Source organism: Spirosoma sp. 48-14, from assembly GCF_001898575.1.
GTDB lineage: Bacteria > Bacteroidota > Bacteroidia > Cytophagales > Spirosomataceae > Spirosoma.
Genome location: NZ_MKUD01000001.1, coordinates 366,448 through 481,790 on the forward strand (window position 1 = coordinate 366,448; position 115,343 = coordinate 481,790).

Consider the following 115,343-nt stretch of genomic DNA (forward strand, 5'->3'; position numbering starts at 1 on the left):
ACCGCTCATCCGGGAGAATCGGTTATTGATCAGCACCCCTTCTTCATCGCGATAGTTACCGCTCAGATAAAAGCGGGTGCGTTCGTTACCGCCCTGCGCCGACACCTGGTATTGCTGATAGATCCCTTTCCGCAACACCATATCCAGCCAGTTGGTATTGATCCCGTCCGTCACCCCTTTAATCAAACCCAACTTGTCGGGGTCCTGCCCCGCATTGATCACGGCTTCTCGTTGTAAATCCAGCAACTGGGATGAATTCAGCAGATTAGGCCGCTTGATGATTTCGGTAAAGCCCCGCTGCGCATCCGCTGTAATCGTTGTTTTCTGATTCGCCTTTCCCCGTTTTGTCGTGATCAGCACAACACCATTGGCTGCTCGGGAACCATAAATAGCTTTAGCCGAAGCATCTTTCAGAATCTGAAAGGATTCAATGTCATTCGGGTTAAGCAGCGCCAGGGCATTGTCGTTCTGGCCACCATAGCCCGTTGTTAAAGCCCCTGCCTGAATCTGTACACCATCGACAATATATAGGGGACGGTTAGAGGCTGAGATGGAGGTGTTGCCCCGAACCCGAACCGAAAGTCCGCCACCCGGTGTGCCGGACGACTGCGTAACCAGCACCCCGGCTGCCTGGCCCTGTAATGCCTGGTCAAGGCTATTGATCGGAATATCTTTAAACTTATCGGATGTGATCGATGCAATGGAGCCTGTAATGTCCTTACGCTGCGTGGTATTATAGCCGGTTACAACGACCTGAGTAAGCTCGTTGATGGACTCCTGCATGACAATGTTGACAACCGTTCGGTTATTTACCGGGACTTCCTGTGAGTTTAAACCAATGGACGTCAGCACCAGAACCGCATTAGGGCCGGGAATCGTAAGGCTATAATTCCCGTTGGCATCGGTTGTAGTCCCCGTGGTGGTTCCCTTGACCACCACATTCACACCGGGCAACGTTTGACCATCCTGTGCTGAAGTTACTCTCCCTGTTATACGCTGAGCCTGGGCCAGCAGATAGCCCGGCAGCATGATCAGCAAAGCTGACCAGCTAATAACACGATAAAAATTTCTCATGTATAGGTTATACCAAGTAAATGCTTTTGGGGGTTTACACGCTAAATCTGAAAAACGATTTACTAATGAGCGCTTCAAGCTACAATTTTTTAAACGAAAAAATTATCGGCATCGTATAAATCTACTGACAGCGTAGCCTACAGCCTTGTTTTCGTTTTTAATTCATTGCTTATACTTCTTTTTTCATAGGCTCATTTCCTATACGTCAATATACAGCCATCCGATGCAATTTCATAGAAGTTTAATCAGATACTCGAACGGCGGAAAGAAATAAGGCTCTACATCAACGACGTAGAGCCTTACAAAGTATGGCAACTGACCTAATTTACTTTTTGGGGTTCGAGGTAGGCGCACTACCCGATGCGGCCGGATTGTACTTCAACTCATTATCGGGCACATCCCAATAGTCCAGGAAGTTGTAGTTGATCGTGGCGTTGGTACTTACCTTCCCGGCTTTATCCACAACAACGGCTCCTTTTCGACCACCGCCCTGTGCTACATCGTCGATAACGCCCCACCGACGGGCATCGTAGAAAGACAGGTTCCGGAACGCCAACCCCACCCGACGCTCACGGCGAAGTTCTTCTTTTGCCTGATCGAGTGTGAGTCCTGTACCCGCTACAGCCGCCAATCCAGCGCCCTGATACTTCCGAACGGCGTCGATTGATTTTAAGCCGTCTTCGATTTTGCTGGTATTGATCAGGGCTTCAGCTTTCATCAGTTCGTTTTCTTCGTAACTGCCTGCCAGATATAGTTCCGTAGCGCCCGGTGTACGATCACTTAACGTTGATACACCCGCCAGTTTTTTACCTCCATCCAGCAGTGCCCAACGTGTATTGAAGGCATTTCCCCGGCTGCTTTCGCCAATCCAGGGGGTAGCGCGTTGGGTAAAGTTGTTTACCAATCGCTGGTCGCCCGTTTTGAAATCCTGAATCAGTCGTTCCGAAATCTTATACGTAGCTCCCCCCGACGGATCGCCCGTTGCTTTAGCGGCAACAGTCCCGGCTGTTGGCGACAGGAAATCCCCATTCTGGTTCGAACGGCCTGTGAATACATTATCCGTAGCGGTGATACCATCCGTTGCCAACGTCAGGATTTGGCCCCACTGAGCGGCAGTCATGGTTTTTACCGTTGTGTTCACCAGCAGATTACGGGCTTTCAGCGTGTTGATATTCCGCTTCCACATATCAGGTGTAAGTACGCCCCCTTTACCCACCTGATTGAATGGCGGAATCAACTGCGACATGATAGCTGTATAATCCGTAGAAGCGGCTGGCAATAGCGAAGCCGCCTTATCGAGGTTGGCGTTGGCCTCTTCAATCAGCTTTTCCTTGGTCACATAATTATTATTAGTCCCGGTCGCATCGTTGTTGATGATACCGGCATAGTAAATCGACCCGATGTGTGAATACGCAAAGCCTTTCCACCAGTAGGCCCAGGCCTGAATGGTCGCTTTTTTAGCTTTAGCATCGCCCGTAAATGATACCTGATCCGCCAGCGCCAGCACTTTATTCATCTGGCTATTGAGCGAATACATATACCACCACTCATGAAACAGCGGATTTGACCCCTGGTTGGAATTGACGTTAACCTGCCGAATCAAAGCCCATTGTGTGCTTGGCGCATTCGGATTGACAACTTTAGAGCCATCGTCCAGAATGACATAATCGGGTGCGCCAATCTGATTTCCAAACTGGTTAGCCGCTTCCTCGCCGATGATGTCGCCCATGAGGTCATGAAAGCCCATTGCCCCCGACCAGAAGTAACCCGGAACCCCATCATACAGGTCTGTTTTGATTTCCTTAAATCCATTTATGTAAGCAGCTCCCTGGGCGAAGTTAATGATCCCCGATTCGGTATTGGCACTGCTTACGGTCGGCTGGTTCGGGTTTTTTACGTCCAACTGATCTTTACAGGAAGTCGCAAAGCTCAGCACCAGTGCAGCCACTAGAATATGTATCTTTTTCATTGATAAGTTCTTGAAGGTTGAAATTAAAGCCCGATGTTAAGCGTAGCCTGATACGAACGTAGGTTTGGCATAGTGTTGTGGTCGGTACCACGATCCCAGGCCGAACTACCTGTACCCGAACTGATTTCAGGATCGAAGCCCGTGTACTTGGTGAAGGTCAACAGGTTACGGCCCGACAGCACCAACTGAGCCCGGCGCAGTAGGGGAACATTCACCACTTTGCTCAGGTCAAATCCAACCTGTACGTTGCGCAGCCGCACGAACGAAGCGTCTTCATAGAAATAATCTTTCGTGCCATTGGCCTGACGCTGGGCATACACACCCCGGTAGAAAGCTGTCCAGGCCCCCGTATTTCCGTCAATCGTAATGGGGTTTGCGTAGTCGGCATGAATCCCATCGCGATACATCCATTCCTTCGTCTGGTTATAGATATGGCTACCATTTACCCAGTCGAACTGGAAGCCGAACGTCAGGAAGTTTTTGAACGTAAACTCGTTGATGAACGACATATTGAACTTCGGGTTCGGATCGCCAAAGCTGTACTTATTAGCCGAGAAGAAAGGCTGTTTCGTTGCCTTGCTCACCACAATCCCATTGCTGGCTACAGTGTATTGCGACTGCTGATCGGCCGGGATAAGCAAATTCCCATCCGGGTCTTTCTGATCCAGCGAATGAACCGTTACATAGCCATACAATTGACCAATCTTTTCGCCAGCCTTCAGCACATAGTTCGAGCTACCGGCACTCGACAGTACGACGACTTCGGCGTTGTTCTTCACAGCCGTGATCTTCGACGTTTGCCGCCCAAAGTTCGTTGTCAGGTTCCAGGTGAAATCTTTGGTCCGCAGAACAGTCGTATTCAACGAAGCCTGAAACCCATTGGAGCCCAGCGAGAATGCATTGTCTTTGATTGAATTGATCCCCGCTGATGGAATTCCACTCACATCGAAAATAGCATTGTCGGTAGAACGTTTCCAGTAGGTAGCCGACAATCGAACGCTGCTCAGCCAGTTTGACGTTTTCGACGGGGTCAGGGCCAAATCGGCGCCAACCTCAAGTTCAGACGAAACCTCTACATCCAAAGCCGGGTTTGGTTGGCTGGCTGGCGTATAAAAGGAGTTCGATGAGCCTAAGGTCTGAGTATTCAATACCAGATAGCGGTCGAATGGCTTCGGCTGGATACCAGCCTGTCCGTAAGCAGCCCGTAGCTTCAACTCAGGGAAGAAGCCCGCCACCGGGCTGTTTTCCCAGAATTTCAACGCCGAAATGCGGAAATACGCATCGCCACGAGGGAAGGTAAACGGCTTGGAACCGCTACCGAAAGCGGAAGAATAGTCAGTACGGAAGCCTCCCGAAATACCCGCCAGATCGCCATAATCGATCCGCTGATTGACGACATAGCCATAGGTAATAAACGGCTCACTATAATCACCACCAGCCGGTAAACCAGCCCGTCCTGCCGATGCAGCTTTCACACCGGGAACGCGGAATACGGCTGATTGAGCGGCTGTAAATGGATCATAGGTTGGTAGACCCAGTGTGTAGGTGTAAAACTGCTTGAAGTTCCGGTTACGGTAATCAAACGATAGTTGCGTAGATGTTCTGATAGGGAGCTTCGAACCAAAATCATTCTGGAAATCAGTATTGATATACGCGCTGGCCAGGAAGTTCTGGTACGTAGTAGTCAGGCTGTTGTTGTCAATCTCACCCGAAGGATCTGTACCAAAATAGTTCTGGTAATAGTTATTGTTCAACGCAATAACATTCCGATTTTTGGTCTGGTTGGCATAGGTCGTCCGTATTTCCTGCTTGGAGTAATTGATGCCATATTTTGCATCCAGCGTCAGAAACTTGTTGACAACATAATTCAGGTTGAAGTTCTGAATCACATCCACTTTATTGTCTTTATTGTCGGTATACTTCTGCCAGAAACTGGGGTTATTGTGGTTCACCCCTACCGCATCGCCATAATAAATACCCGGATTACCATCGGGGTCTAGGGCCGAAAAATCAGCAAATGGACGGGCATTGTTCACCGCGTACAGGATCAATCGGTCGTTGGTTTTGATCGTACTACGGGTGTATACGAGTTGCGTGGTAGTCCTGAATGTCAAGCCTTTGGCCAACTGAAGACCAATATTCGACATCAGATTACTGCGCTGATAATTTCCGTTGTTGATGACATTACTCTCCTGTTGATTGTTCGAAGCAGATATAGCAAAATCGACTTTATCGGTGCCCCCTGTCAGCGCAATGCTATTGTTGTATGTATTTGACGGCCGGAAGAAGTAGGCATAATGGTCCTGATACTTCAAATTAGCCGTATAAGGTTTATCGGCTTTGTTATTCACATCGAGTGGATTGTACTGCACATTTTCGCTGTAAACCAAAGTATTCGGATTGAATTCAAGTGGTTTACCCGATGTGCCGATCACGTTATTGCTGGCATCAACGATGAAGCCATTGTACTGCGCTTTCGCAACGCCACCCACATTCAGGTACTCACTCCGGGTAATACCCGAACTTACGTCGATGTTCAGTTTGCCCGATTTCCCTTTTTTGGTAAATACCTGAATAACCCCGTTGGCACCCTGCGCCCCATACAGCGTAGCTGCTGCTGCACCCTGCACTACCTCAACCCGTTCGATCGTATTCGGATCGATACTACTCAATAGGGCTGTCGGATTATTATTGATGTTCCCGTTCGAATCGTAATTCGTAGCATCGACCTGTACCCCGTCGATCAGCAGGATCGGTGCCGTTCCCCGGTTGATGGTGTTGATACCCCGCAATACAATGTTGACAGGTGCACCGGGCGTACCATTCCCACTCGAAATCTGTGCCCCGGCAATCTTCCCAACCAATGCCTGATCAATAGAAGCGGTTGGCGTTTGTGGCAGATTCTTGGAGGTAATCGATTCGACCGAAATACCTAGTTTACGTTTGTCGGTTGCGACACCGACCCCGGTTACAACCACTTCTGATAACTGGCGATTGTCTGATACCAATTTAACGTCAACAACCGATTCGTTACCAACAGCGATTTCCTGCGTGGTAACGCCAACAAAACTAAAGACGAGCGTTGCAGCCTTGCTACCAGGAACATCGAGGCTATACATACCACCTGCGTCGGTAGTAGCCCCTTTTGTCGTTCCTTTTACCACAACAGAAACTCCTGGCAAGGGTAAGTTATCTTCAGCCGATGTGACCTTACCCGTAATACGCCTGTCCTGCGCCCACACAGTGGACCAGAGCGAGCATACCAGAAGGAAACTCAAGGATAGAAATTTACTCATGTACGTTAGATGTTAGGTGAAAACAGTTTTTACTGTCGACAAAACTAACATCAAAAAGGAATAATACAAATTACAACAATAAGACACCTAAAATTTTATTAGACATAAACGACCTATATAAAAAATATTATTCCAATAAATATACCATAAACAGAATTAAAATTAATAAAAACGAATAAATATTGATTATATTCAGAATAATATATCTATCAAGATTTTACACTTACCATTTATCTATATTGAAATAGTTATAATTAACAAAACAAAATACTTAAAGACGTTATAGCATGACTTATTGTTGCATTAACCTCTTCTTTTTTCCATAAGCGGTCAAAAACAAGGCTGAATGTCTATTAAATAGCCACCATGCAACTTTAATTTGTTTTTTAGGCACTATAAAACTGAGGTTCATTCCAAAAAATAATTTTCATATAATACAGAATCACCTATTGAGTAAATATGCTCAACTACTAACTTTTAAATGCCATACATGCAAAAAGCACCGATCAATCGGTGCTTTTTGCATAAAACCTCAATACTGTATATTAGACTGAACTAGCGACTAATAATTCGGATTTTTGGTCGCAACGCCTGATGTCGACGGATTTAACACCGACTCATCAGCTGGCACATCCCAGTAGTCCATAAAATTATAGTTGATCGTCACGTTCTTGTTAACAACACCAGCCGTTGTAACAACCGTGTTTCCGTAGCTGCCACCGCCTGCCGAAATGTCGTAGGTCCAGCCCCACCGACGGCTATCATAGTACGCTAATCCTCGGCTAAACAAGGCTGTTCTACGCTCTTTCGTCAATTCAGTAAGCGCTTTTGACAGCGTTAATCCTGTACCTGCTACGGGAGCAACCCCAGCGCCCTGATACGTTCTTACCGCATCGACATAACCCAAGCCGGCTTCGATATTTCCTAACCGCATATTAGCCTCAGCGAGCATCAGCGCATTTTCTTCATAACTACCCGCAATGTAGAGTTCGTAAGCGCCGACCGCTGTGGTGCCGTATACATAAACCCCGGCAGTGCCACTCCCACCATCAACCATGTTATAGCGAGTCGTATAAATGTAATTGTTTTTATACGTATTGACTGTGCTAAAGTTGTTAGTGAACCGCTTATCGCCCGCATTGAAGTTCTGGATAAAGCGCTCACTGATTTTAAATGTGGTGCTATTGTTCACCCCCGTCGTCAACGCGGCTACCGTCCCTCCCGTGGCCGTAATGAACGTATTTTTATCAGAGCTACGACCTGTAAAAACGATATCGTCTTTCTTGATCCCGTTGGTGACCAGCGTAAGAACACTGTTCCAATCGGCTGTGGTCATGGCTGTCATGTTCGACTTACTAATGGTGGCCGACGGATTACCATTCACAAATGGAGCCAGCTTATTCAACAGTATATTCCGGGCCAGCATCGTATTAATGCTCCGCTTCCACATATCAACCGTAGGAACGCCACCATGCCCAACCTGATTGATGGTAGGAATCAACTGTTTCAATACGGTCTGATAATCACTTGCACTGGTAATAGTTCCCAGAGTAGCAGCAGCCTGGTTGAAGAACGTATTCGACTGATTGATGATGGCATCGTGTAGAACATAATTCCCATTGGTCGACCCAGCCTTATCCAGAATCAGCCCTGCGTAATACATTGAGCCAATAGAAGCGTAGGCATACCCTTTCCACCAATAGGCCCAGGCCTTAATAGTATTTGCCCGAGATGCGGCATCGCCTGAGAATTTGATACCATCAACCAGTCCTAATACCTGATTACAGGCATTATTGAGCGCATACATATTCAGCCATTGGTAATAGATGGCATTGTTACCATTGCCGGTTGCCGCACGCGTATTGTACGAACGAATAATACCAACCTGCGGAGCCGTATTGGTTTGTTTGGTTCCGTCGTCCAGAATAATATAATCGGGTTGAGCGATGGTAGTAATCTGGTTATTCGACGCATCGGCGCCAACCATATCAGCCATCAACTCCAGGTATCCCCACGGAAGCGAGAAATAGCTATCACCCAACCAGCCATCACCATTGGCAAACCCATTGATATAAACAGCCCCCTGAGCCAATGAAATAATCCCTGACTCGTTATTGACGTTGGCTGCTACGGTAGGGGCATTCGGGTTGCCCACATCCAGTTGATCTTTACAGGCGGTAGTACCCAGGACCACAGCTGCGAAACAAAGAAGAAATTTATTTTTAGTAATCAGTTTCATGTCCGAAGGAATATTAAAATTAGAATCCAATGTTCAACCCAACCTGATACGATTTCGTATTCGGCAGTGTACTGTGATCGACTCCTCTGTCGAATGAAGAGTTAGGCGAACCTGAGCTGATCTCAGGATCATAGCCTGAGTACTTGGTGAACGTCAGAATGTTACGACCTGTAAATACAATCTGACACTTATTAAGAGCAGGTATTTTAACCACTTTGGCCAGGTCGAAAGCCAGCGAAATATTCCGCAACCGTACAAACGAAGCGTCTTCTACGAAGAAATCTTTCGTAGCGTTGTTACCTGCACCACGCAGGCTACCCCACAGATTGTAATACGCACTGGACCAGTAGGCCGTATAGGCTCCAGTTTTGCCATCAATGGTTACGGGTTTTGTAAAATCACCGCTGATTCCATCCCGATACATCCATTCTTTGGTTTGGTTATAGAGGTGGCTACCATTTACCCAATCAAACTGGAAGTTCAGGGTCAGGAAATCCTTAAAGCTTACTCCGTTGATGAACGACATATTGAACTTCGGGTTCGGATTCATCAGAGGATACGTCTCATCAGTAAACTGCATCTGATAGGTGGTCTTATTCACAACACGTCCATCTACAATGGTATACTGCGATTCATTGCCTGGCTGGATATACCGGGTTTTCCCGTCCTGCCGCAAATAATCCAGACTTGTCAGCGCTTTGTAGCCATATACCTGCCCAATAGGCTGGCCAGGCGTCAATACCAACGCAGTACTACCGGCCGAGGTGGTCAGAATAATATCGGCCCCTCCCGAAATTGCGTCGATCTTAGATAGCTGATGCCCGAAGTTGGTGGTCAGATCCCATTTCAACCCTTTCGAGTTATAAATAGGGAATGTCAACGAGAATTGTACCCCGTTCGACGACATATCGATGGCATTGGTCAACTGCCCTGTCGATCCCAGTGATGGCGGTACACTAACCGTGTAAATTACATTTTCACTTTTCCGCTTCCAGTAGGTAAACGAGCCCGAAATCGAATTCAACCAGGCCCGATTTGCATTGCCACCAATGGTGAAATCGGTTCCTACTTCAAACTCTTTGGATACTTCTACCTGTAGGTTGGGATTATTGCTGGTAGGCTGCACAGAGTAGGCAATACCCGAACCAGTACCTATATTCTGCTGGTCGAGGACCGGATACCGATCAAAGGCTCCTGGTTGAATACCAGCTTCGCCATACGCAGCCCGCAATTTAAAGTAAGGCAATGCACTGGACAATCCACTGTTCTTAAAGAACGACAATGGTGCTATATGACCATCGAAGTGCGGGAAGGTAAAGGGCGTAGAACCACCACCAAACGCCGACGACCAGTCGCTTCGGAAACCTGCCGTTACGCCACCATAATCACCAAAATCAATTTTCTGATTCACCAGATACCCATAAGTCACAAACGGGCGAACGTAGTCGAAATCGACGGCCTGCGAGTTCGTAGACTTAATATTATAAGGCGGAGCCAACCCAAGACCAACCCCATAGGTATCGAACTCAGTATATTTATTTTTCCGATAATCGAACGAAACCTGTGTACTAGTCTGAATAGGCAGATTGATGTGAAAATCGTTCTGGAAATCGGTTCGTAAATAAGCCGTTGCCAGGAAATTCTGGAACGTAGTGGTGTATTGGTAGTTGTCGATTTCGCCCGTATTATCGGGAGCGAAGTTGCTGGCAAAGTTACCTCCTCCGAAAAAGACTGCACTCGCATTCTGCGACTGGTTATAATAGGTCCAGCGAGCATTTTCGTTACGGTAGTTGATGCCGTATTTAGCATCCAGTTCCACGAATTTATTCACCTTGTAGTTGGCGCTGAAATTCTGAATCACATCAACTTTATTGTCCAGCCCATCCGTGTATTGCAGGTTATAGAACGGATCGTTGGCGTTGATACTGACAAAGTCCGCCAGTTGTTTATAGGGGTAATTCCCATCAGCCATTCGGGCTGTCAGATCAAAGAAAGGCGAGGTATTCAGGAAGCCATACACCCGGCCAATATTTCCCAGCGAATTGCCCAATCCATAATACCGCCCACCGGCAGCACCGAGGCCAGGTTTCAGTGTATTCTTGGTATAAACGAGTTGGGTTGTCGAGCGGATTGTAAACCCTTTAAATAACTCAGTACCTACATTAGCCGACAGGTTACTACGGTCGATATACCCATTTTTCAGAATCGGGGTAACGTTGTGGTTATTGGCTACCGATATGTTAAAATCGCTTTTCTCCGAAGCTCCTGAAATATTGATGGCGTTGTTTGTTGTTGTGCCTGTCTGGAAGATCTGCTTGAAGTGATCATAATATTTTAGGTTGGCATTGTATGGCTTATCTGCCACGTTGCGAATATCCTGAATAGCATAACGGGTAGCTCCACCATACTGATAAGATAGGCCTAAAACCGAGCCATAATCTGTATATTTCAAAATATTCCCTTTTGAGTCAACCAGATTGTTACTGCCATCGGTTAAATAGGGGTGCAAATCAGCCTTATGCACATTGCCCGTATTCAGAAATTCGTTTGTCGAATAGCTGGTCGATGCGTTGATCGAAACTCGACCTTTCTTTCCTTTTTTGGTAAAAATCTGGATAACCCCATTGGCTCCCTGGGCGCCATAAATCGAAGCGGAAGCCGCTCCCTGCGCCACCTCAATCCGGTCCACATTGCTCAGGTCGAGTGAGTTGATGTCAGTAGCGGCTACCTGCACTCCATCGACCATGATCAGCGGCTTGGTACCTCCCTGAACGGAGTTGATACCCCGTAGCAGAATATTAACGGGGTCACCGGGATTACCACTCACCGAAGAAATTTGAGCGCCAGGAATTTTACCAATCAGCGCCTGATCAATCGAAGCTGTCGGAGTTTGTGGTAAGTTTTTTCCTGATACGCTTTCGACAGCAATACCTAATTTAGCCTTGCTGGTTTCAATCCCACTACCTGTTACTACGACTTCAGTTAGCAACTTTGAGTCGGATACTAGACTTACATTGATTTCGGATTGATTACCAACCAGTATTTCCTGTGTTGTGGTACCAACGAAGCTAAATACTAATATAGTCCCTTTAGTAGAAGGCACCATCAGATCAAACACCCCTCCACCGTCGGTTGTAGTTCCTTTTGACGTTCCCTTTACAAGGATAGATACGCCTGGCAAAGGAGAGCCATCTTCAGCTGATGTAACCTTACCAATTACTCTTCGATCCTGTGCCCACGCAGTAGACCCAAGTAAGCATAGTAGAAATATGCTTATAAATAAACGTTTTCCCATTCTGTCAATTAGTGTTAAGTTAAGAAAGAATACTCCGCTTAACAAATCTATAGATTAGAAAAAACGCTTGCAAATCGTCTACCTATTTACATATTAACCAATACTTGTTGCATTAATTTTATTTAATACCGAATAATATTCTGAATTACCAAACAAATAACCCAAACATACAAATAGAACTTTTTCAATTTCGGCTATTTGCCGGAATAATTTATGGACTAAGCAATTTTACTAGGTATATACCGTCACAGAATAGTTCTATTTTAAGTAGCTTTTATATATGAATATTCTAAGAATAGTGCTTGATTACAAGCAATTTTAACCCCTTTTTAATCTCCATCAAACCATGCAAAATCAGCTTTCCGAGTTACATAATAACAAGTAAATATATTTCAATGCATACATAATTATACAATAAATATATTACTTTCATACCAAATAGACGATGGCGCGAGGAGGTTGAACAGATGTCAACCTCCTCGCGCCATCGTCTATTTACCGTTTAACTCCTCAATTGCTTGCTAAAAAGTAGCGTTCAATATCGGTAGCCATCGATTTTGTGTACTGATACCCTATACGAAACAGTTCGCGGGACTTGCTCAGGTCGGTAGTGCTATACTGCGCCAATTGAGGAGGCTCTATCAGAATGTTACAGCGAGCGAATCGATCTTTGGTTTTACTCTGAACAGCCAGTACAAGGCTCCGTTCAATCACTCCACGCATCGAACGTATAGGTTTCCGTGGGCCTAATATATTGCAGTGTGAGCCAATCAGAAAATCTACTTTCGATTCGATAATTTCGACAGGTAAGTTGTTCAACACCCCCCCATCGACATACTGACGTTTGTTAATCAGCATAGGTTCAAAAATCCCTGGCAGGCAGCAGGAAGCCAACACTGGCCGAATCAACTCACCCTGTTCAAATACAACCTGCTCACCCTCGTTCAGATCAACAGCCAACACATGCAATGGAATTTGTAAGCCCTCAAACGAATCGTGGGGAATATATTTTTTATACAATTCGGCTACCGTATCGAGCCGAAGCAGGCCCATACGATTCCAGGCTGGGCGCAGATGCCGCACGAACGATGACGATTCAATGATTTTAAGACTCTCATCAGGCGAAAATCCCTGCGAAAATAAAGCGCCGGTTATGGCACCAGCGCTAGTACCTGCAATATGATGAAATGGAATATCCATTTCACGAAGTGCCTTAATGACACCCAGATGGGCAATTCCCCGCGCTCCTCCTCCTGATAAGACTAATCCAACTTTCATGTTTTTCCGGTTGTGTAACGCAGACTTCTAGTCCGTAAAAGAGTTAACCTCTTATAAGGCTGCGAACTAGAAGTCTGCGTTATAATAACTCCGATAAACGACCTTTGTCCTTGATCCGAACCCCTTTTTCGGTCATTTCGACCGTAGCGGCTTCGGTAATGGGATCATGCTCAAACACTAGAATCCAGTTTTCAGCTGCCGCTTTTTGCAGCACCTGCGTCTTTTCTTCCATCGTCAGCAAGGGTCGAACGTCATAGCTCATTACATAGGGCAACGGTATATGACCCGACGAAGGAATCAGATCAGCCATATAGGCAACGGTCCTCCCGTTGATCTGAAATACGGGAAGCGTCATTTTTTCAGTATGTCCGTCTACATACAACAACTGTATATCTGTATACGGAAATCGTTGTTCGCTCAGAAAAGTCAGTTGCCCGCTCTCTTGTAAAGGCATAATATTTTCATATAAAAACGACGCTTTTTCGCGCGGATTAGGGTGAACGGCCCAATCCCAGTGCGACGGATGTACCCAATAAGTTGCCTTGTCAAATAATGGCTTTAGCCTGTCTCCATTTCGTTCAACAGCGCCACCCACATGATCGAAGTGCAGATGCGTAAGTAGTACGTCGGTAACATCGTTGGTCGAATATCCTGCTTTGGCAATTGAATCGAGGAGGCTGGCATCGCCGTGTAAATCGTAATGCCCGAAGAACTTAGCATCCTGTTTGGTACCAATGCCTGTATCGACGAGCAGGAGTCGATTACCCTGTTCGTAAAGCAGGCAGCGCATAGCCCAGGTGCAGCGATTCAGTTCGTCGGCAGGGTTCAATTTCTGCCAGAGGGGCTTGGGCACAACGCCAAACATAGCCCCACCATCCAGTTTAAAAAAGCCAGTATCGAGGGTTTGAAGAGCCATAGTAGGTTTTTTAGCAAATTAAATCGTTTACCTGTTTCAAGTCTACTATTCGTGAACCGGATATATAAGGTATCTGTCAACAATCTACCTAAACCAACCCTGATTTGTCACTTTTACCAGATCGGCTACATTTCGACTAACCATTGGCTAGAACTTACCGCTACATCTGTTACCAACTGTCTATCTACCTCAAAGTGAGCAGTAGCTATTAGATACATAGTAATTGCATAGTTAATATTCGAGTTTACACTTGTACCTATAAAACACCATTAAATGATCGCTCAGATATAAAATTTTAAATTTAAACAGTATAAGTACTCAAACGAGAATAGTTTAGAGTATGCTGCAGGGACGTTTCTGTCATCCCTCGTTTCTCGGGATGACAGAAAATAACCTAATGTATTTTCAATAATCTACTTACATTTGTTGAACTTACACTTTCACGTATATCAACTTAACGTTATTGTAACTAATTAAGCCTAAAAATTTTCTTGTAGCATTCTTTGGGTATGGTTATAAACCAATTAACGTTCACGCGATTTATTGCTGCTGTTAGTATTGTTTTCTTTCATTTTGCCATCAGCAATCTGGTCTGGCCTTTATATTTACCGTCGTTTCGGTATGTAGTAGACTTTATTCAGGTAGGCAATCTATCTGTACTTTATTTCTTTGTGTTATCTGGATTTATATTAACGATCAGTTCTATATCTTCAGAAAAAAAAATTAACAAGCGCGAGTTTTATTGGAAACGGTTTGCCAGAATTTATCCAATCTATTTTGTATCATTTATTATTTCAATAATCGTCCCGAACACAAGTTCCGTCTGGGATTATTTTTTAAACTTCACCTTGCTAAATGGTTGGTATTGGAACAGTAATAATTTAAATCCAGCAGCCTGGAGTTTGTCAGCAGAAGTTTTTTTCTATATTGTATTTCCGTTTATCATACCTACAATCTCTACGCTAACGAACCGAGCTTTGGTTACGGCATTAATTTTAAATTGTATAGCCTTATACGGTTTACAAATTAACTACAATGGATTCTATTTGCCCAAGTATTTGCCAACACCGATAGAAACTGTTTTAAACTTTTCTTTGGGTATAATTGGCGGCAATATCTTTATACGGTTTCAATCATTATTTTCCAGACATTCCATTTTAATGGCTGGGCTTTTTGGCTTATCTATTATTTTGTTGTGCATTTCTATTTTATATTGTCACTATACCTGGTTTGACGGGTTCTGGTTATTATCTACCTTATTTTTACTTTTCATCACCAGCCTGTCAGCACTTCCAAAGGATTGGTTTCTTCCGCGGCTATTATCAAAGCCTCTGCTAGTGAAACTCGGCGATATCAGCTTTTCACTTTTTATCTTACAGTTCCCAATTATGCATATATATGACAAGCTTCTGGCCAGAGGACGTCTTGTGGTAGGCAATACACTACATTTTTATTCGTATTTACTGATTCTACTAGCTATATCTTTTCTTACCTATACGTTTATAGAAGATCCTCTTAGAAGAAAAATCAATAATTATCGAAAAACAAAGAAGAAGGAATATACCCTAGAAACTGCTTAAAACAGTTCTTAAAATCACTCATATTAAGACTATAATGCTGGTTAATTCAGTAGTTTACTACTGAATTAACCAGCATCAGCCGAAAAGTTATAATTAAGAGCTAATTATAGGCACCGGTTTAAAATTTCTTTTCAAGTGCTTTCTAAAATGACAGGTTACTCTGATAAATAATAAACAGGAAGGGCTAACTTATTCATTGAAAACTGGAAGGTTCATCAGAAGTAAATCGACCAAAGCTATATCAGCGAATTCATAGCAAAAGAAATGCTAGTCCATTACTCTAAAAAATGAAATGAACGCTTCTGGTATCGTGGCAGTTGGATTTTCTCCCGCAGATTTAAAAATGACTGATAAGGACCAATAGCTGCTGTTGCGTTGACTAACCAGGCTGGTAATGTTCCACCAGGATCGACCTGAAAAGTGTAGTTAATGTGCATTTTATTATCGGCTGTCGAACGTACTTGCCAGGCAGCCTGCCAAAACGCGACCCGCACCAATCCATCTTTCGGAGGCACCATATCAGGCACTGAACTAGTGTTGATTTGCAGTACTTTAGAAGCCGGATCATACGCAAACCGAAGGTGAATTACTAAGTCTCGATTAGTCGCTGGCCAGGGCATTTCACTTTCCGAATAGTAGTAAAATTCGGTTTCACTCACCTGCCGAAGCAGCCGGGCCGATTTGTTTTTATACACCACTTTACTATACTGATCTACATCTGATAAAAAAGCGACCAGTTGTGACAGGGAAGCGGCCATTTCACAATCTACCCGAATTTCTTTTAATCGGCTCCCATCCAGATGCCGGGAATATACCCGAATGCCATTTTTATCTTTCTCCAGGTGCCAATCATCCCGCCCTTGCCCGAAGGCATTTATTGTTAACACAAAAAACCCCAGTACCCATACTAGGCACCCTTTAGATTTCGTCAATAGGCAACTCAGATTCTGAATAATTGTCATTGATTACGATCGTGTTTTTCAAAAAAATAATAACCCATTATGGCACCGAAACCCCAAAATTAGTTGTTTCGGTGCCATAATGGGTATCCGCTTCACACAACTACAAAAGAGCTCATTAAGTTATAGTACGCAATCATCCTATGAAAACAGGAGGAGAGACCTGCTGACTACCAATCACTAATACCAATTTTCAGCTATAAATACCCCTCCTGGCCCTGTGTAATTATCAAAACTTTTCAATACTATTGGACGTATATCTTGCGCGTAATAGGGATTTTTCTACGTCTTTACCTACCCGACAACGAACACGGCCACCTACAAACAACTGTCTAAACCTATATAGTACCGCTTTTCTATATGAAACGAATCGTTCATAAACATCCATTGGCTATCCGGTGGTTTCACTGGGTTAACTTCCCGGTTCTGTTCGTCATGATCTGGAGTGGCCTACTAATTTACTGGGCCTACGATCCATACAAAATTCAGATCGGCGATTATACCCTGGTATCGTTTTTCCCGGATGGATTTTACAAATTTCTGGGCGTATCGCGTCGCCTGGCTGAAGGTATGGCCTGGCATTTTGTATTTATGTGGCTGTTTATCCTAAATGGCGTTCTATATGTAGGATACACGTTTATTTCGGGTGAATGGCGACATCTGGTACCTGACCGAAACTCGTTTCGCGAGGCTATTCAGGTAACCCTCTACGACCTCGGACTACGCAAAACCCAGCCACCATTTATCAAATACAACGGCGCGCAGAAAATCGCTTATTTCGCCATCATGCTCATGGGGATTGGTTCCGTTCTGACGGGCTACGCTATATACAAACCCACTCAATTTTCGTGGTTAACGTCTTTAGTAGGTGGTTATAAAGCGGCCCGACTCGAACACTTTATCCTGACCCTGGGTTACGTCTTCTTCTTCGTTATCCACATCGGTCAGGTAATACGCGCGGGTTGGAATAACTTCCAGTCGATGGTAACGGGGTTTGAGATCGTACAGCCTACTGATCCTGATCGACCCGTTCTGGACAAGCCCGCCAGCAACGAGCCCGATGCCCCTACTGATACACCTCTGGAGCCAATTGAGCCAACCCGTAACCCAGCTTTATCATGAGTAAAGAACCACAATTGCCCGAAGATACAATTCCCGAATCGACCGCTCGTCGGCGAACGCTCAAAGCGTTTGGCTGGTTTGCCTTAGCGGCTGTCGTTCCGGTTGGCGTTTACGAATGGATCAAAAACAGTCCGGGAGCAAAGGGAATCAAACGACCGTTGCGGAATGTGTTGAATGCCAACGAAAGCATTGCCCGGACGTATTTTAGCAATACCCATCTGGTTCCGACCTATTCGGTAGGAGAAGCAGCAAAAAAAGCCCGTGTGAATGGATACGATGGGATTAAATCACCTGTACCTGAAGACTGGAAATTGCAGATCGAAACCCCGAACCGTCCCCCACTAACGCTGACCATCGATGATGTAAAAGCCCTGCCTAAGCACGAGATGGTCTATGAGTTCAAGTGCGTAGAAGGCTGGAGTCAAATCCAGCATTGGGGAGGGGTACGGCTTTCCGACTTCATGGAAAAATATAAGCTGGGTACCCATAGCGGCAATGCCCCTGACCCGGACAAAACGGATGATCTGTTCAAGTATGTGGGCATGGAAACACCCGACAAAGGGTATTACGTTGGTATTGATATCGAGAGTGCGCTGCATCCGCAAACCTTACTAGCCTACGAACTCAATGGAGAACCCATTTCGGCAGCCCACGGTGCTCCGCTTCGGCTGATTATTCCGGTCAAATACGGGGTTAAAAATCTGAAGCGAATTGGTCGGCTATTTTTTGCCGATGAGCGCCCCCGCGATTTCTGGGCCGAGCGTGGCTATGATTATTATGTAGGTCTGTAAAATCTGTGTTCTATATGATTCACCTACTCAGCTTCTTCATTAGCGTAGTGGGGCTGTTTCTTACGCATGAATCTGCCAAACCAGCCCCTCAGCCAGTTGTCGTACTAGAGTTATTTACGTCGCAGGGGTGTTCCAGTTGCCCACCAGCCGACAAGCTCTTGCAGGAGATAACGCAGCGGGCTACCCAGTCGGGTCAGGCTATTTACGGCCTGTCGTTTCATGTCGATTACTGGAATCGGCTGGGCTGGAGCGACCCGTTTAGCGCGAAATCCTATACCGATCGCCAGCGTCAATATGATCGTCTCCTGAAATCGCAGACCTATACCCCACAGCTTATCATTAATGGCCAGCAGGAGGTAATTGGTGGACAACGCGGACGCATCCAGCAGGCCATTCAGACGATTCAGCAACAACCCGCTTCCTCTTTTGTGACTGTTGAGGCCAGTCTGAAAAAACAGGGAAGCCAGGTCACCGTCAGCTATGGATTATCCGACACAGGCCCTTACCGAATCAATGTGGCATTAGTGCAGAAAGAAGCGCATACGGCGGTAAAAAATGGCGAAAATGGTGGTCGAACGTTAGTAAATACCAATGTGGTCCGGCAGTTTAAAACGGTGGATAATCCGGCCAAATCGGGTACAGCAACCCTGCCCATTCCCAACGATTTGTCAACCGATCAGGCGGCCGTACTGGTGTACGTCCAACGGACTGACAATCAGCAAATCGTGGGCGCTAAACTGTTACAATGAAGTCAGATTAGTTCTACCGACATCAGCCTGTTTATTTTTCCTGAATAATTCGTTTAACCCCCTCACACATCGATTTGATGCGATGATAGGAAGCATCTGTATTAGCGTCTTTGTCAAGCAGTATTCGTAGCCTGCCTTCATCCTCTTCCAGCTTGAATTCGGTATTATCGTCAAGCTTGGTGGTTATATCCACGTGGTCGCCTTTAACAGATGTAGCAGGCGCCATCCTGGCATTAATAAAATCCTGAACACGCTGGGTCTTTGCCTTATCGTATTTGGCCACAAACTCATATTCATCATCCGAGTCAGATACCGAAATAGACAGATCGCCATTCCCGGAGCAGGCCGATAAGATGCCTACAATAAAAAGTCCACAAAATATATTGTTCATAGTGACCATTGTTTTACAAGGAACTATGCAATATACAGTAGTAGATATGGCCACTCATCATCAACTACATCAACGGTTTTTTTGCAGGATAAGTGATTTGACAATCAGCCAGATCACAAACTCACTGTCTGTTTTCCGGCTTTCAGTGGTATTGCTTTTCCTTTCCACCGCAACGTCCCTGTGAGGCTGCCTGGTAAGGTTACACTGCCCGTTAACCCACCTGTTGGCGTTTTCTGAAATTGAACCGCAATCTCACCTAATGGATGTGGCATTTTACCATCCACGGTGGTCAGATCGCCCAGGAATGGCTCAATTCGCACAGTTCGGAAACCAGGTTCACCCGGTCGGATGCCGCAGGTCATGGATAAAAACTCATACAGAGGAGAAGCACTCCAGGCGTGGCAATCGGAGCGTGTTGGTTCAGGGTTTTCGGCGAAGGTGGTTAGGCCCATCGCCAGCATATCGCGCCAGGGTTTTAGCTGTGCAACAAACTGATCGCCCATACCCGTTTTTTTCAGGGCTTCGAACAGATAAAATTTGAAGTAAAACGTGGCCTGTGTCAGCGAGGTATCCGTCATGGTTTTCTGCAACAAAACTTTTTGCTGCTCAGTCGGAACGGCGCTGGTCAGAACCGCCAGTATATTGGCATGCTGGCTAAACGAGGTTTTATCCGGGGTATCGGCAAACAGACTGCGGCCCGCATCCCAGCATTGTTCATAAACAGCTTTGTTGATCCGTCGGGCCAATTCGCGGTAGTGCTCAGCCCGCTCGTTCTGGCCGTAATGCGCCAGTAAATCGCCCGCCCGCGTGTAGGTATAGGCCTGTTGCAGCGACAGAATACTCGATCCGCCTTTCCGGGCTCCATTCGGAACCCCACCTGCAATTTCATCCTTCGCATTCTTCCACTTCGACCAGTCTACGAAATTCCACCATTCCATTGGTCCATTCAGGCCCGTTTTGGCAATTCGCTGCTCATGCCAGTCGAGTACGCTCAACACACCCGGCAGCAGCGATTTCACGAAAGCATCGTCTTGCCGGTGCATCCAGTAATCATGAATCATGCATATCCAGAACAGCGAAAACGTTGGAATTACCTGCAAATCGGCGGATGGGTAGCGGCTTTGCGTCAGACCGTCGCTGAATCGGCTATGGTCATAATCCATGATCGCTTTGCGCATCAGTCGATCATCGCCCGATACATACAGTGAAATCAGGGACTGAATCCGCGTATCGCCCGTATACTGCAACTGCTCGTAATAGGGGCAATCGAAGTAGGTTTCACCTGCACAAAGCCGGGCCGTTCGCCAACCCACATTCCAGAGAGGCTTCAGCGTAGAGTCGCTGGCCGTAAACTGCGCTTTTTCGTCAAACGGATAGCCCGTAAACTGCCCGATCAGATTGTCCAGCACAAGCGGTTCATCTTTCGTTTCGACCGTCAGTTGCAGGTAGCGATAGGTACGAAACCACAATGGCCGAAAGGTTCGTTTCTCAGTTCCATCGGCCACAAACTGATCGTCGAAACCACGAATAGACCGGCCTTCAACCTCATTTCGATTGCCTTTTTGCCCTTTGGCATCGATCAAGGCTTCGGCATACGAGAGCGTGACCACACCCCCTTTCCCTTTGCTGACGGTCAATTCAGGATAAGCATTCGTCAGATAGCCCTGATCGATCAGAAACACGGCTTTGGTATTCTTTGAAACCGTCACTGGCGAATTACCCAGCAAAAAGGCATTGTCCATTTTGCCATTTTCGGCCCGCCGAACACTAGCCAGCCGGATGGGCTTCTCCTCCATCATCGGAATCGTGCGAGGTACTAATCCCCAGTTCCCATCCGTACCCAGGCCACGCGGTTTTGCCGGAAAACCAAACACTTTCGCAGCCGCCCAGCTTTTATCGTCGAACGTTGACGACTCCCAACCCCACGGATACTGTGCCGCATCGACCCGGTCGCCATCGCCCATGACAATGTAGGTACGGAGCTTCGGAATATCATTTTTGATAGGAGAATAGGCAAGGTTTTGAAACACCTTCCAGGTGGCATCGGTATTGGCCGCTTTTTCGGCATCGGTATCGCCCTGAACAATAAAGCCAAGCTGGTAGCTCATTTGTGCAAAGGGAGCCCCCTCGCCCATATACCAAACCTGTGCCGCCAGCACGTTTCGACCTGCCTGCAAATACGGCGCTAAATCCAATGTTTCGTAGTTCCAGTTCAGCAAATCGCTACGCGCAGGACCGAGGGCAATAGCTTTTCCGTTGACGAAAAATCGATAGCGATTATCGGCCGATACGTGTACGACAAACCGGGCTGGTTTTTGGGCCAGATCGATTGCTTTGCGGAAATGATAGATGCCATATTGACGAGCCGACGCCGTTGGGTGAACAATCCACCGGGCCGACCAGTATTGTGAAGTCCAGGCTGAGGGTGTCGAAGGCGTTTGGGCAACAGCAACAGCCGAAACCAGAAAGAGTAGAGCGAAGAAGAAACGGTAAGGCATAGGAAAAAGCTTAGCAGTCGCAAAATAACGATATACTAAGCCTTTTTCTATACTTTGCTGTCCTGTGCTCATTCATCGTCAGCACTTTTTTGCTCGTCGATACCAGATTGACTGACCGCGTAAACAGCGTGAGAAACTGAGCAAATTTCCTGTGGCGATTATCCAAGTCAGTAAACTATGCCCTTCCCTTTGTACTTTCGTGCAGGAACTCCTAAAGCAATAACCGAATGTATTTTCTTGGATTCGACCTCGGCAGTTCGTCTGTCAAAGCGTGTTTGATTGAAGCGGAAAGCGGTAAAGCCGTAGCGTCAGCATTTTTTCCTCAGCCCGAAATGGTGATCGAAGCCCCACAGCCGGGCTTTGCCGAACAGCAACCGGAAATCTGGTGGCAAAACGCCTGCCTGGCAAGTAAAGCCGTTATGCAGCAGGCAGCAATCCAACCCAGCGACGTAAAGGCTATAGGTATTTCGTATCAAATGCACGGGCTGGTTGTTGTCGATGAGGCCTTTAACGTCTTACGGCCTTCCATTATCTGGTGCGATAGCCGGGCCGTTCCCTATGGTAATGCTGCTTTTGATGCCCTGGGGCACGACCGTACCCTGCATCATCTGCTCAACTCACCGGGCAATTTTACAGCTGCCAAACTGGCCTGGGTAAAAGCCAACGAACCCAATGTGTACGCACAGGTAGCTCATTTCATGCTCCCCGGCGACTACCTCGCAGCCCGTATGACCGGCGACATCGTGACCACCGCATCGGGGCTTTCGGAAGGGGCTTTCTGGGACTTTCAGGCTAATGAACCCGCCCAGTTTCTGCTCGATTATTTCGGATTCAGTTCGTCGCTGATTCCAACGATTAAACCAACGTTTGCTCCGCAGGGTGCCCTATCGGCTTCGGCAGCTGCTGAGCTTGGTCTTGCTGCCGGTACACCCGTTACCTACCGCGCTGGCGACCAACCTAACAATGCCCTATCGCTGAACGTGCTGGAACCCGGCCAGATTGCTGCCACGGCAGGCACATCGGGCGTTGTATATGGTGTTAGCGATCAGGCGAAATACGACCCCCAATCACGGGTTAATACGTTTCTACACGTTAGCCATACAGCCGAAGCACCACGGTATGGGGTATTGCTGTGCGTAAATGGCACGGGTATCCTGAATAGCTGGCTTCGAAACCAGGTACTGGGCCGCTCGATCAGCTACGCCGACATGAACGTACTGGCTCATGAAGCGCCGATCGGTGCCGATGGCCTGGTCTGCCTGCCCTTTGGTAATGGTGCCGAACGGATGCTGGAAAATGCCGATCTGGGCGCATCGTTTCATGGACTGCAACTGACCCGTCATGGCTTACCCCATTTGATTCGGGCTGCCCAGGAAGGTATTGTTTTCGCCCTGTACTACGGCATTCAGATCATGGAAAGCGTAGGCGTTGGACTGCAAACTATCCGGGCGGGCGAAGCCAATATGTTCCTGAGTCCACTCTTCCGCGATACCCTGGCCAACCTGACCGGAGCCACTATCGAGCTATACAATACCGATGGGGCGCAGGGTGCTGCTCGTGGGGCCGGACTGGGACTTGGCTATTACAAAAATGCACAGGAAGCCTTCTCAGGACTACATGTTACGAAAACCATTGAACCCGACATGCGGGCACAGGACGCTTATCGGGAAGCTTATGGAAAATGGCTGAAAAATTTAAGCGTCCGCTAATACAACTGAACAGGTATTCTTATGTATATTAACTCAAAAAAACGCTATGAAAAAATTCGCACTGTTCTTAACGGTTTGGGCAGCAGCAGTAGGCTGCATGCCCAATGTTCAGGTTGTTACGTTGCGGGGGTCAAACGTAAGCCCTTCGCAGGAAGGGCTGGCAATGGATAATGATACGCTCACGCTACGTTACAATTTTGCCAGTGAGCGGGGCTTGATGCAGCTTAGCATTGTTAATAAACTAAACAAACCGCTGTATATCGACTGGAAACGGTCGTCGTTCATTATTGGGCAAGACAAAGTCGATTATTGGTCCGATGTGTCTGATGTCAACCTAACGGGTACGTCGTCACGGTATAGTCGATATGCCTCTCCCATCTCTCTGGGTGGGACGATCACGAAACAGGAGCCCATTGCGTTTATTCCACCCCAAACCAAACTCGAAAAGAAGCAGTTTATCGTCGTTCCACAAGGCAGTGTCCGCCTGACGGGGCCATCGACGACCGAGCAGGAAAAAGCGAAATGGACTGACCGGAAAAAACCGGTCGATATTGTCAATTACGCGTATTCGGCCGATCAATCGCCGTTGACGTTCCGGAATTACCTGACACTTTCGACCGATAAAGATTTCAAGACTGAATTCATAATCGATACCAAATTCTGGGCCTCTGATGTAAAAGTGCTCCCTCGTGATCAGATTTTAAGCCAGAAATCTACCAGCAGTTATGATGGAAGGAACTATTATGTTCCCGAAAGCTTCAAACAGCCTGATGCTTTTTACGTCCAATTACCCACCCAGTAAACGCTAAACCCGTTTCGAAACAACGTACGTCAGTGAACCCTATTTTCGCCAAACTGAACTACAAAGCCCAATCAGAAATCGCTGTTATTAACGCGCCCGACGAGTTTCAGCCCATTGTAGACGACATGCGGGAACTCGCGACAATCGTTACTGAACCGAATCAAATTCAGACAGGTACGTTTGCGATTGCCTTTGTCAAAACGCAGCAGGAAGTAGATTTCGTTAGTCAGCAACTAGCGGATAAGGTGATGGGTGATGGGTTGCTTTGGTTGGCTTATCCGAAAGGTTCATCAAAGAAATATACATGCGATTTCAACCGTGATACAGGTTGGGCTACGCTAGGTCAGCTAGGTTTTGAACCTGTTCGAATGGTAGCTATTGATAACGACTGGAGTGCCCTACGATTCCGGCGAGTTGAATACATCAAGAAAATGACTCGTGATGAGAAAGGAGCCCTTTCGGAGCAGGGAAAAGCAAAAGTGCGTGGAGAAGTCTAAAGTTTTTGTGGTGTCAGATGCTCACATCTGACACAGTGATGGTGGTTCGCCACCGCGATTCTCAAAACCGAATCATACATACACGAGGTTTTGAGAAACCTCGCTGTGTCGGTTATTAGTAACCGACAACACCGCAACACCAAACTCTTGCCAAACAATACCTTATCCGTAACATAAACTTGCTAAAACGATGTACGCATTTATGGGTCTTGGTGGCCAGGAACTGCTGTTAGTGCTTTTCATTTTAGGTCTGCCCGTTTTTGCGCTGGTCGATGTGGTTCGCAGCGAATTTCGTGGACCGAACGACAAGTTAATCTGGGTTATTATCATCGTTTTCTTTAACATTGTAGGAGCCTTGCTCTATTTCATCATCGGACGAAACCAGCGTATTTCATGAAGTCAGTTCTATGCCTACTTGGGCTCTGTTTAGCCATCCCCTCCTTTGCTCAGTCGCAGGATGAAGCCGCTGTCAAAACGACCATTAAACTGATGTTCGATGGTATGCGCAAAGGGGATTCCACGCAGATCAAAAATACGTTTCTACCGGGTGCTTCTCTTCAATCTATCGCCAAAAATAAAGAAGGCGAAATTTCGGTGCGGAACGAAGACATCGGCAAGTTTGCAGCCTCTGTTGTGAAGTATCCGGCCTTTGCGCTGGATGAGCGATTATCGGGTATGGAAATAAAAATAGATGCCGAACTCGCTACCGCCTGGACGCCCTATGTGTTTTATCTGAACGACAAAAAAAGTCACTGCGGTGTTAATGCGTTTACGCTGGTAAAGGTGAATGGCAACTGGAAAATTCAAAGCATTATCGACACCCGTCGACGGGACAACTGCCCGGATTTACCAAAATCATAATCCAAACGTTCACCCCCATTTCGGAAGCCGTTTTTCCAGAAAAGCGGCCATGCCTTCTTTTGCGTCGGGGGTTTGCTGTAGTTGCTGAAACTGTTCGTATAAAAAGGCCTGCTGTTCGCTCGATGGCAGGCTTTTTAACTGCTGAAACGCCCGAAGCCCGAACTGCATAGCCGTAGGCGAATACTGCTTTAAATCAGCCACCAGATCAGCAACAGCGTTATCCAGTTCACCCACTGGCACCACATGCGTAACTAACCCCACAGCCCCAGCGTCATGTGCGGTGAGCGTCTTCGCCCGTAGGCATAGATCAAGCGCCGTTCGGGCAGGCATAATCTCAAGCAAAACAGCCAGTACCTGAAACGGAAACAGCCCTCGCTTTACCTCCGGCAAACTAAAGGTTGCCGCTTCCGATGCCACCACGTAGGTACTACCGCCTACCAACAAAAACCCACCTGCATATACCGCCCCCTGAACGCTCGCAATACAGGGTTTATGAAGTTCAGCCATCAATTCACCTAGTCGAACTGGACCAGATGGAGCCGGTACAGTTGCGTCTTCAGAATCGCCCTGCGATAAACTTTTCAGGTCCATCCCGGCACAAAACGTATCCCCTTCAGCCGCCAGCACGACGAGCCAAACGTCTGATTTGTACTGTGCATAGGCTAGTGCAAAAGCCAGTTCAGACAACATCGGTGGATGCAGGGCATTCTTTTTCTGAGGCCTGTTTAGCCTGATGGTAAACACATGATCGTTGAGCGATGTGAGCAGGTAACGAAATCCTTCAGCGGGTAAAGAATCGGCTTGTTCGGCAGTGTACAGCATGGCAGAAAGGTACGGAAATACCGTTTACAAAATCTTTTCCGAACTCATATATGGTTATATCGCCATTTTGAGTTATCTGGATGATAAAGCTTTCTTCCTATACTTCCCCATGAGAACCATTACGTTTCTGTGCCTGATGCTATTAGGCATTCCAGCCGTTCGGTCTACCCACATGATTGGTGGCTATATCCAGGCAAAATCTGTTTCAGCATCATCGCTGACCTACGAGGTAACGCTCATTTTATACATGAACGAAATCCAGGGCAGGCAGGCAGCCGATCAGGCCGATAGTTATATCATCTGTTTCGGGGATGGTACCAGCCAGAACGTAACCCGGCAAAGTCGACTGTTTATTGCAAACAATACGCAGAGTATCAACACCTACCGCATTAATCACACATACCCGGCACCCAACACCTACACCTTAACCACGATCATTTCGAATCGATCAATGGTTCAGAACATTACAAAGGCCGACTACCAGCTTTTTACCCTAAGTACCGTCATCAACACCAATGCAGTCAATCAGACGCCAACACCTGGGTATCCATCGGCGGGTTTTCAGGCTGGCGTCGATAAAAAGCTTATTCTATCCTTAAAAGCGACGGATGCCGATGGTGACAGCCTGGTTTATGGATTAGCCAAAGCACTAACCAGTACCGCCGAAACATCATGTGATAGACGTCAGGTGCCTAGCTACCAGTTTCCGAATGATGTAACCCGTCAGGGAGTTTTCAAGCTAAACAGCCAAACGGGTGAACTGGTCTGGGATGCCCCTACTCAGGTAGGGCTATACAGCCTGGTTATTACGATCGACGAATACCGGAATGGTTCTTTGATCAGCCAGACAACTGAAGAACTTACCGTAACCATCTCCGATTCACCCGGAACCCCTACCCCAATTCCTCCTTACGAACCCGCTATTCTGGGAACCGGCAGTATCGTCACTAATACAGTTGTGTATTCTGATCCGGATGTTGTATTTATTACCTTTCCCAACCCGGTCGAAGGTCGTATGCAGGTCGTGATTCAAACCAGCAATCCTAGCACCGCTACCCTGCAACTGACGGATGTAAATGGCCGAAAACTACACGAATTGAACTTTGCCAAAGCATCGCGGCAACATGAACAGGTCATTGGCATGGATAGTTTGACGCCCGGCATCTATATGCTCCGCGCCGACATCAATGGCCGGTCATTGCTAAGGAAAATTGTGAAGCGGTGATCTTGCCAAGTTGCTGGATCAGCAGAATAAAGCAAGTCTCAAAACAATTGTTTCCAGGTTCCTTTCATCCAGTTGTACTTGAGCGTACTTGGAAGTGACCGCCAGAAGTATTTATTGATTTCAACGGCAAACGAAGGCTGCATGTAGCAATTGATAGCGCAGCCTTCGCAGCCGGGCAAACGGCCTTCCAGCGCAACCAGTTTCTGTACGTCGTCGGAGCGATACAGGTCGTACAGCTTACCGTCGATAGAAAACTCTTTCAGCCCTAAATGATAACAGGGTAGCACCAGCTTGTTTTCAGGAGAGATAACGAGGGTAGTACTAGCTGCACGACAAACCGGATCTTCGACCTGATTCCCTCCATCTCGTCGAAGCTGGATAAATCCATCATTCAGGTACACATTCGGTTGTTTGCCCCACCACGACATCTGCTGAAGGGCATCTTCTGAAAAGCGTTCACCCGTCTCGACCGTGTTGTATTCGAACACGGGATTCAGAATAAGTACCAGGCCATTGGGCTGGCAAATTTCATCGTATAGCTGCCTGATCTGGTGAACATTATGCTCAAATACAGTAAACAGAATATCTGGCCGTTCGCCTAGTGTCCGGGCAATGGCGATGGATTCCATCACCTTATCGAAGCACTTTACCCCACGCGAACGGTCGTGTTCGTCGGCAATAGGCGAATCGAGCGAAAAGTGGAGCATATCGACCAGGCCACGGAGCTTGTCAGCCTGCTTCGGATACAGCAGTGCGTTGGTGGTAACGGTCGTGATCAAGCCAAGTCGTTTGGCTTCCTGAAGCAATTCGGGCAGTTGCCGATGCAGTAAAGGCTCCCCACCCGTAAAATCGATAACCCGAACCCCTAATTTTTTTAAGTCACGCAGATTTTGCCGGGCATTTTCAAGCGTGACATACGGTGACGGTCGCTCCCATATATCGCAAAAACTACAGGTCGCATTGCAGCGGTAGGTGATGTAGTAATTGCAAAGTACCGGATGGGAGATAAGGCGCATAAGAAAGGAGCGAGGAGTTAGGAGCGAGGAGTGAGAATGGCTGACGCATCAAGCAAAATATGCATCAGCCATTCTCACTCCCCGCTCCTAACTCCTAAACTATAACACCAGCATCTTAAACAAACTCACAACTTTGTCTTTCAGATCTTTCCGGTCGACAATGAAATCGAGGAAGCCGTGTTCAAGCACAAATTCGGCACTTTGAAACCCTTTGGGCAGGTCCTTACCGATAGTTTCGCGAATAACACGTGGTCCCGCAAAGCCGATCAGTGCATTGGGTTCGGCAATGTTGAAATCGCCCAGCATGGCATACGAAGCCGTAACGCCACCCGTTGTCGGATCGGTCAGAAGCGAGATGTAAGGCAATTTGGCTTTATCCAGCAAGGCAAGTTTAGCCGATGTTTTGGCCATTTGCATAAGCGAAAAACCGGCTTCCATCATCCGGGCTCCCCCCGAACGGGAGATCATCAGGAACGGCGTCTTATTGGCAATAGCATGATCGATGGCACGAGCGATTTTTTCACCGACAACCGATCCCATCGAACCGCCGATAAAATTGAAGTCCATAACGGCCATCGTAACAGTCAGTCCATTCATTGGGCCATAAGCTGTGCGAACCGCATCTTTGAGGCCTGTTTTCTCAATGGTCGATTTAATCCGCGCCGGATATGGTTTGGTATCGACAAATTTGAGCGGATCGCCCGAGCGCATATTGGCATCGAGTTCAGTGAACTCGTTATCGTCAAACAGCAGCGAGAAATAGGCTTCTGAGCCAATTTTTTCGTGATAATTGCAATGAATACAGGTATAAGCGTTGAGTTTATGCTCCCGCGTTTGCATTGCTTTTTTACAATTTGGGCACTGATACCACAACCCGTCGGGAGCTTCCCGCTTCATTTCGGTTGGGGTCTGAATACCCTTATCTTTTCGGACGAACCAAGACATTTTTCAGTTTGCGATTTTCTGGAAAGGGTCGTAAAGGTACGAAGAAAACGAGACCATTCTCTTAAAGTTACTGCTATAGTCAACCACCCAGCCGTCGAATAGTTACAGAACCAACCGATTCAACCCGAAACCAGATAGTCGTTTTTAGGGAACATGGCTTTTTTATGCCCGATAAACGTGTTGTTTTGTGGGTATGAAACACATAGTCACGGTCTTGCTGCTGGGTATCACGTTCCCGGCATTTAGTCAGGCTTCAGTAGCCTATTACCCATTCAATAGCCTGGTTACGGTCAGTACCAACGCCGACCGGGCATTATGGCTCGATGCCCGCCTTCAAACGAACACCGTATTCGGCTCGCTCAGTACCACCATTTGTCCTATGATCAACGTGACGAGGAAACCACAGGTCAATTACTACACTGGGTTGGGGGTGCGGTTCAACGTACTCAACAACCTCGACGACCGGGATATTCTGGAAGGCTATTCGTTACACGTTGGTGTACGCGTGCGGCCACTGCCGATGTTCCCCAATTTGCGGGTTGCGTTTGAATTAGCTCCATACTCGCGCAAAGACTTTAAAACCGGCAATCTTCAATCATTCCTGGGTCTGGTCTACCAGTTTAGCAAAAAGCCCAAACTAACGCCGTAGTAAAAAAGGTATAGTCGTAACTGTCCACGCTACGACTATACCTTGGGTATTGTGTTATACTAGCGGACGTCATAAAGAATTGGATTCAGGGCACTATCGGCCGTGGTGCCAACAGCTTTACCCTGTAACCAAGTTTTCCAGTCGGCAATTCGGTTGTCGTTATCAGGCTCCGTTACCTGAATGTCCTTATCCATATAGATCATGGTCATGACCCGACGGGCCTGCGACGAACTGTTTGCTCCCGCCCGGTGGAAGGTCCAGCCCGCGTGAAAACTCACTTCACCCAGTTCGAAAGGGGTTTCGTTTACCGTAAAGGTTTTTAGGGCTTCGGCAATCTGCTGCTCCGACTCATCCGATATTTTAAGATCCCGACCGATATTAACCGTCTGGCTGCGTTCGGCAAATGCCAGTGGCCCCATTTCATAGGGTGTATCCTGAAGTGGAATCCAGACCGTAATAGTCTTATCGCTCGAAAGAGGCCAGTAATATTGATCGGCATGCCAGGGGGTGATACCGCCTGACGGCTCTTTGTACAACGCCTGATCATGATACAGTCGCACCCCTTCAACACCCATCAGTTCAGCAGCGATTCGGGCCAGTCGCCGGGAGAAAACAAACGTTTTGATCGCGTCATTTTCGAGCCAGAGGTTCATTACCTGTAAAAACGCCCGCTCATACGTAGTACGTTCTTCCATCGGTTTGGTAAGCGTATTAAGCTTAAAGACCCATTCAGTAATCAAATCACCGTAATACGCCAACAGGTCCGGGCTAAGTACGTTTTTCAGCTTTACGTAGCCATTCTCCCGGTAAAAGGTGATGGCCTCCGATGGTAATGCATAGGGCTCGTCGAGTTGAGCCAGTTGGTTTTCAGTCGAGTTCGTAATCATGATCTGCGTTCTAATTAATACCTCAAAATTCTTCGTTCAGCCGCAGAACCTAATCTCATGATTTATCCAGAAAGTGTAAAATTTTATCCTCTTAATAGTCTATCTAATTAACAATAAGCTAATAAATAGCATCTTTGACTGATCGAGAGCGATACCATGCGCGCACAGTTAGAAAAAACTCAGCTTCAGGACGAGCGGTCGGTAGCCGCTCAACGATTTACTGTCCCTTATTTTTTAGCGCCCTTTCACTTCCATCCCGAATTTGAATTAACCTATATTCTTCAGGGATCGGGCAAACGATTCGTTGGCGTAAGCATTGACAATTTTGAAGCGGGTGATTTGATTCTACTGGGCTCTAACCTGCCGCACTACTGGCGCAGTGACTCAGCCTACTACCAGAGCACTTCCCTTCAGTCTGAAGCGATTGTGGTTCATTTTTCGCTTTCGTTTTGTGATCAAGTGATCCAGCACCTCCCCGAATGTCGTTCGACAATACAGTTACTGACTCAATCCCATCACGGTATCCAGTTTCTAAAAACCCAGCCATTGATCGATGATCTGGCCAAACTAGTTGATTTGAAGGGCGTTAGACGAGTCTCTGCGCTTCTGGAGTTACTGGACTCATTGGCCAGCCACCCCGATAAACGACTGTTGAATAGCTCAGTAAGCTCGTTGAGTATGAAAGAGATTGAAAATGACCGGATGAAGCGCATCATTGAGTATACGCTGGCCAATTTCCAGAACGATATTACTCTGGTCGACGCAGCCAATGTGGCCCATCTGACAGTTACGTCATTTTGCCGCTATTTTCAGAAATACACCCACAAAACTTATATCGCCTATCTGAACGAAATCAGGATCAGTCACGCCCGCAAATTACTGGCCGATAGCCCACTGAGTGTTCAGGAAATTGGGTTCGTCAGTGGCTTTCAGAATCTATCGAACTTTCATCGGCTGTTCAGACAACAAACAGGACTTTCGCCATTGGCCTTTCGTAAATTAGGCCAGCTAGACTAAATAAGGGTTTGAGCACTTGACAATTACATGTATAAATCTGTTAAAGAGAGACCGCTTTTCAGGTACACATTAGTTAGTCAGAATTGCACAGTACCCCTAAGCAAATAACTGCCTCGCAGCCTGACAAATTACCGTTCGCTCAACAAGTCAACTTAAAGCCCATCCATTTGCGATACGACTACATAATTGTCGTTTCGTGTGATCCCAAACAGGATTACTTTATTTTTTACACTCCGGTCGATGGCAAATGCCTGCCCTTCGCTGACTGTCGGAATGGTTTTGACGTATTGCAGGGTATGGCCCCGCTCAGGCAATTTGAGCACATATAATTCGGGCTTGTCGTGCCCGGTACAATAAATCAGGCCATCCGGCCCCCAGGTTCCGCCCGACGTGCTGTAGGGGGCAAATGCTTGCAACACATTCGCCGGAAACGCCCAGGCTTCGAGTTGTTGCCAATTTTCGTTGAATTTTACCAGGGTTGTCCAGCGGTTATCGCGCCCTTCGGCCATCGACTTGTTGGAATAATTCGCAAACGCCACCCACCAATAGCCGTTGTGAAAATCGGCCCAGGTCATGGAGCCGGGGAACAGCCCAAAGCTATGATTACCAACGTGCTTCAGCGTACGCGTGTCGAAAATTTCGATCGAGCTGGCCATCGGCACATCTGGATAGTTGGAATGCGTACAGTAGAGCTTCTGCCCAATAACAACACCGCTGTTCAGGTGTTTCAGCAGTCCTGTCGTGTCCTCCCAAGCCGCTACCTGTTTCCCATCAACTTTCGTATGTTTCGTCAGCGAATGATTATTGATGACGTAGAAATGCATTTGATCGACCGCTACGCCCTGTTGCACCTGTTTGAGTTGGAACCGTCTGATTTCGGTTGCTTTCTGCGCCGGACTTACGATTGAGTTCGTCAAATAGCCCAACAACAGGGCGACTCGGAGTACCGAATGAAATGGCATTACATTGTTTTTTGACAGGATGAATAAGATGGACAGGATTATTTAGCCGTAATTAGGGCATTACATCTTGCAAATCCTGTTAATCCTGTCAAAAAAATAAAATCATCTTGCCAAATCCACTCTCCATACTCTATCAATCGGCCGATCTAGTAGCGATAAATAAACCACATGGATTACTAGTCCATCGGTCGCCCATTGCCAGCGATGCCAGCGAATTTGCCGTTCAGCTTCTCCGCGACCAATTGGGCCAGCGCGTTTATCCCGTGCATCGGCTCGACCGCAAAACCGGGGGCGTTCTGCTATTTGCCCTCAACGAAACCATGAACTCGGCCATGCAAACCCTCTTTGCCGAGGGTGGTGTTCAGAAAACATACCTGGCTATTGTGCGAGGCTACACACCTGATGAACAGACCATCGACTATGTGTTACGAAACGATGAAACGGGCGTAGTCCAGGAAGCAGTGACTCATCTCAAAACGGTACAGCGTACCGAAATACCCCTACCCTTTGGCAAACATACTACCTCACGCTATTCATTGGTCGAATTAACCCCAACCACAGGCCGAATGCACCAGCTACGCAAACACATGGCGCATATCCTCCACCCCATCATCGGTGACCGCCCTCACGGTTGCAACAAACAGAACAAACTCTTCAAAGAGCATTTCGAGATGAACACCATGCTGCTCCACGCCCAACGGCTCTCGTTTACTCACCCCATAACGTCGGAACAGATTACAATTTCAGCGCCCTGGCAAGCAGAATTTGAGCGAATGATAAGGGGGTTATTTATAGAAAAAACATTAAATCTATAATAAGAAAAGCCGCTTATGAGCGGCTTTTCTTATGACTCGTTTCAGAGTAATTCAGAAAACTTATGAACCTTTTTTTCCTCTATCTGCTCAACAACATCAGGTAACTCCTTTGAGCTAATACATGTAAAAGGAAGTAATGGATTGTCCTTCACAAGTTCGTATAACTCATGCCTTTCCTTATTCTTACCTTCGTAGGGATCAACCGCCAGATAATAGTTCGGTTTACCCATAATTGCTTTTTGAGCAGCAAATTCATCAAGGCGTTTAATTAAACTTTCATATTCACTGACTTCCCGTTGCAGCGTATCAATCTGGTGATTAGCATTCAAATCAAGCGCCTTGAGGGTATAGATTGATCCGTTCACTCCAATGCCTTCAAGATGATAATTAAAGTATAGAGACGGAAGCTGTCTCTTACGGAGGGTATAATCTATGTCTATTTTGCCTCTCAACGGTTTGTAGAAATCTTTTTCAATCCGCATTTTCAAGAATGATGAAGAAGACTCCTTTTCCCTTTGAAAAGTATTTATATTGAATTCAACGAACTTGGCAAAATACCGATCGAAAAGCTCGGAGATGTTACTCGATTCAATATAGGCCGGTTTCGTAAACTGTAGAATACCATTATTATAGCTAGCTAGCCTATCCAGAAACTCTCGTTTTAGCCGAACTGGGAATTGCATAATCTGATCAGACTGATCGGCTAGGTCTTGTTCAAAGAAACGATATAGCTGGTTGAGCGAAAAATGAAGCAGCTTTACACAACCCGGATTCAATTTTTTAGCAAAATCAACCTTAGCTTCCGAAATACGCACTATCGCTCTCATTTCTGACGTAGTTTCGGGTATCTGATCTGAGGTAAGCACAACCAAGCCTAAAGCGATGTTTTCATCACTTAGTGGGTTGTTAACAAAGCGTAATATGCTATAGTAGCTGGCCATATTACTTCAGATAAGATAAATAGATTGATGCTATACGCTCATTTCGCTCTTGGTTTCCCAAAAAGCTTTTTAAATGGTTGCGCGCCTTTTCACTAAAACCCCACGATTTCGGAATCTGATCGAACACGAAATCCATAGTATCTAACGCAACTTCCATACCAGCCAATATGTTGGCCTGTAAGTCGCTAATGGTTTCAGGGGGTGTAAATTTAGCAATTGCCCGGACGAAATCATGGGAAAGTAGCCATTTTTTCGGCTCCCTGTAAAGTAATTCCTCCCGCACTTCCCGGTGATTGGAGACATAGCCAAAAGCAGCAGTATGATCTATTGGGCTAAAAGCCAATAATCCATCGTTACATTCGGCAAGCAAAATATTAGGGTTGTCTGGTTTCCGGTCAAAGTTACCAATCCACTGATCAAACACTCCAATTTTAAGCAAATCCAGTGGATTGTTGAAATAGTGCATCTGAGATTGATGATATGGTCCTGAAAAATAATCGTCTATTTCAACCTGGCAGGCAACTAACCTTGAACCAAAGAAAATTTGCTCATCGAAAGTGCATGCATCATATCGAGATGAAAGCGATGCTTTTTCACTGCGGTAATTATCTACTAATGACTGGCTGATGTGAACCAGAGCAAAAGGCGGCACCGCTAAACTCCAGCATTGGGCGAAATAGGCAGCTAAAACCTCATTAATTACTTCCACAAAGGGAACTGACGATACAGTAGTTTTGGCGAAATACGACTCGGCATCATTAGCTAATATCAGCAATGGGCTACTACCCTCGGTGTTAATTTCCTTTACAATAGTTTCTGCTCTAACAGTGGAAATAGGTGTAAGCATTAATTATAGGTTACGATGGTGCTAATATGCATCCCTTTAGAAGGACCTATACAGGAAATGGGCTTGCGCTAAATTGCGGAAATTATTTTAAATCATTTCCATCCTTGCCTATCCATCGTCAAAATTGGTCTAGCAAAAAAGTCCTCTGCAACAATCCAATAGGTACTCAATACAAGACATTATTCTATGCTTACTCACCACTTGGGCGTTTGATCCAATCGGTCAAGGGTGTGGGGGAGCCGAAATCGGGGGAGCCGTCGGCTTTCCAGGTGAAGGGCTGGATTCGCATGGAGCGTTGGTCTCCACAGCCTTGACCCGGTCCGGCGTTGGCATGGTAAACGAGCCAGTTTTGCGACCCATCGGGTGTGGTGAAGAAACTATTATGCCCGACACCGTAGGCACCGTTTCCACCGTTGGGGCCGAAAACGGGGTTAGCAGCTTTTGTCCAGGCTTTTGTGTCCAGTAGATTGGCGCTGGTGTCGGCGGAGAGTTGGCCTAAGGCGTATAAATCCGTTCCGCAATAACTGGCTGAGTAAATCAGAAAGACTTTCGTATTGTGTACTAAAAATTCGGGGCCTTCATTCACCCCAAAGCCCTGCTTTTCCCAGGCATAGTCTGGCGTAGAGATACGAATGCGGGAGGTAGTACCAACCGTATACGGATTTGTCAGACTGGCCAGATAGATGTTCTGTAACCCGCCCAGATCGGTCTCCCAGCCCGACCAGGCCATGTAGAGCTTGCCATTCAGTTGCAGAACAGTCCCATCAATGGCCCATTTATTATCGGGTAGGTTGAGTTGGCCACGGTCTGTCCAGGTGCCCTGCGTTGGATCGGCTGAGCTGTTTTCAAGCACAAACATCCGGTGCGTGGCATCGACTCCGTTGTTGTCGGCCGTGTAGTAGATGTACCATTTCCCGTTGATGAAATGCAGTTCAGGAGCCCAGATATCGCGCGAGTTGGCGCCGGTAGCTGGTGGCGTCCAGACCGTTACGGGCCTTGCCTGACTAAGCCGACTCAGGGACTGGGTTTTGTAAATCCGAAGATTATTGCCCGTTGTGTGCATGACGTAGTAGAATCCATCTTTAACCGTTACCCACGGATCGGGCGCCGAGGTCAGGAGTGGATTCTGGAATTTACCGACGGTATCGACCGCTGTTACAGGTGGATTCGGTGTGGGCTTATCGGACGACTTACAGCCGTACAGAACGATCAGGAGAAGAAAAAAGCCGTATTTCATCATTGAGCGAAAATAAGTAAACAGACACCCGGCGATTGCTCGCTCACGGCTCTGCTTTTTTTACCGCGAGGACGCGAAGGCGCAAGGTATAAATCAATTCTTCGCGTCCTCGCGTCCTGGCGGTTGTTTGGTAACGCGGGAGGAAACCCGCCTTATTTCGTTTAACATCGCGGGTTTCCACCCGCGTTACACAAGTTTAATAATTCGGGTTTTGAACCAGGTTTGGATTCAGGTCGCGATCCAGTTGCGGAATCGGCAACAGTTCGCTCTTTCCTTTTACAAACGTGGAGAAAGCCGGGTCGCGATTGGCAATTTGCGGCCCCAGATCACCCCAGCGGGCCAGATCGTTCCAGCGGTTGCCTTCGCCTGAGAGTTCGGTGACGCGTTCGTGTTTCAACTGCGCCAGAAACTGATCCTGGCTAAGACCAGGCTTGGCAACGGTCAATGTAGGCAGACCAGCCCGCTGCCGTACCTGATCTACGTAGGTATACGCCTGTGTCGTTTTTCCAGTAGCGTTCAGCGCTTCGGCATACATCAGTAGCACATCGGCATAGCGGATATACCGCCAGTTGTTGGGCGACCGATATCCTTCTTCATTTTTCCAGTGATCGTTCTGAAACTTACGGAACCATACCCGCTTATTATCCCGGCCATAACGCTGGGTGAAGGTCTGCCCGTAGATCATGGTGAAATCCGGCCCTCGAACATCCGTCGAATCGAATAGGAATGAGGCTTCCAGACGCGGATCGCGAGCACCTGTTGTCGTTTTTTCATAGAATTCGCGCGTAGGCCAGCGCTGCGCTTCACCATCCGACCAGCCGATACCGCTTGGTCCGAAAAACTGCGCCAGCGAGGTACCGTAGTTCTGATTTGGCGTCTCGGTATCGTCGTCGGTGTACTCAGACGGGTTCATCTGGAATTGCCACTCAAATACCGACTCTTTATTGTTCTCAGTCGTAATCAGAAAATTGTCGCGGTAATTGGGCATCAGCGCATAAACACTTTTCCCTTCACCTTCTACCAGCCACTGGAGTGGAGTCAGTGCTTCGGTGTATTTCCGTTGCTGCATCTGCGCCCTCGCCAGCAAGGCATAAGCCGCCCCTTTGGTAGCCCGACCCAGATCGGCAGACCCATAAGTCGTTGGCAATACAGCGGCTGCTTCGGTCAGGTCTTTTTCGATTTGTGCCCACACCTGCGCGATGGTCGCCGAGTTCGGTTTATCGCCAACTACAGGCGTTTGTAAAACCAGCGGCACATTCCCCCAAAGCGTTACCAGGTGATAATAGAACATGGCCCGCATAAATTTGGCCTCGCCCAGATAGCGGTTCCGCAGGGTCGCATCCATCTGGATATTCGGAACGTTTTCAATCACCTGATTGGCCCGGTTGATGCCAATATAATTATCGTTCCAGACGCTATAGGCATTGCCGTAATTGTAATCAGTGACCAGAAACTGGTCCATGTTGTTGACAATATCGGTAGCCGGACTCTGGCTGCGCCCTTCGTCGGAACGGATGATGTAGTAAAACGGTAGCCAGCGCGAAATACCACCCCGGTGCGTGGTGCTGTACACGGCGTTGACACCAGCCAGGGCATCATCGGCGGTTTTCCAGAACGACTGGGTCGTCACCTGGTTGGGGTTCACAATGTCTAAACTCCGGTCGCAGCCGGTCAGTAGACCTACGGCGACAATAGCCAGCGAAATGAATGTATGTTTCATGATTGGTTTCAGAACTAAATACGTTGCCATTAGAAATCACAGGTAAGCCCAATCGATGTTACGCGGGGCGATGGCCAGTGCCCGTTATCGACACCCCGTTCCTGAATGTTCGCGCCCGTTACATCAGGATCAAGCCCTTTGTATCCCGTAATCGTAAACAGGTTTTGACCACTAACGAACGCACGGGCATTGCGTACCTTGATTCGGGAAAGAAACGCCTTCGGAAGCGTGTACCCGATCTCAAGATTGCGCATCCGCACATACGACGCATTCTCCAGCCAGCGATCACTATAGGCGAAATTGTTGGAGATAATACCCTGATCGCCCGCTTCCAGACCCAGACGAGGATCGCTGGTGTTCGTATTGCTGGATGACCACGGGCTCACATCCCGGCGGAAGTTGGTTAACTGATAGGTATCCAGACTGCGCCGAACGTCGTTATATACCGTGTAACCAAATACCCCTGTCAGTTGAACATTCAGGCTAAACGGCCCATACGAGGCATTGAACTGCGCACCCGCCTGTAGCTTTGGCCAGGGCGACGACACAAACTGGCGGTCGTCGTTCTGGGTGATCTGTCCATCGCCGTTGGTATCGACGTATTTAATATCGCCGGGTTTGGCAAACGGCTGAATCGGATTACCGTTGGGACCTTTGTAGTTGTTGATCTCTTCCTGGCTCTGGAAAATTCCGGCGGTTTTCAACATATACCATTGCCCAACGGGTAAGCCCACCTGCGAGCGCGTGTTGCCACTCTGAATGTAGTTGATGTTCTGCCCCTGGTTACCTACGTTTTCGACCCGGTTCTTAATCGTGGTAAAGTTGCCCGATACATCCCACTTCAGTGTATGCTCGTTGTTGCGATACGTTGCCGAAAATTCAACCCCTTTGTTGCGGATCGACGCGGTGTTGACGTAGGGATTCCCACGCAGATTACCCAGATAACCCGGAACGGCCAGATTCAGAATGGCGTCGTTCGATAACGAGTTATACACGTTGATTTCCGTTGTGATGCGGTTGTTCAGGAAACTGGCCGATACACCATAGTTCTGCTGAATGCGTTCTTCCCAGCGCAGATCGGGGTTGGCCAACTGCGCCTGATATGCACCTACATTGGGAGTTTGATCAACACCGAAAATAGCGCGGGGATTACTGTTGATGAAGGCCGTGTACGGGAACGAGCCCAGCGTTGGCACCACAATACCCAGTTTCCCATACGACGCATTCAATTTCAGGTCGGATATCCAGTCGACGTGGAAGAATTTCTCCTGACTGATACGCCAGGCTCCTGCGATAGACGGGAAAAAGCCCGTTCGGAAATTGGCCCCAAACCGAGAATCCTGATCTACTCGCCCGGTCAGTGTCAGCAGGTACTTGTCGTTGTAGGCATAGTTAACCCGACCAATGTAGCCCAGAATCCGGTAGTCGTCGGGGGTACTCCCGGCTGAGTTTGAGATACCCGTAGCCGCATTGATGGTTGTGAAATACTGACCACCCGCAAATCCCAGATTGGTCCGCGAGCCGGACGTAATATCCCGACGGGTCGTTTGCTGGCTAATTCCCAATACCCCGTTAAGACTGTGCAGGCCAAACGTTTTGTTGAAGTTCAGTGTATGCTCGAACAACAAGCTCAGGTAGCGCGACCGATCTTCACTGACCGAACTGGGTACGGGCGAAGCACTGTATTGGTAGGTACCCAGTTTCCGAAGATTCTGCGTGTAATCGAAGCTCACTTCCAGACCTGCATTGGCCCGGTAGGTCAGCCAGTCGGTCAACTTAATGTCCAGATAGGCATTGCCCACCATCTTGGCAAAGTTGCTCTTGTTACTAGCCAAAGCCCGAACGGCTACCGGATTGTAAAAATAGGTTACCGCATCGGGATTCGTGCCTATACCGTAGCCACCCGGATTACTGGCATTGACATAACGTGGGTCCTGAACCGGAATAACGGGCAACATACCGGCCATGTCGTAGATCGGGTTACCCGCCGGAAAATTCTGGATATTGGAATTAGTCAGTACGGCATTTTCACCGAACGTAAACCGTCCGATCTCACTGCGGGTGTTGATCCGCAGACTGGCCCGCTCGAAACCACTGCCCGTCACGTAGCCCGTGTTATTGAAATAACTCCCCGAAATAAGATAGGTGCCCGTTTTGCTACCGCCCGATAACGTCAGGTTGTAATCCTGCAAACTACCCGTCCGTAACACCTGGTCCTGCCAGTCGGTATTGATGTTTGGGTTAAATGTACCTGTAGCCACACTGGCGGGTGGGGTTTGACCGGCATTTTGGTACTGTTGCCGCTGAAGAGACGCAAAACCAGCCGCATCCGTCAGATTCCAGCGTTTATACACCTGCTGAATACCGTATTTTCCCGAAAAGGAGACTTTTATCGGCCCTTCTTTCCCTTGTTTGGTTGTGATAATGACCACGCCATTGGCCGCCCGTGACCCGTAAATAGCCGCAGCCGACGCATCTTTCAGGACTTGAATACTTTCAATATCGTCGGTATTGATGGTTGGGTTGGCGTCGGCAATCATTCCGTCGATCACATAGAGCGGATCGGTATTCAAAAAGCTGGCGACCCCACGAATCTGGATCGATGCCTGCTGGCCCGGCACGCCACTATTCCGAACGGTCACCCCCGGCGACAAGCCCTGAATCGACTCGGCCAGTGAGTTGGCCGTAACCTTAGCAGCCTGGGTGGAACTAATGACATCGTTGGCTCCGGTCACATCACGCTTTCGAACAGTCTGATACCCGATTACCACGACTTCGTTCAGGGTACGGTCGTCGGGCACAAGTTTTACATTCACCACCGAGTTGCTGCCAATCGGTACTACCTGCCGGACATACCCCACGCTCGAAACGGTTACGGTCGTAGCGCCATCGCTAACGTTCAGGATAAAATTCCCCTCAGCATCCGAACTGGTGCCGTTGGTCGTGCCGGTTTCGATGATGTTAGCCCCTGGTAAACCCTGGTTATTTTCGTCCGTGATCTGTCCTGTAATCCGTCGAACCTGAGGAGCCTCCTCAACGATTTCGGTAGCCTCAATCGGCACGACTACGGTTGGTTTGGTGGTTTCGGCCGGGAGTCCGGCTCCGGCGTTTTTTACGGGCAATGCCTGAATTGCAATGAGGGACGGATTAACCTTTCGGTAGCGTAATCCCTGTGATTCGGAGAGTTGCGCCAGTGCCTGATCGAGCGACAGACCATCCAGATCAAGTTCCGACTGCCGGGTGGCCATCAGTTGCTCGTCGTAGGCAAAATTGACATTAAACCGTCGTTCCAGCTCGCTCAGCACTTTTTTGAGTGAACGAGTCCGATGTGGGCGCTGGCTGGTCGGTACGTCGAGTGCAGATGGCTGTTGGCGGCTAACGCTCATGGGCTGGGCGCGGGTCAATAACTGCGCAACAGATGGTTGCGGCAGCGTATAGACCCCGACCAACAGCATCGAAAGGATAACATACTGATTTTTCATAGGTTATGCAGAATAATAGGCTTGGTCATGTTCAGAAACTCCATAGTAAAATCAGGGATTATGGCGTAAACTGATCTGGTCGCCATTGCGTTGAACGTTGAGATCAAATGTGAGCGAAAGGGTTGTCAGCAATGTTTCGATGCTCTGGTTCGAGAGGTTACCCGTAAACCGACGATTGGCCAGGTCGCTGTCTTCAAAGACCACTTCCAGCCCGTAGGTGTCGTGCAACTGTTGGGCAATCTCGCTAAGAGCTGTGTTGTCGAAAACAAACTGATGGGCCACCCAGGACGTATGCAATTGTGGCTTTTCGTCGCGTACCTCCACGTTCTCGATGTTAGGCTGTGTGGACGCAAACTGACCGGGTTTCATATCAATAACCCGCCCGGTATGCTCGGTTGGTTTGGTGAGCTGTACCCGCCCTTCTACCAGCGTAACCGCCGTACTACCCCGTCTTGTGTTGACGTTGAATTGGGTTCCAAGAACCGTAATGTCCAGATTGGGCGTATGCGTCACGAATTTGATGCGTCCATCAGGTGCCTGCTTTTTCGTAACCTTGAAAAATCCTTCGCCATCGAGCCATACTTCCCGTGGTTTGCTATCGACCCAACGATCACTGTAGGTAAGCGTCGAATTGCCATTCAGCAACACGGTTGACCCATCAGGGAGGGTTACGCTTCGGTTTTCGCCAAAGGCCGTATGAATGCTCATCTGATTCGGCTGTAGCTGGTAATAAACGACCCCACCCGCTATCAGCAGGATACCTGCCAATGAAGCGGCTATCTGCCAGATGGCAGCCGGATAAGCGGTTCTGAACCGCTGCCAGCGTGAGAGCGGCACCACAATGGGCTCCGTAAGCAGTTGGTCATCAAACGCCTGCTCCAGCACCTGCCAGATACGCTGCTGACTGGCATCGGTCAGGTCGTCGTACTGCGCATTGAGATGTAGTAACAACGAAGCCGCTTCATCGATCAATGCCTGCTGTTCGGGGTGTCGAAGCATGTAGGTATGCCAGAACGTCATATTCTGCTCGTCGGGCTGAAACACCCATCGGCGGAACGCATCATCAAGCACAAAATCGCGAAGGGTATAATTCTGGTAAGGCTGCGCCATGCGATGGTAATGATCTTTTTACCACCAGAAGAGAAGGAATTGCCGAATTATCCCTCGGAAAGAGAAAATTTTTTAACAGGAAAATGATAGATGACTGGAAGCCGCTAGCCATCAGCCAGTAGTGCTTTCTAAATTTGACTACTTACTGACGGCTGATGACTGCCGCCAGTAACACCAACAGATCGGCGGGCATCCGTTTCTGGAGGGAGGCAATGGCCTTGTAGATGACTTTGTAGGCCGATGTAGTTTCGATGCCCATAATCCCGGCAATCTCTTCGTAGCTGAGGTTGTCAAAAAATTTCAGAAACAACGCTTCTTTTTGTCGGGCAGGCAGGTGATTCAGTTCGCGCAGAACGGCTTCGGATTGTTCCCGACTGATCTGTGAATCGAGCCAGGTAGGTTCGTAATGGAATTCGACTTTAAAATCGATTTCGTCTTCGTGGCCCGACCGAAATCGGTGACGTTCGTTGAGCTTCCGAACCAGATCGCGCCGGAGCGAACGCATAAGGTAAAATTTAATGGAGTCGGTATGCCCAAGCCGTTCACGTGTTTCCAGAATGGTCAGAAACAGATCTTGCAGGCAATCTTCGGTCAACTGACGGTCCTGGGCAATTTTATAGCCGTAGTTATAGAGCACTCGGGCGTACTTTTCGTACATAAACGAATAGGCGGCCTTGCTGCCCTGCAGAAAGTCGTCCCAAAGCTGGGCATCTGTCGCCTGATCGTAGTTGAGTCCCAAATTCACTATCCTTATATCCGAACGGATACTTAAAGCTAGGCAATTTTGGGCATACCTCCCGTGCTTTTCTACCAGTATTTCTTAGCAAACTACTATTGTAGTGACCCAGAACGTATCGGCAAAGCCTTATTTCAGCTTTTCGTTGCTTAGGTGCCGGGTGGCATCCCGAATGTTCTTTTTATCTAGATTTTTCTGAAAGGCTTCGGTGAGGTCGATGCCCGTCTGGTTAGCGAGACAGATCAGCACCCACAACACATCAGCCATTTCATCGCCCAGATCTTTTTGCTTATCCGACTCCTTTTCTGACTGTTCGCCATACCGACGGGCGATGATCCGGGCCACCTCGCCCACCTCTTCGGTCAGCATAGCCATATTGGTCAGTTCGTTGAAATACCGAACGCCAACAGTTTTAATCCATTCGTCGACGGTTATTTGAGCGTCTTTAATTGTCATGTTCTGATTATTACACAGAGATTCACAGAGGTTAAGGAGATGCGCTGAGTACTCTGTGTATCTCTTTTTACTCCGTGCATCTCTGTGTAATAATTCTTTACTTTTCCGGCACAAAGGTCAGCGAACTGAACTGGCTTTCGTCGAAGGCTTCCTGCGCCAGCGTCTGAAGTTGTTCGGACGTAACGGCGTTGATGTCGTTGAAAATATCGGTCAGGGCTTCTACCCGATCAATATCCAGCAGGCTTTTGGCCATCATGAGCATGAAACTGTTGTTGCTTTCTTCGGCCATGGCCAATTGCCCAATCAATTGCTCTTTCGTCTGGTGAAGCTGTAACGTCGTTAACGGTTGCTCACGAAGGCGCTTCAGTTCTTTCATGATCAGCATATGCGCTTTGTCTACTTTTTTCGGATCGGTACCAAAGTAGATACCCAGAAAACCCGTGTCCAGATACGGTGTATACGTCGCATCAATGGAGTATACCAGCCCGTATTTTTCCCGCAGGTTCAGATTCAGGCGCGAATTCATGCCCGGCCCACCCAATAGGTTAATCAGCATAAAGAACGGTAGCCGCCGGGGGTCGGCCAGCCCATAAGCCGGGCGCCCTAAGGCACATTGTGCCTGGGTTATCGGCCGCTCTACACGGGTCTGACGAGGCACATAGCCGGTTGGTGTCTTTCGCTGGCGGGTTGTGTGCTGGGCAGGAACATCACGGAAATATTTCTCGGCCACTTTCACCACCTGCTTAAATGGCAGTTTACTAACCGACGAAAACACAATCCGGCTCGTATCATAATTCTCGGCAATAAATCGCTGGAGATCCTCCCGACCAAACGATTCTACGGTTTCGGTCGTGCCCAGGATGTTGCCGCCAAGGGCATGATTTGGGAAAACGAGTTCGTCAAAATCGTCCTGAATGGCATCTTCGGGCGAGTCGTAATACATCGCCATTTCCTCCAGAATTACCCCGCGCTCGCGTTCGATCTGTTTTTCCGGGAAAACCGAGTGAAAGGTAATATCGGCCAGTAGTTCAGCCGCTTTCTCGAAGTGAGCATCCAGTACCGACGCATGAAAACAGACTTTTTCCTTAGTAGTATAGGCATTTAGTTCACCACCCACCGTTTCCAGACGCGTAATGATATGGTACGACTTTCGTTTCTCCGTACCTTTGAAGGCCATATGTTCCCAGAAATGGGCAAGGCCCTGCTGGTGAGGTTGCTCGTCACGGCTTCCGATGTCGAGCATAATACCACAATGGGCAATCTGCGTATGCGATATTTGTTTGTGCGCAATCCGAATTCCGTTGGGCAGAGTATAAACCTGGTAATCTTCCATTCTAAAATTTTTACGCCTTAAGCGTACTAATGATAACCGCAACGAATCCCCCCCGGTTCCTGATTATTCAAACGGCTTTCATCGGCGATGTAATTCTGGCAACCGCTTTATTCGAACAACTCCATACGGCTTATCCCGAAGCCGTACTGGATGTGCTTGTACGCAAAGGCAATGAGACGCTACTAACCAATCATCATTTTTTAAACGAGGTGCTGGTCTGGCATAAAAAGGGTACCAAATATCGGGATTTATGGCGACTGTTGCGTACTATTCGGGCCAGGAAATATGATGCGGTCCTGAATCTGCAACGCTATGGTACCATGGGCTTACTGACGGCATTGTCGGGCGCAGGTACGACCATCGGTTTCGATAAAAATCCATTTTCCCACTTTTTTACCCATCGGATCGCCCATCGCTTTGAACCGGGGACGCACGAAGTTGATCGCAATACCGGCTTGCTGAAAGCGCTCCAGTCAGTCCCTGATTTTCAACCCCATTCGCTAAGTCGTCAGGCGCTTGCCCGCCCTAAATTATATCCATCACAAGCCGATTACAACGCTGTACACACGTATCAGCACAAGCCCTATGTGTGTATAGCTCCCATGTCTGTTTGGTTTACGAAGCAATATCCGTCCGAACGATGGGTGGAATTAATCAAAGCCTTACCGGATGATCTGACCATTTACTTATTAGGCGCCCCTACCGATGTACACGCTTGCGATGCCATTCGAGCGATGGCAGGTAGCACAAAGCAGGTTGTCAATCTGGCGGGCAAGCTAAGTTTACTCCAATCGGCAGCCCTGCAACAGAGCGCTGTGATGAATTATGTGAACGATTCGGCTCCACTGCACCTTTGCTCGGCTATGAATGCGCCAACAACGGCCATTTTCTGTTCAACAGTCCCCCAGTTTGGCTTCGGTCCACTGGCCGATGTATCCAGAGTTGTGCAAACGCCGGAGCGCCTGGAATGCAAGCCCTGTAATCTGCACGGTCGAACCGCCTGTCCACTGGGTCATTTCCGCTGTGCCTGGGGTATTCAGTTGGATGAGCTGGTGAAATTAAGCTAACTGCTTTTCTTACACCGCTAGGACGCGATAGGCGCGAAGAATAGGTCATTGGTACAAACTTTTTCGCGCCCATCGCGTCCTAGCGGTGCAAAATATAATCCCCTGAAAGTCAACGAACACACTTCTAGTTAAGCCTAAATTGCTCACATCAGCAACCGTTCATTATATTTTATTTTTAATTTATTGTATTAATTAAAAGATTATAGAATAAAAAGATAATAAATAAAAATAATATTTGAAAAACACCCTACATAAACCTATTTTTGACTTGTTCGCAACCACTCTAGCGAAACCCAATTACCTTATTGCCTGATTCTACTGACTTCATCCTTTACTGACGCATTAAGACCGAACTTATCTTATGTCCATCAACCGTCGAGACTGGCTTCGGGCCAGCTTATTGTCTGGCCTTAGTATGGCTGCTGCTCCTGCCGCCTTTTGTGAACCAGAACAAGAAATGCCACTGGGTTACAAAGCCCCTAAAGGCCCTCTGAAAGCTCGTTTGTCAGCGAATGAAAACCCGTACGGCCCTTCGCCCAAAGTGCTCAAGACCATCACCGAAGCCGCTCCCGATGGCTACCTCTACGCGATGGAGCATGCCCGCAAATTCCGGAAACTGGTTGCCGATACCGAAGGTGTGCCCGAAGAGTATGTTCTGCTGGGTGCCGGTTCGGGCGAACTACTCACAGCGGCTTCGCTTTGGGCGGCTTATCGCCCCAATGCAGGTCGTACAATTGTAGCGCCCGACCCAACGTTCGACCAGCTTCCCCGCGCAGCCATGAAACATGGCGTCAACATCGATCGGGTTCCACTGGTAGCGGCTGACGGCTATGATATTAACCTGAACAAGCTGAATGAGCGCGTGAACAGCCAGACGGGTATGGTGTATCTCTGCAACCCCAACAACCCGACGGCCATCATCGTAGATCCATCCAAACTACGGGCGTTCTGCGAATCGGTGGGCGCTAAAACCCCCATCCTGGTCGACGAAGCGTATATCGACTACACACCCGATCCGAAAGCCTACTCGATGGTCGATATGGTAAAAAAAGGTAGCAATGTGATCATTACCAAGACCTTCTCAAAAGTGCATGGCTTTGCAGGGCTGCGTACGGGGTATATGATTGCGAAACCTGAGCTTCTGGAGCAGATCAGCAAATTTGCAACGGGTGGTGGCTGCATCAGCATGACGACCCTGCGGGCGGCTATGGTCAGTTTGCAGGATAAAGAGTTTATCAACTACTCACTCGGCAAAGCGAAAGAATCGAAAGATTTCCTGCTGGGCGTTCTGAAACAAACTAACTATGAACCGCTGCCTTCGGGGGCTAATTTCGTGATGTTCCCGATTCGGATGAAGGGCGAAGATTTCGTAACCCGTATGATGGATCAGGGTGTAAGCATCCGCCAATGGAAGTTCGATGGTCAGTACTGGTGCCGTGTCAGCCTGGGCACGATGGATCAGATGAAAGCCTTCGCCGACGCGCTAAAAATGATTTCGTAAAGTACAACCTTCCTCTTTTTTTAAAGAGTGAAAGAGTGTATGAGTGAAAGAGCGAAAAGCCATCCGGGAGAAATCGCTCTTTCACTCATGCACTCTTTCGCTCTTTACCTCAAAAGGTACACATTCACCGATTGCTTCACTTCGTCCAGGGTTCGGGCTGGTTGTTTAAACGGGGCCGGAATGGGCTGTTTGGAGATGGATTGCAGGTAAAGCACCCAGGCATCGCGCCACCAGACCGCTTCTTTTTGCTGAGTTTCCAGTCGGGCTGCTACGTTGGCATAAGTTTCCGGATTAACAGCTGTTTTTACCTGAGCCCATTCCTGCTGCATCCACCGAACCGAATCAGCTCCGGTATAAAAATGGGTACAAAGCTCATCCCATAACGTTCGACCCGTCGACAGTTTTTTGGTCCAGGGCACGTGATGAAACCAGAGCAGATATGGAATCGGACAGGTTTCAGGGTTATTCCACTGCTGTTGCACCTCAGGCCGATATTGTTCCAACGCCTTGCTTCCCATTGCTGTCCGGTCGAAGCCTATACCCATCGAATCGGCACGATGGTAATATACGGCCGTCCAGTCGGGGCGAGGGCTACGGGCTTGCCAGGGTTCGGGAGCAAAGTGAACGCCCGTCCAGGGTCGCGAGAGGCCCATCGGTGTGTTGTAATTGACGTAAATATCCCGAGATTTGCCCATTAGGTTTACGATTCGTTTGGTAGCCTGGGGCTCATGTGTCAGCGTCATTGCCACCCATTCTCGGGCAATAGCCTCCGACGATACGGTATGATCCCAGGCCAGCCGCCCAAACGCATACCAATTGGCCTGGGCCATCGGGTGGCCTGTCCAGTTCAGGTTCGAACCCGTATTCGCAACCCCTGCCATAAGACTCATCGAATAGCCGTGCAGACTTCCGTCAACTACCTTCGCTACCGTTGACCCTTTGCCTTTTACGTAGGTATCAGTTTCCAGGCACTCTTTGAACAGGGGCGCTTCGTAGACCAGATGCGTGGCAAAGCCCAGGTATTCCTGTGTCAATTGAAACTCCATACCCAGCGGGGTTTTGGGCATATTTCCGAACAGCGGAGAAAAGGGCTCGCGGGGCTGAAAATCAATAGGGCCGTTTTTGACCTGCACAATTACCTTCTTATCGAACTGGCCGTCTAAGGGCACAAACTCCTCATAGGCAGCTTTGAACCGATCGGCTTTGGGATCGGCTTTGTAGACAAACGCCCGCCAGATTACTACGCCATCGTACGGCTTCAGGGCTTCGGCCAGCATATTGGCGCCATCGGCATGGGTACGGCCATAATCCTGCGGACCAGGTTCGCCTTCGGAGTTAGCCTTCACCAGAAACCCGCCAAAATCGGGGATCGCCTGGTAGATGGCTTTAACTTTGTCGGCCCACCACTGGCGCACTTGTGGGTCGAGCGGATCGGAGGTTTTCAGTCCACCCAGGGTTTTGGGAGCCGCAAAATAGACTGACAGGTACAACCGAATGCCGTAGGGTCGGAATACATTAGCCAATGCAGCCACTTTCTCGATGTACTCACTGGTCATGAACCGAGCGCTGGCATTCACATTGTTGACCACTGTTCCATTGATACCGATGGATGCATTAGCACGCGCATAATCGCGATAGCGTGGGTCGATCCGTTCGGGCAACTCATACCATTTCCAGAGCGACGAACCTGCATAGCCTCGTTCAATCGACCCATCGACATTATCCCAATGATTGAGCATTCGGAATTGTACCTTCGGATTACTAATCAGCGAAATGCCCTGTATTGACTGAAGGGTTTGCATCTGTCGTAACAAGGCAAAAGCACCATATAAGACACCCACGTCAGACTTCCCCGAGACAATCAGATTACCACCTTTCGACTCAATGCGATACCCTTCTTTATTCAGGGACTGACCAGCAGCATCGGCTGGATTCACCGACAACACAATACCGCCTGTCCGACTCCCTACACTGCCGATTACGGGCACTGATTTCCCTAACAGGCCCTGCAACCCCATCTGTAATTCGTCGGCGGCTGATTTCAGAATAGGACTATCCGTTTTAACGGCAATGAACTGAGCCGCATTTGCATACGCCTGCCGTTTGACTGCATCGCTAATCCGATCATAGTTTAGCCAGAGTCGATAGCCGTCGGCATAGGCGGGGTCTTCGGCAAAACCATTCACAACCGAAATCAGGGCTATCAGAAGGGCTACACTAATTTGTCTATACGTCCTTGTCATTCTGTTTATCAGGGTTCAACAGTTATCTGATCAGGAGTATGCACATTTTCCGAAACCATACCCTTTTCAGATAAAACTTTCAGTCGTAAACAGGACTCTAACCAGAAATCTACTCAGTAAGAAAGCCATTTTGACATTGAACCACAAAATACCAATTGCCGAGGTGTTTTGTGGTGTCGGTTGCTTACAACCGACACAGCGAGGTTTTGAGAAACCTCGTGAGAATGAAATTGAAGAAACAGCCATTACTTCAACTTTTGGAGCAACTAAAAACAAGTAAGGTCTCCGACAGAGCCAGAGACCTTAGCCAAACCAACCTATGATAAACTGTAATCCAACAACCATACGTTGTCAATTACGGATAACCTGTATGTAATAGTCTGTTTTATCAATTCTGTACCCCTCCTGCTACTATTTTTTTTATCCGCTAGGCTTCTTCGTCAGGGATATTATTTTTACGGAAGCCAACTAAAAATCACCTTATTAGCCAATCATTATTCCAGTAATTGATTCCCTCTACGACCATGAAAAAAGTTATCTACACGCTTGCCGTAAGCGGCTTAACCCTTCTCCTCTCGGCCACGCTTCCAGCCAACATTGCCAAACTAACCGAAGGTATGGCTGATGTACCCGGCCAGCAAACGCCCTCGTATCCGTTCTCACGCGCTATGCGAGCCGGTGATTTCGTCTATATATCCGGGCAGATAGGCGTAAAAGCCGACGGAAAACTGGCTGATGGGTTCGACGCGCAGTCCCGACAAACGATGGACAACATCGTTGCAGCCCTGAAAGAACAGGGGCTGACTACAGCCGATGTAGTAAAATGTACGGTGATGATTGGCGATATGGCAAAATGGCCTGAATTCAATACCATTTACCGGAGTTACTTTAAAGAAGGCCAATTTCCGGCCCGTAGTGCTTTTGGTGCCAATGGCCTGGCACTGGGAGCCGCCCTCGAAGTCGACTGCATTGCCTACGCCCCACTAAAAGGAAAAGCGAAATAGAGTTTTTGACAGGATTGCTTTGGCTTATCAAAGCAATCCTGTCCATCCTGTCAAAACTTAATGTGCTGGCAATCCAATTTTATCAATCGTCTGCCGTAAGGCCGTAGCCCATATGGTGTAGCCTTTACGGGCCAGGTGAATACCATCGCCCGAATAGGTACCCATAACCAGATTACCTGTAGCCGTGTCGATCAAGGCACCCGATGGATCACAGAAGAAAATCGTTTTGTTATCGACAAATGCCTGAATCTGCTGATGGACAAGGGTATATTTTTTTCGTTTTTCATCGCCGGCAGCCGTACCGGCAGGGAGCGGGCCCACCAGAACCAGCTTTGCCTGTGGAAGTTTCCGACGAAGCGACTTCACTATCGCGCCAATGCCTGCTGTAATAGCCTCCGCTTCGTCTTCGCTGAAATTGTTGACCCCAATTGTAACTACAACCAGTGCAGGGTCGGACTTCGTAAAATCCAGGTTTTCAACACGCCAGAGCAGGTGTTGAGTCTTATCGCCCGAAATAGCAGCAACGCCATACCGGTAACCCGCCAGCGCGCTATCGAACGGAGCCTGACCGCCATGATAAACGACCAGACTTCGTTTGCCGATGGCCTGTGTAATCGAATTGCCCATCAACAGAACATCGAGCTTACCCGTACTGTCGAGCGTCTGCTGGATATTATTGAAATTGTCCCACCAATCGTTCCCTTGTTTCCAGCCTCCTGCCGACCGATACTCGGAGCCGGGCACCGGCATTTGGGCATAAGACGGATATAGACCAACCGATTTCAGAATAAAATCGACAATGGGCGACGGATTCGGTAAGCTATGTGGGTGGTGATTAACCCCCGGTTTGTGAATGACCGTAATGCGACCACCTAGTGCCAATGCCTGTTTCTCAAACGGTTCGGTATTTTCGCTTACGGGCACGGCATCGTCAGCATCGCCAACCACATGCAGCATCGGGAAATTACCCTTTACAATATCGGGCACCCGATCTAGCGGATTACCTTTAAACTGAAGGGCCTCTTCTTCCGACTTCAGGCCGTAGTCTTTCTTGAAAATCTCCCAGTCGCTGGGGCTTCCCTTACTTTTTCCTTTACCACCCGGCCAGCTTTTCAGATCCAGCACGGGCGCATCGACATACACACAGGCCACTTTTTTGGGATTTTCAACCGCCCAATTATACGCGTAAACGCCACCCCGACTTAAGCCTTCCAGCGTCACTTTATCGGCCAGACCAGCTTTGTGCATGTAGCGATAAAACTTGTTCCAGAGGCCAACGGCTTCGGCATTGCCAAAGAGTTCGGCTACATCGCAGTAAACCAGATGAAACCCGTGATCGAGCAACGCAATGTCGGTTTGCGGCTCATGTCCCCAGAAACGCGCCCGCCAGATCCAGGGCTTATTCTGCGCCACAATCCGGGGCTTAACGACCTTGCAGGCACGCCCTTCAAACGTAAAATCGGCACAATCGTAGCCATAAAAGGACGTGATTTTTTTAGGCTCTTTGATTTTCTGGAAAATATCAAAATCAGATTGGGTTTTCGTCGTAATTACTTCATACAACCGCCGGGCAATGCGGGTCATTACCAAAGGAGCTGGATGGAGTTTGTCGGGGAACAACAGGCTATCTTCCAGGGTCAGCGAATGCAGATCGACCAATTCCAGCTTTTCATCAAAGGCTACCTGCCGTATTCGGGGCAGAATATGCGTTTTAATTGCAGCTTCTGTCTGGCGGGTGGTATCGGTCAAAAACGAGGCAACAGGCAGCAACAGCACAATGCGTGGATGCGTCGGTAAGTCTTTGAAAGACTGAACAAGTGCCTTGTAATCAGGAATAAACTGGTCGATTTTTAAGCGATAGGGCAGTCGGCTATCATTCGTACCCAATTTGATGAGTACTATATCGGGGTTGCTTTTCAAGGCTTCCTGATAGCTATCGGTCGATATATACGGTGCTGTTGTTTCTCGTAAAACGGTTCGGCCACTCACGCCAAAATTCATTACGGTATAGCCCGACCCCAGCAGGTATTGGAGTTGGGCCGGAAATGAGTTCTGCTCCCGATGCGTCAGCCCGGCCCCGTACGTAATGCTGTTACCCACGCAGGCAATTCGGATAACTTTCTGGGCATGAATCTCAATCGAGAGAACAAGTAAAAAGGCTAACGGGAGAAGGAAGCGCATACGTAACAGCAGTAAAAAGTTCGATACCAAGAGAGGAATGAATAGCTTTAACGAGTCGCCGTTGTGTTTTGCTTATCGAAATACTGGCGCATGAATAGCAGTTGGTACGTAATGGCATTGGTCCAGTAGTTCCAGTTGTGACCACCTGGTCTGGTGATGTAGTCGTGTGGGATGTTTCGCTCCAGCAATTTGTCGTGCAGGTTATTATTGACCCGGAAGAAAAAGTCTTCACTACCACAATCAATAATCAGCGACAGCGAGTTGGGGGTGAGCAGATGGAGTAAATTAATGACGGTATTTTGCTCCCAACGGTCGGGGAACTGCGCATAAGTACCGAGCCGTTTGGCCATATCCCAATTGTTCGGGAACGGGCGAATATCGACCCCACCACTCATACTACCGGCAGTACCAAATACATCCTGATGGCGGAAAGCCAGATACAATGCGCCATGCCCACCCATACTCAGGCCTGTTATACCGCGCCCCTGACGACTTTTGATGGTTTTGTAATGACTATCGACCCACGGTACCAGTTCGCTGGCTACATAGGTTTCGTACTTAAAGGAGGGATCGGCCGGGCTATCCCAATACCAGCTCCCAATCGCGCCATCCGGGCAAACGACAATCACCTGATGTGTATCGACAAGCTGGGCCATGTTGGGCGATTTTTTGGCCCAGTCGCTGTAGTTGCCACTGTAGCCATGCAACAGATAGACCACCGGAAACTCAGTCCCGATGGTATACGAATCGGGCGTCATGACAACAGCCTTGATCGTCTTTTTCATCGACGGGCTGTAGGTATCGACTGTATCAATTTTTGCTGCCTGACAATAGCTGGCCAGCAAGAAAAAACAAAAAATAAGTAGTGTACGGAAACGAATCATGATGTACTGATTAGCAAGAAAAGCAGATATACTCGTTAAGAAGCGAATCGGACGAACCTACCCATAAGGCGGCCAAGCTTAGCCAATCAATAGGCTGTCATTTTTTGAAATGCTTATCCATAAAACGTAGATACTGCGCCCAATCGTAGCCCGTTACATCGTGGCCACCCGTTCGAATATGGTAGCCAATTTGGCCCTGCACAGACTGATTCAGAGGAGGTCGTTGTGTAGTTGGTAACCCATCTGTCCCCAGAAACTGATAGACCGAACTGGCAGCTTTAGCACTTTCGAATTCCCCTTCAGGATCGGAGTTTTTGTCCTGTTCAGCACTGGCAATATAAACGGGCCGGGGTGCCATCAGCGAAATCACCAGATGCTGGTCAAACGGCAACAGCGTGTCCTGGTCCATGTAATTTCGGAAATTAGCCGCAAACCAATGCGGGAAAACAGTACACAACCGCCGTATGTTTTCGCCCACTCCCCGGTGAAATAGCTTGGCGCCACCCGCACCCGATTCATTGCTGATGACCATGGCAAACCGCTCATCGGTAGCGCCCGCCCACAAAGCCGCTTTGCCCAACCGCGACCAGCCAAAGACAGCCACTCGTTTGGCATCGATCGCCTTATCGGTTTGCAGATAATCCATAATCCGGCTCAGTCCCCACGCCCAGGCCGCCACCGTTCCGAAGTTGTCGCCCCGATTTTGCAAGTCAGGATATAAGGGATGAACGCCCGTCGAAAATTTCCTCGTCGCTTCATCAGAAGCTATATCTTCGCGGTAAGCCGTCACCAACGCGTATCCCCGACTCAGAATGCTATCTACGGGCCATTGGCGGGCATTGAGTCCACGACAGGCATCAGTCGATTGGTGGTTGACAACACAGGAGACATCGATGTATGGATTCCCACGGTTCGACTCCATCCAGCTTGTTGAGATCCGAATGGCGGGATCGGCCTGAATGGTACTATTTCCCCAAAAGTTAAGCCCTACAATAGCGGGTACGGGACCTTTTACGCCGTTCGGGATATACAGGAGTACGTCCATTCTTGGGCCATCGGGCTTGCCATTGAACCACACAGCCACCTGCTTACGCGTCGCTTTACCGCCCAACGCCTTCGGGGCGGAATCGAATACTTCAAACCGCATCTGGGCAGGTTTCGACGGCGACTGGCCGTAAAGCTGACTGGCAAACAACGCTAGCAGTTCGGGCCGTCGCTGGGTCCGCCATTGTGTTACAGACGTCACCCGACGGCCATTTTTCAGAACTAGCGGATCAGGTAATGAATGAGGCTGCGCCTGTAGCACCTGGGGGAAGTATATGAACAGGATTAAGAACCAGACAAGGATTTTGTTTACCATTTAGGTGGTTGCGGTTTTCTGTTCCAATGCTTTCCGAACAGCCGGAGCCACTTTCGTTCCGAATAATTCGATAGCATGGAGTGTTTTGGCATGAGGTGTATTGTGCCCGCTGATCATCTGCGCCAGGTAGCGGGTATTGCCGAACAATTCATGGAAGTAGAGTATCTTGTCGATGATCTGTTGCGGGCTACCCACCATCAATGGACCATATTGACGCATTTGCTCAAAGTGCATCCGGCTAATCGGTGACCAACCCCGCTCACGCCCTACCCGATTCATCAGCAGTTCGTAAGGTGGAAAAAATTCATCGGCAGCCTGTTGCGAATTATCGGCGGCATAAAACTGTGAGTTAATACCCAATGGCAACTGGCTCATATCGTGACCAGCCCGTTCGGCAGCCTGACGATACAGATTCACAAACGGCACAAATCGATCGGGCGTACCACCCAGAATAGCCAGCATCATGGGCAGGTTCATCGTTCCGGCTCTGGCTGCCGAAGCAGGCGTTCCACCTACTGCCAGCCAGATTGGCAATTTTTCCTGATAAGGTCGTGGATACACGCCCCGATGCGGAATACTCGCCCGAAGCTTACCCGTCCAGTCGACAACTTCGTGTTCGTTGATGTTGACCAGCAGATCCAGCTTTTCGGTAAACAGTTCGTCGTAGTCTTTGAGGTCGTATCCAAACAGCGGAAACGATTCAATGAACGACCCGCGACCTGCCATAATCTCGGCCCGGCCGCTGGAAATCAGGTCCAGCGACGCAAAATTTTGAAATGTTCTGACTGGATCAGCTGAACTTAGCACAGTTACCGAACTGGACAGCCGTATATTTTTGGTGATGGCAGCTGCAGCCGCCAGAATCACCTCGGGAGCCGAAATAATAAAATCGGGCCGGTGGTGCTCGCCCAGCGCAAACACATCCAGCCCGACTTCATCGGCCAATTTTATTTCGTCAAGAATCTCCTGCATGCGCTTGTGCGCATTGATCGCTCTACCCGATACACCATCCGGTACGATTTCGCCAAAACTGCTGATGCCTAATTCCATGATTGCTTTTGCTGATATGCTGTATCAATCACTTTACCTATCCCTACAGTTCCTCATGCCGAACAAATCGACAGGCTAGCGACCCATCCAGCCCCCATCAACGGTCAAAAGGGTTCCGTGTACATAAGCCCCTGCCTCGGAGGCTAGAAAGACGACCGGGCCTTTAAAATCGGATGGATCGCCCCAGCGCCCCGCCGGAATCCGGTCGAGAATGGATTTTGACCGATCGGGATCGGCTCGTAAGGCAGCGGTATTGTTGGTAGCAATATAGCCGGGTGAAATGCCGTTGACATTTACCCCTTTCGAAGCCCATTCGTTCGAAAACGCCTTTACCAGACCCGCCACCGCACTTTTACTGGCCGTGTAGCCCGGAACCGTAATACCTCCCTGAAAACTGAGCAGTGAGCAGGTGAATATGATTTTACCGGCTCCTTTCGCAATCATGTCTTTCCCAAATTCGCGGGCCAGTATAAACTGCGCGTCCAGATTCACTGCGATTACTTTGTCCCACCAGTCATCCGGGTGTTCGGCTACGGGTTTGCGTAGAATCATCCCGGCATTATTAACCAGAATATCGACCGTGTGATCTGTCTTTACTGACTGAATGAACTGATATAATCCTTCGCGATTCGACAAATCCACTTTGTAGCCACTGAACTGACGCCCCAGCCCGACAACCGCTTTCTGCGTATCGCTGAGGTCGCCCGTATTGGCGGTACTGATAATATCGGCCCCTGCTTCGGCCAGGGCAATAGCCATAGCCTGTCCTAATCCGGTATCGCTTCCGGTAACCAGAGCCGTTTTTCCGGCCAGATTAAACTGTTCTAAAACACGCATCGAGAATTAACCAGAGATTTTTGATTAGAATCACTAGAGAAGAATAGTCGCTCGGGCTAACAGCATACCCTTAAAAACTGTTTTTTTGTAACAGATTCCCAGTTAACAACCTGAAAAAATATGCCCTTATTTGTCATTGTACGACACGGTCAGTCGCAATGGAATGCGGAAAATCGATTTACGGGGAATACAGATACCCCCCTGACGGATCTCGGACGACACGAAGCCCATGAGGCCGGTAGACTTCTGAAGTCCCATCAGCCACCTGATTTCAGTATCGGTTTCACCTCGGTGCTCCAGCGAGCCATAGAGACCATGTCGATCATTCTGGACGAAATTGGCCAGGCCGATTTGCCCATCGAACGAAGTGCCGCCCTGAACGAACGGATGTATGGCGATTTGCAGGGGATGAACAAAACCGAAGCCGAAGAGCGATTTGGAGCCGATCAGGTATTCTGCTGGCGACGTAGCTATACCGCACGCCCTCCGCATGGCGAAACGCTGGAAGAAACACGAACGCGTGTTGTGGCCTATTTTCGATCAACGATTTTACCTCATCTGAAAGCGAACGAATCCGTTTTAGTAGTTGCCCACGGCAACAGCCTGCGCGCGCTACTGATGGAGCTGGAACACATTAGCCCCGAAGACATTGAAAAGGTGGAACTAGCCACGGGCGTACCGCGTCAGTACCACTACGACATCGAAACCGGCGAATTTCAGCTGCTGCCTAAGTAAGGGTGCGCAATTTCCTCTTTCAGCAAAGTAGGCAGGCACCCTCATAGCCTTTTCGGACAGTAGTCGACTAGCACCCGCTAACCTGCGTGAGCCAGGACGATTATTATCTTTACTCCTCGCAAAATCTACGTGTTACGTGCCTGAGTAACTATGATCCGCCCGCTTACTACGTACCTACTTGTCCTGTTCAATCTGCTCCTTTTATGCGCCTGTCATCGTCAGGCGGCCCGTGTACAGCCCTCAAGGATGTTTGTTGGTTTACCCATTACGGTAGCCCCATCGACGGCATCTGCTTCGAATGGCTCATTATCTTTAGACAATAAGGCTACGGAAGGTAGCCCTCTGCCCGCCGAGATCGTTGCCAATAATACCCATCTGCCAACAACTACCCGAACCCTTACAAAACGGGTTTTGCGGATGCAGAAGCTGCTACTAACTAGCAAACGGCAAGCTCCTGCCGTTTCATCAATAGGCGCAGAACATGTTTCTTATCTTGAACAATCAAGCTCCCATCGCCAAAGGCCAGCTTTCAACCCAAACGGGCTGGGCCTGACAGGTTTAGGTAAACTCATGATGCTTGGCGGACTAGTTATGATTATACTTGGGTTTAAGGCTAACAGTGGATTTTTTATGATAGTAGGCCTACTAACCCTTTGCGCTGGTGGACTATTAAATGTGATCGGCTTCGTTACAGGTCGGTAGCGGTTTGACAATCGTTACCAGTAAGGGCCAGGACAGCTGACACGTTTATGCTTACAGCATCTCCGTGTTTAGCTTACTTTATTTTACCGCAATCACTTCAATTTCAATCAGCACATCGTCGCGAACGGTTTGCGACACCCCTTTTTGTTCAATCAATTTGGGCGGTTGTGTAAAATAAGTAGCCTGAACAGCCTGAACCGACTGGGCATTGGCAGCACTTACCTGCACCGATCCGGTTGCCTCTTTCACCGAGTAGGTGATCTGCGTGATGTCTTTCAGGGTCATATCTACCGTCGCCAACGCCGTTTTTATATTCTCAAACACCTGCCGAGTCTGTTCGGTCAGATTACCAGCGCCCACCAGATCGCCAACATCATTGAATGGCCGTTGTCCACAGACATACACGATTTTTCCGGGAATGCCCGGCTCAACTTTATACAGATAGCCTGTAGGCATCTTAGGCAGTACAGGCGTCTGTGCCTGACTGCAAGAAGCCAGAGCAAGCCATAGGAATATATTACGGATATAATTCATTGCTGTAGTTGAATAAAGAGATTTATTATGAGCGGGTTGGCGCCAGAGTTTATGGCAATTTATATACTCGTTCGGAGGGCAGTGCTGGCCTGGTCGTCTTCTCCATTTGTATACCCGTTGCCAGGTGTAGAGTCGGGGTCCGATTGATCCGCCGAAAAAATCTGTGCTCTGTTGGTAAAGGCACCTGTAGCCGTTACCTGAACCACGAACGTCACACTTGTCGACTGGCCAACGGGTATCTGACCAATCGTTCCACTGACTACCGATCCGTTGGCCGTCATACCCGAGGTCGAACTTACGAACTGCAACCCAGTCGGTAGAGTATTGTTTAGTACAACATTCGTTGCAGCTAAGCCACCCTGATTTTGTACCGTAAGCGTTATGCTGAACGTTTGCCCTACAGCAATTACCTGACTACTAAGCTGCATACGTAAGCTCAGATCCGCTTTAGCTGGATTGGTCGCCGGTTGATTTGACTGAACGGGCGGCAAAGCGCCCTGATTCGGGTTAGGTGATACATAAAGCGCCGAAGACGCATTTTTTGTTCGTAAATCCACCTGGGCTTCGTCGGGTTCTCCATTACCGGTACCATTATTTGGATTAGCGCCTACCAGTGGGTTGATAGAAGCCGATAAGTCGGCAGCCGACAGATAAGTCCCTTCGGCGGTAAGACGGGCTATGTACCGCCGGGTCAAAAACGCACCAGACGCAAGTCCTCCAACCGACCCGTTCACGACACTATTAGCCGCACTCAGATTATCTGTCGACGACACAAAACTCACGTTAGGCGGCAGGCGATTTTGTATCGCAAACGAGCCGACATCGCAACTGCCATTATTTTGTACCGAAAGCCAGAAACTGACTGTGTCATTGACAGCCACTACACGCCGGGAGGTTTGCATGGAAAGCCGTAAACTTGCGGCTGCCAGGCCAATCGTCTGCGACAATGGGTTCGATAAACAACCGTATACCGGATTTTTAGCCTGTACGCTATAGGTGCCAGGTGACGTCACGACAATTGAGGCCGATGTAACGCCTGTACTCCATTGATTAGGTCCGGCATACGATGAAGTCAGGCGCAATCCAGTACTGGTACAGATCGATAGCGTTCCGGTATTGGTCGTGATGGTGGGTGTAGCAGGCCGCACATTGGCCGGGACTACTACAGCAGGAGGAAAATAGACTTTGTTTTGGGCCGTAAGCAACCGGGCCGAATAGGTACCGGCTCCAACCGTAAGGCTGTTTGAACTACTCCCTGTGCTCCAGATATACTGATAGCCATTGGGTTGCGTCAGTGTAAGTTGATTGGATGTGGCACAGGCAATACTGGTTATAGGCTCCGTTTCGGCTGAATACGGTGAAATAGCAGACAAATAGGTATCACTAATGGCCGTAGCCCAGGCGTCTCCTACCTTTGTCTGTCCAGATGGCGAAAAGTGGATTCCATCAGGTCGGTCGGCCGATGAATTGACATTATCCAGATCAGGGCCCTGATAGGCCATATTCCCCGGCTTGTTAATAATCTGAAACTGAGCAGATCGAACATTGTCGAAGCGGGCACCAACAAACGACGACAGCGCTACAATACAAGCCAGATTGGGTTTACCAAACTCGGTACGAATCTTGTCGATCACCCTTTGATAATACTTTGCCGTAGAATCCGTAGGATTGTCGCGGTCGTTTTCGCCGTGTTGAATCAAAAAAGCCCGAATGCCTGTACTCGGTACATAGAGGTTCATCAGGTTCCGAAAATTGGCGTAGGGCATGCGTAAGTCGTAGCGTACAAAGGAATGTTGAAATGGAATGTTGTAGGCAGCCCAGTAAGTTTGCTGCATATTGGTTCCGCCAAATCCGGCATTGTACATAAGCACAGGGACATTAAGTCGCTGTACCAGCGCATCGCCCATACGTCCCCAGAACCAGGGTACACTGGCGAAGGGAGAAAACCCACTGTTCAGTTGTAATTGGCTGAACACCATACCGGGTAGATAACGCGTATCGGCCGTGTTCAGATATTGCTGCTGATACACTGTCCCATTGTTATCGACTGGCACTACCGTTACCCGATCGTCATTCGCTCCGCCAAGTGTAGGGCACATATTAACCCCATTCACGGTACAACCCGACCCCTGTGCGTTGGAATGCCCCATGATCGCAAATACTTCCCCCACCCCGAAACGGTCTATGGAATCTGTAGCCACGACTACGCCACCACTCAACCCCCGAACATAAACGCTATACCATCCACCCCGCACCGTAAGTGTTCCGTTGAACTGACCATTCGTTGGATTGCTCTGGAGGGTTGTCCAGGCGGTCGTGGTCCCTTGTCCTGACGTGCGCGCAACAACCCGAGCCTCAATCGCATCAAGAGCCTGGGTGTAGCTGCCGGCAATTTGTACCGAAGCCTGATTGGCATTGTTACGCTGTACTACTAACCGGCTAACCGGAAAGGTAATTTTGATCTGTGCAACTGACTGAAATGCACCAAAAAACAAGAATACAAGGGTTACATAAACCGCCTTATCCGCCCGCCCCACCATAATGTGAACTCAAGTAAACTTTTATAAACTATATATCTCCTATTAGAATTATTTAGTGCAAAAATTATAGATATATTTTAAAAAATAAGCTGTAATAGTACAAAATATTTGCTATTAAATGATAAATATCTCATTAATAACTAGTTATCCCTATATGTATATATAATTAGTATAGAATTAATACACATACCTTTCAATCAATATTAAGTTAATAAAATTAAGAATATACATACTAATACATAAATTAGGTTAAATCTTCAATCTTTCATCCATTTCCCCAGGCTGTCCGCTCGCTGATTAAGAGTAAGCCATATAAAAAAAGGGGCAACAATGCCCCTTTTCAACCTGCTTTCCAGACAAATTTATCGGATTATCAATAAGCCAGATAAAGACTTAGCCTGCTGGTGTTATCGTAATAAGAATCGATTTTGAGGTTGGCGTATTACTTTTCTCCGCTGTTGAATCGATTGGTATCAGAACATTTGTTTCGGGAAAATAGGCGGCTGTACAGCCACGCGGAATATTGTAAGGCACTACTATAAACCGGTGGGCCGTCCGTGTTCTGCCATTAAAATGACTATGTAAATCCACAATCTGCTTTTCGTGCAGGCCCAGATTAGTCATGTCATTAGCATTCATAAACACAACCCGCCGTTCGTTATGGATACCCCGATACCGATCATCATAGCCATAAATGGTTGTATTGAACTGGTCGTGGCTACGAATGGTCATGAGTATCAGTTCGCCGGGTTGTAGCTCATGATGCATAGGTGTATTGATGGTGAAATGTGCTTTTCCATCGGGCGTTTTGAATTCCCGGACCCGTGGGCCGTTCGGAAGGTAAAATCCCCCTGCCTGACGCACTTTCGTATTATACTGGTCAAAACCTGGCACAACCTTTTCGATCAGATCACGGATAAGGTCATAGTTGCCAACCAGTGCATCCCAATTAATACTGGGTCGAACCATCGAATCGCCCGATGCACGCGGATTGTTGCTCAGCGTTGCTTTTGCCAGTTCGGCAATGATCGCCACCTCACTTTTCAATGTCGACACTACCGGATCGACCACACCATGCGACTGAGCTACCACGCCGGTTGTACTTTCACAACTGACAAATTGCTCACCGGATGCCTGCCTGTCGCGATCTGTACGACCCAGACAGGGCAGAATCAGCGCGGTTTCGCCATGAATAAGATGGCTCCGGTTCAGCTTGGTCGATACATGAACGGTCAGTTTGCATTTTTTTAAGGCTTCAGCCGTATAATCCGTGTCGGATACGGCCATGGAAAAATTACCACCCAACGCAAAAAACACCTTGGCTTTCCCTTCATGCATTGCCTGAACGGCCTTCACTACGTCGTAGCCGTGTTCGCGAGGTGGTGCAAAGTTGAACGTGTTTTTGAGTGCATCCAGAAACTCAGGTTTGGGTTTTTCCCAGATACCCATCGTCCGGTCGCCCTGTACATTACTATGCCCACGAATTGGGCTCGCTCCTCCCCCCTCGATCCCAATACTTCCTTTCAGCAGGAGCAGGTTGATGACTTCGTTGATCGTTTGTACAGAATTGCGGTGCTGCGTCAGGCCCATTGCCCAGCAAATAATGAGCTTGCGTGTATGCTTGAACAGGTCGACGGCCTCCTGAATCTGGGCGATTGTTAGCCCACACTGAGCCGCTAAATCCGATAACTCAAACTGATCCAGACCCTTCACAAAGTCTTCGTAACCTGCTGTGTATGTCTCAATGAACGACTTATCCAGAACCTTACCAGGCTGCCCCCCCGCTGCGCTTTTCTTCTCCTCTTCTAGCAGAATTTTACACATCGCTTTCAGTAGGGCCATATCGGAATTAATGCGCACCTGTAGGAATAAATCCGCCATTTTTTCGCCCCCGAGCAGTACATCCCGTGGGCTCTGTGGGTTTCGAAAACCCAGTAACCCGGCTTCGTGCAACGGATTGACCGCAATAATTTTGGCTCCATTTCGCTTGGCCTGCTCCAGCGGGGTTAGCATCCGTGGTGCATTTGTTCCGGGATTCTGGCCCATGATCATGATCACATCGGCCTTTTCATAATCTTCATATGTCACCGATGCTTTCCCTAATCCAATAGACTCTGCCAGTGCCACACTGGTCGACTCGTGGCACATATTAGAGCAGTCGGGCAGGTTGTTGGTGCCATACATCCGCACGAAAAGCTGGTACAGAAAAGCGGCTTCATTACTGGTTCGGCCCGATGTATAGAATACCGCTTCGTTGGGCGACTCCAGCGCGTTGAGCTGATCCGCAATCAGTCTGAAGGCATCCTCCCAGCCAATGGCTTCGTAGTGCTGCGCTCCCGGCCGTAAAATCATAGGTTGAGTCAGGCGTCCCTGCTGGCTCAGCCACAAATCGGTTTTCTGCAGTAAGTCCGCTATGGTATACCGCTGAAACAATACGGGCGAAGCCGTATGTTTATTCATGACTTCCTCGGCTACCGCTTTAGCCCCACTTTCGCAATATTCAGCAATCGGAGATCGGTGACCATCGGGGTCAGGCCAGGCACAGGACGGACAATCGAAGCCATTTTTCTGATTCATGTTGACGAGCGCTTTCCAGCCCCGCGCCAGATCGGCCCCCTCAAAAACGTGTTTGAATGACTGAATAACAGCCGGTATGCCAGCCGCTTCGTCGTAAGGCTTCGTGACATCAAGCTGGCCGGTAAGTTCTTCGGGGGGCGTATTGGGATTCATAAATCAGCTCAGAAAGAGTGGTAAGCGTTTAGGGTTAATAAAGTAATCAGGAAGCAACCAGACCAATAGCTATGGAATGCTTCTTGGCATCGGCGCTGTGTGCAAAATAACAATAGGGAATTTCCAATGCCTCAATTCGTTTTAATATCGCTTCGGTTTTAGGTTTATTTTTTGCCTGTACCTGACGAATGTACACACAACGAACCTGATGGGGAAAATGCTCAGCCACCGACGCGTAAATCGTTGGATCTTCCTGAGTATCGTCGCCCAGCAGCACAAACTGTTGATGCGGATACATTTCCAGAATCCGTACAATCCGCATAAATTTCGTCATGTGCTTGCCCTGTCCCGTTTTCCATACCTCAGCCAGTTGCTTGAGCGGACTCAACAGGTACACACCACTGGGCAACCCATTTTTTTTCGAAAAATCGATAATATAATCGTACAGATTCCACTCGCTACTCGACACGTAGAAAAATGCATTCGTTGCTCCAGGACCGCTGTTAGCTTGAGCCAGTAATTTATAATGGGCTACTACCCCTTCGAAGGGCGCTCGGGTATGGGCGTTCTTGGTAATGAGCACCTTCAGACGCTTCAGCAAATTGGCTGAGTGCGATATCAGGAAGGTATCATCAATATCCGAGATACAGCCAAATGGGGTCGAGTCAGGAACTAGTACCTGACCCTCTCCTTCGATAGAGGTATCGCCGATTAGCAGCTTTACGTCAACTTTGTGCCAACCCGATGCAATGGATTTATCCAATGGTATATCGACCCGAAAATACCCATCTGTGTCAGACTGTGTCTGAACCAAATGCCCATCGAAGGCGACCTCAAGAGTAACTTTCGGATAGGGTCGAACCAGAAACAGTCGAATCAGGCCAAACAAGTTGACCAAAAGACTGTTGCGATACTGGACACGGGGCAGCGCACCACGCTTTAGCGCACTTCCGTGAATGGTTAATCGCTGTGCATTGCCAAAACTACGGTAAACCTTCACCATAGGCTGGTCCGTTAAGCGTAACCACGATAAAATATGACCTTTCAGCTTACCCTTAAGGTTTAAATTTTGTTTAGGTATAAATTGAACTTGCGTGACTTCCATAGCGCATCCATCAGCACATCCCATCTATAACTCATAATTTACGAAGAAGTTGACTTTTTTATTCATAATTAATCCCGTTTCGGGTGGTCATGACAAGTCTGACTGGGAACAGCGCATCGATACGTTCTTTGCCGACCAGCCTTATACCGTTCACCGCTGCTATCTCGATGGCAAGACCGATTCAGAAACCATTCAGAAACAGCTTAGCCAATGCAAGCCCGATCGGGTAGTGGCTGTTGGTGGTGATGGAACCATTAAACTCGTAGCTGAACAACTGATCAGCAATCCCATACCGTTGGGCATCCTGCCGGGGGGGTCGGCGAACGGTATGGCTCGCGAGCTGGGTATACCAACCGACCTACAGAAAAGTCTGGAGTTATTGGTCGATGGGAAGCCCAAACCCATCGATGTCATCTCGATCAATGACGACGACATTTGTTTACACCTGAGCGATATTGGCCTAAATGCGCACATCGTAAAATATTACGAACAGAACAATCTGCGTGGCAAACTGGGCTATCTCCGTAGTGTGCTGAACGTGTTGCGTAAACATCGTCTACTCCGGCTGGAAATTAAGACCGACGACGAATGTGTACAGCGGGTTGCCTTTATGGTCGTGCTGGCCAACGCCCGTATGTACGGTACAGGAGCCGTCATAAATCCAGATGGAGACCCTTCTGACGGAAAATTTGAAGTTGTTATTTTCCGACGGTTATCGTTCGGCGAAATCCTGAAATTGTTCTGGCGATTCCAGCCCTTCGACCCGAAAAAGATTGAGATTTACCCGGCTACATCCGTCACCATCGAAACCCACAAACGTGCTTATTTTCAGATCGATGGCGAATACCGGGGTCGCATTACCAAACTCGCTGCCCAGATCAAACCCGCTGCTCTGTCGGTGATTTTACCGGACGACAAAAATTGAGTGATTGAGCGAATGAGTGATTGCGTGAAATGCTACCGCAAGCTATTCTTCACTCAATCACTCAATTCCGAACCCGGTCGGGCTGGCTGTAGAGGTTAAATCGTTCATCGCGGACGAAACCAGCCAGGGTGATGTTTGCTTCCTGTGTCATTTGAACGGCCAGACTTGATGGTGCGCCCACAGCTGCCAATAACGGAACACCAGCCATCCAGCTTTTCTGGACCAGTTCGACGCCGACCCGGCCACTTAGGAAAATGCCATATTGATGCAGTGGAAGCCAGTTCTGCCAGAAAGCGGCCCCTATCAGTTTATCCAGTGCATTATGCCGACCAATATCCTCACGAACCAGCAGCAACTTCCCCTGTGCATCGAAGAGGGCAGCCGCATGAATACCGCCCGTGTAGGCATAGGCTCGCTGCGTTTCTCGAACATGATCGGGTAAGGCGTGAAGTATAGATGGCTCTATCGAAAAATCCGTTTCTACTGGCCCAGGTGTAAGCGCTCGTATGGCATCGATGGTAGTTTTGCCACACAAACCGCAACTAGCCGATGCCATTGTACTCCGCTCCAGTCGTGACCAGTCGATGGTTACTTCGGGCTGGAGTTCAACACGGATTACATTCCCTTCCTTATTAACATCCTGCACACAATGGCGACAAGAGACAATGTCGTTCGGTGAGTGAATAATACCTTCGGTAAACAGAAAGCCCATTGCCAGTTCGGCGTCGTGGCCGGGTGTTCGCATGGTCACGGCCAATGACCGTTGCTGGCGATCAGCAATCGGGCCGAAACCCAGCCGTATTTCCAGTGGTTCTTCTACAGCCAGCAAATCCGGCTTTTCGATGACAGTCTGACCAGAAACGTTTCGAACAGTTGTAGGAGCAACAAGCGACATGCGTGTAATTATTTAGGAAACAACACGCGATACAAACAGAAAGTTATTGTCTGTTTACCGTTTCATAGTTCAAATTAGCACCCACATCATACACGTTCTAAAAGCTAATCGTTGCGGAGGCTTTCAAGGCAAAGGAGTTCAGAGGGATACCATTTGGGCCGTCATCCAAATAATTCAGCCGGTGAATAGCCTGAATACGAATCAGTTTAAAAATATTGTCGATCCCATAACCTACCTCCATATATGGGATAGCCTTGTCGAGTGCCCCGAAATAAATAGGTCTTATGCCATCGGGCAATGGTTTTCTACTGGCTACTGCCTGATTTTCGTCCGATAAGCTTCCCCAGAGGGCATCCACATTAGCGATCAATCGCCAGTTAAACTTACGAATGCCGGGTAATCGATTAAACAAAAGCCCCTCGAACCGGTGCTGTATATGAACGGCCACAAATCGATCGCTCACAAACTCGTAAAACTGCATTCGGTTAAACGTATTGGTCGTCAACAAAGGCGTGGGATTACCGATGTGTGGAAACAACATGGGTGCTGGCATCACATTGGGCGTATAGCCTGCAGACAGTAAATAGGTCATCCGGCCAAGTGGGCCCACACGAAGCGATTGCTGTGCCCGCAAGGTTAGCCGGTGATAATTGTATTCGCCACCCAACGATTTCAGACCACGCGTGTAACGAATTGTAAGCACGGGAGCCCGTTTGGTTCCAAGCGTGAGCCGCTCGTTACCGTCCATAATGTATTTTTCTTTCCGGGCCAGCCGTGCTTCAATCGACCAGTAGGCATCATCAATATCGGATCGTAACTGCGACTGCTCCCCCAGCTCAGGATTAAGCCGGTAATGAAACGGGAATAAGGGGTTAAAGGTCCGGGTACCTACCATAGCCGTCAGAAGAATCCCTTTGACAGGCTCTGTTTTAAAGAAAAATTCCTTCTGATAACTTTCGTAACCACCCCGATACCGGCCAAATCGGCTCAATGCATAAAACATACGGTTACCGCCAATAAGCTCGGGGGTAAGACCAAGCCGTTCCAGATCGTAGGAAATCCGTGCTCCAGCCACCGTCCAGTGCTGCCGCGAAAACAGATAATCGATTTCGGCTCCGTATTTAAACTTGTTGTCCAGCGTTCCATAGGCCAGATAGCCCCGCAATATCCAGTTTCGACTGAACTGCTCATTGGTCCGAAAGCCCACACGCGTCCGCAAACCTTCTACACTATTAATAGCAAAGAGGTATGGATACGGCCCCAGATCGACCCCACCCAGTTTATAAAAACCCGTAACCAGAATTTGTCCAACCGCTTCAGCTTTTTTCACCGCTGGAACAGCCCGTAGTTTATCGATCATGTCACGGGTTTTCTGGTCTTCCTTATTAAGCGAATCCGACCCGGCGAGGTTTTTCTGTACCGAACTCCAGAAGGCCTCATTCTGGGTAGCTACGGTATCGCTCGGTTCAATGGCCTGCTCATAAAATGATGGCTGCCTCGGTCGGTTCACCACAATATTGCTATTACGAAGCGTAACCTGCGCTCGCAAACCCAGTGATTGCTTCCCAACTCCGGTCAGGTTAGCCGATAGACGAATGCTCACGGGTAGCCAGCCTGCTGTACCTGCGGCTCCTGCTGTTGAATCGGTAGTCGATTCCAGTTCCTGCTCAATGGTGAGCGAACGCACGTAATTCAGGTTAGCCGCATTGCCAATTTTGGTCTCGATCTGGCAAAGGGCAAACGTAGTGGTGTCGATCCAGGCTTTTCCAGTGAATACAAGATCCTCGGGCCGTTTAGGATCAAACTGAATTTCGTAACAAATATGATCGCCAATCTGGGTCGTATCGGCCAGGAAAAATTCGTACCAGTTTTTCCAGTTATCGCCAATGGGAGAGGCAAAGTCCTTTCCCAGAATTGGGATGTAGTTGTCGTAGAAGTTCTGACTAACCAGGTTTGTTCCACCCAGCAACTGGGAACTTAGCCCGGCATCGTCGACCGCTACGCCTTTGATGCGGGTTTTCCGAATGTCCTCCCGTTTACGTTCAGGTGCGGTTCTGAAATAATAACGCGATACCGATTCAGACGCCAGAAGCGGTAGTAGTTTATGCCCCTCATCGTCCATAATGGAGTCGTGCTGGCTCATGGCCTGGTTAATCCGTTTGATGAGCGGATTCCGACGCATCCGATCCGAGACATGACTCAGCGCGATTTCGGTCTTTACGTAGCTATCGTATTCATAAGCGGCCAGGCGTTTGCGGTCGTTGAGGGTACGATTTTTACGTACCTGACGAAGAACACGCCAGGCCGGATTTTCACCCGCTTTAACGGTTACTTCCTGCAAAGCCGTTCCGGCTGATTGCAACTTAAAATCAACAGCCTGCGATGCACGCTCCGGATTGATAGCCAATCGCAGCGTTTTATAGCCCATCGAGCTAACCGCCATCGAATCTGTCAAGAGTTTAGCGACTAATGTGTATCGACCTTTTTCGTCTGTCAGCGTACCTACCCGACGCCCCACTAGCGAGACACTGGCAAAAGGAATCGGCTCGCCCGTATGCGAATCTGTAACAAGACCTGTAACAGTAAAATTAGTCTGCGCTTTTACCACGCTACAGGTACTGGCAAGGATAAGGCAGGAAAAGAAAAAGAGTAGACGTTGCAGACGTTCCATAGATTAAATTACGGTCTGCCAAGTTACAAAAAACTTGCCAATACTTAAGTAGAAAGCACTAGAAGAAACTATAAATAAATGCCTATCTGTCAATACTTTATTCGATAGTGTCACATACTATTAACCAACCAGCCAGATACGGTCAGCTTCAGCGCCCTGTTCGGTCCACTCGACCAATACCCGCTGCGATTCGAGCGTATTTACCCGCCTGCCCGTGTAGTCGGGCTTGATCGGTAAATCACGGTTATATCGCCGGTCAATCAGTACAAGTAATTCTACTTTGCGAGGACGCCCGAAGGCAGTCATCGCATCCAGTGCCGCCCGTACCATACGTCCTGTTGCCAGTACATCATCGATCAGAATAACACGCTTGTTCTCGATAATGAACGGTACGTGCGTTGTGTTTGGCCGAAGTGGAGTATCGCGTCGACGGAAATCGTCCCGATAAAAAGTAGCATCCAGATACCCCAAAGGTACGGCATAGCCTAGTGTTGTATGCAGCTCTCGGGCAACCCGTTCGGCAAAATAAATTCCTCGTGGCTGCATCCCCAGCAGTACAGTATCCGCAAAATCCTGGTAGGTTTCAATTAATTGCTGTGCCAGCCGACTAATCACAATTTCGAGCAGTGGGCTGGACAAAATCAGGCGTTGTTGATTCATGAGGTAAAGATAGTCTTTTCATCAATAGTTGCGGGAAAATGAAGATTCCCGGTTCGTAATCCGATCATCCGCCGATCCGTGATTATATCGCAGACAAGCAACAACTACAAAATCCTACAAATCCAGTATTGTCGCTATCTTAGCCATCCCGTAGAATCGCATTTCGTTTGAAACTACGGGATGGCAATGAACCGAAGGCTATTTCTGCCCCTTTTTATCCTGGCGACTACCGCATTAGCGTCTGTTCACGCACAGACTGTGGCAGGCTATTGGCTGGGCATTACTACGCCAAGTGTTCCGAGCCAGAAGATATACAATTATGCCATGACGCTCACGCAAAGCAACTTCACCCTTAGCGGCACGGCACAAAGCGCTAATCCAAACCTACCCTTTAGCGGGGTGGTTTACGTAACGGGCACGTTGGTTGATCCTATCGTTACCTTTTCAGAATCCGACAAAAATGGCAGTACAACGGTCAAGGATGTTTGTTTCTGGCGAGCCAAATTGACATACAACCCTGCCGATGAAAGTATGCTGGGTACGTATGAAAACATTCTAAATGGTACTACCTGCACAGAAACGGGTAGTGGAAGGATGGATCTGTACCGAATTGTTCTAAAGTCGGGAACGACCTACTGCAAAGGACAACCCGTCAATCTACTCGTTACCGGCCAGAATATCCGCTGGTACTCGTCGGCAGCTAAAACAACGCTACTTGCGACTGGCAATCGGTACAATCCCAACATTACGAAAACAACCACTTTTTACATTACCCAAACGCTCTATCAATACGAAAGCCCGGCTATTCCGATTACGGTCAACATTTCTGATCCGGTTATCAAGGCAACGTCCAATAATACTGGCTGCGACAAAGCCAATGGCTCTATTTCAGTAACCGCTTCCGGCTCCACTGGCTGGCAATACAACCTGAACAACGGCCCTTTTCAGCGTGAACCTTTATTCGCAGGTTTACGGCCCGGCTCATACACGGTTGTGGCAAAAGATACAGCCGATTGCCAGGCATCGCAGACCGTTACGATTACACCCGATACAGGCCCTACGATTTCTGCTTTAAAAAGCACTTCTCCACACTGCGAAACGGCTAATGGCGAGGTAAGTGTCGTTGCAGCGGGGAAGGAGCCACTTACCTACTCCATCGATTATGGACAGTCGTATCAATCCAGTCCAACCTTTACGAAACTAGCAGGTGGTGCCTATACCTTGCGGGCACGCGATGCCAACGGGTGTGAAACCAATAGAGCTGTGAATTTGCAAAGTGCCGATCCCGTTCGTATCCTGGGTACGGCTATCACGCCGACGTCCTGTAATCAGCCTAACGGTCAGGTTAGTTTGAGTGTGGCAGGAGGAAAAACACCCATTACCTATAGCCTCGACAATCAGCCGTTTCAGAGCAACATCATTTTTACAGGACTAAAGGCAGGCACGTACACATTAACCGCCAAAGATGCGGAAGATTGTACAGCCAGCCAGTCGGTAAGTATAGCTGCCAGCACAGGCCCCTCGTGGCCTGACATAGAAACTACCCCCGAAAACTGTGGGCAGGCGAATGCAACCCTGCTTCTCAACGAATCGGCCGGCTCATCGCTCTTATACTCGCTAAACGGTAATCCCTATAAACCAGTCACTTCTTACTCAGGATTAAAAGCCGGGGCTTATACACTTTCGGCAAAAGACGCTAACAACTGCATTATAAGCCGGACGATTGCCATTCAGCACGATTGTGCCAGCCTGATTCATCTGCCAACGGCCTTCTCGCCCAACCGGGATACCTATAACGACGAGTTAAAGGTATATTTTGCGTTTGCATCAATCACCATTACCCAGTTCACCGTCTACGACCGATGGGGTACGGTAATCTATAATCGTGCTAATTTTGTGCTGGCAAGTGGTGATTCAATCTGGGATGGCCAGCAGAATGGCCAACCTGTACCTTCTGGCACCTATACGTATCGGCTGGAATGCCAGTTTCCCAATGGCACCCAAACAACATACCGCGAGTCGGTAGCCTTATTAAATTAATCGATTATATGCTTTCGTTAGCTCCAGTATTCCCAGAGTTGACGAAGCTATTTGTACATGCTCATGAAATTTTTACTCGTTGGTTTGGGCAATATTGGCCCCGAATATGCGCTTACCCGACATAACGCCGGTTTTATGGTTCTTGATCGACTGGCAACTCAACATGGATTCTCCTTTTCGATGACCCGACTCGCCTATACCGCCCAATGGCAGTACAAAGGCAAACAGCTCTTTTTCGTTAAACCAACCACCTACATGAATCTGAGTGGTAAGGCGGTAAACTATTATCTCAAACAGGAGAAGATCCCCGTTGAGAATCTGCTGGTTATTACTGACGATAAAGATTTACCATTTGGTAAACTGCGTTTGAAACCGAAGGGATCGCCGGGAGGACACAATGGTTTAAGAAATATTGATGAAATTCTGGCTACTCAGGAATATGCCCGACTCCGGGTTGGTATTGGCAATAATTTTTCGAAAGGAAGACAGGTCGATTTCGTTCTGGGCCAGTTTCCAGAAGATGAATTAATCCAATTACCTGACTATTTGGACCGGGCAGGCGACGCTATACTCTCTTTTTGTACTTTGGGAATACAGGCGACCATGAACAATTACAACCAATGATATAACTTTTTAAAGAATTTTATAATTTTCCCAAGGCATATTTTATATACATCAACCCATCTTAATGTAAAATTTTCTTCGGTTTTAATTGTAAAAATAATGCATTTTTCAAAAAAATACCTCACAATCAGGATTAAATTCGGAATATAATTCTAAAAAGGGCCATATACAGCACTTGCGATTCAGGAATTTCTACGGATATTTGTGCGTTCAATAACTGAAACCAAATAGAACAAAACAATGAAATCGCGTGTTATCTTTGCATCACTGATTCTTGGATTAGGATTAGCGATATCTCAGGCAAACGCGGCTACCACCACCAATACTGATGATAGCCCGGCCGCCAACAAGCCGGCAAGTACAATGCTTGTCAATGGTTCGCAGAAGAACTTCGCTTCCTATGTAGAACAAAACATTGCCAAGTATTCAAATACTACCACCTGGCAAAACTTTATGAGCGTAGTCTCGTTGTACAATCAAAACCCGGCCGCTGTGCTGAACCTCAGCGCAGACGACCGAGCTAAATTCAACGAAGCAGCCGCTCTGGTAAAAAATAAACTGGCCAAACGCAACGATGCTGTTGCCAGTCATTGGATGAATCAGGCCGGGTATACGGCCAGGATGATCAATTTCCTTTGGGATGCGAATCAATCCTTGAGCCAAGCCGCTGACATTCAATAATTTGAATTAAATCCGGTTTTCAAACGGGATTTGGAACAGAAAAGAGTAAAAGTTAGTTTTTCATGTAGAAAAGGTTAAGGGTTTAGGAATAGTCAGTATAAGGTTCTCTGCAAAGATCAGGGAACCTTATCTTGTTTTTACAGACATATACATTTACTTGCACCATCCCTACCAGTAAATAACTGGTCGACTGTTTTCCCGATAATTTCATCTCACCGCTGATACCATACGCTAATAAAGTAGACTCCTTTTTAAAGGTTGGCATAAAAAATTTACAAAAAAACGTTGGCGAAGCGCGTATCACCTTTGTTTACTTATCACTATTTTACTATCTTTGTTGTTACCAAAGTATCAGAAATGATATTCAGAGTAGTAAAGTAGACAAGAAACAAAAATACCAACTCCGCTGGAGCTGGTTTTTTTTTATAGAAAGAAACTGACACAATGTCTGACGGACCAGTTGGCCCGGTTATTGTTGATGTTTTTATACGTTCATCCCAATCTGCTCGCAGATTGTTATGGATTACATATATGGGTATATGGGAAACGCTGACTTGAAAAGGTCAGCGTTTTTTTGTTATGATTCGTTTTGTTACCTTTCGAAGGCTCACTGAGTCTTAATGATACGTTTCCTTTATACCCATAGTGCCTTATCAAATCATAGCCCCGCCAGACCTGGCGGGGCTGCTTCGTTTTTACTGATACATGGATGAGCACCATCACTTGTAAGAACCACCCTAATACCCGTTGCCATTGTATAAGATACCAAACAAGATAATTACTACACAAGTAAGCTTTCTCCTCCTGGTCATTTCCAATTCTTTTGCCGCATTTTCTCTTGTCACTGACTTTGCTTGTTTATCCAGTCCAGCTCATGAACAGCTTCCAAGTACGATAGTACCCGAGAAACCAGTCTGTTTTGTGCAAAGAATAGCATCTGTTTAAGTTAGAAAAGCGTCGAAATACGCTTCTAGAAGAAAGAGCCTCATATCATTTATTTCGACTAAAGATGACCAATTCGCTTTATAGCCTCCTTACCGTTGGCCTGTTCATGAGCACAGTCACACTGGGAGCGCCTAATCCTGGCAAAACCAACCAAACTAAGGCAGATTCCAAGTTTTATGAAATCAGAATTTACCATCCTACGCCGGGCAAGTATGCCGAGATTGTAGACCGTTTTCGGCAGTACACCTTAAAGATTTTCGAAAAGCATGGGATGGAAAATATTGGTTACTGGACGCCTACCGATACAACAAATAAAGAATTGATTTACATTCTGGCCTATCCGAGTCGAGAAGCTCGGGATGCGTCGTGGAAAGCGTTTGGCAGCGATCCGGAATGGAAAGCAGTAGTCGCTAAAACGGAAGCCAACGGTAAACTGGTAGACCATGTCGATCAGATTTTCATGACCGAGTCGGATATTTCGCCCAAAATCAAGCTGACCAAAAAATCGCCCGAACGCACGTTTGAACTACGTACCTATACGCCCGCTCCGGGCAAACTACCCAATCTACTGACGCGCTTCCGCGATCATACCATCAAGCTCTTCAGCAAACACGGCATGACGCACATTGGGTACTGGATTACCCAGGAGAAAGACCCAACCGCTCAGTCCAAACTTGTCTATATTCTGGCCCATCCGAGTGAAGCGGAAGGCAAGCAGCATTTTGACGAGTTCAGAAAAGACCCCAAATGGGTAACCGTTAAAGCCGAATCGGAAAAAGATGGCTCATTAACGACTAAAGTAGAGTCGATTTATATGAAACCAACCGACTACTCGCCCATCAAATAAGACTGGCGCGTAACGGCTATCCTGCAAAACCTCAGTTTTTGGCTTTTTGCCAAACAACAAAACGATCAATGGGTTTCATGACGTAAACTCAATACGTTATGAAACCCATTGATCGTTTTGTTAACCTTTTATTCGATAAACCTAGTAATGGCCGTGTATCCCGTCAGGAATTCCTGGAACTGACAGGTCGGGGACTGGCTGTAGGTACAGTAGGGAGTGTGCTTGCGGCATGCGAAAAAAAGCCCGAATCTACTGCCTCGGCTACAGGCACGACGAACACGCCCAGCGGTCCCGTTCCAAACCTACCGGCTACTTCACCACCAGCTACGGTCCCCTCCGACCCAACCAAACCGATTGAGCTCGAGCAGATCAAGGCTAAAACGGAGCAGGAAGAAGCTCCAACGCCAACTCCGCTGCCTGACGACCAGCGGGTGGGCTATGCCATAGTTGGCCTCGGGCATTTAACGCTCAATCAGATTTTACCTGCCTTTAGTACAGCCAAAAAATCAAAAGTGGTTGCGTTGGTGAGTGGAAGCCCGGAGAAACTGCAAAAAGTAGCGGCTCAATACGGCATAAAAAAAGAAAGCTGTTACAGCTACGCCGACTACGACAAACTACGCGACAACAAAGAGGTTCAGGCCATTTACATCGTCCTCCCCAACGGGATGCATGCCGAATATACCATCCGTGGTGCACAGGCGGGTAAGCATATCCTATGCGAAAAACCGATGGCAAACACAGCCGCTGAATGTCAGGCCATGATTGATGCCTGCCAGAAAGCCAACCGTAAACTGATGATTGCCTATCGGATTCAATACGAACCGCACCACAAGATCGTCCGGGAAATGGTTCAGAAAGAGCAGTTTGGCAAAGTCAAATCGATTCTGGCGAATAACGGCCAAAACTCCGACAACCCCGACCACTGGCGATTCAAAAAGGCGTTGGCGGGTGGAGGCAGCCTGCCCGATGTAGGGTTGTATTGCATCAACACCATTCGGTATGTGTTGGGCGAAGAGCCTTCTGAAGTAACGGGTTATGTACACAGTACACCTAATGACCCTCGGTTTACGGAAGTAGAAGAACAGGTGAACTGGTTAATGAAATTTCCGAGTGGGGTTCAGGCTTGTTGTGCTACCAGTTACGGTCATCACGACGACAAAAATTACAAAGTTTTGGCCGACAAAGGCTGGATAAAAATGGACCCTGCTTTCCCATACAAGGGTTTAAAACTGGCTACCAGCCAGGCGCAGGGTAATCAGAATCAGGAAACACAGCATGAAATCAGCGATCAGGATCAGTTTGCCACTGAAATAGATCATTTTTCGGAATGTGTTCTAGGCAATAAAACTCCATTTACACCGGGCGAAGAAGGACTTCAGGATCAAAAAATCATTGAAGCCATTTATCAGTCGGCTCGAGAAGGCAGGCCTATAAAATTAGCCGTTGTTGAGAAGAAAGATGCCTTTCGTGGCGAAGAGCCAACAACCTGATTCAGAGCACAATAAACTCTACTCGTCGATTCTTCTTCCGGTTGTCTTCGTTATTATTAGGTGCTATTGGGTCGATAGGGCCACGGCCAACCGCTTTCAGACGGGTTTGAGCAATCCCCTTACCCACCAGGTAATCAATGATCGCCTGGCAACGGTCGCGGGAAAGTTTTACGTTCAGATCAAAATCGCCCTGGTTGTCTGTATGCCCCCGAATTTCGAGCAGAGCCGATGGGTTTTCCAGGAGCATTGAGGCCAGTTGATCGAGTTCCGGAAACGATTCTGGCCGAAGAACAGGCGAACTTTGGTCGAAATAAATAGCGGTTAACCGAACGGGCTTTCCTCGTTCAATAGCGCCAAAGGCTTTGGGCGGAACAATTGGTACTACCGGAGCCGCAATTGCACTCGATAGCGCAGGTGCTTTTATGGAAACCTGTTCCGCAGGCATTTCCTGCCGGGCCGTCTTTACCGACTTTACAACAGCTTCGGGGAGAGCCTGAGCCTCACTTGCGACCTTTATTTTTTGGGGCGTCAGCATCACCCTGGCTTCATTCTCTACACTATCGAGCTGGATAGACTTTGTAAAATCGCCGTAGCCCGCTGCCGAACTAGTGAGTTGATAAACGCCCTTACGAGGCAAGTCGGTTTTGACAATACCCGTAGCTGTATCGGGAGAAAGTAGTAGAGTGGATTCGCCCACACGGCCCGAAATAGTAAAATGCGCATCATGGATAACCTTTTTTGTCTGGCTATCGGTTGCCCACACAGTTAGTTTAATTAGAGCCGGATCAAGCTGAGCATCAAACTCGTAGGGCTTACCTGTGGGCGATACAGCAAGCGTTAAATTTCGGGTTGTATAGCCCTGCTCGCTTACCTCAATCACCAACACATCGGGGTCATTGATTACTCGCTCCAGACGACCATTTGTCAGCGTCACTACCTGAGTCTTGCCCGTTGTTCGAGAGGTAATTTTTACAGTGGCCGATACTATCGGCTTACTAATATCAACAGCAAACGCCCTGATTGTCAAAACGCTGGGTGTTCCCGTGTGTCCAGGAACCACGTTAGCAGGCATCACCGGACTCACCCTGGGCGTCGCTTTGATACGCGAATAATCAACCTCCCTCCTTTGAGCCATACCCATGCCAGTACACAGTCCAAAGACCACTGTCGCCAGGAATAGCTTTCTGATATGGAGGCCCATAGGTTTTTTATTCGTTTTGACCCCTATAGAGTCACTGAGACCTCATAAGGTTGCATTCCTTACCTACCAGACCGCAACTGAGCCCTTAGCCCGATTAATGATGCGCCGTTGAGGATACCGGCGGATTGATCATAATATGCGCCCTATGCGTACCAGGGTCCATAATCCAGGGCATACCGGGAGCCTCGGGTTTGGTAGGTAGACCTGTGCTTTCGGCGGTAGCGTATGGAATATACACCACATACCGAAGATAGCCATCTTTTATCTCGCCTGTAGTGGGGTTATAGTCCTCATCTTTAGCGGTATAAGAAAATAACGTTGACGGGTGCGAAGGCATTGTCAGCTTCTTATCTTTTGTTTCCTGCTCCCGAATAGCCAGAATCTCGTTTGGCTTTTTTCCTTCCTTTTTCAGCACCCGACCACGCTCCATAAACGGGTCAAGGTCACGATGATAGCAGGATACACTTAATCCTTTCTGGGCTGGATCGTCGGCGAGACAGATCAATTCATTGGTTCCTTTCCGAATCACCGTAAATTCATTTTTGGCAGTATAGCCATACACGGTGGCCCCATCACGCTTATCGGCCGGAGCCGCCAGAACCGCTACTTTAATTTGCGTGTCGGGCGAGGGAATGGTTGGTGCCTGAGCAAACGAACTGCTGACGGCACCCAACAGAAGAAAGCCACTCAAAAACGATTTCATAGATATCATATGTTTAGGAATATAAAAACTTGAACAACAGCTTTTTTAATAATGGAATCGACATTGGATGATATGCAGACGATCCGATTCAACACGGTAAATGAGTCGGTGCTCATCTGTGATCCGTCTCGACCAGAATCCACTCAGGTTTTCTTTCAGTGGCTCCGGCTTACCTTTTCCTTCAAATGGCGTCCGTAGGCATTCTTTGATGAGTTCATTGATTCGGCGCAATACCGTTTTGTCCGTTTGCTGCCAATAGACATAATCCTCCCAGGCCTCTTTGTCCCACGACAGATTCATGCTACTCGTCAATCAGTTGGTGTTGTTCAAATTCACCTCGATTCGCTCGTTCAACAGCACCCAGAAGACGATTTCTATTTTTCTCTGAACCCAACAGATGCAAGGTTTCTTTCAGCGAATTATACTCCCGAAGGGAAATAAGTACCACATTTTTATTCTCACTGCGATTAATAATGATGGTATCGCCATCGTCACTAACCTGGTCGAGCTTGGCCTTCATCGAACGCCGAAACTCTGTATAATTAACTACTTGCATAGTGTCCATCTGAATATACGTACAATATAACGTACGTATTTAAGAAATCAAACCCAAACGCCTACTGATATCCCCGCGCCTGTAACCCGAATAGTTCAGCGTATCGCCCCTCTTTTTCCAGTAGCTCGTAGTGTGAGCCGATTTCAAGCAGCGTTCCGTTTTCCAGGACCAGAATCCGGTCGGCCATCCGAACCGTGCTGAATCGGTGCGAAATAATGACCGACGATTTTCCTTCGGTTAGTTTGGCAAACCGCTGAAACACTTCGTACTCAGCACGGGCATCGAGGGCGGCCGTCGGCTCATCCAGAATAATCAGTTGGGCATCCCGCATGTAGGCACGAGCCAGGGCCACTTTCTGCCATTCGCCCCCCGACAATTCAACGCCTTTACCAAACGAACGACCCAATTGCTGATCGTACCCTCCGGCTAACTTGGCAATTACCGTATCGGCCAGACTTCGCTGAGCGGAGGTTTCGATACGGTCCTGGTTAGTGCGCTGGTCGATGTCGCCAACGGCAATATTGACCCCGGCCGACATTTTGAAACGGGTATAATCCTGAAAAATCACCCCGATGTTTCGCCGTAGTTCTGCCAGATCATACTCGCGGAGGTCATAGCCATCGAGCAGAATGCGCCCTTCGGCCGGATCATACAAGCGAGCCAGCAACTTCACTAATGTAGTTTTACCCGCACCGTTTTCGCCAACGAGTGCCAGCTTTTCACCCGCCTGTAGGGTAAATGACAGATTTCGCAGCGCCCATCGTTCCGAATTGGTGTACTTAAAACCCACATTCTCAAATACAAACCCCTGCCGAATTGGATTAGGAAACGGACGGGATGTAGAAGGCGAATGAATGGAGGGCTTTATTGCAAAGTAGTCGAACAGGTCCTGCAAATAGATTGCTTCCTGGGTAAGGCTGCTAAACTGAAGCAAAATGCCCTCCAGCGAGCCACGCACCTGCCGGAACGAACCTGCCAGAAACGTCAGGTCGCCCAGGGTGATTTGTCCACCAACAGCTCGCATCACAATCCAGACATACGCCCCATAATAACCCGCCGTTCCCAGGGCCGTCAATAAAGTCCCCCATCCCGCCCGGCTAATGGCTAACGCTTTGTTTTTCAGATAATACTGCCACGATAACTCCCGAAACCGATCGATCAGAAAGCCCGATATACCAAAAATTTTAACCTCCTTGGCCGTTTCGTCACTTGCCCCGATATAGCGTAGGTAATCGAGTTCCCGTCGTTCGGGCGTCCAGGATCGAGAAAGCGAATAGCTCCGTTGATTGAAATAGTTATCACCAATGAATGAGGGGGTTACGGCCAGCAGAATCAGGACTAGCAGCCATGGATTATATACCGCCAGACCAGCCGCCAGAAAACCAACCGAAATCAGTTCCTGCACCTGCCCGAACACACCGGATAGTAAAACCGTACGTCCGTTCGTCTGCCGACGCGCCCGTTCGAGCTTATCGTAAAAAGTAGCGTCTTCAAACTGCTCCAGGTCGAGAGTAGCCGCGTGCTCCATCAACCGGATGGACGTCTGATTAGCGAATAAATCGCCCAGGAGGCTATCCATCAGCGCTACTGCCCGACCTAATGCCGTAGACAGAATAGCCAGGCCAAATTCGGCCCCGACCAGCCACCAGAGCATACGCGTATCACCCTCGTTGTGTTTGGAAAGAGTAACCACCTGATCGATAATCAGCTTGCCTATATAGAGGGTAGCCGTTGGAATAGCTGCCCGAATTAACCGAAGAAACGCATTGCCCAGAAACAGACTTGGCGACACCTGCCAGACAAGTCGAAAAAACGAGGGCAGGTTACCCAAAGCAGCAAAGCGTTCACGCCAGCTTATCTGGTCTTTAGTTTCGGTAGAATTTGCATGAGTTGGTACTGTTTTTGCCATAACATTCAAAAGACAAGTACCGTCCGGGATTAGTTCACCGGCAATCCGTCTGAAAAAGCTGTTCGATAGAGGTTTAGGACGATAGTGGCTAAAACAGCATGAGACCGTTTACATAAAATCACCGGGCTATACGCAGGTTCTTTCCGATGAAGCCATCCCTGGCCTTCACATCTATATTGATAACTAACCTTACACTGCTCCATTATGAACAATCGTATTACTTTTCTTCCTCTACTACTCTTGCTGGGCCTACTGGTCTTTTCCTGTAAAAAAGACGACGGCCCCGACCCTAACCTGGCCCCGGCAATCTTCACCGTGACCGCCAAACAAGCGACTACCAGCAGTGATGTGGTCCTGAGCTGGACGAGAGCTAAAGACCCTAATGGAGACCCGGTTACGTATGCCGTCGTTTACAAAGACACCTTAGCTAAAAACCTCAGTGATACCACGTTTACGCTCAAAAATGTAGGATATGGCCTTACGGTAACGGGGAGCGTGATTGCGTTCGACAATCATAAAGCGGCAACTCCGGTCGCGTTTAATCTTACGATTGGCACGAATCCGTATGCCGATGTGCCTGATGCGGCTTTTGAACAGAGGCTTATCGACCTCCGCTTCGACGATACCAAAGATGGCAAAATACTCTTGAGTAATGCGCAAAAAGTAACTAGTCTGACGGTTGCCAGTCAGGGGATCAGTAATCTACAGGGCATCGAAGCTTTTGTGAATCTAACCTATCTGGATTGTTCCAGCAACCAGCTTACCAGTCTGGATGTCAGCAAAAATACAGCCTTGACGGAGCTGATTTGCAGCACGAATAAGCTAAACAGTCTGGACATCCGCAAGAATACGGCTCTAGTCTCGCTAGCCTGTTCCAATAACAGCCTGAACGGCCTGGATCTCAGTCAGAACGCGGCTCTCACTCAACTTAACTGCTCCAACAACCAGGCTTTAACCTCGCTTGACCTTAGTAACAACATCAGCCTGGCGAGATTAAGCTGTAGCAGTACCGGCCTGACCCGTCTGGATTTGACAAAGAATACGTCAGTACAATATCTGGACTACTCCTTTACAAAATTGAATGGGCTGGATATCAGTCACAACCCGATCTTAACCGAGTTGAACTGTTCGGCAGCCGGGCTGACGAGTCTTGACATCACGAAGAATACAGCGCTAACCAAGCTTTTGTGCTCCTACAATCAGCTTTCGACCCTGGACCTATCAAAAAATACAGCCTTGACGAGTCTGGACTGTGAAGGCAATCGCCTGACCAAGCTGGACCTTAGCCAAAATGTAGTAATTAGCACCCTGCTATGCCCAAACAACCAGCTAACGGGCTTAATGCTAACTACCAATACGGCACTGACTGAATTGAACTGCTATGGCAATCAGCTGACGAGTCTGGACGTCACAAAAAACACGATTTTAAGTAATCTGACCTGCTACGATAATCAGCTGACGGGCCTTGATTTGAGCAGGAACACAGCGCTTAGCTTTTTACGCTGCGAAAATAATACCATTAAAACCATCTGTGTGTACAGTCTGTCGCAGGTTAAACCGTTCTGGCAAAAAGATGCGTCGGCGGCCTATCAGGTCTGCAACTAACAGTAAGTATCGTAATTCGAACGGCAAGCCCGCAAAACGGATTAAAAAGCAGAAGCCACAACCTTTACTGGTTGTGGCTTCTGTGTACATAGGAAAAGCGCCTGTTCACTTACATTCCCTGCGCGCCGAACTGCACTTTGTCGAGGGCAAACAGGGCCTTCTGACCAGCTTCGGGGTTCACAAACACCAGATAGAGTTTATGCATCCCCTGCACAGGCTGGCGGAACGGCAGATTTACGGGGCCAGCCGTTCCTGGTTTTACCTCTACCTCGCCTAACAAAGGGCCCGTTGGGGAGTTGATCCGCGCTTCAAGCTTACCACCGGCCGTTTGAGTAGTCGATGCAAATACCGTTGGTGAAATGCTTTCAATACCCGTCAGATCAATGTCGTTAAAGGCGACGTAACTTCCCGATTTGGTACCAATAGCAGCTGGGCCAACCTTCGGCATGTCGAACTGGAAAATATCCTGTTTGGCATCAGCCGTTACAGCTTTCACAGAGGGTGAGCGCAGCGCCACAGATGTCGAACCAGTCAAAGGCCCAATCACGCCATTCCCCCGGTCGGTATAGGTTGCGGTCAGGATATAGGAACCATCCTTTTTCTGCGCTACAGGTACGTAATCACCAGAAATCGGTTTGCGATTAGCTGCTTTTTCGTCAGCCAGCGAAAGGATGTATCCAACCATATCGGCTACTTCACTTTCTTTCAGTTGTGGGTGGGCGCTCATGGCCTGTTCACCCCATACACCACCGCCACCGGTGATCACCTTACGGATCAGTTTACTTTCAGAACCCGTGCCTTTGTACTTCTTGGCAACATCGATATAAGCAGGTCCAATCGACTTCTGATCAATGGTATGGCACGCTTTACAGTCGCTCAGTTCAATTAACCGTTTTCCAGTCGAAGAGCCCGTATTAGCCTGGTGCCCCTGCGCTAGTAACGTCTTGTCGAAGCCTTCGAGATAATCGATAGTCATGGTCACGTCGTCGGGGCTGATGCCTTTCTGTAGCGTACCATCTTCTTTGTCGACCACCTTCACCGCATATTTAACAGGCTTGTTTGGGAAATAGAAAGTCTTGTTACCAGCGACATCAACAACTACTTTGGGCTCGTCGTTACCCACTTTGATGTCCATCGTCCGGGTCGACACGTTACCGGCTGCGTCGGTCACTTTCAGCGTGGCCGGATAAACCCCTGGCTTGCTGAAGGTAACGGTTGGCGAAGCGGTCATTTGCTTAGGCATATTCTTGCCAAAAGACCATTCGTATTTAAGCGCGTCGCCATCGTAATCCATCGATTTACCGCCATCGAATTTCACCGTTAATGGAGCAGCACCCACCATTTTATTCGCGCTGGCAACGGCTACCGGCTTCCGGTTTCCGGCATTGTACGTAATACGAGCCAGCCGTGCATCGGCATTGGCACCAAACCATTTCTGACCATACTCAATCGTATACAGCGATCCATCGTTGGCGAACTGCATGTCGATGATGTGCGAGAATTTCGTGCTGGGCATAAACGTTTCCATCTTCACGAAATCGCCATTGGGCTTCATCGTAACAGGGTGAATCCAGTCACGAATCCAGTCGTAGGCAAAGAATTTACCGTCGTAGTGGCGGGGGAATTTAACCGACGTTTCTGGATAATCATCGTAGTAATAGACCGGGCCACCCATCGCATTCCGACCACCTTTGCCTACAATATCACCAAACTCCGGTGAATCGGCATAGGGGTAGTAGATGAAGGCTTTCTGGGCAGGAGGCAACTCTCTTAGCCCCGTATTATTGGGCGAATCATTGATGGGGTGTTGCGGATCGAACAGGGGGCCCGTTGTGCTATCGGCAAAACTACGGGTGTGGTACGGGCGGTTATCAGCGACAAACAACGGCCAGCCAAAATACCCAGCCTGACGCGCCTGGTTCATTTCATCGTGACCACGAGGACCATATTTTTCACTGTTGTTACCGGCATCGGGGCCAACTTCGCCCCAGTACAGATAACCCGTCCGCTGATCGACCGAAATCCGGTAGGGATTCCGGTTTCCCATTACGTAAATTTCAGGGCGAGCCTTTGGGTTGCCTTTCGGAAACAGGTTGCCTTCGGGAATGGTATAGGTTCCGTCGGCTTCAGGATGAATCCGGATGATTTTACCCCGCAGGTCGTTGGTATTGCTGGAGGTCAACCGGGCATCCCATCCTTTCCGGCCGGGCCGTTCGTCAATCGGCGCATAGCCATCGGAGTTGAACGGATTGGTATCATCACCCGTCGACAGGTACAGATTTCCTTTCCGGTCCCAGGCAATCGACCCGCCGGTATGGCAGCAGCCGTCACGCTTCACCGGAATGGTCAGCAGTACCTTTTCGGTATTCAGCAAAACTGTGTCCCGAACGTCGTCATAGACAAAGCGCGACAGATGCTGAGCCGTGTCAGCAACTGTCGCGCCGTTCAGAGGGGAATAGTACACATAAATCCACTTGTTCTGCTTGAAGTTCGGGTCGATGTTCAAGCCCATCAGGCCATATTCGAACTTGCTGAAAACCGGGAAATTGGCAACTACCTTAGTCTTTTTTTTTTGCGGATCGTAGACCGTTAGCTCACCTTTGCGCTGGGTATAGAGCACCTTGCCATTATCGAGCACAGCCAGTTCGGTTGGTTCGTCCATCCCCTGCACCAGTACCTGCTGTTCAAATCGGTTTTCTTCAGGAAAGGGCATCGTTTTGGCCTGGCCAAATTTCAGGCTGGACGCCATCACCGACTTGATTCCACCCAGAATGTGTTGCAGGAACATCGGGTCAGTGTACGACTCATCGGTATGGCCGCCCCCCGTATAGAACGCTTTACCACCCTGGAAATCGTGATGCCAGATGAACGGGTGATTATCGCCGTTCTTTCCGCCTTCGTAGGTTTTCTCGTCCAGTTTACCCAACACTTTCAGATCGCCCTGAATGCTCTTGTAGTTGTACCACTCGTCCCAGCGCTTCCAGCGATCCGGCAGCATTTTCGTGGCCGGGTGACTCTTATCAACAATTTCAATTTCAGCGTTTTGCTGCTTAGGATGGCTCAGGAAATACGCACCTACCAGTTGGTTGTACCAGGGCCAGTCGTACTCAGTGTCGGCAGCAGCATGGATACCGACAAAACCACCACCCGCCTGAATGTAACGCTCAAAAGCAGCCTGCTGCGCATCGTCGAGCACATTGCCCGTTGTGCTTAGCCAGATAACGGCACCATACTTTTTCAGATTGGCTTCGGTAAACTTGGAGGCATCTTCCGTTGTATCGACGGCAAAACCATTTTCCTGACCAAGTTTCATAATCGCCATTTTTCCCGCCGGGATCGATGAATGGCGAAATCCTTTCGTTTTCGAAAACACGAGTACCCGATTCAAGGCAATCGGCGCTTCAGCAGCGGCAACAGACTTAGCCGCTACAGTCCGTTTGGCCATTGTTTGTGCCCAGGCATCCGTCGGAAGCTGAGACACAGCGGTTGTCAGCACGCCCGCCAGGAGTAGTGCGCGGGAGGGAAACCGTACGTTTTTCATAGGTTTTGATGATTTAAAAACAGGCTGATTGGAAACTCAGGCAAGTTGGCCTAAAAAGAAACTTTTAAAGATTTGATTGACTTTTAAGCAGGTAACAAAAATAATAAAAAAGCGAATGCCAATGAAGTAGGCACTCGCTGATAATAAAGGTCAACTTGACACTAATCTACTTTTTTGAAGACCATGAGTGCTGCCCCATTTTGCAACAGCGTTAGCCGGCCCGATCCAATCTGATACGACAGTGGCGCATTCAATGCATTTAAAAATGGGCTTTCCAGGTCTCCAGCAGCCCCAATACAGGCCATTTTGGTCGTAATAAGTGGCCCAAACACGATCTGACGGGTATCGGCTTTCACGGGGCCACTTAGTCGATTACAGCCCGTTGTGCCCGTTACACGGCCCTCTGTTAGAGAAATTTCCAACCGGGGCACTTCCCGTCGCGAGGCATCCGCTGTGATGGCTTTCCCCTGGAATTCGGTTAACACCCAAATGTCCTGTAACAGAGTCAGTTTCTGAAGCGACACCCCACAACCTACATAATGCTTCTCATGACTATCGACCTGAACCCGGTAGTCGTACGGTTGCCCGGTTTTGGCATCCACACAACTGTCGGGCCGGAAAACGATGTTGAGAGTACCACCCCCTACAGGCGCATTATACCGAAGTACTCCGTCTGAATCCGTCTGTCGTTCGGGAACCGACGTTGCCAGGCTGTCTTTACTCGATTTAAAGATAAGCGTTCCTTTCGATGGATTGATGGTCAATGACCAGGCCGGATCATTACCCAACGCCACCAGTTCATCCCCTGCTTTCAGATACTGACTGTAATCGGCAGGTGGCCGGACGGGCGTGAGCATAGCGGCAAACTGCGTCGATGGCCGACGACAGGCTGTTGCCAATAAGAGAATGCCAAACAGAAGTGTACGCATGGCGATTTATTGAATTTACTTTTCAGTAAGACCGCCCCGACGTGAAAAAGTTTAGTGGCACCCATGATCTGGATTTACGTAAACCGCGAAGACGCAATAAACACGAGGGCTGTTCACGGCCTTGCGTCTATCGCGTCTTCGCGGTTTAAGAAAATCACTGACTATTCGCCTGCATAAGCCTGCTCCAGCGTAGCGATGTCTAGCTTGTTCATTTTCAACATGGCCTGCATCACCCGCTTTGCTTTCTCCGGGTCTTTATCGCCCAATAGCTGACCTAGTTTTGATGGAACAATCTGCCACGACACGCCAAATCTATCCTTCAGCCAGCCGCATGGGCCTTTTTCTCCACCCTCCGAGAGCTTCTCCCAATACAGGTCGACTTCCTCCTGCGTTTCGCAATTGACAAAGAGCGAAATGCCTTCAGCGAATTTGAAATAAGAGCCACCATTCAGGGCTGAAAACTCCTGTCCATCCAATTGAAATGTAACCGACATCACACGTCCAGCTGGAGCGGGAGCGCCTTCGCCATAATGCGAAATGCTGGTAATTTTCGAATTTTTAAAGAGCGAGGTATACAACCGGGCGGCTTCCTCAGCCTGGTCGTTAAATGTCAGGAATGTGGTGATCTTCTGCATGTTGTTTACTGATTTTGATGAATACCAAGGCAAAGGTACGACCTGTATTCGCCATAACGGGAGGGGCATAGCGACAGATAAAGGGGCAATTACGACAGGTAGATAAGTAACGTAACCGTACACTAAAAACTGATGACTATCCGAAAAGCCACGTAACTAATTTAGTTTTCCTAACCGCCAGATCGATTGCGCTTACAGCTACCCCCTATTGTTTTTCGGATTGAGTCATTGTGTTTATCCAACTCCCTTTGATACAATGCAAAAACTACTGATTGTTGATAGCCATTGCCTGTTTGCCGACGGTGTCCGGTTTCTGATCGAGTATTCGACCGACCATACCGTAGTTGGCGTATTGCACACCGGAAGGGAGGTTATTCCTTTTTTGCTACAGCACGACATTGATGTGCTTCTGCTGGATATTGACTTACCCGATATGTCGGGGCTGGAGTTGACGCGTACCATTCGAACCTTTTACCCAGCGACCAACGTACTCGCTCTCACAACCCTTACAAACCCCCAGTCGGTTAATCTGGCAATCGAAGCGGGGGCGATGGGCTATTGCCCCAAACAGGCCGGTCGTAATGAGTTATTTGCTGCCATCCGGGCGGTTGGAACTGGCCATCTTTATTTACCACCATCCTTAGTCCAGCAACTTAGAAAACCAGCTGCCGAAAAAATTACCCAGGACTTGACCGACCGTGAAACCGAGGTGATTCAATTGATTGTGGATGGCCATACGACAAAAACCATTGCCGATAAATTGTTTCTTAGTACGCGAACCGTCGAAACGCACCGCAAAAATATCTACCGAAAGCTCCGCATTCACACCAACATTGAGTTAGCCCGATACGCCCAGGTTAACAAGATCATTTAAAGAAGACGCTATTTTTCACGTAGTTCTACGCGCCGATATACCAACATCTTGGTATTTACCCCACTTCCCCTTTAGCCGACCTTTGGTGTCTAAACCACACCCTTTTGGATGTTCGCATTTCCTCCCAAATCAGAGCGAACCAGAGCATCTGACCATTTACGTATACGGCCCATTTCGGATGTAAAATTTAACAGGTATAATCATGAAGGCGTATCAAAACGACTATCTGAGTGAATTTGAGCAGGAATTCGAGCTCGATAACGAGTCTCCTGACAGCTACAACGAATTTGAGTTGGTCGATAATGAATTCGACAACGAAGGCAGTTGGGAAACCGATAACGAGTTCGACAGCGAAGGCAATTACGACGTACAGAATGAAGCCGATTACCTGTCCGAGTTTGAAACGGATGATGAATTTGAAAACGACGACGAATTCGATAGTACGCCCGATGGTCGTTATGAAGCCCGGCTCTATGAAATCTTCTCCAACAATTATGAGAACGAATTTGAGTTTGAGAACGATTTCAACGAGGTAATGCATGAAATCGAAAAAGATTACTTCTGGGGGGCGCTCAAGAAATGGGGCAAAAAACTGGCTCCACTGGCGAAAGGAATCCTGAAAGCCATACCCGGTGGCGGTACCCTGACGACGGCGATCCAGCAGATTACAAAAGACCCAAGAGGGCTACTTAAAAGCCTGGCCATGAAGTTTGGCCCACAGGCGCTCAATGCCGTTGTACCGGGGGCGGGGGCCATTCTGGGAACGGTACTGAGCAATCAGGAAATGACGTCTCCCTCGGCCGCTCGCCAGGCTGCCCGCGATACGGTAGCCCTTGCCAAACAGGCGTATACCAACTTTGCCGACGGAATCAGTCGTTCCAACTTCAGCCGAAATTTCCCGCAGGCTAAAGCACAGATGAATCAACTGGCCCGCAGCGCTTTCAAAAAAGCCCATCATACTGTTCGTCTTGGCTCGGCCAATTCCAGATACCGACGAGTGGGTCGTAAAGTGCGTGACGAGCAAAACGGACTGTACAAGATCGTAACGATCACCTATAAACGTCTGTAAGCAACCGTACTCACCTTTCTTGCCCGACAGCCCTGTGGAAACCCAGCAAAAAGCGATCAGCCCTGGCAATTCGGAGCTATTGTTGAAAATAGACTCGATCCGAAACCGAGCCCAGTTGCTAACAGGGCTGCGAAAAATGCTGTCGCTCCCTCCCGAACAGGATATTTCGGCCGACCAATGGGAAGCGCTGGAATCGCAGTTGGCAACGGTTTCCAACAAAATCAGGCAGCAGCTACGCATCTATACCGACAAATACTTTTCGGAACGCAACGACCCAATTATCCGGCAAACGCTTATCAATCGACTGGGTGAACTGGAAATGGACCTGGCCAGCGCCTACACGTTCTACGATACGTTCATGGATATTCTGACCCAGCGCCTTAGCCCTGACATTGGCCCCTTGCTGAAAGGGTGCGACGCCATTGCGGCCCACGCGCTTCAACGCGGTAGTCTGGCCGACATCACGGTACCGCCATTGGTCTGCTGCGACCGGGGTTTTGGGGCTTTTACCGTCCGCGAAGGGGTGAGTATCATCCGAAACGCCCCGAATCCAATCCCGTTCATAGCCATACCCTACAGCCGAATCAACGAGAAATACAACCTGATTTCTATTTTTCACGAAGTGGGCCATCAGGCATTGACCAAGCTGAATATGGTTCCGCTCTGGCAGCAGGTAGTTTACGAATCTCTGAAAAAAACGGGCGCTACACCCCTGATGCGCAGCCTGTTTGCCAACTGGTCGAAGGAGTTGCTGCCCGATTTCTGGGCATTTTGCCTGTCGGGTATGGCGCAAACGTCGAGCATCCGGGATGTTCTGATTCTCCCTGCCTCTATGATGTTTTCCATCTCGACCATACAACCACACCCACCTTCGTACCTGCGTTTTCTGCTATCGGTAGAATGGTGTCGGCAACTCTGGGGCAAAGGCGACTGGGACAACTGGGAGGCCGAATGGCTGGAATTTTATCCATTAAAATCCCTGGACGAAACCACCCGCCAACTCATCCTTGAAGCCCGGCAATATCTGCCAACGATTAGTAGGGCCGTTTTGCAGACGAAGTTCAAAAAACTGGGAAACAGGCCGTTAACATCGCTCTTTGCGCTGGGCACGCTAACTCCGCAGGGGCTGAAAGCGATGGCAACGATCGAGGGCATACAAACCGACACCTTCCGAAATCAACCCATTGGGGTTCAACTGGCCGTCTTTCGCCTTCTGCGCGAAAAGCGGACCATCAAACAAATAACCATCGACGCGCTGATGGACAGCTGGCTGAAGGGATTAGCGAAAAAATAGACTCGTACACTTTAACAATTCAACACAATGGCGAAGTTATTTCAAGAGCCCAGAAACACCTTTTTCTGGGAAGACATACAGACCTGGGCAATCCGAAGTCAATATAACGAACTGCTGAACCGTGTGTTAACGGAATACGCCAGTCAGTACAGTTCGCCTTTACCAACTTTTCTTAACAAAAACTACTGCCTCACCATCAGTGCCTGTAGTGGCTCGGTCATTTACAAAGACGCCCTGCGCGAAGCCAACGATTTCAGTAAAACCAGAGCGATTACCGACGCTGAACGAAATTTCATCGAAAAGCAGGATGCCGTCGGGAACGCTCAGCTCGATTTGCAGATGGCCGAAGCGAATCTGGTGTCGATCAGCAGCAGCAATAAATCGAATAGCCGGGCCCGTGAAATTGCCGAGCAGGAGCTGAAACGAAAGGAAGATGCCGTTCAGGAAGCCGAAATCGCCCTGAAACGCGCCCGTTACGAAGGTTGCTACGACCCTGGCCCGACGGATTATTTCGTAAAACCCGTATTCCTGTACGAGCGTGTCACGTCCATCCCAGCCGACCAGCTCCCTCCTACTCTCGACTTCTCCTACTTCACCAATGGCCTAACGGTAGGTGCTTTGCTCTGGCTGTACTACTACGAGCGCATGGGCATCTTTAAAATCCTGGGGGCGCTGATGGACGATTACAACTATCGCGGCAAATACACCATATCGGGCAGCCGATTCGATGACAAAGGCATTGCTATTTCGTATTCCAACCTGATGGATATGATCTGTACGCTGCATCGGTTGGGCATTAGCTCGAACCTCCGCGACCGGGTCTGTACCTACCAGCGTGTATTGGGCGTAACCATCGAAAACAACCTGGGCATCGAAAGCGAACAGAACAAAGGCTTTATGCAGGCCTTCAACAAACTGATCGACTATATGCTGGAGTACTATAAAACCAAGCAACTGGCACAGGCCATTCAGGCACAGACCGGCAACATTCTGCCCCGCTCGTCGGTGGCTACGCAGACGTCCATCCGGGATACCATGAATGTGCTGAAGCAACAGTTTGAGCCTTTCCAGTACGGTCGAAATCAGATCAATACGTTCATAGGGCTGGCCACCGTTCATGCCACTATCTGCCTGGTCAACATGCTAAAAGCAGAAATCGGTATTCCGTCGCAATACGACAAACCCGAAGAGTTTATCCCGGCCGCTTATGATATACTGGTTGCCAAACGGCCCATTACTCTCAATGAAAGCAACCGATTCATCGTGTACGACAATTGTGCTTCGTATGGATATCGGCTTTTGACCGACATTGAAACCGCTGATCTGACGCAATTGACAACCATTGCGACGGGTTCAACGCTGGATATCTGGCTCAATGATGTAGAAGGGCTTGTGGAAGGGTATCGTAATGCCTACAGCACCGTTCCCGAACGGGCAACGGCTATGGTTCAATCGTATTAGTCGCTCTGAAGTATGGAACGCAATTTATTAGTCAGGGAGGTTGGAGCGTTGTCGTCGCCTATGATCGGGTCGCGGTTTCGGCAGGCAGATGATGAAGTTTTTCTGAATCCCTCTGCTCCGTATGAAGTACATGTAAGGAACCCCCAACCCAATGCTGTACGTCGGGATTTGGGGAGCGGTCGATCGTTTCGGCTGAATGAAAATGGTATGCCTACGCGTAGCAACTCAACTTCAGCTTCGGCTTTTCTGACACAGATTGTCGATTGGCTGGATGTAGGCAATACGAATCACAAACGGTATCTGGGCCTGAACTACAAAGGTAAGCCTGCTACCTGGTGCAATATTTTTGCAAACGATTATGCCTATCTGGCGGGTGTTTACCTGCCGCATTTTTTCTGGAGAAAACTCCCATCGTCGCCCACGGAAGCGTCGTCGCAGAAAAACACCAACTACCTGACCGAACTGGATGCCAACTCGTTGTATGAGTGGTTTGGCAAATACGGGGCTATGTTTGGCTGGCAGGAAATCACTCCTTCGGGAAGCGATTACACGGCTGTTCAGAATACCGCGAATCAGGGCAATGTCGTGTTTGTCAGCATAAAACGCCCAGGCATTGCGGGACATATTGCGGCTATCGTACCCGAAACGGGTAGCCACAAAGCGCTCCGAAATTCGTCGGGGCAGGTGACAAATCCCTTATTGAGCCAGGCCGGTTCTCACACGAAAAACGTAACGTATTCGACAACAAAGTGGTGGGTACCTAGAGGCGGACAATTCCGCATCTGGGCGCATGCTTTATCGACGGGTTCGGGGCCGATCAGTACCTTTCCCAATACGCAGACGGCCAGCAACACCCAATCAGCTCAGCCAGCCTCTACCGTTTCAATAAATTCATCGCCCACCAAGCGAGTCAAAGCCAATCGGTATTACGGTCAGCAACTAGGCTGGGATAAGTACGTCGATCAGATCAACGATCTATTGTTGCCGTATTCCGGCCAATCGAATGTTAGTCTGGGCGAAGACGCCTTTGCCGATGCGCTGGCGATCTGGCAACGGATTCATGGGCTCACAAACGACGGTATTTTAGGCCCCACCACCTGGGCACTATTGAAAACTTCGCTGGGTATTGCGACTCGTATTCCTACGAACTCTAGCCCATCCTCATCAGCCTCAGTACCTGCTGGCTCACCTTCCCTGCCCGACCGCTTTCGTGTGCTGGTGCCCGCCCTGGAAAAATACCGGGGCAACTGGCCGCTCAGTTTCTTGCTGGGCTGGATTAAAAAAGAATCGGACGGGAGTATCCATAGTCACACCAGCCTTGATGAGCGCGGCTATTTCCAACTGCATCCCGACGAATCCAAAACATTAGGTATCGACCACCAGCGACTAAGCACCGACAGCGACTACTCTATTCAGGCGGGTATTCAACTGGTCAACCATCGGGGCAGAAGCGCAGCTAAGTACGCTGCCATGCTGGGTATTCCGACCAGTGGCGAGGTCTATCTGGCGCTTACCAAACTCATGCACTGGCTTCCGTATGGCGTTCAATGCATCGTTGAGGTGATGAAGACGAAAAACTTTACCCCAACCAGTTGGGAGTCGTTTAAAGGCTTCTGTGCTGCCAATCGTGTTGAAATCCAGGCGGGTATTGCTCGAAAAGGAAAATGGCCACTTGAAAACGGCATTAAAAACACGGACGACGTACTTACCTATGCAAAAGCATTTAAAAAGTAAACGAGTGAATGAGCGAAAGCTGGCTGAAGAAACGCTCATTCACGGTTTTAGTCAAACGCGGGTAAATCCAAAAAACAGACCGTTGAGAAACAGGGATATACCTTCTTTCTAACCCTGCTACCTATTTATTTTTTTCGCTACAAGTTTCACAAAGAGTTTAACCTCGTCCGAAAAAACGCCATCAACAGACTGATTAACGTTCTTTTTTGATCCATAATCGATACCCCAATCGGTTCGATCAATGATCAGCGTACCATTCAACTCGACAGTTCCGTCCATTCCGTCCTTAAAATGCAGTTTGGCTGGAAAAGTAACTGCCTTCGTGATACCTTCAATGGTTAGGTTTCCTGTAACGTTTATATTTCCATCATTAACTCGTATACTTCCATCAGTTGGAACTTTTGAATTTCCATCATTCCATGTTTCAACCTTTGTAATGGAGAATGTAGAAATCGGGAATTTTTTGATATCAAAAAATGGAGGGAATTTATTGAGTGAACGTTGATCAACAAAATTTTCAATGGTATTCATGTCGACTTCAACTACACCACCCACTAAATGACGGTCGCTTCGGCGATCCGATTCGATGGCCAATTCTCCTTTTGCTATATGGACGTCCCCTGTATGGGTGCCATCACCCAGAAACGTAGTATCTTCCCATCCACCAAGTAGCATAGACCCTTTCCAGACGACAACACTTTGCTTCGTATCGATGCTATATTTTTTCTGACCCTCTTTCTTATAGAAGTCCGTGATGGTCTTTCCATCATACCGATACACGCCGGTCGCATCGCCAAACCAAATACTGCCATCGTTAGCTTCCAAAAGCCCCAGAAAAGTCTTTCCTGACCTAATTTCGGTTACCGTAGGCTTAGTACTATATAAGGATTTTGCATCATAACGGGAAAGTGCCTGGACCGTCCAGTTAGCAGGATTTACCGGACCAGTAGTCCAGATGTTTCCTTTTTTATCCTGGATTATAGCATAGGCACCTCTTTCCGATACCTTCGTAAAGGTACTACCATCATAGCGATAGAGGCCACCGGTCCGGCCTACTTTAAATCCATTATAACCGCTGAGCCAAATAGTCCCTTTTCGATCTTCCATTATAGCCCAAACGTCGAGAAAGGGCTCCCCTTTATGGGTTAACGTGGTAAATTTTTCCCCGTCATAAACAAAGGCATCGCCCCTTGTGCCAACCCACAATTTCCCTGTTTTATCTTCAATGATTGTATGAATATCATTATTCCAACGCCCTTCTTTAAAAAAAAGCGGAGCGTTCGGAGAGGTAAAATTTCGAAACGATTTTCCGACTACCCCTCTGGGATCGTAACGACTTATGCCACTTTCAGTGCCGAACCAAATAATGCCGGCTTTATCTTCATAAACAGACGTAACTCGATTGTTGGCAAGCCCCTCCGTAGTAGTGAAATGTTGAATGGATTTCCCGTTGTCATAATAAATGCCTGAATCAGTAGACGTGAACCAACGATTCCCTCGTCGATCTTCCAGAACATCCCAGAATCTGTGCTGACCTATCTTACTGGTAAGATTAGTAAACGATTTTTCCCCGGCCCTGGAAGGGTCGTATCGAAAAACATCACCAAATTCTGAGTTATTCGGGCCAGCCATCAAAATGGTGCCATTTTTGCCCCTTTTTATGGTACGAACCATTATGTTAGGCCCTATGTCTTTAATCTCGGACTCGATGTTATCCGTGGGTATGTTTGTTTGGTCTTGCCCACAGGAAGTGCAAACAATAAACATCAGGAGCAAAGCATATGCGTGAGTGTAGTTCATCCTTTTTCTTTTTTGATACCAACGAATTTCAACCACTGCGTTGGGGCCGCCATTGCGGTGGGCAGCAAACCTACCCGGCTTTGTGCTGAGATGTGTTGGTGTACTAGTAAAAGAATGTTAACGCAATGTAAAAGTTACCGCTTCGGCGCAGGGCGCGGTTCCCCGCCGGGACCTGTGCCCTGCGCTGCAGCCAAAACGGGCTCTCCAAATACGGTAAGGAAAATTACTTCAACTTACACTCTATTGTTAATTACAGACCTTATATACAGCCGAATCATCTTTTGTCCAATTACTTTTTACTTGAGCTAAACTGGCTAGACAAATAACCTGTATTTTATTTACCTCACAATTCAATCTAGTTAGAGCGGTATTTTTCCGTAAATCGAGTGTTGTCAACTGGTTTGTAAGACAGCTCAGTGTCTTTAGATAGATGTTTTGTCTGGTATCTAGTTCAGTAATTCGATTATTACCGCAGTTGAGCGTTTCTAGTCGTAGACTTTTAGTAATGTCTAACTCGGTTAATTTATTCACGGCGCAGTTGAGCGATTCAAGAGCCGTACATTTTGAAAGGTCAAGGGACGTTAGTTGGTTCAAATTGCAGTCCAAGTTTTTTAGCGTTGAGTTAGGGGCAACAGTTAAAGCAATGAGCTTGTTCGATGAGCAATCCAATGACGCTAAAGAAGAACTCACGCCCAGATTTAGACTGGATAATTGATTAGCGAAACAGGTTAAACTTTGTAGGTTTACTGGACTCAACATATTTAAAGTAAGGAGACTGCATTGCGAACAATCAATTGTTTGTATCGACTGGCCCTGCCCCAAGTCTATAGTAGTCAACTGCCTACTTTCAGAACACCTTAGCTTTTGCAAGAGCGGATTACTGCTCAGATCCAGGTTTACTAAGTTCGAATAGTAACAATCTAGGCTGGTTAAATTGCGGTTACTACTTAGGTTTAGTTCCTTCATGGGGTTCTCCCCACACCTCAATTCCTGCAACGCGACATTCTTACTTAAGTCTAGTTTGGTAGTTTGGGTGTAACTACAGTCATACGTTTTTAAAGAAGTCAGTAAAGAAACATCGAAATTGTCTAATTTACTGGAAGCGCAATCTAAGGCCGTCAAACTAGCATTCTGACTTAGATGTAAGGTAGTCAAAGGGTTCCAGCCACAATCTAACGTTTGTAGAAGTTTATTTTGAGTTAGATTTAAACTTTGCAATTGATTAAATGAACAATCCAGCGTTTGCATATCTACATTTTTAGATACATCTAAAAGCGTTAACTTGTTATTATCACAAGCTAGCGTTTGCAGACTCGTGTTTTTTGACACATCTAAGCTGGATAAACCATTCTGTGTTAGGACCAAATACGTTAGGGCCGTGTTGTTACTTAGATCTATACTGGTTAGATTATAGTTACCCACACAAATAAGCCTTTTCAAATTTGTAAAAGCCTCGATGCCACGCAGATCTTGGATTGAACCAGTGTTTAAGTTGATTAAATTTAGATTAGCCGTTTTTAAAGCGCTTGCTAGAAGTAACTTTCCATCCACTACGTCATCAATCGACAACTTAATTAAGGCTCTTTCAAACGATAAATCGGGAATCTGAACGTACCGACTATCAGCGGTAGTGATGCTAAAACTGCTACTTGTGGAAGCTTTTCGATCATCCCAAGCCACAATACTACCCATTACAGTCGTATTCTCAGATAGCTGTTGAATCGTAAAAGTCGTATCAGTAAGATTCTTGACCAGCGTATCTTTGTAAACAACAGAATACGTGACAGGATCCCCGTTAGGATCTTTAGCTTTAGTCCAAGTCAATACCACATCCGTGCCGTTAGCTGACAAGCTGGCCTTCACTATAAATGGCATAGGAGGCAAATTCGCTTCAGGGTTATCGGTGTATTTGCACCCACTCAGCCCCAAACCAGTCAAGATCACCAGTAGGGCCCAAAGTAGTGAGTTAGTTTTCATGCTCGGTGTGTATTTACCAGGACCAATCTGTTGTATAATCAGCGCCAAAGTACAAAACTTAGGCTAAATACTTTGAGATTAGCCGTTTATTCAAACCTTTCCAAGAGATACGAAAAGAGATTTGTATATCTGTAATACGGACGTTTGGTGAGGCACTATTCATTCTTGGCTTTACCCAATCAAGCGTAAGCGATTTCAGGGTAATACACAACCTTATTTGACGATTGTAAATTTTATAAAAACGCCTGATGTATCAGTATCAATCGTTTTAATTAGCCGCCCATTATAGACGGCAGTCATTAGCGCTCGATCAAAGTAGCAGGGCGGGTTGCCCTTGCTTAACTGAGCGGACAGAATAAGGGTATCCATATCCGTTTTATTGAATTGAAAATACAATATTGTCTTTTTTAGGCCATACAACTCAAATAAGCCAAAACTGTATCCTTCATTCTGAATAGAATCTTTAACTATACCGTGCATGAGATAAGGTATTGTATCACCTGGCATTTGCTCATAAATCTGTAAATTATCCGGCTTATCCTGACTCACTTCATAATAAGGTCTACCCGTTGTTTTATCCCGAAACGAGAAGGAGCCGTATAAACCAGGGTCAGAACTACTACAGTCGTTCATACATTGTCCAAAACTGAGAGCTGTTAGCACTAGCAGACCATATACTAAGGCTTTCTTTAGGTTCATAGTTAGATGAGCCTTCCCATAGGCCAACAGTTGGAAAACGCGGTGGTAGAATTCATATCAGGCACTACCTGAATGAGTAGCACGCCTATTACTGAAGCCAACGACAACTAAAAGGCCTGAATGGGGTCTTTTTTTCTAAAAAGTGGTCCATGTCCAAAATGAGCAAAAGAATGTCTGAAATGGGTTAACAGCGAATGGGAGCATTAGGTGATTTTTGGCCCAGGCAAACCAGTCATGATACCTGCTATTTCTATGGCCCATTTTTACCTCCCATCCCATAAGCAGCCAGCCGTTGCGCTGGTTTCTTCGCTGTGGAGTTGGCGTACCAACTCCCGCTCTGTTTTTCACAACGTATTCACCATATTCACAAGCTGTGTGGGATGGATGAGGCTACTGCCGCTGTTGCTGCTGTTAGCGCACCCGATGCTGGCTCAGGACTGGAACCAGATCATTAAGACGGCGGCCTCCGACCGACGCACGCTTACTTCCGCCGGCCGGACAGCCGGAGATTATTTAGGCTATTCTGTTGCCATTGACGGAGACTATGCTGTAGTGGGTGTTCCTGGCGAAGACGAGGACGCTTCGGGAAGTAATACGCTCTTTACTGCAGGTTCGGCTATTGTTTTCAAGCGCGTGAATGGCACCTGGACCCAGATTAAAAAGCTGGTGGCCAGCGACCGAGCGGCTAACGATGCATTTGGGTTTTCGGTGGCCATCAGTGGGAGCCAGATTGTGGTGGGCGCTTATCAGGAAGACGAAGATGCATCGGGGGGCAACACGCTCAATAACTCAGGCTCTGCCTACGTGTTCAGCCAGAACCAAGGGGGAGCCGACAACTGGGGGCAGGTCAGAAAGCTAGTAGCCAGCGACCGAGCAGCTAACGATGCATTTGGCTATTCGGTAAGTATCAGTGGGAGCCTAGTTGTGGTGGGCGCTTATCAGGAAGACGAAGATGCATCGGGGGGCAACACGCTCAATAACTCAGGTTCTGCCTACGTGTTCAGCCAGAACCAAGGGGGAGCCGACAACTGGGGGCAGCTTAAGAAGCTGGTAGCCAGCGACCGAGCAGCTAGCGATGCATTTGGCTTTTCGGTCGGCATCAGTGGGAGCCTGGTTGTGGTGGGGGCTTTTCAGGAAGACGAAGATGCATCGGGAGGTAACACGCTCTCGGCTGCGGGGTCCGCCTATGTGTTCAGCCAGAACCAGGGTGGGCCTGACAACTGGGGGCAGCTTAAGAAGCTAGTGCCCAGTGACCGAGCAGCTAACAATACATTTAGCTATTCGTTGGGCATCAGTGGGAGCCTGATTGTGGTGGGCTCCACAGATGCGTCGGCAGGTCAGCTCATCAGTGCAGGTTCGGCCTATGTGTTCAGCCAGAACCAGGGCGGGCCTGACAACTGGGGGCAGGTTAAAAAGTTAGTGGCCAGTGACCGAGCAGCTAACGATCAATTTGGCATTTCGGTAGGTATCAGTGGGAGCCAGATTGTGGTAGGGGCTTATCGGGAATCCGAAGATGCGTCGGGGGGCAACACGCTCTCCGCTGCGGGTTCGGCCTATGTATTCAGTCAGAACCAGGGCGGGGCCGACAACTGGGGGCAGGTTAAAAAGCTGGTCGCCAGCGACCGCGCAACAGGCGATTTCTTTGGCATTTCGGTGGCTATTAGTGGGAGCCAAATTGTGGCAGGGGCTTATCAGGAAGACGAAGATGCATCGGGGGGTAACACGTTGACCGATGCGGGTTCGGCCTATGTGTTTAGCCAGAACCAGGGTGGAACTGATAACTGGGGGCAGACTCAAAAATTAGTTCTGAGCGATTATGTGGGCAAGCAGAATTACGGGTTTTCGGTGGCCATAGATGGCAATTATGCCGTGGTAGGTGCCTATCTGGATTATCTTGATGCAACCAGTGGTCAGCCCCTGTTAGGTGCGGGCTCAGCCTATGTGCTCAAACAGCAAAACGGCAGCTGGACCCAGATCCAAAAGCTGGTGGCCAGCGACCGAGCGGCTAATGATTATTTTGGCCTATCAGTGGCCATCAATGGAAACCAGATTGTGGTGGGGGCTCCTCTGGAATCCGAAGATGCGTCGGGAGGTAACACGCTCTCAGCTGCGGGGTCCGCTTATGTGTTCAGCCAGAACCAGGGCGGGTCTGATAATTGGGGGCAGATTAAAAAGCTGGTCGCCAGTGACCGATCAGCAGGAGACACGTTTGGCTGGTCAGTGGGCGTTAGTGGAAGCCATATTGTGGTGGGCGCTTATCAGGAATCCGAAGATGCGTCGGGGGGCAACACGCTCTCCGTTGCGGGTTCAGCCTATATCTTCAATCAGAACCAGGGCGGAACCAACAACTGGGGACAGATCAAAAAAATCGTTGCCAGCGACCGAGCAGCTAACGATGCATTTGGCTATTCGGTAAGTATTAATGGGAGCCAGCTTGTGGTGGGCGCTTATCAAGAATCCGAAGATGCGTCGGGAGGTAACACGCTCTCTTTTGCGGGTTCAGCCTATGTCTTCAATCAGAACCAGGGGGGAGCTGACAATTGGGGGCAGGTTAAAAAGCTGGTCGCCAGCGACCGCGCAACAGGCGATGTATTTGGCTATTCAGTGGGTATCAGTGGAAGCCAGATTGTAGTGGGGGCTCCTCAGGAATCCGAAGATGTATCGGGAAACAATACACTCACCAATGCGGGTTCGGCCTATGTGTTTAGCCAGAACCAGGGAGGAACTAACAACTGGGGGCAGGTTAAAAAGCTGGTCGCCAGCGACCGAGCAGCTAACGATCGATTTGGCTTTTCGGTGAGCAACAGTGGAAGCCACATTGTGGTGGGCGCTTTTCAGGAAGATGAAGATGCGTCGGGAAACAACATGCTCGCAGATGCGGGTTCAGCCTATGTCTTTAACCAGAACCAGGGGGGAGCTGACAATTGGGGGCAGGTTAAAAAGCTGATGGCCAGCGACCGGGCCACTAATGATCTTTTTGGCTGGTCAGTGAGTGTCAGCGGGAACCAGCTTGTGGTGGGGGCTCCTCAGGAATCCGAAGATGCGTCGGGAAACAACATGCTCATCAATACCGGTTCGGCTTATTTCTTCAGGTCAACAGCGATCACTCTGACTGGATTTGCCACTACGTCCAGTACCGCCTGTGCGGGTAGTGCGACCACCTTCACCGCTACGGTGGGCAACGTGACAGGCGCCTATAACTTTACCCTCACCAACGGCAGCAGCACCACCATCGGTACCACTTCCAGTATGCCGTTTAGTCAGAGCTGGACAGCCGCCGGGTCGGGGACACAGACATTCACACTGACGGTAGCTGATAATGGGGCTTCGGCCAACGCCAATACACCATTTACGGTCAATGCCATGTCGCCAGACTATCAGCCGCTAGTCGATTTATACACCGCCACCAATGGGGTTAACTGGACCGATAACACGGGCTGGTTACAGGGCTGCAACCCCTGTACTGGTAATGGAGGTAACCCCTGGTTTGGCATTACCTGTGCCAATGGTCGCGTTACCGAGATTAATCTATTCCGCAACAAGTTGATTGGGACAATACCAAACAGCCTATCGGCTCTGACCAGCTTACAATACCTCTACCTCAATGACAATCAGTTAGCCGGTAGCATTCCGTTGAGCCTGTCGGCCCTAACCAACCTACAATACCTGTATCTCTTTAATAATCAGCTAACAGGCAGCATCCCTACCAGCCTGTCGGCCTTGAGTAACTTACAAGACCTTTATCTCTACAACAATCAGTTAACGGGCAGCATTCCCAATAGCCTGAGTGCGCTCACCAACCTAAAAAAATTGTTCCTCGACAGTAATCAGTTAACAGGCAACATTCCAGATGGTCTGTCGGCCCTAAGCAACCTACAAATCCTCTATCTTAATGGTAACCAATTAACGGGTAGTATCCCCAACAGCCTATCAGCCCTGAACAGCTTGCAAACCCTTCGGCTTAACAGTAATCTGTTGACAGGCAGCATTCCTGTTAGCCTGTCGGTCCTAACCAACCTGCAATACCTGTATCTCTTTAATAATCAATTAACGGGTAGCATCCCTACCAGCCTGTCGGCCCTGAACACCTTGAAAGACCTTGATCTCTCCAGCAATCAGTTAACGGGCAGTATTCCTGTTAGCCTGTCGGCCCTGAACAGTCTACAAACCCTTTTTCTCAACAACAATCAGTTAACGGGCTGTATCCCAGCCGGATTCTCGGTATTTTGTGGAAAGCCGATCCGCCTGAGTGGTAATCCAGGTCTGCCAGGCGGTGGTAATTTCAGTGCCTTTTGCAGCAACGGGACGGGTAGTTCGGCAAATGCCCTCTCCCACATCGATGATTTTCCTGCCAGCCAGTCTGCCTGCGTGGGTAGTTCGGTGCACATCCCTGTTACCGTGAGTGGCAGTGCCGACAGTTATCAGTGGTATAAGGATGGGGCACTTCTGAGCGGACAGACCTCGGCCACACTCAACCTGGTCAGTCTGCAGCTTAGCGATGCAGGCAGTTATGCGGTGGCTGCATCGGGCTGCAACTCACTCACCAGCAATACTTTCAACCTAATAGCAAATGCGCTACCCACTCCGATGTTGACAGGCAATCTGACCCTCTGTGCGGGTCAGTCCACCACCCTGGCGGCCAGTGGAGGTGTGGAATATGCCTTTACCGGGCCTGCCATTGTCAGTCAAAACGCTACGGCAGGAACCGCTGTGGTAAACGCATCAGGCACCTATTCGGTAACGGTCACCAACAGTGCGGGCTGTTCAGCTACGGCGACCACGACCATCAGCAACCATCCCCTGCTGAGTATAGCCGCCGGGGCCTCGTTATCTATGGCCAACCTGGGTGTAGTGATCAGCCTGACGGCTTCGTCCGGGGAGCTGGCCAGAGCCACGACTTACCAATGGAATGCACCTCCCACCGCTCTCCTGACCACGCCCGCCACCGGATCAGCCGTCTCGGCCAGCCTCACCACCGCTGGAGTGCAAACCTTTACCGTGGTGGCTACCAGTAGCGGCTGCTCGCAGTCAGCCCTGATCAGCGTGACAGCCCTGACAGGGCCTGATCTGTCGCCCATCCTGAGTATATCCAATGCCAATTTTGCCGCTGACGACAGTAAAGTCCTGCTTGTTCAAGTCCAGGAAGTAAATGGAGCAACGGCCAGTGGAGCCATCCTCATCACTATCACGGTTCCGGTTGGCTACAGCGTCAGTTTTGACAATACCCTCACCAGTTTCTCGGTCTCAGGCGGAGAATCTACTTCCGTAGACAACACCAAGTGGCATCAAAGTAGTAGTGTGTCCGGTCAGCAGATTAGTCTTGCGCTTAATAATGGTCAATCAGTGGGCGCCAACAGCACCCTGAATATAGGAATATTGGTCACTCGTACCACGGCAAATTCAGGGAGTGCGTCCAACATAACAGTAAACATTGCTGATGATAGTAGTGGGCGCTATGATGTCAATCGACTCAATAATGTGTATGCCCGAATTATTAATGGCTTGTGATAAAATAAGAGAATGAAGAACTCAAACCAGCGTTTTTCTGAACTGGCAATCAGATGCTGCCAATCTCAGTAAAAAAGCTGGTTTGAGCGACCAGCCTAAACCAATTAACGCCCTATCTAGGTTAATCTAGCAAGCAATAGAATTTAGGTCGCTATGTACGTAGGAATCGATGGATGCCGGGGTGGCTGGCTGGTTGCCATCATTGACCAGGAAGCTAGTCTGCATCATTGCATGATACGCAGCCTGAATGAGCTACAATCTATCCCTGTTAAGCTAGCTTTAATCGATATTCCTCTCCACTTTGCGGATACCTCCTATCGAATCTGCGAAGTAGCGGCACAAGCGTTGCTGGGCGTTAAGAGAGCCTCCATTTTTTTTACCCCACATCGGGCAGCTGTATACGCAGCCACCTACGCAGAGGCAAACCGTCTCAACAGGTTGTACACTGACAAAGGCGTGTCGAAACAAACATGGAATATCTGCGCAAAAATAAGGGAAGCGAACCAGTTTCTAGGTGATCATCCGGACTATTCCATACGCGAAGCACATCCAGAGCTTTGTTTTTACTATCTCAACCAGCGGCAACCATTGCTGTCGAAAAAATCAACCCCTCAAGGGGCAGCTGACAGGCTGGGCCTCATTGCCAGGCATGCCGAGAGCTACCCTCAGGTAATCGAAAACACACTAAAGATAACGAAACGGAAAGATGTGAAAGTAGACGATGTGATCGACGCGACGATTCTGGCGATAAGAGCAAGTGACACGAATCTGCAATGTGTACCAGAAAATAGACCGTTCGATAAGCAGGATGTTATTCTGTACTAGGCTTTGTAAAGAAATCAATCTCCCCAATTAACCCAAGTGACAAATGTGTCAACTGCTGGTACGGCCCGTTTCTTCCGATTTACCCAAGCCCTTACGTAACAAATTATAAACACTGCTGATTCATAACGGTTGATAGACTTACGTTAGATAAGGCGACACGTTATGAAAAAGGGATGGATAATTGCGTTGGTAGTTGTGCTGCTTCTCGTGGCCGGTGGCTATATATGGTACAGCCGTTTACGGCACGAAGCGGCCTCCGAAAAAGGCCCTTACGACAATACCCTCAAACCCCGACTGGAATTAACGCGTTTCGATATCACGGGAATCAGCGACGATGCCGTGGACTTAACCATGTATATGCTGATCGACAATCCGTTGCCGGTTGGTTTTAAAGCGCATCAGCTAGACTACACCGTATTCATTGCCAATACTCCCATTGTTAAAGACGCATACAAAAAGCCTATTGAGCTTAAAGCGGGCGATAGTACCCTGATAAAACTGCCGGTGAAGCTGATGGTAAAAACGGCTACCAGCGTTCTGAAACCCCTTGAACGCAAGGACATTGACAGTACGACCTACAAAGTAAGTTCATCGTTTGCGCTCGATATCCCCATTCTGGGCGAGAAAACATTTACCACCACCATCGAACGACGACTCCCCACTTTTTTTATTCCGAAGATCAAGATCGAGGACATTGATTTTGGGCCATTGGGCTTAAAGCGAACGGACGTGGCCGCTAAAGTAGCTATAACCAATAAGAACAGGTTTCCCATGAACATCACTGATGCGCATTATACGGTTACCATAAACGGCAAACAGATAGCGGAGGGCGACCAACCGGAGCCTATTCTGATTAAAGCGCAGGCGACGACTCCGGTCATTTTTCCGGTAACGGCCCGACCCGGTAAAACCTTGAGCGTATTGCCCAAAATGCTGTTTGATAAGAAAGACACCCCTTACGAAGTTACGTTCCGCTGCAAACTGATCGATCGCCGAAATGACCCAATGCTCCAACACAGTAAGTTTGCGTCAACCATTCGGGGTACGCTGGACGATTTCAAAAAACTTAAAAAGTAGATGGGTTGTAGAATGTCGCATTTTTACAATCCCTCCCCATCACTTGTGTATAGGTTTGTGACTAAAACAACCTACACATCTCGTGAAAACCATCGCTGTATTAGGTATAGTATTTTTGGTAACTGCCTGTCAGAAAGCCGACAAGCCTTCTGAATTGGAGGCAGATCGGCAAAGCCAGTCATCGATTGAGGGGGCCTGGGAATTGGTCGAAAATCGAGTAGATGGTAAGCTGGAAAAACCCATTCGGCCACAGCAGATTAAGATTTTTCACGATGGCTTTTTCAGCTTCATCCATTACAATCCTGACGGCAGTTTTCACGGCGCAGGGGCAGGCACATACGCCCTGGAGGGCAATCAATACAAAGAAACCTTTCGTTACTACGACGACACAACCTGGGTGGGGTATGCTGATCAGCAAACCTGGGAACTACGTGGTGATACGCTGCTTTTTTCGGGCTTCAAAAAAGTGTTCGACCGGGCGGGTAAGGAAATGCCCGCCGACACCTGGGGTGGTGACAAATTCGTGGAAAAACGAGTGCGAGCCAAGCCCTGACTCCAATGAGTCGCAGGTGAAATCGGCGGCTATACGTTACTCTTTATACGATGGATCCGGGCATCCAGTCATTGGTGCATACCCGTATGCTTTTTCGTCGCCTGACAAAGTCAATGAGCTGATGTTTTCAGGAATGAATACGCATCAAATTCCACAAAATCACTGGCCTTGATATCAACGCCTGAAACCGCATTCCCTTTGACGGTAAACTTCGCCGGAAAAATTCCATATGCCTGATTCGAGTAAGTCAGCCGGAAGGTGTTATCGTCCATATACTCAAGTTTGGCCGTCAGGTTGGGGTGATGCTCGAAGGAAACGTTTAGCCCATCTCCCTCCGTCTTGATCGATATGGCTCCATAAATCGGATTGTGGTAAGTGCCCACATACGTTGCTAACGGTAAAATGGGCCTGGCCTTTTTCGCTACTCGGTCCGCCATGGCCTGTAATTCTTCGGCCTGTTTTTTCGCTTCCGACTGTGCTCCGGGCAAGAAGAAACGACTTCGATCGGTATACGGTACACCCAGGTAAGCGTCCAGAATCTGGTAGCGCAGGGCTTCGAAAAAGTTTTGATTATCCTGATTGGTCAGAATCGTAATGGCCAGTTTTTCTTCGGGCACAAAACAGGTGTTGGTCACAAAACCGAACGCGCCCCCCGTATGCCAGTACACTTGTCGACCTGCATAGTCGGTCATCAGTACACCCAGGCCGTAAGTACGTACGTGCGTTGGAAACAGGCCCGACTTTCGCGTCGTCAGGATCGTATTCCCATCGCGCGTTTTCTGAACCACCGACCAGGGTAGGATGCGCTTCCCCTCGAACCGACCACTATCCAGTTGCATCATGAGCCACTTGCTCAGGTCTTTCACACAGGAAACCAGGCTGCCCGCCGGGGCCAGGTTGTCGATATTGTCGTACGGCAACCGTTTCAATGGACCAAAGCTGTTTGTGTAGGGTCTAGCCATGTTCGGTCGATTCTCAGCACCTGTGGTGAGCGTGTAGGTATTAGTCATGCCCAACGGCCTGATGATGTTGCTTTCAACATACTGTTCCCACGATTGCCCCGACACCTTTGCCACAATCTCGCCTGCCGTTACAAAACCGGAGTTACAGTACCCATAGTCTTGCCGAAACTGGCCTTCCGGTTTCAGCAGCCGCATTCGTCTGACCACTTCTGCCCTGCTGAGGTTGCTGTTCCAGAACGTAAAATCGCCCTGAAACGTCTTGGTCCCCAGTCGATGCGAAAGTACATCCCGAATCGTCACGAGTTGTGTAGCAGCTGGGTCGTAGAGCTTATAGTCGGGCAGGTATTTCGTCACGTTATCATTCAGCGACAGCTTCTTTTCGTCGTCCAGCTTAGCGATCGCTGTACCCGTAAACAATTTGGTATTGGATGCAATGAAAAAGAGGGTATTTTCATCGACGGGTTCCGATTTGCCAGACGCCCCTACTTCCCGAACCCCATATCCTTTCGATACCACGACCTTACCGTCTTTAACAATAGCAATAGCCAATCCTGGAATCTGCCAGTCGGCCATCCCGCGTTTGATGTAGGCATCAAGGCTATCGGTAATGAATGAAGGCTGAGCTTGAGAAAACCCTTTGGGAATCAAGCAAATGATAAGGAAAGCAACGAGTACGTGACGAAGCATAGCACAAAACGATTTCTACACAAATAGGTACACTGCAAGATAAGTGACCTGCTTCTATGTTGTTCGTCAACTCAGAAACTTAATTCCCATGAATCAAACTATATCCGACTTTTTGCTGGTTTTCTGGGGAGTTTTTGCGCTCTTGTTTCCCGGCCTTCTCGTTCTGACGCTCATTAAACTGCTGATTGTGCTGTTCAAGGCCAACCGTTTTATGGATGAAGTAAGAGACTATATCCGCCGTCGGCAGTGAAAATTATTAACATCCCCTCAACTTATAATACTATAACTGACAGATACAATTAAGCCGCCCGATTGCCCAGTTGAAGATTAGCTTTCAACAGCCCATCCGCTTCCAGCAGTTGTGTAAGTGTCATTAAATTACGGGCACGAAGTTCGATATATTGCTGGGTATAGATACTCTCATCATGGGCATCCTGGTGCCGACGGATGATAGCCGTATCCATTTCTATCAACTTAAGAAGTCGGGCTATAGCAGCCGCCCGCTGTTCAGTGTTGTGTACGATTTCATCCAGTGATTCCATGGCTCAAAAATTCAGTTGAACAATACCTTTTTTACGGTTTGCAAGGCTCGTACCAAAATCGTGAAGCCATCGAATCTGATCCGACTCAAACCAGTTTCGCCGACGATGCCCCTCTGGGTAATGTATCACGAAATAGCCATCAATTCCACTATTTATCAAAAAACGTCGTTGTCGAATTTGCTCGATTGCTTTTTCGAATTGAAAATATACTTGGTAGTCGATAAAAACAACAAAGTCAATATCGTTTGGTTCCAGCTTTCGAGTTATAAAACTTCCATCAACCTAAACAGTAACTTCCGTTTTTACAGTTTGTTTCACATCATTCATGTAGCTAACGAATACATCAAAAAGCCAGTTTCGCTTAGTAGAAAACGGAAATTGCTCAACGAATTGCTGGCGGAACACGTCTAAATCTAGTTCTATAACTGCGTACGGAGTGAGGTTACCATATGCATCAAACGCCATAGTAAGTCAAGTTTGTCTACTTTTTAAATTAAAGCAAACGGGCCAGCAAGCCACCAATATAGTAGCTTAAACGGCAACAAGTAGAAAAAGATGAGCTTTTACCGCACAACCATTACCCGTTTGGTCAGCGTTCCCTGAGTGGTTTCAACGCGTAGAACATAATCGCCCATGGGCAGTTTACTAACATCAAGTTGGAGTGATTTCGTGGTTGGCCGTGATGCTTCGACACCTATAAAACGCCCCTGCATGTTAGCCAATTGAAGCGATTTAACGCCCTGCGTCAGCCAGTCCGATTCCAGAGTCACCTGAGTAGAAGCAGGATTCGGGTACAATTTCGTATCATCACTTAGTGGCTCAGTACCCGTAACGACAGCTGGCGCACGGAACACGGTAGCAACTGGAAAATCTCTGAACAACGAAGCCGTTTCGGTCGTAGCGTCGGTACCAAACCAATCGGTCAGAATAGCCGCGTACACCTGCCGGAAATCGGTCTGCATTTTCAGGTTGTTATTATCCAGGTCGCTCAGGTTTGGATTCTTACCCACCATCGGCGACTTAATGGCCGTACCAAACACAAACATAGGGGCCGATGTGCCGTGATCGGTACCGTAACTGCTGTTCGAGATAGCCCGTCGACCAAATTCTGAAAAGGTCATGCCTACTACCCGATCCTCCAGCTTCAATTGGGCCAGATCATTCTGAAAAGCCAGCACCGCATCCGACAGCGCTTTTAGTAAATTCGCGTGTGTGCCGGTAGTTGTGTCGGTGGCTACCACCTGGGCGGCATGGTTATCGAAACCGCCTAACGTAACATAATACACCTTCGTCTGAAGACCACCGTTAATGAGTCGGGCAATGATCTTCAATTGTTCGGCCAGCGCATTACCCGTCGGATACGTAGCCAGATTTTTCCCCTTGCCAGCCGCCGTCTTTATTTGCCCGGCATAACTCACCGAACTCGCCTGCTGTTGCCGAATGAACTCAACTTGCTGACCTACATAGCCTGTCAGGCTTGTTGTGGGTGAATTCGGTTTATCCCCTACCAGCCGGGCAAACGTATCGGGGTCCTGCAACACAATTGCCATCGAATCGGAAGGACCTAGCAAGGTTGTGGATGTCACATACCCAATCTGGATAGCTGGCGGATCGGGCATCTGTGTAGTAGGGTAGTTACTGGGAAACCCTGGAAACCGCTTATCCAGATAACGACCGGCCCAGCCCGAATCGGCCGTTTGGGTCGCATCAACGGCTGTCATCCAGATGTCGCTGGCCCTGAAATGCGAGAAGTTTGGCGTTGGATACGATACGCCCTGAACAATGCTCAGTTTACCATCGTTGAACAGTTGCTGTAACCCGGTCATGGCCGGATGAAGGCCCGTACCAGGATAATTTTTCAACTTAAGTGCTTTATCTTCCGGTATAGCAATATTCTTCCGAAAACTGGCCGAGGTGTAAACCCCCATCTGATCGAGCGGGATAACCGTATTCAGGCCATCGTTGCCTCCCTGCAACTGAATAATCACCAGTACCCGGTCGCTCGCAGCCGCCAGATTGACTAATGAATTAACAAACGACGACGAACGGGCAAGCGCACGGGCTCCGAAGCCATCAATCATAACCGGCAGCAACGACGAAGCCGCATAGTGAAGAAAATTACGACGCTTCATAAGTAAAGAGCGAAAGAGTGAATGAGCGAAAGAGTGAATGAGTAGCCTGAGAGCCTTCGCTCTTTCACTCATTCACTCTTTCGCTCTTTATACAATCTGGTATTCGGCCATTCGGAAAACGTACTGCAGAAAGGTAGTTAGCTTGATCTGGACGGCCTGTTTTTTAGCCGCATCGTTTGACGCCTTGATGTAATCGTTCCATTCGGCAGTCCATTCATAGCGCGGTAAGTTATTGAGCAAAACGGTATCGGTCAGAAAGTCTTTCTGGGACTGGTCCAGCGGAATAGCAATCAATTGGGCGACCATATCGTTTACCAGTTTGGCAGGGTCGGTAGGATCCGACAGCGTTTTTGCGTAGGCCAATACGTCAATAACGGCCTTACCATTTAGCTTAAGGGCATTGGTAGTAAGCGCATCCCCAAAAAAACCGCGTAACCCCAGAGTTGTCGAATTGATCCATTGCTGGTAGTAATCCGTCTGGTAATAAGCCGTCCAGCCAAATACGGTAGGCGGATTCAGCAAATCCTGTTGCTGTTCCTTTACCCGGCTATAGCTATAATTAGCAATCTGGTAGTAGCCCGTTATATTTTGCGTCGGGTCAGGCGCCTGTACTCCCCAGAACCGAAATGTACCAATAACCAGATCCGTCGGCGATTTGATCATAGCCCCCTGCAAGGCCGAATCGAAAAAGTGCTGACTCTGTAACAGCGCCGACATGATGGGTTTCAACTCAAAATTCGACTTTCGGAATAGATCAGCAAGCGGAATAATCACATTCGTTTCGACGTCGGTAGTAATATCAAAATTGACGAACCAACGATAAATGCGACGGCAGATGTAGCGGGCCGTCTCGGCATTTTTCAGGATCATATCGAGTAAATCATTCAACTCATCTAAACCTGCGTTATTCCCCGAGCGGCCTTTGATAACCGTATTCTGGTAGGTTGCCGAAAAGGTTTTATCCGTGGTGTCGTGCCGACTTGCCCGAAACGTGCTCCCAATCGTTGCCGTCGATGCATCGCGGTAGCCGGTATCAGCCCAACCCGTTAAGGCTCTGGCAGCCGCACGTACATCCGCTTCGGTGTAGCCACCGTTTCGGCCAATTGTAAACAACTCCTGAAGTTCGCGAGCGTAGTTTTCATTGGGTGTACCCGCTACGTTCTGGTTGCCGTTCAGAAACCGCAGCATGGCCGGGTCCTGGGTAACGGCAACAGCAAACGCTTTGAAATTGCCCAGTGCATACTGTCGAAGTAAGGTGTTATACCGATACATAAATCGGTAATCATTGACGGTCGAATCGTTGGTTACGAAATGATTGGACCAGAAGAGGGTCATTTTCTCCAGCAACGACACCGGCTGATTGAGCATCAGATTGGCCCACCAGAGTTTTACGTAGCCTTCCAGCTTTCCGGCATTTGTTTGATCGAATGGCTGATCAGTAAACGTCTTGCTGGTTGTAGGATCGAGCGGAGGAGCAGGCGTGGGCTGATCGGCCAGCAGTTTTGTAACGATCTGAGCGGCTGTTTGTCCCGTAAGTGTTTTGAGCTGGTCGGGCGTAGGGCCGAAGGTAGTCCGTCGAAGTAGGTAAGCGACCTGACTGGCGGTTAGCGGTTTTGTATACGCATCAAGTAGAGCCACAACATCATCGATTAAAGTACTGGGTTAGACTATTGGTTAGTGACAAAAATTTCACCGTCAGAGTTTAAAGTCAAGCTCAACATTAATTCCATTTTAATAAACATCAAGCCTAACTGAATGACCTTTTAAAAAATAAGTAAAAATACCACTAACATTCGGATCATTTTTTGTGGCCTATTCGGCTTTTCATTCCAAAATTAGCTAACAGTAACCTATATTAAAATAAAACACAATTAAATGACCTTTTACACAATATTAGTAATTTTTAATTTACCTATATCCACTAAAATTAGATGGTAGGTATAGTTTTTGTTCCCATAAACATATATTGGTTATATTAAAATTGAGTCTATAATTAGTTCAATAGACGCTTAATCCTTCGCCACAGTATTTTTTACAAGGCTATCGATTAAGTGATTTTGCTTATACTTATCCAACTACAATAGCTGCTTTTTATTGCTCAGGACTATTGCCCGGACACTTACCATTTCTTAGCGTAAGCCCATCCACAATAGGTCTGTGATGTTCTATTTGTTTGTGGCTACAGCCCACCAGTAACGCCTTCACGTACTACGTATTTTCTAACCAAACACAAAGGCTATGATGTGGTCGGTTTGCCTGTTTCCCATTTGTATCTGATCCATCAGTCACCTGTTTTCTATCCTATCATCTCTTTTTACCAATTTGGAATAACCTCCTTATGCCAGCAACTCTACTCAATCTACTCAAACGTTTCTTCGCTCTGTGGTCCATTAGTCTTCTTCTGATAGTTTCTACAGCAGCTTGGGGCCAGACCGGCATTCGTTATTCAGTGAAGCTCCTGTCGGATGGGGTCACGTATCAGGTATCTCTGTCCAGTACCGTAAGTTTTACTGGCAGTGACCGGCAGACAAACAGTGCTCAGATTACCATTGTGGCCCCTGCTAACAGCTTTACGGTAACCTCGCTATCGTCG

General features: G+C 48.3%; 88 protein-coding genes (1 of these 88 running past the window's edge). 36 read left to right on the plus strand and 52 right to left on the minus strand.

The window, feature by feature from the left end; genetic code table 11:
- The 7 genes from BGO59_RS01410 to BGO59_RS01440 form a co-directional block, all read right to left on the minus strand.
- Nucleotides 1-1,074, minus strand: a 1,074-nt coding sequence (locus BGO59_RS01410) for a TonB-dependent receptor plug domain-containing protein (protein WP_293679404.1), incomplete at its 3' end; no start/stop codon positions are given.
- A 325-nt stretch (nucleotides 1,075-1,399) separates the two neighbouring features.
- Nucleotides 1,400-3,043: a RagB/SusD family nutrient uptake outer membrane protein gene (locus BGO59_RS01415; RefSeq protein ID WP_293679406.1), complete on the minus strand. Its 1,644-nt coding sequence runs from the start codon at nucleotides 3,041-3,043 to the stop codon at nucleotides 1,400-1,402.
- A gap of 23 nt (nucleotides 3,044-3,066) precedes the next feature.
- On the minus strand, nucleotides 3,067-6,339 hold the full coding sequence (locus tag BGO59_RS01420; RefSeq protein ID WP_293679408.1) for a SusC/RagA family TonB-linked outer membrane protein: 3,273 nt from the start codon (nucleotides 6,337-6,339) through the stop codon (nucleotides 3,067-3,069).
- 562 nt (nucleotides 6,340-6,901) lie between these two features.
- The gene (locus BGO59_RS01425; protein WP_293679410.1) at nucleotides 6,902-8,578 is read right to left on the minus strand and encodes a RagB/SusD family nutrient uptake outer membrane protein; all 1,677 of its coding nucleotides are present in this window, start codon (nucleotides 8,576-8,578) and stop codon (nucleotides 6,902-6,904) included.
- Nucleotides 8,579-8,597: 19 nt separating this feature from the next.
- Complete coding sequence (locus BGO59_RS01430) at nucleotides 8,598-11,873, minus strand: SusC/RagA family TonB-linked outer membrane protein (RefSeq protein WP_293679412.1); 3,276 nt, start codon at nucleotides 11,871-11,873, stop codon at nucleotides 8,598-8,600.
- Nucleotides 11,874-12,383: 510 nt separating this feature from the next.
- The gene (locus tag BGO59_RS01435; RefSeq protein WP_293679414.1) at nucleotides 12,384-13,151 is read right to left on the minus strand and encodes a patatin-like phospholipase family protein; all 768 of its coding nucleotides are present in this window, start codon (nucleotides 13,149-13,151) and stop codon (nucleotides 12,384-12,386) included.
- A 79-nt stretch (nucleotides 13,152-13,230) separates the two neighbouring features.
- On the minus strand, nucleotides 13,231-14,067 hold the full coding sequence (locus BGO59_RS01440; protein WP_293679416.1) for an MBL fold metallo-hydrolase: 837 nt from the start codon (nucleotides 14,065-14,067) through the stop codon (nucleotides 13,231-13,233).
- Between the two features lie 509 nt (nucleotides 14,068-14,576).
- On the opposite strand from BGO59_RS01440, the gene BGO59_RS01445 reads away from it, so the two are divergent.
- The gene (locus BGO59_RS01445) at nucleotides 14,577-15,647 is read left to right on the plus strand and encodes an acyltransferase (RefSeq protein WP_293679418.1); all 1,071 of its coding nucleotides are present in this window, start codon (nucleotides 14,577-14,579) and stop codon (nucleotides 15,645-15,647) included.
- A gap of 275 nt (nucleotides 15,648-15,922) precedes the next feature.
- Here the strand turns inward: BGO59_RS01445 and BGO59_RS01450 are convergent, their stop codons facing one another.
- Complete coding sequence (locus BGO59_RS01450) at nucleotides 15,923-16,609, minus strand: START domain-containing protein (RefSeq protein WP_293679420.1); 687 nt, start codon at nucleotides 16,607-16,609, stop codon at nucleotides 15,923-15,925.
- 357 nt (nucleotides 16,610-16,966) lie between these two features.
- Here BGO59_RS01450 and BGO59_RS01455 point away from each other — a divergent pair, with 357 nt between their 5' ends.
- Genes BGO59_RS01455 through BGO59_RS01465 form a run of 3 tightly spaced genes read left to right on the plus strand, consistent with a single transcriptional unit; the run spans nucleotide 16,967 to nucleotide 19,268 of the window.
- Entirely contained in the window at nucleotides 16,967-17,728 is a 762-nt protein-coding gene (locus tag BGO59_RS01455; RefSeq protein ID WP_293679422.1) for a cytochrome b/b6 domain-containing protein, read from the plus strand.
- The gene (locus BGO59_RS01460; protein WP_293679424.1) at nucleotides 17,725-18,519 is read left to right on the plus strand and encodes a molybdopterin-dependent oxidoreductase; all 795 of its coding nucleotides are present in this window, start codon (nucleotides 17,725-17,727) and stop codon (nucleotides 18,517-18,519) included. Before BGO59_RS01455 ends, BGO59_RS01460 begins: the two co-directional genes overlap by 4 nt.
- A 14-nt stretch (nucleotides 18,520-18,533) precedes the next feature.
- Entirely contained in the window at nucleotides 18,534-19,268 is a 735-nt protein-coding gene (locus BGO59_RS01465; RefSeq protein ID WP_293679426.1) for a thioredoxin family protein, read from the plus strand.
- A gap of 31 nt (nucleotides 19,269-19,299) precedes the next feature.
- Here BGO59_RS01465 and BGO59_RS01470 read toward each other — a convergent pair whose 3' ends face one another.
- Together BGO59_RS01470 and BGO59_RS01475 are read right to left on the minus strand one after the other, a co-directional pair.
- Complete coding sequence (locus BGO59_RS01470; RefSeq protein ID WP_293679428.1) at nucleotides 19,300-19,659, minus strand: hypothetical protein; 360 nt, start codon at nucleotides 19,657-19,659, stop codon at nucleotides 19,300-19,302.
- A 113-nt stretch (nucleotides 19,660-19,772) separates the two neighbouring features.
- Nucleotides 19,773-22,157 (minus strand): family 78 glycoside hydrolase catalytic domain, encoded by a 2,385-nt coding sequence (locus tag BGO59_RS01475; RefSeq protein WP_293679430.1) that lies wholly within the window; start codon nucleotides 22,155-22,157, stop codon nucleotides 19,773-19,775.
- A 227-nt stretch (nucleotides 22,158-22,384) separates the two neighbouring features.
- Between BGO59_RS01475 and BGO59_RS01480 the strand changes: the two genes are divergently transcribed.
- From BGO59_RS01480 to BGO59_RS01500, 5 genes are all read left to right on the plus strand, one after another.
- Entirely contained in the window at nucleotides 22,385-23,866 is a 1,482-nt protein-coding gene (locus BGO59_RS01480) for an FGGY family carbohydrate kinase (protein WP_293679432.1), read from the plus strand.
- A 46-nt stretch (nucleotides 23,867-23,912) separates the two neighbouring features.
- On the plus strand, nucleotides 23,913-24,668 hold the full coding sequence (locus BGO59_RS01485; protein ID WP_293679434.1) for a hypothetical protein: 756 nt from the start codon (nucleotides 23,913-23,915) through the stop codon (nucleotides 24,666-24,668).
- A 32-nt stretch (nucleotides 24,669-24,700) separates the two neighbouring features.
- A complete protein-coding gene (locus tag BGO59_RS01490; protein ID WP_293679436.1) occupies nucleotides 24,701-25,165 on the plus strand; it encodes a hypothetical protein in 465 nt (154 codons plus the stop codon).
- A gap of 190 nt (nucleotides 25,166-25,355) precedes the next feature.
- Nucleotides 25,356-25,562 carry a PLD nuclease N-terminal domain-containing protein gene (locus tag BGO59_RS01495; protein ID WP_293679438.1) on the plus strand — a complete coding sequence of 69 codons (207 nt, stop codon included), beginning with the start codon at nucleotides 25,356-25,358 and terminating at the stop codon, nucleotides 25,560-25,562.
- Nucleotides 25,559-26,026, plus strand: a complete 468-nt coding sequence (locus BGO59_RS01500; protein ID WP_293679440.1) for a nuclear transport factor 2 family protein — start codon at nucleotides 25,559-25,561, stop codon at nucleotides 26,024-26,026. The genes BGO59_RS01495 and BGO59_RS01500 overlap by 4 nt, the downstream gene beginning before the upstream one ends.
- A gap of 9 nt (nucleotides 26,027-26,035) precedes the next feature.
- Here the strand turns inward: BGO59_RS01500 and BGO59_RS01505 are convergent, their stop codons facing one another.
- Nucleotides 26,036-26,848: an enoyl-CoA hydratase-related protein gene (locus BGO59_RS01505; protein ID WP_293679442.1), complete on the minus strand. Its 813-nt coding sequence runs from the start codon at nucleotides 26,846-26,848 to the stop codon at nucleotides 26,036-26,038.
- A 109-nt stretch (nucleotides 26,849-26,957) separates the two neighbouring features.
- Here BGO59_RS01505 and BGO59_RS01510 point away from each other — a divergent pair, with 109 nt between their 5' ends.
- Complete coding sequence (locus BGO59_RS01510; RefSeq protein WP_293679444.1) at nucleotides 26,958-28,073, plus strand: T9SS type A sorting domain-containing protein; 1,116 nt, start codon at nucleotides 26,958-26,960, stop codon at nucleotides 28,071-28,073.
- Nucleotides 28,074-28,111: 38 nt separating this feature from the next.
- Here the strand turns inward: BGO59_RS01510 and BGO59_RS01515 are convergent, their stop codons facing one another.
- A complete protein-coding gene (locus tag BGO59_RS01515) occupies nucleotides 28,112-29,089 on the minus strand; it encodes a radical SAM protein (RefSeq protein ID WP_293679446.1) in 978 nt (325 codons plus the stop codon).
- Nucleotides 29,090-29,188: 99 nt separating this feature from the next.
- The gene (accD, locus tag BGO59_RS01520) at nucleotides 29,189-30,034 is read right to left on the minus strand and encodes an acetyl-CoA carboxylase, carboxyltransferase subunit beta (RefSeq protein ID WP_293679448.1); all 846 of its coding nucleotides are present in this window, start codon (nucleotides 30,032-30,034) and stop codon (nucleotides 29,189-29,191) included.
- 193 nt (nucleotides 30,035-30,227) lie between these two features.
- Between accD and BGO59_RS01525 the strand changes: the two genes are divergently transcribed.
- The gene (locus BGO59_RS01525; RefSeq protein ID WP_293679450.1) at nucleotides 30,228-30,683 is read left to right on the plus strand and encodes a hypothetical protein; all 456 of its coding nucleotides are present in this window, start codon (nucleotides 30,228-30,230) and stop codon (nucleotides 30,681-30,683) included.
- A gap of 59 nt (nucleotides 30,684-30,742) precedes the next feature.
- On the opposite strand, the gene BGO59_RS01530 is transcribed toward BGO59_RS01525, so the two are convergent.
- Nucleotides 30,743-31,570 (minus strand): phytanoyl-CoA dioxygenase family protein, encoded by an 828-nt coding sequence (locus BGO59_RS01530; protein WP_293679453.1) that lies wholly within the window; start codon nucleotides 31,568-31,570, stop codon nucleotides 30,743-30,745.
- A 156-nt stretch (nucleotides 31,571-31,726) separates the two neighbouring features.
- On the opposite strand from BGO59_RS01530, the gene BGO59_RS01535 reads away from it, so the two are divergent.
- Nucleotides 31,727-32,587, plus strand: a complete 861-nt coding sequence (locus BGO59_RS01535; protein WP_293679455.1) for an AraC family transcriptional regulator — start codon at nucleotides 31,727-31,729, stop codon at nucleotides 32,585-32,587.
- 152 nt (nucleotides 32,588-32,739) lie between these two features.
- Here the strand turns inward: BGO59_RS01535 and BGO59_RS01540 are convergent, their stop codons facing one another.
- On the minus strand, nucleotides 32,740-33,549 hold the full coding sequence (locus tag BGO59_RS01540) for a hypothetical protein (RefSeq protein ID WP_293679457.1): 810 nt from the start codon (nucleotides 33,547-33,549) through the stop codon (nucleotides 32,740-32,742).
- Nucleotides 33,550-33,653: 104 nt separating this feature from the next.
- Here BGO59_RS01540 and BGO59_RS01545 point away from each other — a divergent pair, with 104 nt between their 5' ends.
- Nucleotides 33,654-34,364, plus strand: coding sequence for a pseudouridine synthase (locus BGO59_RS01545; protein ID WP_293680249.1), 711 nt, complete (start codon nucleotides 33,654-33,656; stop codon nucleotides 34,362-34,364).
- Between the two features lie 41 nt (nucleotides 34,365-34,405).
- Here BGO59_RS01545 and BGO59_RS01550 read toward each other — a convergent pair whose 3' ends face one another.
- The 9 genes from BGO59_RS01550 to BGO59_RS01590 all read right to left on the minus strand — a co-directional run bounded on the left by BGO59_RS01550 (nucleotide 34,406) and on the right by BGO59_RS01590 (nucleotide 46,226).
- Entirely contained in the window at nucleotides 34,406-35,305 is a 900-nt protein-coding gene (locus tag BGO59_RS01550) for a hypothetical protein (RefSeq protein WP_293679460.1), read from the minus strand.
- Between the two features lies 1 nt (nucleotide 35,306).
- Nucleotides 35,307-36,152, minus strand: a complete 846-nt coding sequence (locus BGO59_RS01555; RefSeq protein ID WP_293679463.1) for a HipA family kinase — start codon at nucleotides 36,150-36,152, stop codon at nucleotides 35,307-35,309.
- Nucleotides 36,153-36,342: 190 nt separating this feature from the next.
- Complete coding sequence (locus tag BGO59_RS01560; RefSeq protein WP_293679466.1) at nucleotides 36,343-37,392, minus strand: glycoside hydrolase family 43 protein; 1,050 nt, start codon at nucleotides 37,390-37,392, stop codon at nucleotides 36,343-36,345.
- Nucleotides 37,393-37,585: 193 nt separating this feature from the next.
- Nucleotides 37,586-39,109, minus strand: a complete 1,524-nt coding sequence (locus tag BGO59_RS01565) for a RagB/SusD family nutrient uptake outer membrane protein (RefSeq protein ID WP_293679469.1) — start codon at nucleotides 39,107-39,109, stop codon at nucleotides 37,586-37,588.
- Nucleotides 39,110-39,138: 29 nt separating this feature from the next.
- Nucleotides 39,139-42,591, minus strand: coding sequence for a SusC/RagA family TonB-linked outer membrane protein (locus BGO59_RS01570; RefSeq protein ID WP_293679472.1), 3,453 nt, complete (start codon nucleotides 42,589-42,591; stop codon nucleotides 39,139-39,141).
- Between the two features lie 51 nt (nucleotides 42,592-42,642).
- Nucleotides 42,643-43,701 (minus strand): FecR family protein, encoded by a 1,059-nt coding sequence (locus BGO59_RS01575; protein WP_293679474.1) that lies wholly within the window; start codon nucleotides 43,699-43,701, stop codon nucleotides 42,643-42,645.
- A gap of 142 nt (nucleotides 43,702-43,843) precedes the next feature.
- Nucleotides 43,844-44,446 carry a sigma-70 family RNA polymerase sigma factor gene (locus BGO59_RS01580; RefSeq protein WP_293679477.1) on the minus strand — a complete coding sequence of 201 codons (603 nt, stop codon included), beginning with the start codon at nucleotides 44,444-44,446 and terminating at the stop codon, nucleotides 43,844-43,846.
- A gap of 120 nt (nucleotides 44,447-44,566) precedes the next feature.
- Nucleotides 44,567-44,893, minus strand: a complete 327-nt coding sequence (locus BGO59_RS01585; RefSeq protein WP_293679480.1) for a nucleotide pyrophosphohydrolase — start codon at nucleotides 44,891-44,893, stop codon at nucleotides 44,567-44,569.
- A 97-nt stretch (nucleotides 44,894-44,990) separates the two neighbouring features.
- Nucleotides 44,991-46,226 (minus strand): pitrilysin family protein, encoded by a 1,236-nt coding sequence (locus tag BGO59_RS01590; RefSeq protein WP_293679483.1) that lies wholly within the window; start codon nucleotides 46,224-46,226, stop codon nucleotides 44,991-44,993.
- A gap of 29 nt (nucleotides 46,227-46,255) precedes the next feature.
- On the opposite strand from BGO59_RS01590, the gene BGO59_RS01595 reads away from it, so the two are divergent.
- Both BGO59_RS01595 and BGO59_RS01600 read left to right on the plus strand, forming a co-directional pair.
- Nucleotides 46,256-47,293 (plus strand): glycosyltransferase family 9 protein, encoded by a 1,038-nt coding sequence (locus BGO59_RS01595; protein WP_293679486.1) that lies wholly within the window; start codon nucleotides 46,256-46,258, stop codon nucleotides 47,291-47,293.
- 361 nt (nucleotides 47,294-47,654) lie between these two features.
- Nucleotides 47,655-48,794, plus strand: a complete 1,140-nt coding sequence (locus tag BGO59_RS01600) for a histidinol-phosphate transaminase (protein ID WP_293679489.1) — start codon at nucleotides 47,655-47,657, stop codon at nucleotides 48,792-48,794.
- Between the two features lie 104 nt (nucleotides 48,795-48,898).
- Here BGO59_RS01600 and BGO59_RS01605 read toward each other — a convergent pair whose 3' ends face one another.
- On the minus strand, nucleotides 48,899-51,037 hold the full coding sequence (locus tag BGO59_RS01605) for an alpha-glucuronidase family glycosyl hydrolase (protein WP_293679492.1): 2,139 nt from the start codon (nucleotides 51,035-51,037) through the stop codon (nucleotides 48,899-48,901).
- Between the two features lie 524 nt (nucleotides 51,038-51,561).
- On the opposite strand from BGO59_RS01605, the gene BGO59_RS01610 reads away from it, so the two are divergent.
- Nucleotides 51,562-52,041, plus strand: coding sequence for a RidA family protein (locus BGO59_RS01610; protein WP_293679495.1), 480 nt, complete (start codon nucleotides 51,562-51,564; stop codon nucleotides 52,039-52,041).
- A gap of 57 nt (nucleotides 52,042-52,098) precedes the next feature.
- Here the strand turns inward: BGO59_RS01610 and BGO59_RS01615 are convergent, their stop codons facing one another.
- The 5 genes from BGO59_RS01615 to BGO59_RS01635 all read right to left on the minus strand — a co-directional run bounded on the left by BGO59_RS01615 (nucleotide 52,099) and on the right by BGO59_RS01635 (nucleotide 58,353).
- Complete coding sequence (locus tag BGO59_RS01615) at nucleotides 52,099-54,222, minus strand: GDSL-type esterase/lipase family protein (protein ID WP_293679498.1); 2,124 nt, start codon at nucleotides 54,220-54,222, stop codon at nucleotides 52,099-52,101.
- A 47-nt stretch (nucleotides 54,223-54,269) separates the two neighbouring features.
- Nucleotides 54,270-55,106, minus strand: a complete 837-nt coding sequence (locus BGO59_RS01620) for an alpha/beta hydrolase family protein (protein WP_293679501.1) — start codon at nucleotides 55,104-55,106, stop codon at nucleotides 54,270-54,272.
- A gap of 97 nt (nucleotides 55,107-55,203) precedes the next feature.
- Nucleotides 55,204-56,466, minus strand: coding sequence for an acetylxylan esterase (locus tag BGO59_RS01625; RefSeq protein WP_293679504.1), 1,263 nt, complete (start codon nucleotides 56,464-56,466; stop codon nucleotides 55,204-55,206).
- Nucleotides 56,467-57,516 (minus strand): Atu2307/SP_0267 family LLM class monooxygenase, encoded by a 1,050-nt coding sequence (locus tag BGO59_RS01630; protein WP_293679506.1) that lies wholly within the window; start codon nucleotides 57,514-57,516, stop codon nucleotides 56,467-56,469.
- A gap of 75 nt (nucleotides 57,517-57,591) precedes the next feature.
- Nucleotides 57,592-58,353 carry an SDR family NAD(P)-dependent oxidoreductase gene (locus BGO59_RS01635; RefSeq protein ID WP_293679509.1) on the minus strand — a complete coding sequence of 254 codons (762 nt, stop codon included), beginning with the start codon at nucleotides 58,351-58,353 and terminating at the stop codon, nucleotides 57,592-57,594.
- 120 nt (nucleotides 58,354-58,473) lie between these two features.
- Between BGO59_RS01635 and BGO59_RS01640 the strand changes: the two genes are divergently transcribed.
- Complete coding sequence (locus BGO59_RS01640; protein WP_293679512.1) at nucleotides 58,474-59,088, plus strand: 2,3-bisphosphoglycerate-dependent phosphoglycerate mutase; 615 nt, start codon at nucleotides 58,474-58,476, stop codon at nucleotides 59,086-59,088.
- 150 nt (nucleotides 59,089-59,238) lie between these two features.
- The gene (locus BGO59_RS01645; RefSeq protein WP_293679515.1) at nucleotides 59,239-59,790 is read left to right on the plus strand and encodes a hypothetical protein; all 552 of its coding nucleotides are present in this window, start codon (nucleotides 59,239-59,241) and stop codon (nucleotides 59,788-59,790) included.
- Between the two features lie 78 nt (nucleotides 59,791-59,868).
- On the opposite strand, the gene BGO59_RS01650 is transcribed toward BGO59_RS01645, so the two are convergent.
- From BGO59_RS01650 to BGO59_RS01665, 4 genes are all read right to left on the minus strand, one after another.
- Nucleotides 59,869-60,324 (minus strand): RidA family protein, encoded by a 456-nt coding sequence (locus BGO59_RS01650; RefSeq protein ID WP_293679517.1) that lies wholly within the window; start codon nucleotides 60,322-60,324, stop codon nucleotides 59,869-59,871.
- Between the two features lie 59 nt (nucleotides 60,325-60,383).
- The gene (locus BGO59_RS01655; RefSeq protein WP_293679519.1) at nucleotides 60,384-62,819 is read right to left on the minus strand and encodes a sialate O-acetylesterase; all 2,436 of its coding nucleotides are present in this window, start codon (nucleotides 62,817-62,819) and stop codon (nucleotides 60,384-60,386) included.
- 438 nt (nucleotides 62,820-63,257) lie between these two features.
- The gene (locus tag BGO59_RS01660; protein ID WP_293679522.1) at nucleotides 63,258-65,594 is read right to left on the minus strand and encodes an FdhF/YdeP family oxidoreductase; all 2,337 of its coding nucleotides are present in this window, start codon (nucleotides 65,592-65,594) and stop codon (nucleotides 63,258-63,260) included.
- 46 nt (nucleotides 65,595-65,640) lie between these two features.
- Entirely contained in the window at nucleotides 65,641-66,597 is a 957-nt protein-coding gene (locus BGO59_RS01665) for an App1 family protein (RefSeq protein WP_293679525.1), read from the minus strand.
- Nucleotides 66,598-66,748: 151 nt separating this feature from the next.
- Between BGO59_RS01665 and BGO59_RS01670 the strand changes: the two genes are divergently transcribed.
- The gene (locus tag BGO59_RS01670) at nucleotides 66,749-67,624 is read left to right on the plus strand and encodes a diacylglycerol kinase family protein (RefSeq protein ID WP_293679528.1); all 876 of its coding nucleotides are present in this window, start codon (nucleotides 66,749-66,751) and stop codon (nucleotides 67,622-67,624) included.
- 61 nt (nucleotides 67,625-67,685) lie between these two features.
- Here BGO59_RS01670 and fdhD read toward each other — a convergent pair whose 3' ends face one another.
- The 3 genes from fdhD to pyrR all read right to left on the minus strand — a co-directional run bounded on the left by fdhD (nucleotide 67,686) and on the right by pyrR (nucleotide 71,850).
- Entirely contained in the window at nucleotides 67,686-68,519 is an 834-nt protein-coding gene (gene fdhD, locus BGO59_RS01675) for a formate dehydrogenase accessory sulfurtransferase FdhD (protein ID WP_293679531.1), read from the minus strand.
- A gap of 97 nt (nucleotides 68,520-68,616) precedes the next feature.
- On the minus strand, nucleotides 68,617-71,190 hold the full coding sequence (locus BGO59_RS01680; RefSeq protein WP_293679534.1) for a DUF5686 and carboxypeptidase-like regulatory domain-containing protein: 2,574 nt from the start codon (nucleotides 71,188-71,190) through the stop codon (nucleotides 68,617-68,619).
- Between the two features lie 120 nt (nucleotides 71,191-71,310).
- The gene (gene pyrR / locus BGO59_RS01685; protein WP_293679537.1) at nucleotides 71,311-71,850 is read right to left on the minus strand and encodes a bifunctional pyr operon transcriptional regulator/uracil phosphoribosyltransferase PyrR; all 540 of its coding nucleotides are present in this window, start codon (nucleotides 71,848-71,850) and stop codon (nucleotides 71,311-71,313) included.
- Nucleotides 71,851-72,036: 186 nt separating this feature from the next.
- Between pyrR and BGO59_RS01690 the strand changes: the two genes are divergently transcribed.
- The 5 genes from BGO59_RS01690 to BGO59_RS01710 all read left to right on the plus strand — a co-directional run bounded on the left by BGO59_RS01690 (nucleotide 72,037) and on the right by BGO59_RS01710 (nucleotide 78,477).
- Nucleotides 72,037-73,890 (plus strand): gliding motility-associated C-terminal domain-containing protein, encoded by a 1,854-nt coding sequence (locus tag BGO59_RS01690; RefSeq protein WP_293679539.1) that lies wholly within the window; start codon nucleotides 72,037-72,039, stop codon nucleotides 73,888-73,890.
- A 63-nt stretch (nucleotides 73,891-73,953) separates the two neighbouring features.
- A complete protein-coding gene (pth, locus tag BGO59_RS01695; RefSeq protein WP_293679542.1) occupies nucleotides 73,954-74,514 on the plus strand; it encodes an aminoacyl-tRNA hydrolase in 561 nt (186 codons plus the stop codon).
- Between the two features lie 240 nt (nucleotides 74,515-74,754).
- The gene (locus tag BGO59_RS01700; protein ID WP_293679545.1) at nucleotides 74,755-75,195 is read left to right on the plus strand and encodes a hypothetical protein; all 441 of its coding nucleotides are present in this window, start codon (nucleotides 74,755-74,757) and stop codon (nucleotides 75,193-75,195) included.
- Between the two features lie 1,051 nt (nucleotides 75,196-76,246).
- Nucleotides 76,247-76,987 carry an NIPSNAP family protein gene (locus BGO59_RS01705; RefSeq protein WP_293679547.1) on the plus strand — a complete coding sequence of 247 codons (741 nt, stop codon included), beginning with the start codon at nucleotides 76,247-76,249 and terminating at the stop codon, nucleotides 76,985-76,987.
- 98 nt (nucleotides 76,988-77,085) lie between these two features.
- Nucleotides 77,086-78,477, plus strand: a complete 1,392-nt coding sequence (locus BGO59_RS01710) for a Gfo/Idh/MocA family oxidoreductase (RefSeq protein WP_293679550.1) — start codon at nucleotides 77,086-77,088, stop codon at nucleotides 78,475-78,477.
- A gap of 1 nt (nucleotide 78,478) precedes the next feature.
- On the opposite strand, the gene BGO59_RS01715 is transcribed toward BGO59_RS01710, so the two are convergent.
- From BGO59_RS01715 to BGO59_RS01735, 5 genes are all read right to left on the minus strand, one after another.
- Complete coding sequence (locus BGO59_RS01715) at nucleotides 78,479-79,678, minus strand: OmpA family protein (RefSeq protein WP_293679551.1); 1,200 nt, start codon at nucleotides 79,676-79,678, stop codon at nucleotides 78,479-78,481.
- A 94-nt stretch (nucleotides 79,679-79,772) separates the two neighbouring features.
- Nucleotides 79,773-80,381 carry a hypothetical protein gene (locus tag BGO59_RS01720; RefSeq protein WP_293679554.1) on the minus strand — a complete coding sequence of 203 codons (609 nt, stop codon included), beginning with the start codon at nucleotides 80,379-80,381 and terminating at the stop codon, nucleotides 79,773-79,775.
- A gap of 45 nt (nucleotides 80,382-80,426) precedes the next feature.
- Nucleotides 80,427-80,681, minus strand: coding sequence for a Txe/YoeB family addiction module toxin (locus BGO59_RS01725; protein ID WP_293679556.1), 255 nt, complete (start codon nucleotides 80,679-80,681; stop codon nucleotides 80,427-80,429).
- Between the two features lies 1 nt (nucleotide 80,682).
- Nucleotides 80,683-80,937: a type II toxin-antitoxin system Phd/YefM family antitoxin gene (locus tag BGO59_RS01730; RefSeq protein ID WP_080054779.1), complete on the minus strand. Its 255-nt coding sequence runs from the start codon at nucleotides 80,935-80,937 to the stop codon at nucleotides 80,683-80,685.
- Nucleotides 80,938-80,998: 61 nt separating this feature from the next.
- Complete coding sequence (locus BGO59_RS01735) at nucleotides 80,999-82,846, minus strand: ABC transporter ATP-binding protein (protein ID WP_293679561.1); 1,848 nt, start codon at nucleotides 82,844-82,846, stop codon at nucleotides 80,999-81,001.
- 204 nt (nucleotides 82,847-83,050) lie between these two features.
- Between BGO59_RS01735 and BGO59_RS01740 the strand changes: the two genes are divergently transcribed.
- On the plus strand, nucleotides 83,051-84,451 hold the full coding sequence (locus tag BGO59_RS01740) for a hypothetical protein (protein WP_293679564.1): 1,401 nt from the start codon (nucleotides 83,051-83,053) through the stop codon (nucleotides 84,449-84,451).
- A gap of 109 nt (nucleotides 84,452-84,560) precedes the next feature.
- Here BGO59_RS01740 and BGO59_RS01745 read toward each other — a convergent pair whose 3' ends face one another.
- The 3 genes from BGO59_RS01745 to BGO59_RS01755 form a co-directional block, all read right to left on the minus strand.
- Nucleotides 84,561-87,992: a ThuA domain-containing protein gene (locus tag BGO59_RS01745; protein ID WP_293679567.1), complete on the minus strand. Its 3,432-nt coding sequence runs from the start codon at nucleotides 87,990-87,992 to the stop codon at nucleotides 84,561-84,563.
- A 161-nt stretch (nucleotides 87,993-88,153) separates the two neighbouring features.
- Complete coding sequence (locus BGO59_RS01750) at nucleotides 88,154-88,921, minus strand: META domain-containing protein (RefSeq protein ID WP_293679570.1); 768 nt, start codon at nucleotides 88,919-88,921, stop codon at nucleotides 88,154-88,156.
- 161 nt (nucleotides 88,922-89,082) lie between these two features.
- Complete coding sequence (locus tag BGO59_RS01755) at nucleotides 89,083-89,556, minus strand: VOC family protein (protein ID WP_293679572.1); 474 nt, start codon at nucleotides 89,554-89,556, stop codon at nucleotides 89,083-89,085.
- A gap of 256 nt (nucleotides 89,557-89,812) precedes the next feature.
- Here BGO59_RS01755 and BGO59_RS01760 point away from each other — a divergent pair, with 256 nt between their 5' ends.
- From BGO59_RS01760 to BGO59_RS01780, 5 genes are all read left to right on the plus strand, one after another.
- On the plus strand, nucleotides 89,813-90,430 hold the full coding sequence (locus BGO59_RS01760) for a response regulator transcription factor (RefSeq protein WP_293679575.1): 618 nt from the start codon (nucleotides 89,813-89,815) through the stop codon (nucleotides 90,428-90,430).
- Nucleotides 90,431-90,632: 202 nt separating this feature from the next.
- Nucleotides 90,633-91,499, plus strand: coding sequence for a hypothetical protein (locus tag BGO59_RS01765; RefSeq protein WP_293679577.1), 867 nt, complete (start codon nucleotides 90,633-90,635; stop codon nucleotides 91,497-91,499).
- A 34-nt stretch (nucleotides 91,500-91,533) separates the two neighbouring features.
- Entirely contained in the window at nucleotides 91,534-92,793 is a 1,260-nt protein-coding gene (locus BGO59_RS01770) for a hypothetical protein (protein WP_293679580.1), read from the plus strand.
- Nucleotides 92,794-92,820: 27 nt separating this feature from the next.
- Nucleotides 92,821-94,254: a hypothetical protein gene (locus BGO59_RS01775; RefSeq protein WP_293679581.1), complete on the plus strand. Its 1,434-nt coding sequence runs from the start codon at nucleotides 92,821-92,823 to the stop codon at nucleotides 94,252-94,254.
- A gap of 12 nt (nucleotides 94,255-94,266) precedes the next feature.
- A complete protein-coding gene (locus BGO59_RS01780; protein WP_293679584.1) occupies nucleotides 94,267-95,988 on the plus strand; it encodes a hypothetical protein in 1,722 nt (573 codons plus the stop codon).
- Between the two features lie 117 nt (nucleotides 95,989-96,105).
- Here BGO59_RS01780 and BGO59_RS01785 read toward each other — a convergent pair whose 3' ends face one another.
- The 3 genes from BGO59_RS01785 to BGO59_RS01795 all read right to left on the minus strand — a co-directional run bounded on the left by BGO59_RS01785 (nucleotide 96,106) and on the right by BGO59_RS01795 (nucleotide 100,398).
- On the minus strand, nucleotides 96,106-97,662 hold the full coding sequence (locus BGO59_RS01785; RefSeq protein ID WP_293679586.1) for a two-component regulator propeller domain-containing protein: 1,557 nt from the start codon (nucleotides 97,660-97,662) through the stop codon (nucleotides 96,106-96,108).
- Nucleotides 97,663-98,034: 372 nt separating this feature from the next.
- The gene (locus BGO59_RS01790) at nucleotides 98,035-99,765 is read right to left on the minus strand and encodes a hypothetical protein (RefSeq protein WP_293679588.1); all 1,731 of its coding nucleotides are present in this window, start codon (nucleotides 99,763-99,765) and stop codon (nucleotides 98,035-98,037) included.
- A 213-nt stretch (nucleotides 99,766-99,978) separates the two neighbouring features.
- Nucleotides 99,979-100,398, minus strand: a complete 420-nt coding sequence (locus BGO59_RS01795; protein ID WP_293679590.1) for a hypothetical protein — start codon at nucleotides 100,396-100,398, stop codon at nucleotides 99,979-99,981.
- A gap of 300 nt (nucleotides 100,399-100,698) precedes the next feature.
- On the opposite strand from BGO59_RS01795, the gene BGO59_RS01800 reads away from it, so the two are divergent.
- The 4 genes from BGO59_RS01800 (at nucleotide 100,699) to BGO59_RS01815 (ending at nucleotide 108,427) form a co-directional block, all read left to right on the plus strand.
- The gene (locus BGO59_RS01800) at nucleotides 100,699-105,972 is read left to right on the plus strand and encodes a leucine-rich repeat domain-containing protein (protein ID WP_293679592.1); all 5,274 of its coding nucleotides are present in this window, start codon (nucleotides 100,699-100,701) and stop codon (nucleotides 105,970-105,972) included.
- A gap of 153 nt (nucleotides 105,973-106,125) precedes the next feature.
- Nucleotides 106,126-106,797: a DUF429 domain-containing protein gene (locus tag BGO59_RS01805; protein WP_293679595.1), complete on the plus strand. Its 672-nt coding sequence runs from the start codon at nucleotides 106,126-106,128 to the stop codon at nucleotides 106,795-106,797.
- 162 nt (nucleotides 106,798-106,959) lie between these two features.
- Nucleotides 106,960-107,874, plus strand: coding sequence for an LEA type 2 family protein (locus BGO59_RS01810; protein WP_293679598.1), 915 nt, complete (start codon nucleotides 106,960-106,962; stop codon nucleotides 107,872-107,874).
- 82 nt (nucleotides 107,875-107,956) lie between these two features.
- Complete coding sequence (locus BGO59_RS01815; protein WP_293679601.1) at nucleotides 107,957-108,427, plus strand: hypothetical protein; 471 nt, start codon at nucleotides 107,957-107,959, stop codon at nucleotides 108,425-108,427.
- 110 nt (nucleotides 108,428-108,537) lie between these two features.
- On the opposite strand, the gene BGO59_RS01820 is transcribed toward BGO59_RS01815, so the two are convergent.
- Complete coding sequence (locus BGO59_RS01820; protein ID WP_293679603.1) at nucleotides 108,538-110,076, minus strand: serine hydrolase; 1,539 nt, start codon at nucleotides 110,074-110,076, stop codon at nucleotides 108,538-108,540.
- Between the two features lie 88 nt (nucleotides 110,077-110,164).
- On the opposite strand from BGO59_RS01820, the gene BGO59_RS01825 reads away from it, so the two are divergent.
- Entirely contained in the window at nucleotides 110,165-110,326 is a 162-nt protein-coding gene (locus BGO59_RS01825) for a hypothetical protein (protein WP_293679606.1), read from the plus strand.
- Between the two features lie 49 nt (nucleotides 110,327-110,375).
- Here the strand turns inward: BGO59_RS01825 and BGO59_RS01830 are convergent, their stop codons facing one another.
- From BGO59_RS01830 to BGO59_RS01840, 3 genes are all read right to left on the minus strand, one after another.
- Nucleotides 110,376-110,618 (minus strand): hypothetical protein, encoded by a 243-nt coding sequence (locus tag BGO59_RS01830; protein ID WP_293679609.1) that lies wholly within the window; start codon nucleotides 110,616-110,618, stop codon nucleotides 110,376-110,378.
- A 563-nt stretch (nucleotides 110,619-111,181) separates the two neighbouring features.
- Nucleotides 111,182-112,750, minus strand: a complete 1,569-nt coding sequence (locus BGO59_RS01835) for a DUF1501 domain-containing protein (protein WP_293679612.1) — start codon at nucleotides 112,748-112,750, stop codon at nucleotides 111,182-111,184.
- Nucleotides 112,751-112,837: 87 nt separating this feature from the next.
- The gene (locus tag BGO59_RS01840) at nucleotides 112,838-114,388 is read right to left on the minus strand and encodes a DUF1800 domain-containing protein (RefSeq protein WP_293679615.1); all 1,551 of its coding nucleotides are present in this window, start codon (nucleotides 114,386-114,388) and stop codon (nucleotides 112,838-112,840) included.
- 700 nt (nucleotides 114,389-115,088) lie between these two features.
- Here BGO59_RS01840 and BGO59_RS01845 point away from each other — a divergent pair.
- Nucleotides 115,089-115,343, plus strand: partial view of an S-layer family protein gene (locus BGO59_RS01845; RefSeq protein WP_293679617.1) — the 5' end (the start) only. The gene runs 5,001 nt beyond the window's last position; 255 of the gene's 5,256 nt are visible here — the first part of the coding sequence; its start codon is at nucleotides 115,089-115,091; the stop codon falls past the right edge of the window.

Coding starts and splice junctions, on each gene's coding strand:
- BGO59_RS01755 (WP_293679572.1), bottom strand. CDS start 89,556: ATGCAGAAGATCACCACATTCCTGACATTTAACGACCAGGCTGAGGAA.
- accD (WP_293679448.1), bottom strand. CDS start 30,034: ATGTCTTGGTTCGTCCGAAAAGATAAGGGTATTCAGACCCCAACCGAA.
- BGO59_RS01760 (WP_293679575.1), top strand. CDS start 89,813: ATGCAAAAACTACTGATTGTTGATAGCCATTGCCTGTTTGCCGACGGT.
- BGO59_RS01750 (WP_293679570.1), bottom strand. CDS start 88,921: ATGCGTACACTTCTGTTTGGCATTCTCTTATTGGCAACAGCCTGTCGT.
- BGO59_RS01780 (WP_293679584.1), top strand. CDS start 94,267: ATGGAACGCAATTTATTAGTCAGGGAGGTTGGAGCGTTGTCGTCGCCT.
- BGO59_RS01430 (WP_293679412.1), bottom strand. CDS start 11,873: ATGGGAAAACGTTTATTTATAAGCATATTTCTACTATGCTTACTTGGG.
- fdhD (WP_293679531.1), bottom strand. CDS start 68,519: ATGTCGCTTGTTGCTCCTACAACTGTTCGAAACGTTTCTGGTCAGACT.
- BGO59_RS01495 (WP_293679438.1), top strand. CDS start 25,356: ATGTACGCATTTATGGGTCTTGGTGGCCAGGAACTGCTGTTAGTGCTT.
- BGO59_RS01450 (WP_293679420.1), bottom strand. CDS start 16,609: ATGACAATTATTCAGAATCTGAGTTGCCTATTGACGAAATCTAAAGGG.
- BGO59_RS01565 (WP_293679469.1), bottom strand. CDS start 39,109: ATGAAACATACATTCATTTCGCTGGCTATTGTCGCCGTAGGTCTACTG.
- BGO59_RS01455 (WP_293679422.1), top strand. CDS start 16,967: ATGAAACGAATCGTTCATAAACATCCATTGGCTATCCGGTGGTTTCAC.
- BGO59_RS01700 (WP_293679545.1), top strand. CDS start 74,755: ATGAAATCGCGTGTTATCTTTGCATCACTGATTCTTGGATTAGGATTA.
- BGO59_RS01705 (WP_293679547.1), top strand. CDS start 76,247: ATGAGCACAGTCACACTGGGAGCGCCTAATCCTGGCAAAACCAACCAA.
- BGO59_RS01805 (WP_293679595.1), top strand. CDS start 106,126: ATGTACGTAGGAATCGATGGATGCCGGGGTGGCTGGCTGGTTGCCATC.
- BGO59_RS01765 (WP_293679577.1), top strand. CDS start 90,633: ATGAAGGCGTATCAAAACGACTATCTGAGTGAATTTGAGCAGGAATTC.
- BGO59_RS01600 (WP_293679489.1), top strand. CDS start 47,655: ATGTCCATCAACCGTCGAGACTGGCTTCGGGCCAGCTTATTGTCTGGC.
- BGO59_RS01735 (WP_293679561.1), bottom strand. CDS start 82,846: ATGGCAAAAACAGTACCAACTCATGCAAATTCTACCGAAACTAAAGAC.
- BGO59_RS01550 (WP_293679460.1), bottom strand. CDS start 35,305: ATGGCCAGCTACTATAGCATATTACGCTTTGTTAACAACCCACTAAGT.
- BGO59_RS01420 (WP_293679408.1), bottom strand. CDS start 6,339: ATGAGTAAATTTCTATCCTTGAGTTTCCTTCTGGTATGCTCGCTCTGG.
- BGO59_RS01465 (WP_293679426.1), top strand. CDS start 18,534: ATGATTCACCTACTCAGCTTCTTCATTAGCGTAGTGGGGCTGTTTCTT.
- BGO59_RS01425 (WP_293679410.1), bottom strand. CDS start 8,578: ATGAAACTGATTACTAAAAATAAATTTCTTCTTTGTTTCGCAGCTGTG.
- BGO59_RS01650 (WP_293679517.1), bottom strand. CDS start 60,324: ATGAATTATATCCGTAATATATTCCTATGGCTTGCTCTGGCTTCTTGC.
- BGO59_RS01445 (WP_293679418.1), top strand. CDS start 14,577: ATGGTTATAAACCAATTAACGTTCACGCGATTTATTGCTGCTGTTAGT.
- BGO59_RS01610 (WP_293679495.1), top strand. CDS start 51,562: ATGAAAAAAGTTATCTACACGCTTGCCGTAAGCGGCTTAACCCTTCTC.
- BGO59_RS01535 (WP_293679455.1), top strand. CDS start 31,727: ATGCGCGCACAGTTAGAAAAAACTCAGCTTCAGGACGAGCGGTCGGTA.
- BGO59_RS01590 (WP_293679483.1), bottom strand. CDS start 46,226: ATGGAAGATTACCAGGTTTATACTCTGCCCAACGGAATTCGGATTGCG.
- BGO59_RS01795 (WP_293679590.1), bottom strand. CDS start 100,398: ATGAACGACTGTAGTAGTTCTGACCCTGGTTTATACGGCTCCTTCTCG.
- BGO59_RS01540 (WP_293679457.1), bottom strand. CDS start 33,549: ATGCCATTTCATTCGGTACTCCGAGTCGCCCTGTTGTTGGGCTATTTG.
- BGO59_RS01720 (WP_293679554.1), bottom strand. CDS start 80,381: ATGAAATCGTTTTTGAGTGGCTTTCTTCTGTTGGGTGCCGTCAGCAGT.
- BGO59_RS01480 (WP_293679432.1), top strand. CDS start 22,385: ATGTATTTTCTTGGATTCGACCTCGGCAGTTCGTCTGTCAAAGCGTGT.
- BGO59_RS01435 (WP_293679414.1), bottom strand. CDS start 13,151: ATGAAAGTTGGATTAGTCTTATCAGGAGGAGGAGCGCGGGGAATTGCC.
- BGO59_RS01510 (WP_293679444.1), top strand. CDS start 26,958: ATGAGAACCATTACGTTTCTGTGCCTGATGCTATTAGGCATTCCAGCC.
- BGO59_RS01440 (WP_293679416.1), bottom strand. CDS start 14,067: ATGGCTCTTCAAACCCTCGATACTGGCTTTTTTAAACTGGATGGTGGG.
- BGO59_RS01620 (WP_293679501.1), bottom strand. CDS start 55,106: ATGATTCGTTTCCGTACACTACTTATTTTTTGTTTTTTCTTGCTGGCC.
- BGO59_RS01835 (WP_293679612.1), bottom strand. CDS start 112,750: ATGAAGCGTCGTAATTTTCTTCACTATGCGGCTTCGTCGTTGCTGCCG.
- BGO59_RS01810 (WP_293679598.1), top strand. CDS start 106,960: ATGAAAAAGGGATGGATAATTGCGTTGGTAGTTGTGCTGCTTCTCGTG.
- BGO59_RS01710 (WP_293679550.1), top strand. CDS start 77,086: ATGAAACCCATTGATCGTTTTGTTAACCTTTTATTCGATAAACCTAGT.
- BGO59_RS01525 (WP_293679450.1), top strand. CDS start 30,228: ATGAAACACATAGTCACGGTCTTGCTGCTGGGTATCACGTTCCCGGCA.
- BGO59_RS01715 (WP_293679551.1), bottom strand. CDS start 79,678: ATGGGCCTCCATATCAGAAAGCTATTCCTGGCGACAGTGGTCTTTGGA.
- BGO59_RS01665 (WP_293679525.1), bottom strand. CDS start 66,597: ATGGTGAAGGTTTACCGTAGTTTTGGCAATGCACAGCGATTAACCATT.
- BGO59_RS01555 (WP_293679463.1), bottom strand. CDS start 36,152: ATGCTTACACCTATTTCCACTGTTAGAGCAGAAACTATTGTAAAGGAA.
- BGO59_RS01585 (WP_293679480.1), bottom strand. CDS start 44,893: ATGACAATTAAAGACGCTCAAATAACCGTCGACGAATGGATTAAAACT.
- BGO59_RS01615 (WP_293679498.1), bottom strand. CDS start 54,222: ATGCGCTTCCTTCTCCCGTTAGCCTTTTTACTTGTTCTCTCGATTGAG.
- BGO59_RS01800 (WP_293679592.1), top strand. CDS start 100,699: ATGATACCTGCTATTTCTATGGCCCATTTTTACCTCCCATCCCATAAG.
- pyrR (WP_293679537.1), bottom strand. CDS start 71,850: ATGAATCAACAACGCCTGATTTTGTCCAGCCCACTGCTCGAAATTGTG.
- BGO59_RS01790 (WP_293679588.1), bottom strand. CDS start 99,765: ATGAAAACTAACTCACTACTTTGGGCCCTACTGGTGATCTTGACTGGT.
- BGO59_RS01415 (WP_293679406.1), bottom strand. CDS start 3,043: ATGAAAAAGATACATATTCTAGTGGCTGCACTGGTGCTGAGCTTTGCG.
- BGO59_RS01595 (WP_293679486.1), top strand. CDS start 46,256: ATGATAACCGCAACGAATCCCCCCCGGTTCCTGATTATTCAAACGGCT.
- BGO59_RS01635 (WP_293679509.1), bottom strand. CDS start 58,353: ATGCGTGTTTTAGAACAGTTTAATCTGGCCGGAAAAACGGCTCTGGTT.
- BGO59_RS01730 (WP_080054779.1), bottom strand. CDS start 80,937: ATGCAAGTAGTTAATTATACAGAGTTTCGGCGTTCGATGAAGGCCAAG.
- BGO59_RS01630 (WP_293679506.1), bottom strand. CDS start 57,516: ATGGAATTAGGCATCAGCAGTTTTGGCGAAATCGTACCGGATGGTGTA.
- BGO59_RS01825 (WP_293679606.1), top strand. CDS start 110,165: ATGAATCAAACTATATCCGACTTTTTGCTGGTTTTCTGGGGAGTTTTT.
- BGO59_RS01660 (WP_293679522.1), bottom strand. CDS start 65,594: ATGAATCCCAATACGCCCCCCGAAGAACTTACCGGCCAGCTTGATGTC.
- BGO59_RS01560 (WP_293679466.1), bottom strand. CDS start 37,392: ATGATGAAATACGGCTTTTTTCTTCTCCTGATCGTTCTGTACGGCTGT.
- BGO59_RS01785 (WP_293679586.1), bottom strand. CDS start 97,662: ATGGTTCGTACCATAAAAAGGGGCAAAAATGGCACCATTTTGATGGCT.
- BGO59_RS01605 (WP_293679492.1), bottom strand. CDS start 51,037: ATGACAAGGACGTATAGACAAATTAGTGTAGCCCTTCTGATAGCCCTG.
- BGO59_RS01745 (WP_293679567.1), bottom strand. CDS start 87,992: ATGAAAAACGTACGGTTTCCCTCCCGCGCACTACTCCTGGCGGGCGTG.
- BGO59_RS01505 (WP_293679442.1), bottom strand. CDS start 26,848: ATGCTGTACACTGCCGAACAAGCCGATTCTTTACCCGCTGAAGGATTT.
- BGO59_RS01570 (WP_293679472.1), bottom strand. CDS start 42,591: ATGAAAAATCAGTATGTTATCCTTTCGATGCTGTTGGTCGGGGTCTAT.
- BGO59_RS01740 (WP_293679564.1), top strand. CDS start 83,051: ATGAACAATCGTATTACTTTTCTTCCTCTACTACTCTTGCTGGGCCTA.
- BGO59_RS01470 (WP_293679428.1), bottom strand. CDS start 19,659: ATGAACAATATATTTTGTGGACTTTTTATTGTAGGCATCTTATCGGCC.
- BGO59_RS01530 (WP_293679453.1), bottom strand. CDS start 31,570: ATGATTACGAACTCGACTGAAAACCAACTGGCTCAACTCGACGAGCCC.
- BGO59_RS01640 (WP_293679512.1), top strand. CDS start 58,474: ATGCCCTTATTTGTCATTGTACGACACGGTCAGTCGCAATGGAATGCG.
- BGO59_RS01500 (WP_293679440.1), top strand. CDS start 25,559: ATGAAGTCAGTTCTATGCCTACTTGGGCTCTGTTTAGCCATCCCCTCC.
- BGO59_RS01775 (WP_293679581.1), top strand. CDS start 92,821: ATGGCGAAGTTATTTCAAGAGCCCAGAAACACCTTTTTCTGGGAAGAC.
- pth (WP_293679542.1), top strand. CDS start 73,954: ATGAAATTTTTACTCGTTGGTTTGGGCAATATTGGCCCCGAATATGCG.
- BGO59_RS01460 (WP_293679424.1), top strand. CDS start 17,725: ATGAGTAAAGAACCACAATTGCCCGAAGATACAATTCCCGAATCGACC.
- BGO59_RS01645 (WP_293679515.1), top strand. CDS start 59,239: ATGATCCGCCCGCTTACTACGTACCTACTTGTCCTGTTCAATCTGCTC.
- BGO59_RS01725 (WP_293679556.1), bottom strand. CDS start 80,681: ATGAATCTGTCGTGGGACAAAGAGGCCTGGGAGGATTATGTCTATTGG.
- BGO59_RS01625 (WP_293679504.1), bottom strand. CDS start 56,466: ATGGTAAACAAAATCCTTGTCTGGTTCTTAATCCTGTTCATATACTTC.
- BGO59_RS01515 (WP_293679446.1), bottom strand. CDS start 29,089: ATGCGCCTTATCTCCCATCCGGTACTTTGCAATTACTACATCACCTAC.
- BGO59_RS01820 (WP_293679603.1), bottom strand. CDS start 110,076: ATGCTTCGTCACGTACTCGTTGCTTTCCTTATCATTTGCTTGATTCCC.
- BGO59_RS01485 (WP_293679434.1), top strand. CDS start 23,913: ATGAAAAAATTCGCACTGTTCTTAACGGTTTGGGCAGCAGCAGTAGGC.
- BGO59_RS01475 (WP_293679430.1), bottom strand. CDS start 22,157: ATGCCTTACCGTTTCTTCTTCGCTCTACTCTTTCTGGTTTCGGCTGTT.
- BGO59_RS01830 (WP_293679609.1), bottom strand. CDS start 110,618: ATGGAATCACTGGATGAAATCGTACACAACACTGAACAGCGGGCGGCT.
- BGO59_RS01680 (WP_293679534.1), bottom strand. CDS start 71,190: ATGGAACGTCTGCAACGTCTACTCTTTTTCTTTTCCTGCCTTATCCTT.
- BGO59_RS01690 (WP_293679539.1), top strand. CDS start 72,037: ATGAACCGAAGGCTATTTCTGCCCCTTTTTATCCTGGCGACTACCGCA.
- BGO59_RS01575 (WP_293679474.1), bottom strand. CDS start 43,701: ATGGCGCAGCCTTACCAGAATTATACCCTTCGCGATTTTGTGCTTGAT.